Annotated in this window: 106 protein-coding genes, 1 tRNA gene and 1 riboswitch (1 of these 108 only partly in view); of the genes, 74 read left to right on the top strand and 33 right to left on the bottom strand. The window is 68.2% G+C overall.

Annotation, left to right across the window (positions count from 1 at the left end; all coding sequences use genetic code 11):
• Positions 1-118: 118 nt before the first annotated feature.
• Positions 119-496: a winged helix-turn-helix transcriptional regulator gene (locus tag SI859A1_RS18215; protein ID WP_009211145.1), complete on the bottom strand. Its 378-nt coding sequence runs from the start codon at positions 494-496 to the stop codon at positions 119-121.
• Between the two features lie 96 nt (positions 497-592).
• Between SI859A1_RS18215 and SI859A1_RS18220 the strand changes: the two genes are divergently transcribed.
• Positions 593-1171 (top strand): NADPH-dependent FMN reductase, encoded by a 579-nt coding sequence (locus SI859A1_RS18220; RefSeq protein ID WP_009211146.1) that lies wholly within the window; start codon positions 593-595, stop codon positions 1169-1171.
• A 79-nt stretch (positions 1172-1250) separates the two neighbouring features.
• On the top strand, positions 1251-2171 hold the full coding sequence (gene folD / locus SI859A1_RS18225) for a bifunctional methylenetetrahydrofolate dehydrogenase/methenyltetrahydrofolate cyclohydrolase FolD (protein ID WP_009211147.1): 921 nt from the start codon (positions 1251-1253) through the stop codon (positions 2169-2171).
• A 55-nt stretch (positions 2172-2226) separates the two neighbouring features.
• Here the strand turns inward: folD and SI859A1_RS18230 are convergent, their stop codons facing one another.
• The 3 genes from SI859A1_RS18230 to hrcA all read right to left on the bottom strand — a co-directional run bounded on the left by SI859A1_RS18230 (position 2227) and on the right by hrcA (position 4724).
• Complete coding sequence (locus SI859A1_RS18230; RefSeq protein WP_040325998.1) at positions 2227-2685, bottom strand: DUF411 domain-containing protein; 459 nt, start codon at positions 2683-2685, stop codon at positions 2227-2229.
• Positions 2686-2765: 80 nt separating this feature from the next.
• Positions 2766-3494, bottom strand: a complete 729-nt coding sequence (gene grpE / locus SI859A1_RS18235; RefSeq protein ID WP_009211149.1) for a nucleotide exchange factor GrpE — start codon at positions 3492-3494, stop codon at positions 2766-2768.
• 120 nt (positions 3495-3614) lie between these two features.
• Positions 3615-4724 carry a heat-inducible transcriptional repressor HrcA gene (gene hrcA / locus SI859A1_RS18240; RefSeq protein WP_009211150.1) on the bottom strand — a complete coding sequence of 370 codons (1110 nt, stop codon included), beginning with the start codon at positions 4722-4724 and terminating at the stop codon, positions 3615-3617.
• Between the two features lie 238 nt (positions 4725-4962).
• Between hrcA and rph the strand changes: the two genes are divergently transcribed.
• From rph to SI859A1_RS18295, 11 genes are all read left to right on the top strand, one after another.
• On the top strand, positions 4963-5688 hold the full coding sequence (rph, locus tag SI859A1_RS18245; RefSeq protein WP_009211151.1) for a ribonuclease PH: 726 nt from the start codon (positions 4963-4965) through the stop codon (positions 5686-5688).
• Positions 5685-6329: an RdgB/HAM1 family non-canonical purine NTP pyrophosphatase gene (gene rdgB / locus SI859A1_RS18250; protein ID WP_009211152.1), complete on the top strand. Its 645-nt coding sequence runs from the start codon at positions 5685-5687 to the stop codon at positions 6327-6329. Before rph ends, rdgB begins: the two co-directional genes overlap by 4 nt.
• The gene (hemW, locus tag SI859A1_RS18255; RefSeq protein WP_009211153.1) at positions 6326-7522 is read left to right on the top strand and encodes a radical SAM family heme chaperone HemW; all 1197 of its coding nucleotides are present in this window, start codon (positions 6326-6328) and stop codon (positions 7520-7522) included. Before rdgB ends, hemW begins: the two co-directional genes overlap by 4 nt.
• A 71-nt stretch (positions 7523-7593) precedes the next feature.
• A complete protein-coding gene (locus SI859A1_RS18260) occupies positions 7594-7875 on the top strand; it encodes a ribbon-helix-helix domain-containing protein (protein ID WP_040325999.1) in 282 nt (93 codons plus the stop codon).
• Entirely contained in the window at positions 7865-8191 is a 327-nt protein-coding gene (locus SI859A1_RS18265) for a type II toxin-antitoxin system RelE/ParE family toxin (RefSeq protein WP_040326000.1), read from the top strand. Before SI859A1_RS18260 ends, SI859A1_RS18265 begins: the two co-directional genes overlap by 11 nt.
• 15 nt (positions 8192-8206) lie before the next feature.
• A complete protein-coding gene (rsmI, locus tag SI859A1_RS18270; protein WP_040326001.1) occupies positions 8207-9106 on the top strand; it encodes a 16S rRNA (cytidine(1402)-2'-O)-methyltransferase in 900 nt (299 codons plus the stop codon).
• On the top strand, positions 9103-9486 hold the full coding sequence (locus tag SI859A1_RS18275) for a YraN family protein (protein WP_009211156.1): 384 nt from the start codon (positions 9103-9105) through the stop codon (positions 9484-9486). The genes rsmI and SI859A1_RS18275 overlap by 4 nt, the downstream gene beginning before the upstream one ends.
• Positions 9487-9651: 165 nt before the next feature.
• Positions 9652-11469 carry an ABC transporter ATP-binding protein gene (locus SI859A1_RS18280; protein WP_040326739.1) on the top strand — a complete coding sequence of 606 codons (1818 nt, stop codon included), beginning with the start codon at positions 9652-9654 and terminating at the stop codon, positions 11467-11469.
• Positions 11470-11501: 32 nt separating this feature from the next.
• Positions 11502-12311, top strand: coding sequence for a 4-hydroxy-tetrahydrodipicolinate reductase (gene dapB / locus SI859A1_RS18285; protein ID WP_009211158.1), 810 nt, complete (start codon positions 11502-11504; stop codon positions 12309-12311).
• Positions 12312-12369: 58 nt separating this feature from the next.
• Positions 12370-12990, top strand: a complete 621-nt coding sequence (locus SI859A1_RS18290) for a 2,3-bisphosphoglycerate-dependent phosphoglycerate mutase (RefSeq protein ID WP_009211159.1) — start codon at positions 12370-12372, stop codon at positions 12988-12990.
• A 109-nt stretch (positions 12991-13099) separates the two neighbouring features.
• On the top strand, positions 13100-13648 hold the full coding sequence (locus SI859A1_RS18295; protein ID WP_009211160.1) for a formaldehyde-activating enzyme: 549 nt from the start codon (positions 13100-13102) through the stop codon (positions 13646-13648).
• 20 nt (positions 13649-13668) lie between these two features.
• On the opposite strand, the gene SI859A1_RS18300 is transcribed toward SI859A1_RS18295, so the two are convergent.
• The 3 genes from SI859A1_RS18300 to SI859A1_RS18310 all read right to left on the bottom strand — a co-directional run bounded on the left by SI859A1_RS18300 (position 13669) and on the right by SI859A1_RS18310 (position 15984).
• Positions 13669-14337: an endonuclease III domain-containing protein gene (locus SI859A1_RS18300; protein ID WP_040326741.1), complete on the bottom strand. Its 669-nt coding sequence runs from the start codon at positions 14335-14337 to the stop codon at positions 13669-13671.
• Positions 14338-14462: 125 nt separating this feature from the next.
• Positions 14463-15383: a bifunctional helix-turn-helix domain-containing protein/methylated-DNA--[protein]-cysteine S-methyltransferase gene (locus SI859A1_RS18305; RefSeq protein ID WP_040326002.1), complete on the bottom strand. Its 921-nt coding sequence runs from the start codon at positions 15381-15383 to the stop codon at positions 14463-14465.
• 91 nt (positions 15384-15474) lie between these two features.
• Complete coding sequence (locus SI859A1_RS18310) at positions 15475-15984, bottom strand: DUF2244 domain-containing protein (RefSeq protein ID WP_009211163.1); 510 nt, start codon at positions 15982-15984, stop codon at positions 15475-15477.
• A gap of 25 nt (positions 15985-16009) precedes the next feature.
• On the opposite strand from SI859A1_RS18310, the gene nth reads away from it, so the two are divergent.
• A complete protein-coding gene (gene nth / locus SI859A1_RS18315; RefSeq protein ID WP_081451440.1) occupies positions 16010-16810 on the top strand; it encodes an endonuclease III in 801 nt (266 codons plus the stop codon).
• Here the strand turns inward: nth and SI859A1_RS18320 are convergent.
• Positions 16767-17546, bottom strand: a complete 780-nt coding sequence (locus SI859A1_RS18320; RefSeq protein ID WP_009211165.1) for a sulfate transporter family protein — start codon at positions 17544-17546, stop codon at positions 16767-16769. The genes nth and SI859A1_RS18320 overlap by 44 nt on opposite strands.
• Before the next feature lie 142 nt (positions 17547-17688).
• On the opposite strand from SI859A1_RS18320, the gene SI859A1_RS18325 reads away from it, so the two are divergent.
• The 17 genes from SI859A1_RS18325 (at position 17689) to SI859A1_RS18405 (ending at position 39013) form a co-directional block, all read left to right on the top strand.
• Positions 17689-18690: an adenosine kinase gene (locus SI859A1_RS18325; RefSeq protein ID WP_009211166.1), complete on the top strand. Its 1002-nt coding sequence runs from the start codon at positions 17689-17691 to the stop codon at positions 18688-18690.
• 85 nt (positions 18691-18775) lie between these two features.
• On the top strand, positions 18776-19768 hold the full coding sequence (locus SI859A1_RS18330; protein WP_040326003.1) for a Gfo/Idh/MocA family protein: 993 nt from the start codon (positions 18776-18778) through the stop codon (positions 19766-19768).
• A 145-nt stretch (positions 19769-19913) separates the two neighbouring features.
• A complete protein-coding gene (gene mepA, locus SI859A1_RS18335) occupies positions 19914-20909 on the top strand; it encodes a penicillin-insensitive murein endopeptidase (protein ID WP_009211168.1) in 996 nt (331 codons plus the stop codon).
• A 141-nt stretch (positions 20910-21050) separates the two neighbouring features.
• The gene (locus SI859A1_RS18340) at positions 21051-22076 is read left to right on the top strand and encodes a glucokinase (RefSeq protein ID WP_040326004.1); all 1026 of its coding nucleotides are present in this window, start codon (positions 21051-21053) and stop codon (positions 22074-22076) included.
• 115 nt (positions 22077-22191) lie between these two features.
• Complete coding sequence (gene gshB, locus SI859A1_RS18345) at positions 22192-23130, top strand: glutathione synthase (protein WP_009211170.1); 939 nt, start codon at positions 22192-22194, stop codon at positions 23128-23130.
• A 121-nt stretch (positions 23131-23251) separates the two neighbouring features.
• Positions 23252-23824, top strand: coding sequence for an SH3 domain-containing protein (locus SI859A1_RS18350; protein WP_009211171.1), 573 nt, complete (start codon positions 23252-23254; stop codon positions 23822-23824).
• Positions 23825-23924: 100 nt separating this feature from the next.
• Positions 23925-24716, top strand: a complete 792-nt coding sequence (locus SI859A1_RS18355) for a 4'-phosphopantetheinyl transferase family protein (protein WP_161600145.1) — start codon at positions 23925-23927, stop codon at positions 24714-24716.
• Positions 24713-25525, top strand: coding sequence for a metallophosphoesterase family protein (locus SI859A1_RS18360; protein ID WP_009211173.1), 813 nt, complete (start codon positions 24713-24715; stop codon positions 25523-25525). The genes SI859A1_RS18355 and SI859A1_RS18360 overlap by 4 nt, the downstream gene beginning before the upstream one ends.
• A gap of 168 nt (positions 25526-25693) precedes the next feature.
• The gene (locus SI859A1_RS18365; RefSeq protein ID WP_040326005.1) at positions 25694-26914 is read left to right on the top strand and encodes a YeeE/YedE family protein; all 1221 of its coding nucleotides are present in this window, start codon (positions 25694-25696) and stop codon (positions 26912-26914) included.
• Between the two features lie 241 nt (positions 26915-27155).
• Positions 27156-28130, top strand: coding sequence for an ImuA family protein (locus SI859A1_RS22205; RefSeq protein WP_009211175.1), 975 nt, complete (start codon positions 27156-27158; stop codon positions 28128-28130).
• Positions 28096-29649: a Y-family DNA polymerase gene (locus SI859A1_RS18375; RefSeq protein WP_085931404.1), complete on the top strand. Its 1554-nt coding sequence runs from the start codon at positions 28096-28098 to the stop codon at positions 29647-29649. Before SI859A1_RS22205 ends, SI859A1_RS18375 begins: the two co-directional genes overlap by 35 nt.
• Entirely contained in the window at positions 29646-33161 is a 3516-nt protein-coding gene (locus SI859A1_RS18380) for an error-prone DNA polymerase (RefSeq protein WP_009211177.1), read from the top strand. Before SI859A1_RS18375 ends, SI859A1_RS18380 begins: the two co-directional genes overlap by 4 nt.
• Before the next feature lie 137 nt (positions 33162-33298).
• Entirely contained in the window at positions 33299-34360 is a 1062-nt protein-coding gene (locus SI859A1_RS18385) for a cytochrome c oxidase subunit II (RefSeq protein WP_148233893.1), read from the top strand.
• Positions 34357-36918, top strand: a complete 2562-nt coding sequence (gene ctaD / locus SI859A1_RS18390; RefSeq protein WP_009211179.1) for a cytochrome c oxidase subunit I — start codon at positions 34357-34359, stop codon at positions 36916-36918. Before SI859A1_RS18385 ends, ctaD begins: the two co-directional genes overlap by 4 nt.
• A gap of 9 nt (positions 36919-36927) precedes the next feature.
• On the top strand, positions 36928-37305 hold the full coding sequence (locus SI859A1_RS18395) for a hypothetical protein (protein WP_009211180.1): 378 nt from the start codon (positions 36928-36930) through the stop codon (positions 37303-37305).
• Positions 37305-38597 (top strand): c-type cytochrome, encoded by a 1293-nt coding sequence (locus tag SI859A1_RS18400; protein WP_009211181.1) that lies wholly within the window; start codon positions 37305-37307, stop codon positions 38595-38597. The genes SI859A1_RS18395 and SI859A1_RS18400 overlap by 1 nt, the downstream gene beginning before the upstream one ends.
• Positions 38598-38629: 32 nt before the next feature.
• Complete coding sequence (locus SI859A1_RS18405) at positions 38630-39013, top strand: metallopeptidase family protein (RefSeq protein WP_050767591.1); 384 nt, start codon at positions 38630-38632, stop codon at positions 39011-39013.
• Here SI859A1_RS18405 and SI859A1_RS18410 read toward each other — a convergent pair.
• From SI859A1_RS18410 to SI859A1_RS18420, 3 genes are read right to left on the bottom strand one after another with little or no spacing between them, the layout of a single operon-like run.
• Positions 38959-39213 carry a phage holin family protein gene (locus SI859A1_RS18410; RefSeq protein ID WP_148233894.1) on the bottom strand — a complete coding sequence of 85 codons (255 nt, stop codon included), beginning with the start codon at positions 39211-39213 and terminating at the stop codon, positions 38959-38961. The two genes, SI859A1_RS18405 and SI859A1_RS18410, sit on opposite strands and share 55 nt — an antisense overlap.
• 47 nt (positions 39214-39260) lie before the next feature.
• Positions 39261-39467, bottom strand: coding sequence for a DUF1737 domain-containing protein (locus tag SI859A1_RS18415; RefSeq protein WP_009211183.1), 207 nt, complete (start codon positions 39465-39467; stop codon positions 39261-39263).
• Positions 39464-40348 carry an HpcH/HpaI aldolase/citrate lyase family protein gene (locus SI859A1_RS18420; protein ID WP_040326008.1) on the bottom strand — a complete coding sequence of 295 codons (885 nt, stop codon included), beginning with the start codon at positions 40346-40348 and terminating at the stop codon, positions 39464-39466. Before SI859A1_RS18420 ends, SI859A1_RS18415 begins: the two co-directional genes overlap by 4 nt.
• A gap of 146 nt (positions 40349-40494) precedes the next feature.
• On the opposite strand from SI859A1_RS18420, the gene leuD reads away from it, so the two are divergent.
• Together leuD and SI859A1_RS18430 are read left to right on the top strand one after the other, a co-directional pair.
• Complete coding sequence (gene leuD / locus SI859A1_RS18425; protein WP_009211185.1) at positions 40495-41100, top strand: 3-isopropylmalate dehydratase small subunit; 606 nt, start codon at positions 40495-40497, stop codon at positions 41098-41100.
• Positions 41101-41288: 188 nt separating this feature from the next.
• On the top strand, positions 41289-41903 hold the full coding sequence (locus SI859A1_RS18430) for a hypothetical protein (RefSeq protein ID WP_244401076.1): 615 nt from the start codon (positions 41289-41291) through the stop codon (positions 41901-41903).
• 309 nt (positions 41904-42212) lie between these two features.
• Here SI859A1_RS18430 and leuB read toward each other — a convergent pair whose 3' ends face one another.
• Positions 42213-43334 carry a 3-isopropylmalate dehydrogenase gene (gene leuB, locus SI859A1_RS18435; protein WP_009211187.1) on the bottom strand — a complete coding sequence of 374 codons (1122 nt, stop codon included), beginning with the start codon at positions 43332-43334 and terminating at the stop codon, positions 42213-42215.
• A gap of 208 nt (positions 43335-43542) precedes the next feature.
• Here leuB and SI859A1_RS18440 point away from each other — a divergent pair, with 208 nt between their 5' ends.
• The 4 genes from SI859A1_RS18440 (at position 43543) to SI859A1_RS18455 (ending at position 49321) form a co-directional block, all read left to right on the top strand.
• On the top strand, positions 43543-44496 hold the full coding sequence (locus SI859A1_RS18440; RefSeq protein WP_009211188.1) for a mechanosensitive ion channel family protein: 954 nt from the start codon (positions 43543-43545) through the stop codon (positions 44494-44496).
• A 249-nt stretch (positions 44497-44745) separates the two neighbouring features.
• The gene (locus tag SI859A1_RS18445) at positions 44746-45777 is read left to right on the top strand and encodes an aspartate-semialdehyde dehydrogenase (RefSeq protein ID WP_009211189.1); all 1032 of its coding nucleotides are present in this window, start codon (positions 44746-44748) and stop codon (positions 45775-45777) included.
• Between the two features lie 242 nt (positions 45778-46019).
• Positions 46020-46685, top strand: coding sequence for a YiaD family glycine zipper/OmpA-like lipoprotein (locus SI859A1_RS18450; RefSeq protein WP_024349360.1), 666 nt, complete (start codon positions 46020-46022; stop codon positions 46683-46685).
• 302 nt (positions 46686-46987) lie between these two features.
• A complete protein-coding gene (locus tag SI859A1_RS18455) occupies positions 46988-49321 on the top strand; it encodes a putative bifunctional diguanylate cyclase/phosphodiesterase (RefSeq protein WP_244401078.1) in 2334 nt (777 codons plus the stop codon).
• A gap of 31 nt (positions 49322-49352) precedes the next feature.
• Here SI859A1_RS18455 and SI859A1_RS18460 read toward each other — a convergent pair whose 3' ends face one another.
• Positions 49353-51194 carry an acyl-CoA thioesterase gene (locus SI859A1_RS18460; protein WP_009211192.1) on the bottom strand — a complete coding sequence of 614 codons (1842 nt, stop codon included), beginning with the start codon at positions 51192-51194 and terminating at the stop codon, positions 49353-49355.
• Between the two features lie 229 nt (positions 51195-51423).
• Between SI859A1_RS18460 and trhA the strand changes: the two genes are divergently transcribed.
• Positions 51424-52077, top strand: a complete 654-nt coding sequence (gene trhA / locus SI859A1_RS18465) for a PAQR family membrane homeostasis protein TrhA (protein ID WP_040326010.1) — start codon at positions 51424-51426, stop codon at positions 52075-52077.
• A gap of 37 nt (positions 52078-52114) precedes the next feature.
• Here trhA and SI859A1_RS18470 read toward each other — a convergent pair whose 3' ends face one another.
• Positions 52115-54499 carry a thiamine pyrophosphate-binding protein gene (locus SI859A1_RS18470; protein ID WP_009211194.1) on the bottom strand — a complete coding sequence of 795 codons (2385 nt, stop codon included), beginning with the start codon at positions 54497-54499 and terminating at the stop codon, positions 52115-52117.
• Positions 54500-54665: 166 nt separating this feature from the next.
• Between SI859A1_RS18470 and SI859A1_RS18475 the strand changes: the two genes are divergently transcribed.
• On the top strand, positions 54666-55136 hold the full coding sequence (locus tag SI859A1_RS18475) for an Lrp/AsnC family transcriptional regulator (protein ID WP_009211195.1): 471 nt from the start codon (positions 54666-54668) through the stop codon (positions 55134-55136).
• Positions 55137-55160: 24 nt separating this feature from the next.
• Here the strand turns inward: SI859A1_RS18475 and SI859A1_RS18480 are convergent, their stop codons facing one another.
• Positions 55161-56753 (bottom strand): gamma-glutamyltransferase family protein, encoded by a 1593-nt coding sequence (locus tag SI859A1_RS18480; RefSeq protein ID WP_040326011.1) that lies wholly within the window; start codon positions 56751-56753, stop codon positions 55161-55163.
• A 296-nt stretch (positions 56754-57049) separates the two neighbouring features.
• Here SI859A1_RS18480 and SI859A1_RS18485 point away from each other — a divergent pair, with 296 nt between their 5' ends.
• The 7 genes from SI859A1_RS18485 to SI859A1_RS18515 all read left to right on the top strand — a co-directional run bounded on the left by SI859A1_RS18485 (position 57050) and on the right by SI859A1_RS18515 (position 62742).
• On the top strand, positions 57050-57985 hold the full coding sequence (locus tag SI859A1_RS18485; protein ID WP_040326012.1) for a dihydrodipicolinate synthase family protein: 936 nt from the start codon (positions 57050-57052) through the stop codon (positions 57983-57985).
• Positions 57975-58763, top strand: a complete 789-nt coding sequence (locus SI859A1_RS18490) for an SDR family oxidoreductase (protein WP_009211198.1) — start codon at positions 57975-57977, stop codon at positions 58761-58763. Before SI859A1_RS18485 ends, SI859A1_RS18490 begins: the two co-directional genes overlap by 11 nt.
• Before the next feature lie 214 nt (positions 58764-58977).
• Positions 58978-59916: an STAS domain-containing protein gene (locus SI859A1_RS18495; RefSeq protein WP_009211199.1), complete on the top strand. Its 939-nt coding sequence runs from the start codon at positions 58978-58980 to the stop codon at positions 59914-59916.
• On the top strand, positions 59900-60214 hold the full coding sequence (locus tag SI859A1_RS18500; RefSeq protein ID WP_244401080.1) for an STAS domain-containing protein: 315 nt from the start codon (positions 59900-59902) through the stop codon (positions 60212-60214). Before SI859A1_RS18495 ends, SI859A1_RS18500 begins: the two co-directional genes overlap by 17 nt.
• A gap of 10 nt (positions 60215-60224) precedes the next feature.
• A complete protein-coding gene (locus tag SI859A1_RS18505) occupies positions 60225-60629 on the top strand; it encodes an ATP-binding protein (protein ID WP_050767593.1) in 405 nt (134 codons plus the stop codon).
• On the top strand, positions 60626-61627 hold the full coding sequence (locus SI859A1_RS18510) for an ATP-binding protein (protein ID WP_040326013.1): 1002 nt from the start codon (positions 60626-60628) through the stop codon (positions 61625-61627). Before SI859A1_RS18505 ends, SI859A1_RS18510 begins: the two co-directional genes overlap by 4 nt.
• Positions 61624-62742, top strand: coding sequence for an ATP-binding protein (locus tag SI859A1_RS18515; RefSeq protein WP_009211202.1), 1119 nt, complete (start codon positions 61624-61626; stop codon positions 62740-62742). Before SI859A1_RS18510 ends, SI859A1_RS18515 begins: the two co-directional genes overlap by 4 nt.
• A 49-nt stretch (positions 62743-62791) precedes the next feature.
• Here the strand turns inward: SI859A1_RS18515 and ltnD are convergent, their stop codons facing one another.
• Positions 62792-63730 (bottom strand): L-threonate dehydrogenase, encoded by a 939-nt coding sequence (ltnD, locus tag SI859A1_RS18520; protein WP_009211203.1) that lies wholly within the window; start codon positions 63728-63730, stop codon positions 62792-62794.
• Positions 63731-63915: 185 nt separating this feature from the next.
• On the opposite strand from ltnD, the gene SI859A1_RS18525 reads away from it, so the two are divergent.
• Positions 63916-65178 carry a slr1591 family oxidoreductase gene (locus SI859A1_RS18525; protein ID WP_009211204.1) on the top strand — a complete coding sequence of 421 codons (1263 nt, stop codon included), beginning with the start codon at positions 63916-63918 and terminating at the stop codon, positions 65176-65178.
• Here SI859A1_RS18525 and SI859A1_RS18530 read toward each other — a convergent pair.
• Positions 65175-66116 carry a D-alanyl-D-alanine carboxypeptidase family protein gene (locus tag SI859A1_RS18530; protein ID WP_009211205.1) on the bottom strand — a complete coding sequence of 314 codons (942 nt, stop codon included), beginning with the start codon at positions 66114-66116 and terminating at the stop codon, positions 65175-65177. The genes SI859A1_RS18525 and SI859A1_RS18530 overlap by 4 nt on opposite strands.
• A 312-nt stretch (positions 66117-66428) precedes the next feature.
• On the opposite strand from SI859A1_RS18530, the gene purU reads away from it, so the two are divergent.
• The 7 genes from purU (at position 66429) to SI859A1_RS18565 (ending at position 72688) form a co-directional block, all read left to right on the top strand.
• The gene (gene purU / locus SI859A1_RS18535) at positions 66429-67283 is read left to right on the top strand and encodes a formyltetrahydrofolate deformylase (protein WP_040326016.1); all 855 of its coding nucleotides are present in this window, start codon (positions 66429-66431) and stop codon (positions 67281-67283) included.
• Positions 67284-67448: 165 nt separating this feature from the next.
• A complete protein-coding gene (locus SI859A1_RS18540) occupies positions 67449-68132 on the top strand; it encodes a DUF1045 domain-containing protein (protein ID WP_040326017.1) in 684 nt (227 codons plus the stop codon).
• Position 68133: 1 nt separating this feature from the next.
• Complete coding sequence (locus SI859A1_RS18545; RefSeq protein WP_009211208.1) at positions 68134-69270, top strand: alpha-D-ribose 1-methylphosphonate 5-triphosphate diphosphatase; 1137 nt, start codon at positions 68134-68136, stop codon at positions 69268-69270.
• A 22-nt stretch (positions 69271-69292) separates the two neighbouring features.
• The gene (gene phnN, locus SI859A1_RS18550) at positions 69293-69859 is read left to right on the top strand and encodes a phosphonate metabolism protein/1,5-bisphosphokinase (PRPP-forming) PhnN (RefSeq protein WP_040326018.1); all 567 of its coding nucleotides are present in this window, start codon (positions 69293-69295) and stop codon (positions 69857-69859) included.
• 127 nt (positions 69860-69986) lie between these two features.
• Entirely contained in the window at positions 69987-70871 is an 885-nt protein-coding gene (locus SI859A1_RS18555; RefSeq protein ID WP_009211210.1) for an SMP-30/gluconolactonase/LRE family protein, read from the top strand.
• Between the two features lie 33 nt (positions 70872-70904).
• Complete coding sequence (locus SI859A1_RS18560) at positions 70905-71516, top strand: glutathione S-transferase family protein (protein WP_009211211.1); 612 nt, start codon at positions 70905-70907, stop codon at positions 71514-71516.
• Between the two features lie 98 nt (positions 71517-71614).
• On the top strand, positions 71615-72688 hold the full coding sequence (locus SI859A1_RS18565) for a tartrate dehydrogenase (protein ID WP_009211212.1): 1074 nt from the start codon (positions 71615-71617) through the stop codon (positions 72686-72688).
• 66 nt (positions 72689-72754) lie between these two features.
• On the opposite strand, the gene SI859A1_RS18570 is transcribed toward SI859A1_RS18565, so the two are convergent.
• Positions 72755-73696, bottom strand: coding sequence for a hypothetical protein (locus SI859A1_RS18570; RefSeq protein WP_040326019.1), 942 nt, complete (start codon positions 73694-73696; stop codon positions 72755-72757).
• Positions 73697-73912: 216 nt separating this feature from the next.
• Here SI859A1_RS18570 and SI859A1_RS18575 point away from each other — a divergent pair, with 216 nt between their 5' ends.
• A complete protein-coding gene (locus tag SI859A1_RS18575) occupies positions 73913-74665 on the top strand; it encodes a response regulator transcription factor (protein WP_040326020.1) in 753 nt (250 codons plus the stop codon).
• A complete protein-coding gene (locus SI859A1_RS18580) occupies positions 74662-75915 on the top strand; it encodes an ATP-binding protein (protein WP_009211214.1) in 1254 nt (417 codons plus the stop codon). The genes SI859A1_RS18575 and SI859A1_RS18580 overlap by 4 nt, the downstream gene beginning before the upstream one ends.
• 24 nt (positions 75916-75939) lie before the next feature.
• Here SI859A1_RS18580 and SI859A1_RS18585 read toward each other — a convergent pair whose 3' ends face one another.
• Both SI859A1_RS18585 and SI859A1_RS18590 read right to left on the bottom strand, forming a co-directional pair.
• The gene (locus SI859A1_RS18585) at positions 75940-76476 is read right to left on the bottom strand and encodes a metallophosphoesterase (RefSeq protein WP_009211215.1); all 537 of its coding nucleotides are present in this window, start codon (positions 76474-76476) and stop codon (positions 75940-75942) included.
• 215 nt (positions 76477-76691) lie between these two features.
• The gene (locus SI859A1_RS18590; protein WP_009211216.1) at positions 76692-76904 is read right to left on the bottom strand and encodes a cold-shock protein; all 213 of its coding nucleotides are present in this window, start codon (positions 76902-76904) and stop codon (positions 76692-76694) included.
• Between the two features lie 320 nt (positions 76905-77224).
• Between SI859A1_RS18590 and SI859A1_RS18595 the strand changes: the two genes are divergently transcribed.
• Positions 77225-78976 (top strand): DEAD/DEAH box helicase, encoded by a 1752-nt coding sequence (locus SI859A1_RS18595; RefSeq protein ID WP_009211217.1) that lies wholly within the window; start codon positions 77225-77227, stop codon positions 78974-78976.
• 82 nt (positions 78977-79058) lie between these two features.
• Here the strand turns inward: SI859A1_RS18595 and SI859A1_RS18600 are convergent, their stop codons facing one another.
• Positions 79059-80189: a 4-hydroxybutyrate dehydrogenase gene (locus SI859A1_RS18600; RefSeq protein WP_009211218.1), complete on the bottom strand. Its 1131-nt coding sequence runs from the start codon at positions 80187-80189 to the stop codon at positions 79059-79061.
• A 345-nt stretch (positions 80190-80534) separates the two neighbouring features.
• Here SI859A1_RS18600 and ugpB point away from each other — a divergent pair, with 345 nt between their 5' ends.
• The 8 genes from ugpB (at position 80535) to SI859A1_RS18640 (ending at position 89758) form a co-directional block, all read left to right on the top strand.
• Positions 80535-81842, top strand: coding sequence for a sn-glycerol-3-phosphate ABC transporter substrate-binding protein UgpB (ugpB, locus tag SI859A1_RS18605; protein WP_009211219.1), 1308 nt, complete (start codon positions 80535-80537; stop codon positions 81840-81842).
• A 108-nt stretch (positions 81843-81950) separates the two neighbouring features.
• Complete coding sequence (gene ugpA, locus SI859A1_RS18610; RefSeq protein WP_009211220.1) at positions 81951-82832, top strand: sn-glycerol-3-phosphate ABC transporter permease UgpA; 882 nt, start codon at positions 81951-81953, stop codon at positions 82830-82832.
• 18 nt (positions 82833-82850) lie between these two features.
• On the top strand, positions 82851-83699 hold the full coding sequence (gene ugpE / locus SI859A1_RS18615; protein WP_009211221.1) for a sn-glycerol-3-phosphate ABC transporter permease UgpE: 849 nt from the start codon (positions 82851-82853) through the stop codon (positions 83697-83699).
• A gap of 2 nt (positions 83700-83701) precedes the next feature.
• Positions 83702-84772, top strand: a complete 1071-nt coding sequence (locus SI859A1_RS18620; protein ID WP_009211222.1) for a sn-glycerol-3-phosphate import ATP-binding protein UgpC — start codon at positions 83702-83704, stop codon at positions 84770-84772.
• Positions 84773-84896: 124 nt separating this feature from the next.
• A riboswitch (glycine riboswitch) is annotated at positions 84897-84986 on the top strand.
• Between the two features lie 150 nt (positions 84987-85136).
• Positions 85137-86432, top strand: a complete 1296-nt coding sequence (locus SI859A1_RS18625; protein ID WP_009211223.1) for a D-amino acid dehydrogenase — start codon at positions 85137-85139, stop codon at positions 86430-86432.
• 129 nt (positions 86433-86561) lie between these two features.
• Complete coding sequence (locus tag SI859A1_RS18630; protein WP_040326021.1) at positions 86562-87395, top strand: N-acetylmuramidase domain-containing protein; 834 nt, start codon at positions 86562-86564, stop codon at positions 87393-87395.
• Positions 87396-87499: 104 nt separating this feature from the next.
• Positions 87500-88264, top strand: coding sequence for a trehalose-phosphatase (otsB, locus tag SI859A1_RS18635; RefSeq protein WP_009211225.1), 765 nt, complete (start codon positions 87500-87502; stop codon positions 88262-88264).
• A 78-nt stretch (positions 88265-88342) separates the two neighbouring features.
• On the top strand, positions 88343-89758 hold the full coding sequence (locus SI859A1_RS18640; protein WP_009211226.1) for an alpha,alpha-trehalose-phosphate synthase (UDP-forming): 1416 nt from the start codon (positions 88343-88345) through the stop codon (positions 89756-89758).
• A gap of 27 nt (positions 89759-89785) precedes the next feature.
• On the opposite strand, the gene SI859A1_RS18645 is transcribed toward SI859A1_RS18640, so the two are convergent.
• A complete protein-coding gene (locus SI859A1_RS18645; RefSeq protein WP_050767595.1) occupies positions 89786-90919 on the bottom strand; it encodes a YbfB/YjiJ family MFS transporter in 1134 nt (377 codons plus the stop codon).
• Positions 90920-91149: 230 nt separating this feature from the next.
• On the opposite strand from SI859A1_RS18645, the gene SI859A1_RS18650 reads away from it, so the two are divergent.
• Positions 91150-91953, top strand: a complete 804-nt coding sequence (locus SI859A1_RS18650) for a polyphosphate kinase 2 family protein (protein ID WP_040326024.1) — start codon at positions 91150-91152, stop codon at positions 91951-91953.
• Positions 91954-91986: 33 nt separating this feature from the next.
• Here the strand turns inward: SI859A1_RS18650 and SI859A1_RS20500 are convergent, their stop codons facing one another.
• Complete coding sequence (locus tag SI859A1_RS20500) at positions 91987-92397, bottom strand: hypothetical protein (protein ID WP_050767596.1); 411 nt, start codon at positions 92395-92397, stop codon at positions 91987-91989.
• A gap of 289 nt (positions 92398-92686) precedes the next feature.
• Here SI859A1_RS20500 and glgX point away from each other — a divergent pair, with 289 nt between their 5' ends.
• Positions 92687-94921 (top strand): glycogen debranching protein GlgX, encoded by a 2235-nt coding sequence (gene glgX, locus SI859A1_RS18660; protein ID WP_009211229.1) that lies wholly within the window; start codon positions 92687-92689, stop codon positions 94919-94921.
• A gap of 30 nt (positions 94922-94951) precedes the next feature.
• On the opposite strand, the gene SI859A1_RS18665 is transcribed toward glgX, so the two are convergent.
• From SI859A1_RS18665 to SI859A1_RS18675, 3 genes are all read right to left on the bottom strand, one after another.
• Positions 94952-95203 (bottom strand): hypothetical protein, encoded by a 252-nt coding sequence (locus SI859A1_RS18665; protein ID WP_050767597.1) that lies wholly within the window; start codon positions 95201-95203, stop codon positions 94952-94954.
• Positions 95204-95332: 129 nt separating this feature from the next.
• Positions 95333-98128, bottom strand: a complete 2796-nt coding sequence (gene fdhF, locus SI859A1_RS18670) for a formate dehydrogenase subunit alpha (RefSeq protein WP_009211230.1) — start codon at positions 98126-98128, stop codon at positions 95333-95335.
• Positions 98125-99804 carry an NADH-ubiquinone oxidoreductase-F iron-sulfur binding region domain-containing protein gene (locus tag SI859A1_RS18675; RefSeq protein WP_009211231.1) on the bottom strand — a complete coding sequence of 560 codons (1680 nt, stop codon included), beginning with the start codon at positions 99802-99804 and terminating at the stop codon, positions 98125-98127. Before SI859A1_RS18675 ends, fdhF begins: the two co-directional genes overlap by 4 nt.
• A gap of 270 nt (positions 99805-100074) precedes the next feature.
• Between SI859A1_RS18675 and SI859A1_RS18680 the strand changes: the two genes are divergently transcribed.
• Complete coding sequence (locus tag SI859A1_RS18680) at positions 100075-101268, top strand: mandelate racemase/muconate lactonizing enzyme family protein (protein WP_009211232.1); 1194 nt, start codon at positions 100075-100077, stop codon at positions 101266-101268.
• Between the two features lie 343 nt (positions 101269-101611).
• On the opposite strand, the gene SI859A1_RS18685 is transcribed toward SI859A1_RS18680, so the two are convergent.
• The gene (locus tag SI859A1_RS18685; RefSeq protein WP_244401082.1) at positions 101612-101950 is read right to left on the bottom strand and encodes a YARHG domain-containing protein; all 339 of its coding nucleotides are present in this window, start codon (positions 101948-101950) and stop codon (positions 101612-101614) included.
• Positions 101951-102416: 466 nt separating this feature from the next.
• Positions 102417-102501: transfer RNA gene (locus tag SI859A1_RS18690), tRNA-Leu, on the bottom strand.
• A gap of 548 nt (positions 102502-103049) precedes the next feature.
• On the opposite strand from SI859A1_RS18690, the gene SI859A1_RS18695 reads away from it, so the two are divergent.
• Both SI859A1_RS18695 and SI859A1_RS18700 read left to right on the top strand, forming a co-directional pair.
• Positions 103050-104054: a complex I NDUFA9 subunit family protein gene (locus SI859A1_RS18695; RefSeq protein ID WP_040326025.1), complete on the top strand. Its 1005-nt coding sequence runs from the start codon at positions 103050-103052 to the stop codon at positions 104052-104054.
• Between the two features lie 47 nt (positions 104055-104101).
• On the top strand, positions 104102-104860 hold the full coding sequence (locus SI859A1_RS18700; protein ID WP_009211236.1) for a sulfite exporter TauE/SafE family protein: 759 nt from the start codon (positions 104102-104104) through the stop codon (positions 104858-104860).
• Between the two features lie 16 nt (positions 104861-104876).
• Here the strand turns inward: SI859A1_RS18700 and SI859A1_RS18705 are convergent, their stop codons facing one another.
• The gene (locus SI859A1_RS18705; protein WP_009211237.1) at positions 104877-105767 is read right to left on the bottom strand and encodes an undecaprenyl-diphosphate phosphatase; all 891 of its coding nucleotides are present in this window, start codon (positions 105765-105767) and stop codon (positions 104877-104879) included.
• Between the two features lie 313 nt (positions 105768-106080).
• Here SI859A1_RS18705 and SI859A1_RS18710 point away from each other — a divergent pair, with 313 nt between their 5' ends.
• From SI859A1_RS18710 to SI859A1_RS18725, 4 genes are read left to right on the top strand one after another with little or no spacing between them, the layout of a single operon-like run.
• Entirely contained in the window at positions 106081-106773 is a 693-nt protein-coding gene (locus tag SI859A1_RS18710) for a glutathione S-transferase family protein (protein WP_009211238.1), read from the top strand.
• Positions 106774-106830: 57 nt separating this feature from the next.
• Entirely contained in the window at positions 106831-107976 is a 1146-nt protein-coding gene (gene queG, locus SI859A1_RS18715; RefSeq protein WP_009211239.1) for a tRNA epoxyqueuosine(34) reductase QueG, read from the top strand.
• Complete coding sequence (locus tag SI859A1_RS18720) at positions 107957-108292, top strand: hypothetical protein (protein WP_244401084.1); 336 nt, start codon at positions 107957-107959, stop codon at positions 108290-108292. The genes queG and SI859A1_RS18720 overlap by 20 nt, the downstream gene beginning before the upstream one ends.
• Positions 108293-108296: 4 nt before the next feature.
• On the top strand, positions 108297-109217 hold the full coding sequence (locus SI859A1_RS18725; protein ID WP_009211240.1) for an SDR family oxidoreductase: 921 nt from the start codon (positions 108297-108299) through the stop codon (positions 109215-109217).
• A gap of 15 nt (positions 109218-109232) precedes the next feature.
• Here SI859A1_RS18725 and vapC read toward each other — a convergent pair whose 3' ends face one another.
• The 4 genes from vapC to SI859A1_RS18745 form a co-directional block, all read right to left on the bottom strand.
• Positions 109233-109622, bottom strand: a complete 390-nt coding sequence (gene vapC, locus SI859A1_RS18730; protein WP_040326026.1) for a type II toxin-antitoxin system VapC family toxin — start codon at positions 109620-109622, stop codon at positions 109233-109235.
• On the bottom strand, positions 109619-109828 hold the full coding sequence (locus SI859A1_RS18735) for a type II toxin-antitoxin system VapB family antitoxin (RefSeq protein ID WP_040326027.1): 210 nt from the start codon (positions 109826-109828) through the stop codon (positions 109619-109621). The genes vapC and SI859A1_RS18735 overlap by 4 nt, the downstream gene beginning before the upstream one ends.
• A gap of 96 nt (positions 109829-109924) precedes the next feature.
• Positions 109925-111445 (bottom strand): RimK family alpha-L-glutamate ligase, encoded by a 1521-nt coding sequence (locus tag SI859A1_RS18740; protein ID WP_009211242.1) that lies wholly within the window; start codon positions 111443-111445, stop codon positions 109925-109927.
• A 9-nt stretch (positions 111446-111454) separates the two neighbouring features.
• Positions 111455-111755 carry the 3' end of a GNAT family N-acetyltransferase/peptidase C39 family protein gene (locus tag SI859A1_RS18745; RefSeq protein ID WP_009211243.1) on the bottom strand. Its footprint extends 971 nt past the window's final position, so only the last 301 of its 1272 coding nucleotides appear in the window; its start codon lies beyond the right edge, outside the window — the gene reads right to left on this strand; it ends in the stop codon at positions 111455-111457.

Below are 111755 nucleotides of genomic sequence, written 5' to 3' on the forward strand. Positions count from 1 at the left end.
AGGTTCGGCGGGCCGGTTAACGCGCTGCGCGAAATGAAACCGAACCGCCCGGGGCGCGTAGCGCGTCGTCCCATCGGCATGAGGCGCACCCGCCCCGAACTGCCCATCCGGGGGTTGGCTATTCTGCCGCTTGCGGCAGCCCCCGCCCGTCGTAGGCCGCCCGTGCCGCCACAACCCTCGCGTGGTTCGCCAGAGCCCATGACCCCAGCGCATCGAGGGGCACCAGCAATTCGCGACCGAGATCGGTCAGCTCGTACTCAACCTTCGGCGGGATCGTCGGGTAGGCTGTGCGGGTGACATAACCGTCGCGCTCCAGCCCCCGCAGGGTGATGGTGAGCATCTTCTGGGAAATTCCGTCCACGGCGCGCTTGATCTCCATGAAGCGCTTCCGCCCAGTGCCCAGAAGCATGACGATGTGAACGCTCCATTTGTCGCCGACCAGCGAGATCACTTCATTCGCTTGTCGGCAGCGACCGGAATCGTGGGGCGGTTTCATTGAGGTGCCTCAGGCTCGTCCAGGTGCGATCTTGCGTGAATCCATTCGGGTATCAAATGGTGATCCAGTCACGTTTGTAAACGAAAGGCTCCTTTCATGCCCACCGTCGCCGTCCTCGTCGGCTCGCTGCGTCGCGCCTCCATCAACCGCAAATTCGCCGAAAGCCTCGGCCGGCTCGCCGGCGATCGCCTGACATTCCGTTTCGTCGAGATCGGTGACCTGCCGCTCTACAATGAGGACCTCTGGGACGACGCCCCGGCATCCGTGCTGCGCATGAAGAGCGAGGTCGAGGCAGCCGATGCGGTGCTGTTCGTGACGCCCGAATACAATCGCTCCTTCACTCCCGCGATTAAGAACGCCATAGACTGGGGAACGCGTCCCTGGGGTCAGAATTCCTGGGAGGCCAAGCCAGCGGCCGTGATCGGCACCAGCCCCGGCGCGATTGGTTCGGCTGTCGGCCAGAACGCACTCAAGGGTCTCCTGACCGTCGTCGACATGGTCCTGATGGGCCAGCCGGAGGTCTACTACAGCTACAAGGCCGACGCCTTCGACGCCGATAACAACGTCACCGACGAGGCGACCCGGAGCTTTCTCAACAGCTGGATCGACCGCTTTGCCGGCTGGATCGCCCGCACCTCGGAGCCACGCACCACGGCGCAGCCCGGTCCGAACTAGAGGCACGGCCCCTTTCACCGCGGCGGCCTTCTGCCATAAGAGACGCTGACGGCACCGCGGACAGGAAGGATACGGCACCATGGCCGAGGCACGGCGGATCGACGGCAAGGCGCGCGCGGCGCGGATCATCGAGGAGGTCACGGCGGCGACGTCGTCCCTGACCGCCGAGACGGGCCTCCAACCCGGACTGGCCGTGGTGATCGTCGGCGAAGACCCGGCCAGTCAGGTCTATGTCGGCTCCAAGGCCAAGCGCGCGGTCGAATGCGGCTTCAAGTCGGTCAAGCACGTGCTCGACGCCGACACGTCCGAAGCGGCGCTGCTCGACCTGATCGCCGAGCTCAACGCCGATCCCGACATCCACGGCATTCTCGTCCAACTGCCGCTGCCGCCGCAGATCGACGAGGGCAAGGTGATCCAGGCGATCGACGCCGACAAGGACGTCGACGGCTTCCACCTCGTCAATGTCGGGCGGCTGTCCACCGGCGCGATCGACGAAGCCTTCGTGCCCTGCACGCCGGCTGGCTCGATGATCCTGATCCGCGACGTTCTCGGCGACGATCTGTCGGGCCTCAACGCGGTGATCGTCGGCCGCTCCAACATCGTCGGCAAGCCGATGGCGCAGCTTCTTCTGGCTGCCAACGCCACCGTGACCATCGCCCATTCGCGCACCAAGGACCTGCCCGCCCTCTGCCGGAACGCGGATATCCTGGTCGCGGCCGTCGGCCGGCCGGAGATGATCGGCGCGGACTATGTGAAGGAGGGTGCCGTGGTCATCGATGTCGGCATCAACCGGATCGACGCGCCCGAGAAGGGCAACAACCCCGACGGCTCGGTGAAGACCCGGCTGGTGGGCGATGTGGCGTTCGAGGCCGCCTCGCAGAAGGCCGCGGCGATCACGCCGGTGCCGGGCGGCGTCGGGCCGATGACCATCGCCATGCTGATGGCCAACACGCTGGTGGCAGCCTGCCGCGCCGCCGGTCGCACGCCGCCGCGCTTCTGAGCCGGGCCACCTGGATCAGGCGCGACTCCCTATCCTGTCTGAAATTGGTGGCCGGTCAGCGGGCGCCGACAGCCTGATAGACGGACGGACCGCCTTTGCCACCGAAGCCGTAGACGTCGTAGCGGGCGTCCGGGTCGTCGCCCATGCCGGGCGAGCCCATCGGCATGCCCGGTGCCGACAGGCCGGCCAGGGCGGGACGCTCGGCGAGGAGCCGGTCGATCGCATCCATCGGCACATGGCCCTCGATGACATAGCCGTCGATCCTGGCCGTGTGGCACCCTTCCATCGCCGCCGGCACCTTCGCCGCACGCTTGATCGGGGTCAGTTCATCGGTGTTCGTGACGGTGACGTCAAAGCCATGCGCGCGGGCAATGTCCGTCCAGGCCTCGCAGCAGCCGCAGGTCGGCGACTTCCAGACCGACATGTGCCGGTCGGCATGATCGGCCTTGGCCGCCAACGTGCCCAGCACGAGCAGTCCGGCCGATACCGCGAGCGGGAGGATGGTCTTCGTCATAAGTCGCCTGTCCTTGCCTGACATCCGTATCGCGGGTTGGTCCCTACGATACGGAAAAGCGTCGGCGGGCTTTGTGGCGATCAGATGGTGTCGCCGACGTCCTGCGGAGCGGCGTCCGCCTCGGCCTTGGCGGCAGAAGCCTTCGGCCCGCCCTTGGACACGCCGACCATGGCCGGGCGCAGCACGCGCTCGCCAATGGCATAGCCCGCCTGCACGACCTGCAGGACGGTGCCGTTCGGCACTTCGGTGTTCGGGATCTCGAACATCGCCTGATGGAAGTTCGGATCGAAGCGCTGGCCTTCCGGGTCGAGCTTCCTGACGCCGTGCTTCTCCAGCGTGCTGATCAGCGACCGCTCGGTCACCTCGACGCCGTCGATGAGACCGGCCAGACCACCCTCGCCATCGGCCTTGGCTTCGGCCGGCACGGCTTCCAGCGCGCGGCGCAGATTGTCGGCGACCGACAGGATCTCGCGGGCAAAGCCGGTCACCGCGTAGGTGCGCGCATCTTTGACCTCGCGCTCGGTCCGCCGACGCAGGTTCTCCATGTCAGCGGCCAGCCGCAGCAGGCGATCCTTGACGTCGGCGTTCTCGGCTTCCAGCGCGGCGATGCGCTCGGCATCAGCGCTGGCCGCCGCATCGGCGTCGGCAAAGCCGCTGGCGGCGTCCGCATAGCCGCTGCCCTCGGCATTGGCATTGGCCGCCGCACGCCGCGCCTCGGCCTCGCTCGCCGGGTCGGCGCGATCGCGGGCGGCCGGGTCAGATGCCCGGTTGCGGGCTTCGTCGTGTTCGCGCTTGCCGGTATCGCTCATGCGTCATCACCTCGTGTCGGGGCCTGGCTGCACAAGTCCGCGGTGGGGGTCCCCACGCGAACCGCGCAGCGCGGCGTAAAATCGTTGTCGCGCCGCATATCGAATTGACGGGACGGAAAATCAAGCCTCGCGGGCGGCCGCGCCGGAGGTCAGAAGCCGCGATACGATGCGCGCGGTGTAGTCCACCATCGGCACGATGCGCTTGTAGTTGAGCCGGGTCGGGCCGATCACGCCGACCGCGCCGATGACGCTCTCGCCGCCGCCCTGATATGGGGCGACCACCAGCGAGGATCCGGACAGCGAGAACAGCTTGTTCTCCGACCCGATGAAGATCCGCACGCCATTGCCCTTCTCGGCAAGGCCGAGAAGTTCGATGATGCCGCTCTTGGTCTCCAGATCGTCGAAGAGCAGGCGCAGCCGTTCGATGTCCTCGGAGGCGGTGACGTTCTCCAGGAGATTTGCGCGACCACGCACGATCAGCCGCGCCGGCTGGTCGGCCGAGGCGCCGGACCAGACCGCCAGCCCCTTTTCGACGAGCTGGCGCGACAGGAGGTCGAGGGCACTGGACGTGTTGTCCTTCAGCCGGGCGATCTCCTCGCTCGCCTCGCCCAGCGTGCGGCCGACGATATGGGCGTTGAGGAAGTTTCCGGCCTCGACAAGCTGCGAGGCGGTGACGCCGGCCGGCAGGTCGAGAATGCGGTTCTCCACCTCGCCATTGGCGCCGACCAGCACCGCCAGCGCCCGTGTGGGCTCCAGCCGGATGAACTCGATATGCTTGAGGCGCAGATCGGCCTTTGAGGTCAGTACGATGCCGGCGCCGCGCGACAGGCCGGACAGGAGCTGGCTCGCCTCGGTCAGAAGCGATTCGAACGGGCGGCCGTCGCCCGACACGCGCACTTTCTCCTCGATCTCCTCGCGCTCGGACGAGCCTAGATCGCCAACCTCCAGAAAGGCGTCAACGAAGAAGCGCAGGCCCAGTTCGGTCGGCATGCGTCCGGCGCTGACATGCGGCGCATAGATCAGGCCGAGCGCTTCCAGATCGCTCATCACGTTGCGGATCGAGGCCGGCGACAGCGCGTTGGTCAGGAGCCGCGACAGCATGCGCGAGCCCACCGGCTCGCCGATATCGAGATAGCTCTCGACGATCAGCCGGAAGATCTCCCGCGAGCGCTCGTCCAGCGGCAGTGCTCCGGAAGCCAAATCGCTGACAGGCAAACGGAATTCAGTCATGGCGTCGCATCGTTTCCCGCATGACCGGACTATAGGGAATGCACGGGCCCTCGCCAAGCCGTCCGGCCGCGATAGCCCTCCGCGCAGGCGTGTTTCCGGCCGATCTTCCGCCATCGCGCGGCGCCCCGCCATGACGGCGACGCGAAAATCTTTGATCCGCCGGGTCATCGCCGATACAAGCCCGGCGCAACCCGAAGCATCTATTCCCTTCTCCAGGACCGATTGTCAGGACCTCATCATGCGGCCATCCAAACGCGCCTTCGACGAATTGCGGCCCGTCAGCCTCGAGCGGAACTACTCCCGTCACGCCGAAGGCTCGTGCCTCGTCCGGTTCGGCGACACCCATGTCCTGTGCACGGCGAGCCTTGAAGAGCGCGTGCCGGGCTGGCTGAAGAACTCCGGCAAGGGCTGGGTGACGGCCGAATACGGCATGCTGCCGCGCGCCACGGGCGACCGGATGCGCCGCGAGGCGGCGTCCGGCAAGCAGTCGGGCCGTACCCAGGAAATCCAGCGTCTCGTCGGCCGCAGCCTGCGCGCCGTCGTCGACCTGCAGGCCCTGGGCGAGCGCCAGATCACCGTGGATTGCGACGTCATCCAGGCCGATGGCGGCACCCGCACGGCGGCGATCACCGGCGGCTACGTGGCACTGGCCGACTGCCTCGCCTGGATGGGCCAGCGCGCCATGGTCGATCCGGCCAAGGTGCTGAAGGACCACGTCGCGGCGATCTCCTGCGGCATCTACAAGGGCGAGCCGGTGCTCGATCTCGACTACCCGGAAGATTCCGCCGCCGAGACCGACGCCAATTTCGTCATGACCGGCGCCGGCGGCATCGTCGAGATCCAGGGCACCGCCGAGGGCACGCCGTTTTCGCAGGACGAGTTCCTCAAGCTCCTCGATCTCGCCCGCAAGGGGATCAACGATCTCGTCGGCATGCAGCGCCAGGCCATCGAGGCCGCGCAATGACACGTCTCGACCCGAAGGACGGCCCGCTTCTCGTTGCCAGCCACAATATCGGAAAAATCTGGGAAATCCGCGAGCTGATGGAGCCCTTCGGCTTCGAGGTGACCTCGGCGAAGGACAAGGGCCTCGAGGATCCCGAGGAGACCGGCACGACCTTCGAGGCCAATGCCGAGCTCAAGGCGCTGGCCGCCATGCGCGCCACCGGCCTCGTGTCGCTGTCGGACGATTCCGGTATCGCCATCGACGCGCTGAACGGCGATCCCGGCATCTATTCGGCGCGCTGGGGCGGACCGGATCGCGATTTCGCCATGGCGATGCGCAATGTCGAGGAGAAGCTGCAGGCGGCCGGCGCCACGACGCCGGAGCAGCGCCGGGCGAAATTCGTCGCGGTTCTGTGCCTTGCGGATCCGGCCGGCGGCACGCATCTCTTCCGGGGCGAGGTCGAGGGGACCATCGTCTGGCCGCCGCGCGGCGAGCTCGGCTTCGGCTACGATCCGATCTTCCTGCCCGACGGCAGCGACCGGACCTTCGGCGAGATGATGTCGGCGGAAAAACACGCCTGGAAGCCCGGCCAGCCGACCGCCATGTCGCACCGGGCGCGGGCCTTCCAGAAATTCGCGCGCGACGCACTCGGAGTCGAATGACGATCCATTCCCGCCCAGGCCGTGACGTCCTTGCCTTCGAGCCGCAATCGCGCGCGCCGGGGTTCGGCGTCTATGTGCATTGGCCGTTCTGCGCGGCCAAATGCCCGTATTGCGACTTCAACAGTCATGTCCGGCACAAGCCGGTGGACCAGGAGCGCTATGCGGCGGCCTTCGAGCGGGAACTGGCCGAGATGGCCCGCCGCTCGGCGGGCGAGACGGTCACCTCGATCTTCCTCGGCGGTGGTACGCCGTCGCTGATGGAGCCGGCGACGGTCCGCCGGATCCTCGATGCCGTGGCCGCCAACTGGACGATCGCCGACGGCGCCGAGATCACGCTGGAGGCCAATCCGTCGAGCGTCGAGGCGGAGCGGTTCCGTGGCTATCGCGAGGCCGGCGTCAACCGGGTGTCGCTCGGCGTGCAGGCGCTGAACGATCGCGACCTTCGGCTGCTGGGCCGGCTGCACAGCGTCGACCAGGCGCTGCACGCCATCGGCCTTGCCCGCGAGATCTTCCCGCGCCTGTCCTTCGACCTGATCTATGCCCGGCCCGACCAGACCGTCGCGGCCTGGGAGAGCGAGCTGAACCAGGCGATCGATCTGGCCGCCGATCATCTGTCGCTCTACCAGCTTACCATCGAGGAGGGCACGCCCTTCTACGCCCTGCACAAGGCAGGCAAGCTGATCGTGCCGGATGGGGATCTGTCGGCCGACCTCTACGAATCCACCCAGCGGATTACCGCCGAACGCGGCCTACCGGCCTACGAGATCTCCAACCACGCCGTCCCCGGCGCCGAGTCCCGCCACAACCTGACCTACTGGCGCTACGGCCTCTATGCCGGTGTCGGCCCCGGCGCCCATGGCCGGCTGATGGGTCCGGGCGGGCGCCACGCCATCTCCAACGAACCGCTGCCGGAAACCTGGCTGAAGATGGTCGAATCCTGGGACAGCGGGGCGGTGGTCGATGACTTGCTGAGCCCGACCGAGCAGGCCGACGAATTGCTGCTGATGGGCTTGCGCCTGACCGAGGGCATCGACCTGAAGCGCTGGCGCAAGCTGACCGGCCGCGACCTCGATCCGGTCAGCGAGGCGGACCTGATGGCCCACGGCATGGTGGAACGCCTCGGTCCCGACCGGCTGCGGGCAACGCCTGCCGGCATGCTCGTCCTCGACGCGGTGGTCGCCGACCTCGCTTGAGCGAGCATCACGGTCGACAGCACAACCGGTCGGCGATAAAATCGCGTCGCTATCAGCAGGAGCGCCTGACGATGACGCGCAACAACACTCCGGTTCTGGTCGATCTGGGCCAGCAGCGTGCGAGCCTCGACGCGCATCTTGAAAGCGGCGATCTCTCCGATGCCAGCGACGTGATCCGCGCCGGACTTCGGGCGCTGGATCGCGAGGCCGCAGGACGGGACGCGGTTGTAAAGGCCGGGATCGAACTCGCTCTCGACGATCCCCGACCGTCCCGCCCTGCCCGCGATGTCTTCGATCGTTTGCGCGACAAGCAAGGCGCGAGGGCCAAGCGAACGGGCCCGGATGCGGCCTGAGATCCGGTTTCATCCGCTTGCGGAAGAGGATCTCGATGCCATCGACGACTTCGTCGCCCTCCACAGCCCGTCAGGTGCCCGGCATCTCGTCGAACGCGTCGAACGCGTCGAAAACGCGGTTGAACGGCTTTCGCGGTTTCCGGACAGTGGCAGACGACGAGACGATCTTGCGGCTGGGATCAGGACGCTTGCGATCGACCGTACCCTTCTCCTCGCTTATCGGATCGAGCACGATCACATCGTTATCCTGCGGATTTTCTATGCGGGACGCGACTTCGACGGCGATCTGCGCGAAGACAGCCTCGAACCTCTCTGACAAAGTTGCGTGCGAATGACACAGACTGACGAGCCCGCCCGCCGCTATCGCATCCGCGATGTGGCGCATACGGCGCCGAAGCCGGAGCCGGGCCTCTATCTGGTGGCGACGCCAATCGGCAATCTCGGCGACGTGACCCTGCGCGGGCTGGAACTCATCGCGGGAGCCGATCGCCTCGCCTGCGAGGATACGCGCGTCACCGCCAAGCTGCTGCATCGCTTCGGCATCGAGCGCCGGATGTTCGCCTATCACGAGCACAATGCCGAAGATGCCAGCGCCGCGCTCCTCGCCGATCTGCAGGCCGGCCTGTCGGTGGCGCTGGTCTCGGACGCCGGAACACCGCTGGTGTCGGACCCTGGCTACCGGATCGTCCAGGAGGCGATTGCGGCCAGGATTCCCGTCGTGCCGATCCCCGGCGCCTCGGCGGCCCTCGCCGCGCTGCTCGCCTCGGGCCTGCCGTCCGACGCCTTCTTCTTTGCCGGCTTCCTGCCGCAGAAGGAGCAGGCGCGCGCGCAGCGGCTGGAAGAACTCGCCCGCATTCCCGGCACGCTGGTCTTCTTCGAGGCCCCGCACCGGATCGCCGACAGCCTCGCGGCCATGGACCAGGCCCTCGGCGCGCGTCAGGCCGCCGTCTGCCGCGAACTGACCAAGGCGTACGAGACTATCTATCGCGGCACGCTGGGCGACCTCGCCGCAGAGTTCGCGGGCATGGAACGCGTGCGCGGCGAGATCGTCGTCTGCATCGCGCCGCCCGACGCGCCGCCGGTGGCGAGCGAGGCCGATGCCGACGCGATCCTGTCGGGTCTGCTGGCGGAGATGAAGCCGACCAAAGCGGCGCAGGAAGCGGCCCGGCTGACCGGCCTCGGGCGACGCGACCTCTACCAGCGCGCCCTCGCCCTCAAGGGCCGGCAGTGACCTCTGCGGACGCGGCGCGCGCCCGGCGTCGGCATGGCTTTCGCAAGGGTCATCGCGGCGAGTGGCTGGCGGCCATGGCGCTGCGCCTGAAGGGCTACCGCATCCTCGCCGTCCGGCACCGCACGAAAGCCGGCGAGATCGACCTGATCGCCCGGCGCGGCGATCTCGTCGCCTTCGTCGAGGTGAAGGCCCGCGCGACGCTCGCCGAGGCGATGGACGCGGTCGGCCCGCAGACCCAGCGCCGGATCGAGGCCGCGGCCGATCTGTGGATCGGGCGCCGGACCGATTTCGCCCGGCTCTCGCGCCGCTTCGATATCGTCGCCGTGCTGCCATGGCGCTGGCCGGTCCATGTCACCGGCGCGTGGCAGGGTCGCGGCTAGGCTCGCAGGCATCCCGACCGTTGCCGATCGGCCAGTGCCGGCGGATTTCCGACGCGGCGCCCGCCCGGCCCCGATAGGCACCGGGCGCATGAGCCTCTATAGGACGTCGCGATGAGCAAGAAAACGACAGCCGGGCAGGCCGCCGGCGTGACGACGAAGAAGCGGATGTCCCTGAAGGAGCCGGGCGAGCGCGGTCTCGTGCTGCGGCTCCTGAAGCGGATCATCCAGGAGAACGGCCGGCAGTTCCTGCGCCAGTACGTGATGGCGATCGTCTGCCTCGTGCTGGTCGCGGCCTCGACGGCGTTTCTGGCCTGGATCATGCGCAGCGTGATCGACGACATCTTCGTCAACCAGAACCGCGCCGCCATCGTCACGCTGCCGATCGTCGTCTTCCTGGCCTTCGCCACGCGCGGCCTTGCCACCTACGGCCAGGGCGTGATCCTCGCCCGCATCGGCAACCACATCGTCGCGCGCTACCAGCGCCGGCTGTTCGCCCATCTGATGGCCCTGTCGGTGGACTTCTTCGGCGAGAACCGCTCGGCGCATCTCGCCGCCCGGATCAACCAGAATGTCGCCGGCATCCGCGACACGCTGAACCTGACGGTCACCTCGATCGCCCGCGATCTGCTGACGCTGATCTTCCTGGTCTTCGTGATGATCTACCAGGACCCGCTGCTGTCGATGATCGCCCTGATCGCCGGCCCGCCGATCGCCCTGATGATCGGCATTCTGGCCCGCAAACTGCGGGTGGTCACCCGCCAGTCGATCGATCTCAATGCGCGGGTGCTCGGCTCGATCCAGGAGGCGGCACAGGGCATCACCGTGGTGAAGGCCTTCACCATGGAAAAGCCGCTGCGCGCACGCATCGAGACGCTGATCCTCGGCGCCGAGGAACGCTCCAACCGCATCGCCGTCATCACCGAGCGCACCACGCCGGTCACCGAGATCGTCGCCGGCCTCGCGATCGCCGGGGTGATCGCCTATTCGGGCTACCGCGCCATCGTCTACGGCTACTCGCCGGGCGCCATGTTCGCGTTCATCACGGCGCTGCTGCTCGCCTATGATCCGGCCCGCCGTCTCGCCAAGCTGCAGGTGCAACTCGAGCGGGCGCTGGTCAACGCCCAGATGATCTACGAGATCCTCGATCTGAAGCCGGGCCAGGCCGACAAGCCGGGCGCGCCGGCGCTGAAGGTCGACCGGGCGGAGATCGTCTTCGAGAATGTCGGCTTCGGCTATCATCCGGGCGAACCCGTCCTGAAGGGCATGAGCTTCACCGCCCGGCCGGGCCGCACCACCGCACTGATCGGCGCGTCGGGCGGCGGCAAGTCCACCTTGATCTCGCTGCTGCAGCGCTTCTACGACGTGTCGGAGGGCGCCATCCGCATCGACGGCCAGGACATCCGCGACGTCGCGACAGCCTCGCTGCGCGCGCAGATCGCCTATGTCCCGCAGACGCCGTATCTCTTCGAGGGCACGATCCGCGAGAACATCCGCCTCGGCCGCCCCGATGCGACCGACGATGAGATCGCCGAGGCCGCGCGGCAGGCGCAGGCCGAGGAGTTCATCCTCGCCCAGCCCCAGGGCTACGACACGCCGCTCGGCGAAAACGGCATCTCGCTGTCGGGCGGCCAGCGCCAGCGCCTGTCGATCGCCCGGGCGCTGGTGCGCAACGCGCCCATCCTGCTTCTCGACGAGGCCACCTCGGCCCTCGACACGCGCTCCGAGACCCTGGTGCAGGCGGCGCTGGACGAGGCGATGAAGAACCGCACCGTCCTCGTCGTCGCGCACCGCCTGTCGACCATCGTCGGCGCCGACCAGATTCTCGTCGTCGATGGCGGCGAGATCGTCGAGCGCGGCAGCCACGAGGAACTTGTCGGACGCCGCGACGGCCTCTATGCCCGGTTCCACGGCCTGCAGTCGAGCGATCGCCGCAGCGGTACGGCAACGCGGCCCGAGGAAATCGCCGCATCCGTGCGGGGCTGACGCGCCAGGCCGCGCAACGAGGGAGAGACGCGATGGCACCGATGAAGCTGGTCGTCCTGGGCGCCGCCGGTCGTATGGGCCGCACGCTGGTCACCGTGATCAGCGAGACCGAAGGCGCCGTCCTGTCCGGCGCGGTCGAACGCGAGGGCTCGGAGGCGATCGGCCAGGATGCGGGGCTCCTCGCCGGCATCGGGACCTCGGGGGTCCTCATCACCGACGATATCGATGCGGCCCTCGCCGGCGCCGACGGCATCATCGACTTCACCGCGCCGGCGGCTTCCGTCGCCATGGCCGAACGCGCCGCGAGCGGCTCGCTGGTCCATGTCGTCGGCACCACCGGCTGCTCGACCGATCAGGACGCGGCGATCGCGGCCAGCGCCGAGCGCACGCCGATCGTCAAATCCGGCAATATGAGCCTCGGCGTCAATCTGCTCGCCGGCCTCGTCGAGAAGGCTGCCCGGGCGCTCGGCCCCGACGCCTTCGACATCGAGATCCTGGAAATGCACCACAAGCACAAGGTGGATGCACCATCCGGCACCGCCCTGCTCCTCGGTGAGGCCGCCGCGAAGGGTCGCGGCATCTCGCTCGCCGACAAAAGCGTGCGGGTGCGCGACGGCCATACCGGGCCGCGCCCCGAAGGCACGATCGGCTTCGCCACGCTGCGCGGCGGCTCGGTCACCGGCGAGCATTCGGTGATCCTGGCCGGCGAAGGTGAGCGCATCGAGATCTCGCATCTGGCCACCGACCGGGCGATCTTCGCCCGCGGCGCCGTCCGCGCCGCCCTCTGGGCAAAGGACCGCGCGCCCGGCCTCTACACCATGGCCGACGTCCTCGGCCTCTGACGGCTGGCGCCCGCCCGCCCCGCACGCTTCATCCGACCCACATGAAAGGTCCGCCGCGATGTCCAGAACCCTCGTCCTCGTCCGCCACGGCCAGAGCGACTGGAACCTCAAGAACCTCTTCACCGGCTGGAAGGACCCCGACCTGACCGAGAAGGGCGTCGAGGAAGCCATGGATGCCGGGCGCCGCCTGAAGGCCGCGGGCCTGACCTTCGACATCGCCTTCACCAGCGAACTCTCCCGCGCCCAGCGCACGCTGACGCTGGCGCTCGACGAACTCGGCCAGCCGGACCTCGAGACGATCCGCCACGTCGCCCTCAACGAGCGCGACTATGGCGACCTGTCCGGCCTCAACAAGGACGACGCCCGCGCCAAATGGGGCGAGGAGCAGGTGCATATCTGGCGCCGCTCCTACGACGTGCCGCCGCCGGGCGGGGAGAGCCTGAAGGACACCGGCGCCCGCGTCTGGCCCTATTACATCCACGACATCCTGCCGAAGGTGATGAACGACGGCACGGTGCTGGTCGCCGCCCACGGCAATTCGCTGCGCGCCATGGTGATGGCGCTGGACGGGCTGACCGGCGAGGAGATCGTCGGCCAGGAGATCGCCACCGGTGTGCCGATCGTCTACCGGCTCAACGCCGATACCAGTGTCGCCGAGAAGACCGTCCTCGAAGGCTGACGGCGCTCCGGTTTCGCTCGAGCCCGCGCCCCGTCGGCGCGGGTTTGAGTGCGCCGGCGGAAGCTGCTAGGCCGCAGCGGGCGCCGGAAACCAGCGAGAGAATGCCATCATGACCGACCGTATCGTCCTGCGCAGCGGCGAAGCCCTTGTCGCCGGCGGCCCTCCGGGCACCGCCGCCGAACCGGAAGTCGTGATCGGCGAGCTCGACGGGCCGGTTGGCACCGCGCTCGCCACCCTCACCGGCGACCAGGTGAAGGGCCACAGCCGCGTCTTCGCCCTGCTGAACACCGACATCATGGTCCGCCCCGTCACGCTTTGCGTGTCGAAGGTCACCGTCGACGATCCCAAATACACCAACATCCTGATGGGCACGGTGCAGTTCGCCATCGCCAATGGCGTGCTCGACGCCGTGCGCGAGGGCATCCTGCCGAAGGACCGGGTCAACGACCTTGGCATCATCTGCTCGGTGTGGCTCGCCCCGACCATCGTCGACGTGCCGGATCTCGACCACAAGGTGCTGTTCGACATCCATCGCAAGGGCATGACCCAGGCGATCCGCAAGGCGATGGCGAACGAGCCCTCGATCGACTGGCTCCTGGAGAACCAGGACAACATCGTCCACAAATACTACCAGATGGGTCTCGACGGTAAGATCTGAGCCCGCCACGCGACCGCCGCTCAGGAGGCGGCGACGTCCCGGTTGGCGGTGAACCAGAGGCAGAGATCGGTGAGCATGCAGGCCTCGCAGCGGGGTCTGCGCGCCACGCAGACCGCCTTGCCGAACTGGATCAGCCAGAAATGCCCGTCGCCCTGCGCCCAGTCCGGGGCGCGGGCGGCGAGCTGGTCGGCGGTGGCGTCGGCCCCGCGCGCCGCCGTCAGGCCGATGCGGTTGGCGACCCGGTGGACATGAGTGTCGACGGCGATGACGTCCTGTCCGAAGGTGAAGCTGAGGACGATGTCGGCGCATTTGCGCCCGACGCCCGGCAGCGCCATCAGCCCGGCCCGATCCTGCGGGACGACCCCGCCATGGGTCTGAAGCAATGCCTGGCAGAGCCGCGTCAGATTGCGCGCCTTCATGTTGTAGAGACCGCAGGGCCTGATCGCACGGGCGATCGCCTCCTCGCCGAGCACCAGCATCGCCTGCGGCGTCGTGGCCATCGCAAACAGCGCCTCGGCCGCCGCGGCCGTGTTGCGGTCGAGGCTCTGGGCCGAGAGGACGCAGGAGACAAGCGAGCGGAACGGATCGGGCTGGTCCTTCGGCCCCTTGGCCGTCGCCGTGCGCCCCGGCATCTCGGCGGCGAGGCGCTGGAACACCGTCTCCACTGCCGCCTCAGGCAGAACCGCCATGTCGCTCATCCGTCCGGCCACCGGCCTCGTCCTCCCCTGATCGGGGAGCTCAGATAGGGCTGTGTGCAAGTCTGCGAATGCGACCGCTTGCCCCGGCACGGGTCCTCGCCGGGGCAAGCCGCATGTCATCCGTTGTCGCGGGCCAGAAGTCCGCTTTCCCAGCCGAGCATCGCCCGCTTGCGGGTGATGCCCCAGTGATAGCCGGTGAGAGCCCCGGACTTGCCGACCACCCGGTGGCACGGCACGACGAAGGAGATCGGGTTGCGCCCGACCGCCGCCCCGACGGCCCGGGCCGCCTTCGGCGCACCGATGCGCCCGGCGACGCTGGCATAGGTGGTCGCCTGTCCCACGGGGATCGTCAGCAGCGTTTCCCAGACCCGGATCTCGAAATCCGTCCCGATCAGCACCACCCGCAACGGCCGCTCGCTCTGCCAATGGCCGGGCTCGAAGATGCGCCGGGCGAGCGACGCGGTCCGGTCGGGCGCCAGCCGGAAACTCGCCTTCGGCCAGCGCCGGCGCATGTCGTCCAGCGCCGCCGCCTCGCCGCCGTCGCCGGGTTCGGCAAAGCCGATGCCGGCGAGGCCCCGTTCGGTGGCCACGACCAGCGCCAGGCCGAAGGGCGTGGCGTGAAAACCGTAGTCGAAGGCGATGCCCGCGCCCTTGGCCTTGTAGGCGCCCGGCGACTGGGCTTCGTGCTTGACGAAGAGGTCGTGCAGCCGCGACGGGCCGGACAGGCCCACCTCGAAGGCGGCGTCCAGCAGCGACGCCCCGCCGTCAAGCAGGCGGCGGGCATGGTCCATGGTGACGGCCTGCAGGAAGGCCTTCGGCGTCAGCCCGGCCCAGCGGCGGAACACGGCGGTCAGCGCCTCTTCCGAACGGCCGAGCGCGGCAGCAATCTCGCCGAGGCTCGGCTGCTCGCTGTAATGGGTCGAGATGAACTCGATGGCGCGGCGGACCGTCTCGTAATCGCCGAGGCTCTCCTGGCTGGCGGATGGCGTGATCACGACGGGGTCGGTTCGGACCGTGTCGGGTGCGATCGACAACATGGCAATTCTCCCTTGCTGGCCGATCATCGCCTCCACGGGCGGCGTCCGCCACCCGTTTTCCGACAATCGGCAACATGGAGACGCCAGCCGGTCAGCGGCCCTTGGCGGTCAGCAGCGCGCGGTTGAATTCGCGCGCGAAGCTCTCGCGGTCGTCGGGATTGAGAAACCCGCCGATCTCGGTGGAGGCGGTCTTGGAATCGACGCTCATCCGGGTGATGCCGATCTCGTCATGCCGGTCCACCTTGAACCGTGCCCAGAACGGGTTGTGATGGGTCTCGCGGACCTCGCCGCGCGGCGAGATCTTGCGGATCGCCAGGTCGGTCCGGGACACGGTGACCAGTTCGCGTGCCCTGGCCGAGCGGTAGCTGGCGCGAAACGCCCACCAGATCAGCAGCACGTCGACGCCGAAGAAGCCGAAGACCGGCCAGGCGCCCTTGGCGACGAAGGCGATGCCGGTGACGAGGCTGACCCCGCCGACAAAGGCCATGAGGATGTTGAAGCCGCGCCGGCCGAGCGAGCGGTAGGGCGTCAGCAAGGCCTCGAAGATCGGCCGTTCCGACGCGGCGTCGGCCTGACCTGTGCCATCGCGATTGTCAGTCACGGCGTCGTCTCGCTATAGGGCAACGATGAGCGACAAGATTGGACCATCCGGCCAAGGGGTCAAGCGCGGCAAAAGCGACGCACCGCCGCGCACGGCCAGTGCCAAGCGTCCGGCCAAGGCGGCGACGCGTCGCCCGGCCCGGCCGCGCCGCGTGAAGATTCCCTATTCGCAAGAGGAGATCACCGAGATCTTCCGGCGCTTCTCGGTGCAGCGGCCCGAGCCCGTGTCAGAGCTCGCCTACACCAATCCGTTCACGCTACTGGTCGCCGTCGTCCTGTCGGCGCAGGCGACCGATGCCGGCGTCAACAAGGCAACGCGCGAACTGTTTCGCGTCGCCGACAATGCAGCCGCCATGGCGGCGCTGGGCGAGGATGCGATCCGCGAGCATATCCGCACCATCGGGCTCTATCGCAACAAGGCAAAGAACGTCGCCGCCCTCGCCGAGACGCTGGTGGCGCAGCATGGCGGGGAGGTGCCCGGCGACCGCGCCGCGCTAGAGGCCCTGCCCGGCGTCGGCCGCAAGACCGCCAGCGTCGTCCTCAACGTCGCCTTCGGCGAGGAGACGCTGGCCGTCGACACCCACATCTTCCGGATCGGCAACCGGTTGAAGCTGGCGCCCGGCGCAACGCCCGAGGCGGTGGAACAGGGCCTGCTGCGGATCATCCCGCAGCCCTACCGCCGCCATGCCCATCACTGGCTGATCCTGCACGGCCGCTATGTCTGCAAGGCGCGCAAGCCGGACTGCGAGGCCTGCGTCATCGCCGATCTCTGCAAGGCCGAGATCAAGACGAACGACGTTCCGGCGCCGCTGCATCCGATCCCCTGACGCGGCGCGCGGTCCGGTCCGCCTGGATCGGCAGGCCGCCGGCCTTCGCCGCGATGCGCTGGTGCAGATGCACCATCAGCGCTGCCGCAAAGAGCGGCGTCAGCAGATTGACGATCGGGATCGCCAGGAAGCCGGCGATCAAGAGGCCGGCCATGAACACCGTGCCGCCATGGCGCGAACGGATCGCCTTGGCCTCGTCTTCCGACCGGTAGCGCATGGCCGCGAACTCGAAATATTCGCGGCCGAGCAGATAGCCGTTGACCAGGAAGAAGGCGGCGATGTTGACGCCGGGCACGAGCAGCAGCACCAGCGCCAGCAGATTGCCGAGGATGACGACGCCGAAGAACTTCACCGACAGGACGAGCCCCGGCAGGAAGGCCATCGCCGTGCCGGTCGGGGCATCGGGGTAGCTCTCGCGCTCGACCACCACCGCGACGTCGTCGAGGAACAGGCTGGCGATGACCGCGCTGATCGGGCCGATCAGGAAGGCCAGCAGCACCGCCAGGAGCAGGCCGGCGGCCCAGCCGGCGAGCGTGCCGGCCTGATCGAGCCAGCTCAGATCATTCGGGAAGAGGTTGGACAGGAACGGCACGGCGAAGATCTCGGCGATGGCGCCGATGCCGAACCAGAGCGCCACGAGCACCACGGCCGTCAGCCCAAGTGTCTTCCACAGGGCTGCCCGGAACGGCGGCGAGAAGATGTCGGCGAGCGCAAGCCGGGCGGCAGTGAAGATCATCGGGCGTCCTTTCCGTCATGCCGAGATAGGGATGCCGACGAGCCCTGACAACGCGGGTGACAGCGCCCCGCGATCCCGCCGCTCTGGCCATTTCGGCCCCCGCGGGTTAACCAGACGGCACGCTTCAACGACAGGATGGACCATGGCAGAATACGACGTTCTGACGATCGGCAATGCGATCGTCGACATCATCGCGCGGGCCGACGACGCCTTTCTGGAACGCGAAGGCGTGCAGAAGGCCGGCATGACGCTGATCGACGCCGAACGCGCCGAGCATCTCTACGACGCCATGGGTCCGGGCACAGAGACCTCGGGCGGCAGCGCCGGCAACACCATCGCCGGGCTGGTCAGCCTCGGCGGCACGGGCGCCTATATCGGCAAGGTCGCCAACGACCAGCTCGGCCGGATCTTCACCCACGACATCCGCGCGCTGGGCGTCAAGTTCGACACCACGCCGCTCGACACCACGCCGCCGACGGCGCGCTGCATGGTCCTGGTCACGCCGGATGGCGAGCGCTCGATGAGCACCTTCCTCGGCGCCTGCACCGAGCTCGGGCCGCAGGACATCGACGCTTCGCTCGTGGCCGCCGCCAAGGTCACCTATTTCGAAGGCTATCTGTGGGATCCGCCCCGCGCCAAGGAGGCCATCGTCGCCGCCGCGAAGATCGCCCATGAGAACGGCCGCGAGGTCGCCATGACCCTGTCGGATTCCTTCTGCGTGCATCGCTACCGCGCCGAATTCCTCGACCTGATCCGCTCGGGCACGGTCGACATCGTCTTCGCCAACGAGGCCGAGGCCAAGGCGCTCTACGAGACCGAGGACATGGACGCGGCGATCGACGCGCTGGCCAAGGACGTCAAGCGCTTCGCCGCGGTCACCCGCAGCGAGAAGGGCTGTATCGTGGCCGAAGGCGACCAGCGGATCGCGGTGCCGGCCACGGCGATCGACAAGGTGGTCGACGCGACCGGTGCGGGCGACCTCTTCGCCGCCGGCTTCCTGCGCGGCTATACGATGGGCCTGGACCACGAGAAGTCGGCACGGCTCGGCGTCGCGTCGGCCGGCCACATCATCGGCCAGATCGGCCCGCGGCCGCAGCTGCCGCTGACCGAGCTGGACGCCGTGAAGGCCGTCCTGAACGGCTGACAAGACCTGTGGCCGGCCGCCTGGCGAGGGGCGGCCGGTCGCGGCAAGGACAATGACGACGAACGACCACAGAGGGGGAACCGGCATGCTCAGATGGGGAATTCTGTCCACCGCCAAGATCGGGCGGGAACATGTGATGCCCGCGATCGCCAAGGCGACCAATGGCCGGCTGGCGGCGATCGCCAGCCGTGACGTGGAGCGGGCACGCGAAGTCGCCGAGATGTTCAGCATCCCGCGCGCCTATGGCAGCTACAACGAGCTCCTCGCCTCCGACGAGGTCGACGTGATCTACGTCCCGTTGCCGACGTCCCAGCACGCCGAATGGACGCTGAAAGCGATCGAGGCCGGCAAGCACGTCCTGTGCGAAAAGCCGATGGGTATGACCGCCGCGGAGATCGCGGCGATCGCGGATGCGGCGAAGGCGGCCGGCGTCACGGTGTCCGAGGCCTTCATGGTCACCTATCACCCGCAATGGGCCAAGGTGCAGCAGCTGATCGCCGACGGCGCGATCGGCCGGCTGGTGCATATCGAGGCGGCCTTCAGCTACTACAATGTCGACGCCGCCAACATGCGCAACCGGCCCGAGCTGGGCGGCGGCGCACTGCGCGACATCGGCGTCTATCCCATGGTCACCAGCCGCTTCGCGACCGGCATGGAACCGGTGCGGGTGCGCGCCAAGGTGGTCACGGATGCCGAGTTCGGCACCGATTCCTTCGTCACCGGCACGGTGGATTTCGGCGACTTCGAGATGAGCGTGTATCTGGGCACCCGCATGGCCAACCGGCAGGGCATCGTTTTCCACGGCCAGGACGGCTTCATCGAGCTCGCCGCGCCGTTCAACGCCAGCCTCTATGACGGCGACAAGGTGTTCCTGCACGACCGCACGCACCGCCATACCGAGACCTTCCGCTTCCCCGGCATCGACCAGTACCGGCTGCAGGTGGAGAGCTTTGCCGACGCGATCGCCGGCAAGGGTATCGAACTGTTCTCGCTGGAATCCAGCCGCCGCAACCAGGCGGCGATCGACGCCCTGTTCGAGGCCGGCCGGACCGGCGACTGGGTCGCGGTTTCCGGCTGACGGCCACGAAAACGGCATAAGCCTGCGTCAGTCTTCGCACGATGATCCGGGCAGGCGTCTCGCCGCGCCCGGATTCTTCCTGCAAGCCTCGGTCCACCTGCGCCCGATAGGCTCGCGGACGCGACGACGGGGGAAGACGAGGCTGATGACGGCAACGGGCAAGACGCGGACACGCACGGCGGCGGGCGCGCTTCTGGTCGCGGCGATGATGGCATGCACGGCCGCCGCGGCCGAGCCGACCGCCAAGCAGATCTTTGGCAGCCAGCATGCGGCGGCGGCGCTGCCCTCGGCCAGCTACGGCTTCTATTCCAAGGGCTGTCTCGCCGGCGCGGCGCAGCTGCCCGCCGATGGCCCGACATGGCAGGCGATGCGCCTGTCGCGCGATCGCCGCTACGGCCACCCCAACACCATCGACTTCCTCGAGCGTCTCTCCCGTGAGGCGGCGGCGCGCGGCGTCTGGCCCGGCCTTCTCGTCGGCGACATCTCGCAGGCCCGCGGCGGCCCGATGCCGTCCGGCCATGCCTCGCACCAGATCGGCCTCGATGCCGACATCTGGCTGCAGCCGATGCCGGCCCGCCGGCTGACGCCGGAGGCCCGCGAGGACTTTCCGTTCCGCTCGGTGCTGAAGCCCGGCACCTTCCAGGTCGACGACCGGGTCTGGACCTCGAACTATCGCGACCTCATCCGGATGGCCGCCGAGGACCCCAGGGTGCAGCGCATCTTCGTTCATCCGGGCATCAAGAAGAAGCTGTGCGAGACCACGGGGCGCGAGCGCGCCTGGCTGAACAAGGTCCGCCCCTATTACGGCCATCACGAACATTTTCACGTGCGGCTGTTCTGCCAGCCCGGCTCGCCCGGCTGCACCGAGCAGCGCGCCACCGGCAGCGGCGATGGCTGCGGCGACCTCGACTGGTGGTTCGACGTGGCGCTGCAGCCGCCCAAGCCCGGCGGCAAGCCGGCCAAGCCGAAGCCGCCGATGATGCTGGCCGACATGCCCAACGCCTGCCGCCAGGTCGCCAACGCACCGGCCCTCTTCGACGGCAGCGGCGTGGTGGCTGCCAGCATGGCCGCCCCGGCCGGGGCGCTGGGCTATGCACCCGAAGTGCGGATTCCGATCCCGACCAACCGACCGATCCGCTGAACCGCATCGGTCCGTCCTACGGGCCGCTGCCGGCCACGTGGGACGGGCCGACGCCGGCGCATGCGGCGGATCGGCGTTTTGCCTTCGTCACGGCAATGGCCTATGTGGCAATCATACGAATCGATTGAAGCGGGCATTCCCATGGCAGGCAAGCGCGACGAAAACGACGCGTTGAAATTTCCGATCCTGATCGGCGATATCGGCGGCACCAATGCGCGCTTTTCCCTGCTGGTCGACGCCTTCGCCGATCCCAAGCCGTTCCCGGTGATCCAGACCGCCGATTTCGAGACGATCGACGACGCCATCCAGGCGACGGTTCTGGACAAGACCTCCATCCAGCCGAAATCGGCGGTTCTGGCGGTCGCCGGCCCGGTGGACGGCGACGAGATCGACCTGACCAACTGCCCCTGGGTGGTGCGGCCGCGCAAGATGCTGGCGGAACTCGGGATCGAGGAGGTCATCGTCCTCAACGATTTCGAAGCGCAGGCGCTGGCGATCTCCGCGCTGGGGGATGCCTCGCGCTCGCAGATCGGCGGCGGCACCGTCCATGAAGGCGCCAGCCGCGCCGTGCTCGGCCCCGGCACCGGCCTCGGCGTCGCCGGGCTGGTGCGCGCCCGCAGCATGTGGATCCCGGTCGCCGGCGAAGGCGGCCATATCGATCTCGGCCCGCGCACGCCCCGCGACTACGCGATCTGGCCGCATCTGAAGACCATCGAGGGACGGGTGTCGGGCGAACAGGTCCTGTGCGGCCGCGGCCTCGTCAATCTCTACGAGGCGATCTGCGCCGCCGACGGCGTCGACCCGGTCCACAGCTCGCCCGCCGAGATCACCGAGGCCGCCGTCAACCGCAAGGACGTGCCCTCGGCCGAAGCCGTCGACCTTTTCGCCACCTATCTCGGCCGCGTCGCCGGCGACATCGCGCTTCTCTTCATGGCCCGCGGCGGCGTCTATATCGCCGGCGGCATCTTCCAGCGCATCATCCCGATCCTGAAGGCCGACCAGGTCCGCGCCGCCTTCGAGGACAAGGCTCCGCACAGCGCGCTGATGCGCGAGATCCCGCTCTTCGTGGTGACCGAGCCGCTGGCCGCGCTGGCCGGCCTCGCCGCCTTTGCGCGCACGCCGCGCTTCTTCGGGCTGGAGACCACCGGACGCCGCTGGGTCGCCTGACCAGGGCCCCGCCCGGGGTCTTGCGGGAGGCGATCCGTCCATTGCCATTGCGCATGCCGCCGCTCGGCGCTACGTCGCAGCGCGGTCGTACCCGTTCCCAGGCGAAGGAAACCCCATGGCGCTCAAAGTCGCGGTCCAGATGGACCATGTCTCCTCGATCTCGATCAAGGGCGATTCCACCTTCGCCCTCTGCCTGGAAGCGCAGAACCGCGGCCACAGCCTGTTCCACTACACGCCCGACCGGCTGTCGCTGCGCGACGGCCGTGCCACGGCCCGCGGCGAGGCGCTGGAACTGCGCGAGGAAGAGGGCAATCATTTCAGCCTCGGGCCCCAGGAAAAGGTCGATCTGGCCGAGATGGACGTCGTCCTCCTGCGCCAGGACCCGCCCTTCGACATGGCCTACATTACCTCGACCCATATTCTCGACCGCATCCACCCGAAGACGCTGGTCGTCAACGACCCGACCTCGGTGCGCAACGCGCCGGAGAAGATCTTCGTCACCGAATTCGCCGACCTGATGCCGGAGACGCTGATCACCAAGGACCCGGAAGAGGTCATGGCCTTCCGCGCCGAATTCGGCGACATCGTCATGAAGCCGCTCTACGGCAATGGCGGCGCCGGCGTCTTCCACATCACCCCGGACGACCGCAACCTGACCTCCTTCCTGGAGACCTTCGGCCTTCTGTTCCGCGAGCCGTTCATCGTGCAGCGCTATCTGAAGGACGTGCGCAAGGGCGACAAACGGATCATCCTGGTCGACGGCGAGTTCGCCGGTGCGATCAACCGCGTGCCGGCCGAGACCGACACCCGTTCCAACATGCATGTCGGCGGCCAGGCGACGCCGACCGAGCTGACACCCCGCGAACGCGAGATCTGCGAGCGCATCGGACCGGCGCTGCGCGAGCGCGGCCTGATCTTCGTCGGCATCGATGTGATCGGCGATCTCCTGACCGAGATCAATGTCACCTCCCCGACTGGCATCCGCGAGGTGAAGCGCTTCGGCGGCGCCGATATCGCGGCGGTCCTGTGGGACGCGATCGAGGCGAAGCGCTGACCTGTTGCCGCTACGGAAGATGAACGCCGGATAACAGGTTCGTTCGGGAACCGTTCGGACTGACTGTGGCTTACTGCAGCAAGAGAACCGGAGAGGTTCCGGCTCAGTCCGAGGGAACGCCATGAACAAGATGCTCTTTGCAGCGCTCGCGGTCGCGAGCGCCATCACGCTGCCGGCGAGCGCACAGGCGCAGTCGCGTGCGATCGCCACCACCGACGTCAATCTGCGCGCCGGACCGTCGACCTCCTATCCCGCCGTCAACGTCGTCGGCGCCGGCGACCGGGTCCGCGTCTTCGGTTGCCTCGACACCCGCGCCTGGTGCGATGTCGGCTATGACGGCCAGCGCGGCTGGATGTCATCCAACTATCTCGCCGACGCCCGCGAGCGCCGCTATACCGGCCCGCGCTATGTCGACCGGATGGACGCCCCGGTCATCTCCTTCTCGATCGGCCGCTACTGGGACGACCATTATCGCGGCCGCAATTTCTATCGCGATCGTGACCGCTACGACGATCGCCGGGGCCGCCACCGCCGCGACTTCGATCGCCGTGACGACCGGCGTGATGCCCGCCGGGACTTCCGCGAAGACCGGCGCGAATTCCGCGAGGACCGGCGGGACGATCGCCGCGATTATCGCGAGGAACGCCGCGAGCGTCGCGACGAACGGCCGGTGCCCCTCTACCGGGTGGACTGAGGCCTCCCCACATTGAACGATGATCGAGGCGCGGGCGCCCCCCCGCGCCTCGATGCTTTTGCGGCTGTGAAACCGGGCCGCCATGCCGCCGAGGACCGCCTTGCCACCGATCGATCCCATCAAAAGCGCCGCTGACCTGCCGGAGAACGGGGTCGCCATCTGGCTGACCTTCCTGACCGATATCGGCGAGAGCGAGCGCGCCGCCTATCGCGGGCTTCTCGACCCGCATGAGACCGAGCGCCACGACCGCTACAAGGTGGCCGGCGCCCGCGACGAGTTCCTGGTCGGCCGGGCGCTGGTCCGCACCACCCTGTCGCGTTACCGCGACGTCGCGCCCGCCGACTGGCGCTTCGAGACCAACCGCCATGGCCGGCCCTCGATCGTCGGCGAGGCGGCCGGTGGCCTCGTGTTCAACCTCTCCCATACGCGCGGCCTCGTCGCACTGGCCGTCTCCAGGGGCTGCGAGATCGGCATCGACGTGGAGGCGGTCGGCCGGGAAAGCGCCACCTTCGATCTGGCCGGGCGCTATTTCTCGCCGACCGAAGCCGAATGGGTGCGCGCGGCGACCGGCCCGGCGCTGGCCGAGCGCTTCTTCGCGGTCTGGACCCTGAAGGAAGCCTATATCAAGGCCCGCGGCATGGGGCTGGCCTTGCCGCTGGACGGCTTCTCCTTCGCCCTCGACGACGCCACCGACCGGCCGACCATCGCCTTCCATGAAGGCTGCCAGGACGATCCGGCCCGCTGGGCCTTCCTGCGCCGGCGCGTCTCGCAGGATCACCGCCTGGCCTTCGCGGCCTCGCCGCCGGACCGGATCAACGCCGTGCGGGTCCTGCGCACCGTCCCGCTGTCGGGCTCCGTTACCGATATCGATGCCACGGACGGCGCATCGTGAAGCTCTTCGCCGTCGCCGACCTGCATCTCGGTCACCCGGCCAATCGCGAGGCGATCCACGAGATCGCCGCGCATCCGGAGGATTGGCTGATTCTGGCCGGCGACGTCGGCGAGACCGAGCGCCATCTGGATCTGGCCCTCGACGTCCTCCAGCCGAAATACCGGCAAATCGTCTGGGTGCCGGGCAATCACGAACTCTGGGCCGTGGCCACCGAGGGCGTGCCGCTGCGCGGCGAGGCGCGCTATCACCACTTCGTCGAGCGCTGCCGGGCCCGCGGCGTGCTGACGCCCGAGGACGCTTATCCGGTCGTCGCCATCGACGGACAGGACGTGCGCATCGTGCCGATGTTCCTGCTCTACGACTATTCCTTCCGGCCCTCCGATGTCGCCCACGAGGACGCCGTCGCCTGGGCCCGCGAGGGCGGGCCGGTCTGCTCCGATGAGCAGTTCCTGCCGGCCGACCCTCACGCCAGCCGCAGCGCCTGGTGTGCGGCTCGCGTGTCGGCGACCGCGGCCCGCCTCGACGGGCTCGACGACGGCGTGCCTAATATCCTCGTCAATCACTGGCCGCTGCGCCGTGATCTGGCCCGCCTGCCGCGCATTCCGCGGTTCTCGATCTGGTGCGGCACCACCCGCACCGAAGACTGGCACACCCGCTACAACGCCCGCGCCGTGATCTCCGGCCATCTGCACATGCCCTCGTCCAGGACCATCGACGGCGTCGCCTTCGAGGAGGTCTCCTTCGGCTATCCCAAGCAATGGCGCGGTCGCCGCGAACCGGCCGACGCGCTGCGCCGCATCCGGATGTAGCCGGCTCACGAAAGCCTTGCGGCGCCTGGTAACGCGCTTGGCGCGGATCGGCGCTTGCGGGGAACAATCTTCGCCTCCCGCTGCCGGGCGGAGCATGCTGTGCGTCGTCGGCCCCGCACCCCGCGCCTATCTGTCGTCGCAACAGCTTGCATTTCCACGGAGACATCCATGTCGCAGATCACCATGGCAAGCCGCGCCCCCGGCAGCGGCGCCGTGAGCCCGGCCGCCTGGGTCGCGCTCGGCCTCGCCCTCATCGGCGCGCTGGGGCTCGGCTTCGGCCAGAGCTCGCGCATTGCCGCGCTCTTCGTCGTCGGCGGCGCCTTCGGCCTCGTCCTCTACCATGCCGCCTTCGGCTTCACCTCGGCCTGGCGCAACTTCATCCGCGACGGTCGCGGCCGGGGCCTGCGCGCCCAGATGGTGATGCTGGCCATCGTCGTCGCGCTGTTCTTCCCGGCGCTGGCCGCCGGCAGCTTGTTCGGCCAGGAGGTCTCGGGCTTCGTCTCGCCGGTCGGTACCTCGGTGCTGGTCGGGGCGTTCATCTTCGGCATCGGCATGCAGCTGGGCGGCGGCTGCGCCTCCGGCACGCTCTACACCGCTGGCGGCGGCAATGCCCGCATGCTGATCACGCTGGCCTTCTTCATCATCGGCTCGCTGCTGGCGACGATCCATTTCGACTGGTGGATGGCGCTGCCGGCCTTTGAACCGGTCTCGGTCGTCGAAAGCGTCGGCGCGCCGCTGGGCATCGTCCTGTCCTTCGCCGTCTTCGCGGCCATCGCGGCGGTGACGATCCTCGTCGAAAAGCGCCGCCATGGCAGGCTGGAGCAGGCCGACGCACCGAAGCGCCACGGTCTGGCGCGCTTTGCCCGCGGGCCGTGGCCGCTGGTCGCCGGCGCCATCGCGCTGGCGCTGCTCAACTTCGTCACGCTGGCGCTGGCCGGGCGCCCCTGGGGCATCACTTCGGCCTTCGCGCTGTGGGGCGCCAAGCTGTCGGAGCTCGGCGGTATCGATCCGTCCGCCTGGTTCTACTGGCAGCAGCCGGGCAATGCGGCGGCGCTGTCCTCCAGCATCTTCGCCGACATCACTTCGGTGATGAATATTGGCATCATCCTCGGCGCCCTCCTCGCCGCGGCCCTCGCCGGCCGGCTGGCGCCGAACTTCGCCATTCCGCTGCGCTCCATCCTGGCCGCGGCGATCGGCGGACTGATGCTGGGCTATGGCGCGCGAATCGCTTTCGGCTGCAATATCGGCGCGTATTTCGGCGGCATCGCCTCGGGCAGCCTGCATGGCTGGCTGTGGCTGGTCGCCGCCTATGCCGGCTCGGTTCTCGGCGTGCGCCTGCGGCCGTTCTTCTTCGTCGGCGAACGGCCGCACGTCACCAAGGACGCCTGACCGCACTCACCATCCACAGACCTTTCGAAAGGCCGTCGCGATCCCCTCGCGGCGGCCTTTTTGTGTGGTTGTCGCAAGACAGGCGATTAGGAATCCTGCCCTTCTCGAAGACGGCGCACGGGCCCGTGCAGACTCGGCTTGACTCTCCAGGGCCGCTCTGGAATCCATAGGAACATATCAGGAACAAACCTCTTGGTGAGGCGGAGCGATCGCGAATCCCTTGTGATCGAAGGAGAATCCTATGGCCTCGACCGATCCCGCCGCGCTGGCCGCCCCCCGGCGCGCGGCCCCGCCCGCGCCCGTTCGCCTGTATGGCACGGACCGGGACTTTGCTAGGAATCGTGCCCTGTCGGAGCTGCGCGAGAGCATCGCGCAGATCGAGGGCGAGCCGGTCTGCCGGCTGGAGAACACGGCTGCGGACACCCGCCACCAGGGCGACGCAGCAGCCGTGCGACGCGTGATGCCGAAGCTCCTGTCGCTCGGCGACGCCGCGGCCGATGCGGCGCTCGGCGGCGGCTTTCCGGCGGCGGGACTGGCCGAGATCCATCTCGACGAGACCCGCGACGGCGGCTCGCTCGCCGGCTTCGCGCTGGCGCTGGCGATCCGCTTCGGCGCACGCCCCGGCCGGCCGCTCCTGTGGATCGGCGACATGATGGCGTTTTCCGAGGCCGGGCTTCCCTATCTGCCGGGGCTCGCGAGCTTCGGCCTCGACCCCGCCGCGCTCTGCCTCGTCAAGACCCGCAAGCTCGACGAGGCGGCCTGGGCCGGCGAGGAAGCCGCCACCTCGCGAGCGCTGGCCATGGCGATCCTGGAGGTGCGCGGCAATCCCGCCCGGCTCGGCCTCGACGGCACCCGGCGGCTGCATCTGCGCGCCCGCGAGGCCGGCCTGCCGCTGCTGCTGCTGCGCCAGAGCGCCCGTCCCGAGGCCACCGCCGCGCCGCTGCGGCTGCGGATCCGGCCGGGGCCGGCGAGCCGCGTCGCCGATCTGGCCGACCGCGACAAGCTCATCGGCCACCCGGTCTTCGACGTCACGGTGGAGAAATCCCGCGACGGTCGCCCGCAGCATGTAGTCCTGGAGTGGAATTCCCATGAGCGACGTTTCGGCCCCCCGGCCCGTTCCGAACCGCTATCTCGCCCTCTCGTTTCCACGGCTGTCGACGGACCGGATCCGGCGCGAGCGGATGGGACGGTCGTGGCGCTCCGACGCGCCTCGTAAGGGAGCGGCCGGCGACGGCGACAGAAGCGTCCGCCCGGCGCCGCTGGCGCTCTACGAAACCGTCGGCAACGCCAACCGCATCGTGGCGACCTGCGAAGCGGCCGAGGCCATGGGGCTGGCGGCGGGCGGCGGCCTGGCCGAGGCGAAGGCGCGGTTTCCGGACATGGAGGTCATGCTTGCCGACCCGGCGGCCGACCGGCGGCTTCTGGAAGCGGTCGCCGACTGGTGCGACCGCTACACGCCGCTCGTCGCCCTCGACGCGCCGCACGGTCTCGTCCTCGACATTTCCGGCTGCGCCCATCTCTTCGGCGGCGAGAGGGCGCTGATGGACGACCTCTTGGTGCGGCTGTTCCATCAGGGCCTCGCCGCGCTCGCGGCGATCGCCAGCCATGCCGGCACCGCCCTGGCGCTGGTCGGCGGCGGCAGGGGGCGCGGCGGCGCCATCGTCGCCGAGAACGACGAACTGGCCGCCGTTTCGCCGCTGCCCGTCGCCGCGCTGCGGCTGGAGCCGCCGGTCGCGGCGATGTTTCGCCGTCTCGGCCTGAAGACCATCGACGCGCTGCTGGCGCTGCCCCGCGCCGGGCTGGCGCGGCGCTTCGGCGAAGATCTCCTCGCCCGCCTGGACACCGCGCTTGGCCGCGCCTCCCGGCCGATCAGCCCGCGCCGGCCGGTGCCGGACCTGACCGCCGAGCGGCGGCTGTTCGAGCCGATCAGCCTGACCGACGACGTCGAGCGCATCCTCCTGCTGCTCGCCGCACGGCTGAAGGGCGACCTGGAGCGGCGCGGCGTCGGGGCGCGGCAGCTCGAACTGTCGTTGTTCCGCGTCGACGGAGCGGTCAACCGGCTGGTGGTCGGCGCCTCGCGGCCGGTGCGCGAGCCCGCCGCCATCCAGCGCCTGTTCCGCGAGCGCATGAAGGGGCTCGGCGAGGAATTCGACGCCGGCTTCGGCTACGATCTCGTCAAGCTCGCCATCTACGCCACCGAGCCGATGCCGGACCTGCAGACCGACCTGTCCGGCGAGACCGTCGGCAGCGACGCCTTCGGCAGTCTCGTCGACCGGCTCGGGGCACGGCTCGGCGAGGCCAGCGTCCTGCGGCTCGACGCCGTCGCCAGCCACTGGCCCGAGCGGGCCGAGCGCTGGCAGCCGATGGCAGCGGGCTCGGCGGCGCTGGCAAGGCCGTCACCGGTCGCCGCGCCGCAGACGGCGCCGCGGCCGCTGCGGCTGCTCGCCATGCCGGAAGCGATCGAGGCGAGCTTCGAGGTGCCGGACGGCGCGCCGTTGAAATTTCGCTGGCGCCGGGCGCTGCACGTGGTGCGCCGGGCCGAGGGGCCGGAGCGCCTCGCCGGCGAATGGTGGCGCCAGCCCGACGCGGCGGCCCGCGACTATTACCGCGTCGAGGACGAGGCCGGCCGCCGCTTCTGGCTGTTTCGTGAGGGCTGCGCCGACCCGGCCGTCGATCCCGAACTGCAGGTGCCGGACGGACGCCCGGCCTGGTTCCTGCACGGCATCTTCGCATGAGGATCGAGCCTTATCGCGAGCCCCGGGCCTTTCCCGAGATCGGCGTCGCCAGCTGCTTTTCCTTCCTTGCCGGCGCGTCGCAGCCGGAGGAGCTGGTGGTCACCGCCCACCGCCTGGGGCTCGCCGGCCTCGGCATTGCCGACCGCAACACCGTGGCCGGCGTCGTGCGCGCCCATCAGGCCGCGCGCGAGGCGGAATTGCCCTATGCGCCCGGCGCCCGGCTGGTGTTTTCCGACGCGACGCCCGACATCTTCGCCTATCCGCGCGACCGCGCCGGCTGGGGCCGGCTCTGCCGGCTTCTGAGCCGCGGCAATCTGCGGGCGACCAAGGGCAGCTGCATCCTCACCCTTGCCGACCTTCTGGAATGGGGCGAGGGGCTGAACCTCGCGATGATCGCACCCCAGGCGCTCGGCTGCGGACAGGACGGCGACGCCGCGGCAATGGAGGCCGGCCTCGCCGACCCGCTACACCGGCTGCGCGAGGCCTTCGGCGGCGCCGTCCGCCTGGCGGTCGCGCCGGCTCATGACGGGCTCGACCAGCGCCGCATGGCACGGGCGGCGCATCTGGCCGCGCGCTGCCGCACGCCGATGCTGGCCACCAACGACGCCTTCCACCACGCGCCCGGCCGGCGCCGGCTGCAGGACGTGATGACCGCGATCCGCGAGCATGTGCCGCTGGCCGAGGCCGGTTTCCTGCTGGCGCGCAATGCCGAGCGGCACCTGAAGGCGCCGCACGAGATGGAGCGGCTGTTCCGCCATTCTCCCGAGGCGATCGCCGAGACCGGTCGGTTCTTCGCCGAGCTGCAGTTCGATCTGAAGAGCCTGGCCTACGAATATCCCGACGAGGCGCTGAAGCTGTCGCGCTCGCCGGCCGAGGAGTTGCGCCATCTCGCCCATGAGGGCGCCCGCTGGCGCTATCCGGAGGGCGTGCCGGCCAGCGTGACGACGCGGATCGACTACGAGCTGAAGATCATCGGCGAATTGCAGTACGAGCCGTATTTCCTCACCGTCCACCACATCGTGAAGGGCGCCCGCGAGAAGGGCATCCTGTGCCAGGGCCGCGGCTCGGCGGCCAATTCCGTCGTCTGCTTCTGCATCGGTGTCACCGAGGTCTCGCCGGAGCGGGCCGGCCTCCTGTTCGAGCGCTTCATCTCCTCGGACCGGCGCGAGCCGCCGGATATCGACATCGACTTCGAGCACGAGCGCCGCGAGGAGGTGATCCAGTACATCTACGAGCATTACGGCCGCGACAACGCCGCCATCGCCGCCACGGTCATCACCTACCGGGCGCGTTCGGCCGCCCGCGAGGTCGGCAAGGCGTTCGGCCTGTCGGAGGATGCGGTTTCGGCCTTGTCCGGCTCGGTCTGGGGCTATTCCTCCGCCGATCTCGGCGAGCGCGAGGCTGCCGCCGCCGGCCTGTCGGCCAAGGACGCCACCACCGCCAACGTCCTGTCCTTTTCCGCCGAGCTGTCCGGCTTTCCCCGGCATCTGTCCCAGCATGTCGGCGGCTTCGTCATCACCAAGGGCCGCATCGACGAGGTCGTGCCGATCCTCAACACCGGCATGGAGGGGCGCACCATCGTCGAATGGGACAAGGACGATCTCGACGAGCTCGGCATCCTGAAGATCGACATCCTGGCGCTGGGCATGCTGTCCTGCCTGCGCCGCGCCTTCGATCTCCTGCAGCAGCATTACGACCTGCCGCTGACGCTGGCCGACCTGTCCAAGGCGCAGGACGACCAGCCGACCTATGCGATGATCCAGCGCGCCGACACGCTGGGGGTCTTCCAGATCGAGAGCCGGGCGCAGATGACCATGCTGCCCAAGCTGCGGCCCGACTGCTTCTACGACCTGGTCATCGAGGTGGCCATCGTGCGGCCCGGCCCGATCCAGGGCGACATGGTCCACCCCTATCTGCGCCGCAAGATGGGGCTGGAGCCGGTCACCTTCCCCAAGGAGGAACTGCGCGAGGTGCTCGGCCGCACCCTCGGCGTGCCGCTGTTCCAGGAACAGGCGATGAAGATCGCCATCGTCGCGGCGGGCTTCACGCCGAACGAGGCCGACCGGCTGCGCCGCGCCATGGCGACCTTCCGGCGGGTCGGCACCATCCACACCTTCCAGAAGAAGATGGTCGAGGGCATGGTGGCGCGCGGCTACGAACGCGACTTCGCCGAGCGCTGTTTTAAGCAGATCGAGGGCTTCGGCGAATACGGCTTTCCCGAAAGCCACGCCGCCTCCTTCGCGCTGCTGGTCTACGCCTCTTGCTGGCTGAAATGCCATTACCCCGACGTCTTCGCCGCCGCTCTCCTGAACGCCCAGCCGATGGGCTTCTACGCGCCCTCGCAGATCGTGCGCGATGCCCGCGAGCACGGTGTCGAGATGCGGCCGGTCGACATCAACCGTTCCGGCTGGGACCAGTCGCTGGAGGCCGCCCCCTTCGATCCCGGACGGATGAAGGCCCGCAATGCCGGCATGCGCGACCACATCCGCACGCGCCACGCGGTCCGTCTCGGCTTCCGGCAGGTGAAGGGCCTCGGCGAGGCCGACATGCGCACGCTGGTCGAGGTCCGGGGCGCGGGCTACGATTCCGTGCGCGACCTGTGGCTGCGCTCCGGGCTGAAACGCGCGACCATCGAGCGGCTGGCCGATGCCGACGCCTTCGCCTCGCTGGGCTACAGCCGCCGCGACGCGCTGTGGGCCTGCCGGGCGCTCGACGCCAAGGGCTCGTCGGAGCGGCTGCCGCTGTTCGAGCAGGCGGCGACCCGCGACCTGCAGGCCGAGCCCGACGCGACGCTGCCGCCGATGCCGGTCGGCGAAGAGGTGATCAACGATTATCGCTTCCTGTCGCTGTCGCTGAAGGCGCATCCGGTGAGCTTCGTGCGCCGCGACCTGGATGCCCTGCGGGTCATCCCCGACGAACGGCTGGAGCGCCTGCGCTCGGGCAGCTGGGTCACGGTCGCCGGCCTCGTCCTGATCCGCCAGCGGCCCGGCTCGGCCAAGGGCGTCATCTTCATGACCATCGAGGACGAGACCGGCACCGCCAACATCATCGTCTGGCCGAAGGTCTTCGAAAGCCACCGCGCCCTCGTCCTGGGGGCCCGTTTCGTCAAAGTGACCGGCCGGATGCAGTCCGACCACGGGGTCATCCATGTCGTCGCCCAGACCATCGAGGACCTGACGCCGCTCCTGATGCGCGTTGCCGATGGCGGCGCGACGACGGACTACGCCCTGGCGCCGGCCGATCACGTGAAGAGCCCGCTGCGGCGGCCTTCCAGCCGTCCGGCCGGCCTTGCCCCCGATGCGGCCAAGGCCGGTGACGTGGACGCGGCGGAACTCGCCGTCTCGCTCGGCGCCGCCCTTGCCCGCGCCGACGAGGTGCGCCGGCCGATCGACGAGAAGCGGCTGGCCCACCGGCACCTGCGCATGGTGGCGGCAAGCGACGGCCCGATCCAGCGCAGCATGGCCGAACGCCAGAGCCGGGAGGTGCTGCCCAAGGGTCGCAATTTCCAATGATCCGGCCCGGCCGGAGCGATGTGGGCGCGGTCGTCACTTTCGTTCTGGCCGAAGCCCGGACGGCGCCTATCTGCCGATAAGGGCGCCACGAGGGGCGTCCGGAAATCCGGCGACCGCGCCATATCGAAAGGATGACGATGCCGGCATCGCGGCCGCTCACGACCGGGACCTTCAGCCGTCGCAGATTGCCCGCCGCCTTGCGGCCGGGCCGGGTCGCGCGTCTTGCCGCCCCGGCCGGACTGGCGCTCCTGGCCGGCTGCGCCGGACCGCAATCGGTCTTCGAGGGCGCCGGCGCCGAGGCCACCGACGTCGCCTTCCTGTTCTGGGTCATGCTAGTCGGATCGATCGCGATCTGGCTGTTTGTCATCGGCCTCGGGATCTACGCCACGAAGACCCGGCCCCGCGCCCATAGCGAGCGCACCGGCCTCTACCTGATCATCTGGGGCGGCGGCGTCTTTCCGGTCGTCGTCCTCGGCGGCCTGCTGATCTGGGGGCTCGCCATGATGCCGGAGCTGCGTCGCCCCGCAAACGGGCCGACCATCGCGGTCTCGGGCGAGCGCTTCTGGTGGCGCATCGCCTACGATGTCGAGGGCGAGCCGGGCGCGGTGCGCAGCCTGCCCGACGGCGGCATCGAGAGCGCCAACGAGCTCTGGCTGCCGCTCGGCCGGCGCACGGAAATCCTGCTCGGCAGCCCCGACGTGATCCATTCCTTCTGGGTTCCCGCCATCGCCGGCAAGACCGACGCCATTCCGGGCCGGGTCAACCGGCTGGTGCTCGAGCCGACCCGCGAAGGCGTCTATAACGGCGTCTGCGCCGAATTCTGCGGCGATGCCCATACCCAGATGGGGCTGCGCGTCGTGGTGGTGCCGCAGGCCGAGTACGACGCCCGCGTCGCGGCCCTGGCCCGGCCGGCTGCCGTCACCGACGATCCCGGCGCAGCGCTGTTCCTGAAGAATGGCTGCGGCGCCTGCCATACGGTCCGCGGCACCGAGGCCGACGGCCGCGTCGGCCCGGACCTGACCCACATCGCCTCGCGCCAGACCATCGCCGCCGGCCTGCTGCCGACGAATGTCGCCAATATCGCCCGCTTCATCCACTCCACCGATCACGTCAAGCCGGGCGTCGAGATGCCGTCCTTCGGCGTCCTGCCGGACACCGAGATCGACGCGATCGCCCAATGGCTCGGACGCCTCGAATGAGCGAGATACCCTTCGACAACCCGGCGATCACCGGCGCGAGCGATCGCGACCAGGAGGACCCGGCCGTCCGCCGCGAGCAGGAGGACCGGCTGCGCACGGTCTGGGCCGCCCCGAAGGGCTGGCGCTACTGGTCGGCGGTCAACAACACCGAAGTCGGCATCTGGTACACGGCGACGTCCTTCGCCTTCATGCTGTTTGCCGGCGTTCTCGGACTGATGATCCGCAGCCAGCTGGCGGTGCCTGAGAACGACTTCCTGACCGCGTCCTTCTACAATCAGGTCTACACGCTGCACGGCACCGTGATGATGTTCCTGTTCGCGGTGCCGATCTTCGAGGCCGTGGCGATCATCCTGCTGCCGCAGATGCTGGGGGCGCGCGACCTGCCCTTCCCGCGCCTGTCGGCCTTCGGCTACTGGTGCTTCCTGATCGGCGGCGTCTTCGTCTGCGGCTCGATCTTCTTCGATTCGGCCCCCGAGGGCGGCTGGTTCATGTATCCGCCGCTGACGACGCAGGAGCGGTTCTCGCCCGGCTACGGCCCGGACATCTGGCTCTTGGGCCTGTCCTTCATCGAGGTCGCATCGATCGCCGCGGCGGTCGAGCTGATCGTCGGCACGCTCAAATGCCGGCCGCCCGGCATGCGGCTCAACCTGATGCCGCTCTATGGCTGGTACGTGCTGGTCGTCGCGGGAATGATCCTCTTCGCCTTCCCGCCGCTGATCGCCGGCGACATCCTGTTCGAGCTGGAACGGCTGTTCAACTGGCCCTTCTTCGACCCGACGCGCGGCGGCGACCCGATGCTGTGGCAGCATCTGTTCTGGATCTTCGGCCATCCGGAGGTCTACATCGTCTTCCTGCCGGCCATCGCGCTGCTGGCGATGATCGTGCCGACCTTCGCCCAGCGTCCGATCCTCGGCTATTCCTGGATCGTCCTGGCGGCTGTGGGCACCGGCTTCCTGTCCTTCGGCCTGTGGGTCCACCACATGTACGCCACGGGCTTGCCGTCGATCTCGCTCGGCTTCTTCTCGGCGGCCTCGGAGGCGGTGGCGATCCCAACCGGCGTGCAGATCTTCGTCTTCCTGGCGACGCTCCTGACCGGCCGGGTGATCTATTCGGTGCCGATGCTGTTCGTCTCCGGCTTCCTGGCGATCTTCGTCATCGGCGGACTGACCGGCGTGATGATCGCGCTGGCCCCCTTCGACTGGCAGGCCCACGACACCTATTTCATCGTCGCTCATCTCCATTACGTGCTGATCGGCGGCATGCTGTTCCCGGTGGTGGCCGGCGTCTATTATTACTGGCCGCTCATCGGCGGGCGGAAAATGTCCGACCGCTTCGGCAAGATCGCCTTCTGGCTGATGTTCGTCGGCTTCAACGTCGCCTTCATGCCGATGCACTGGTCCGGCCTGATGGGCATGCCGCGACGGGTCTGGACCTATCCGGAAGCGCTGGGGCTCGAGATCCCCAACCTGATCTCGACAATCGGCGCCTTCGTCTTCGCCGCCGGCTTCCTGGTGGTGGTGGGCGATGTGCTGCGGCCACGCGGCAAGGAGCCCTACGCCAAGCGCAATCCCTGGAACGCCGGCACGCTGGAATGGCTCGGCGAGATGCCCGGCGAGAACTGGGGCGTGCGCTCGATCCCGCTGGTGCGCACCCGCTATCCGATCTGGGACCAGCCGAACTTCATCGACGATGTCGACAAGGGGCGGTTCTATCTGCCCGACGCCGTCGAGATGAAGCGCGAGACCATCGTCACCAGCGTTCTCGACGGGCGACCGATCCAGTGCCTGCGGGTGCCGGGGCCGACCTTCATGACCTTCTGGGCGGCGATCTTCCTCGGCGCGGTCTTCATCCTGGCGACGTTCCATTACTGGTACGCCACCATCGCCGCGATGGTGCTGGCGACGGCGGCGATCATCGTCTGGCTGTGGCGCGGCACCGCCGTGGTCCCGGAGAAGATGGAGAAGGACGTCGGACGCGGCCTGTCGCTGCCGCTCTATACGTCCGGCCCGCATTCGGTCGGCTGGTGGGCGATGTTCATCACCATGGTCGGCGACGGCACCGCCTTTGCCGGGCTCGCCTTCGGCTATTATTTCTTCTTCACCATCCATGCCGACTTCCCGCCGCCGGTCTCGGAAGGGCCGGGATTGCTCTGGCCGCTGGTGTCGCTGGGGCTGTTCGCGGCGGCCTGGATCGGCGCGCAGGCGGCGCTCGTCGCCAACAGCCGTGCGCATGTCGGCCTGTCGCGGCTCCTGATGGGCGGCGCGGCGGCGATCAGCCTGGCGGCCGCGGCGGCCCTGGTCTGGGCGCCCTACGCCACCAACATGGACCCCACGGTCCACGTCCATCCGGCGATCGTCTGGACACTGGTCATCTGGACCGCCGCCCATGGCGCGGTCGGCGCGCTGATGCTCGCCTACTGCCTCGCCCGTTCGCTGGCCGGAAAGCTGACGCCGGTCTTCGACATCGATATCCACAATGTGGCGCTCTACTGGCACTTCATGGCCGCGACCGCGTTGGCAACGGTGGTGACGATCTCGCTCTTCCCGCTCTTGGTCTAGGAGGCGAACATGTCGGTCGACAAACGCACCTATGACGATCTGTGGACGCTGATCGCGGCGCCGCTGGTCTGGGCGCTGCACTTCCTGTTCAGCTACACGGTGGCGGCTTATGCCTGCGCACCGCAGAGCTGGCTGTTCAAGGATCTGGCGACGGCGCGGATCGCCATCGGCGTCGTCACGCTCCTGTCGCTGCTGGCCATCGCCTACGGCTTTCGCCGCGCCTGGCGCGACTGGTCGGCCGGGGGCGGCGGCCATCGCCACGATCGCGATACGCCGGAGGACCGGGAGCGGTTCCTGGAATTCTCGACGCTGCTGCTCGCCGCCCTGTCCTTCGTCGGCGTCATCTTCGACGTCCTGCCCGTCATCATGATCGCGGACTGCCGGTAATGCGCAAGCGGATCGATTTCATCCTGACCTGGAAGCGGATCGGCGCCGCCGCGGCCGCCGGCGTCGTTGCCGCCTTCGCCCTCGGCTGGTCCGGCATGGTGCCGATCTCAGCCTCCTCCGGGCATTTCCCGCCCTTCGGCTGGTTCCTGCACTGGGTCATGGGCAACGCCGCCGAAAAGCAGTCGCTAGCCGTCAGCGTTCCCGACGATCTCGACCTGTCCGACCCGGCACTGGTCAAGCGCGGCGCCGGGCATTTCGCCACCGGCTGCGCCGTCTGCCATGGCAGCCCGACCGAGGCCCAGTCGCCGGTCGTCCTGTCGATGACGCCGGCTCCGCCGCGCCTCGAGGAACGTGTGCCGGAATGGTCCGATCGCGAGCTGTTCTGGATCGTCCAGCACGGCATCAAATATACCGGCATGCCGGCCTGGCCGACACAGGCGCGCGCCGACGAGGTCTGGGCGCAGGTGGCCTTCCTGCGCGCCCTGCCCGGCATGTCGCCGGCCGCCTATGACGATCTGGCGCTGGCCAGCGGCGGCGATAGCGGGCTGGACAGTGGGAATGGCGCGCAGAACACCACCTTGTCCAACGGCGCCGAACTCGCCTTCGAGGACGCGCTGGCCGATTGCGCCCGCTGCCACGGCCGCGACGGCTATGGCCGCGGGCCCGACGGCACCTTTCCGGTTCTGGCCGGACAGCCGGCCGACTATCTTCTGGCCAGCCTGCAAGCCTATTCCAACGGCGAGCGCGCCAGCGGGTTCATGCAGCCACCGGCCCGGCGCTACGATGCCGAGATGCTGGCGCGTCTCGCCGAGCATTTCGCTGGCGTCGAAGGACCCGAAGGCCCCGCGGCGACGGGTGGGGTCGGATCCGACGCGGCCGCAGCGACGCCCCCTGTCGAAACGCCGAAGACCGAGACCGAACGCGCCGTGCCGGGGGAAGCGGCCTCGGGCCCGCCCGACACACGGGACGGGCTTCTGGCGCTGGGCCGACGGCTTGCCGAAGACGGCCTGCCGGAGCGCAAGCTGCCGGCCTGCGAAAGCTGCCACGGCGCCGATGGCGCCAATCGGGAGCCGGCCCGCAACGCCGTCTATCCGCGTCTGGCCGGCCAACCCGAATGGTACCTGAAGACCCAGTTGCATCTGTGGAAGGAGGGGGAGCGCGGCGGCACCGCCTATGCCCATGTCATGACGAACATCGCCAAGCACCTTACCGAGGAGCAGATCGAGGCCGCCGCGGCCTGGTACGGACAGACCGCGCCCGGAGATGGCCGGCATCAGGAGATCCGCCCGTGAGCGGCGCGACGCCTGCGGACTGGGAAGGGCGGATGGCGCCGGGTCTCGACGTGATCGAGGCCATCGCCATCAAGGCCTATGACGAGCTGCCGGCCGAGTTCCGGGCCCTGTCGGGCGAGATCCGCTTCCTCATCGCCGAGTTTCCCGACGACGACGTCGTCAAGGAGATGGCGCTCGACAGCCCCTTCGACATTCTCGGCCTGTTCGAGGGCCGCGGCATCGGCGATCTCGGCAGCCCGGTCACCGGCGAACTGCCGAACCGGATCCTGCTCTATCGCCGGCCGATCCTCGACTACTGGGCCGAGCACGAGGAGACGCTGGGCAGCCTCGTCTCACATGTCCTGATCCACGAGATCGGGCATCATTTCGGCCTGTCGGACGAGGACATGGAGGCACTGGAGGACTCGGTCGCCTGACGCCGACGCCGCTTGCGCCAGCCCAGAAACGCCAGCACGGCCAGTGTGCCGGTGACGATCGAGACGGTCATCGGCATGGCCAGCGCCAGAAGCGCGAAGACCGTCAGGCAGGCGGCGCCGAACAGGCCCAAGGCGGCACAGCCGATGCCGTAGCCGAGGGCCGATTCCAGATGGCGTTTCGTCTTTTCGGGCATGGTCACGCCGCGGTTCGGGCATCGGCCCGAGCCGTTTCCTCGCAGAATGTCGGTTATTGTTCGCCGAGCTTCATGGCCGGATCGTAGTCGCGACCCTCGACGATCTTGGTCACTGCCTGGCCGCAGCGCATCGCGCCGGCCGCCGCGTCGAAGGCGTAGGTCGGCGAGCCGTGCAACTCCCAGCCCTTGGAGAGGGCGAGCGAGACCTTGTGGCAGAAGCTGGAATCGTCCGGCCCGGAAAGGAAGCGGTAGAGTTTCATGCCGTCGTCCCGCGTTCGGCGATGCTGTCGCGCATCTGGAGAAGTGCCTGCGCCTGGGTCAGATGCAGCCGCTCGACCATGCGGCCATCGATCTGCAGGACGCCCTTGTCCCGGTTTTCCGGCTCTGCGAAGGCCGCAACCACCCGCTCGGCCCAGGCGACCGCCTCCGGATCGGGCGAGAAGGCCTGATTGGCCGCCGTGATCTGGCTCGGGTGGATCAGCGTCTTGCCGTCGAAGCCCATACGCCGGCCGGCCGCGCATTCCGTTGCAAAGCCCTCCGTATTGCGGAAATCGGCATAGACGCCGTCGAGGACGGCGAGGTCGTAGGCTTTCGCCGCGACGACGATCTGCATCATCCACGGCATCATTTCGGCCCGCTCCGGTCCCGGTTCAATGCCGGTGGACAACGCGATGTCGTTGGGCCCGACGATCAGCGCGCCGAGCCGGTTCCGGCTGCCCTCGCGGGCGATCGTGCCGACGTCGAGAATGCCGAGCGGCGTCTCGATCATCGCCCAGAGCTTCAGCCTGTCCGGCGCGTCAGTTTCGGCCAGCGCGACGGCGGCCTCTTGCAGCATCGCAACGGTTTCGACCTTGGGCAGGAGGATCGCATCGACCCCGGCTCCGCGCGCCATTAGGAGGTCTTCGGTGCCCCACTGCGTGTCGAGCGTGTTGATCCGCACGATCCGCTCGCCCTTGAAGGAGCTGTCCTGCAGATGCGTGCGCAGGCGCTCGCGCGCCGCGTCCTTCTCGTGCGGGGCGGCGGAATCCTCCAGATCGTAGATCAGGCCGTCGGCGGCGAGACCGTCGGATTTCTCCAGCGCGCGGGCATTGGCGCCGGGGACGAAGAGCAGCGAGCGGCGGGGGCGAAAGGGCGTGGTCATGGCCGATGTCATGGCCGATTCAGCTGCGCGAGGCAATCGCCGGGCCGGCCCGGGCGACGCCCCGGTTTGCGCCTCGGCGGCGCCATGCTATCTCCCCGGGCGAGGAACATCCGCCGACACCATCGGCGAGCCAAGGGGATGGAGCCATGCAGAAATTCGACCGCCTGACCGGGATCGCGGCGCCACTGCCGATCATCAACATCGACACCGACATGATCATCCCCAAGGACTATCTGAAGACGATCAAGCGCACCGGCCTCGGCGCCGGCCTGTTCGCCGAGTCGCGCTTCAACCGGGACGGCTCGGAGAACCCGGACTTCGTCCTGAACAAGCCGGCTTACCGCAATGCCGAGATCCTCGTGGCGGGTGACAATTTCGGTTGCGGCTCGTCGCGCGAGCATGCGCCCTGGGCGCTGCTCGACTTCGGCATCCGCTGCGTGATCTCCACGTCCTTCGCCGACATCTTCTACAACAACTGCTTCAAGAACGGCATCCTGCCGATCACCGTGACGCCCGAGCAGCTCGAACTGCTGATGGACGACGCCGAGCGCGGCGCCAATGCCCGCCTAACCATCGATCTGGAAGCCCAGACCATCTCCGGCCCCGACGGGGGCGAGATCACCTTCGAGATCGACCCGTTCCGCAAGCACTGCCTGCTCAACGGTCTCGACGACATCGGCCTGACCATGGAGAAGGCCGAGACCATCGGCTCCTACGAACAGGATCTGGCCGAGCGCCGTCCCTGGGCCTGAGCCTGATCCCCGGCCGTCGCGGTTGCCCTCGACGGCCAGCGGTCGATAGACGGCGGATCAATCGGCCGGTTGCCGCGCGCTCCAGCCGCGGCAGTTAAGCGGAGCATCGTCGCTGCGACCGCCCTTTGGGGCGCCCTTGGGGGTCGCCCGTGGGGAGTCGCAGCGCAGTACCGGAAGGATCGGTCGGCATGCTCGCCTGGATGTCCGAGAACAGCGGCGCGCTCAACGTCGCCCTGAACGCCGCCATGCTCGGCGTCTGGGGTGTCTATCTGCAGATCATGGTGACCAGCTACCGGCGCCAGCGCCGGTCTTCCATCCTGATCACCCGCGGCGCCGGCCACGGCATCCGCTCGCGCTGCCTGATCACCAATATGGGCGCCGAACAGGTCTATGTGACCAGCCTCCTGGCCACGGTCACAGCAGGCGACGAGACGCGCGAATACACGCTCACCGATCTGCGCGACCTGCCGGAAGACCTGGGCGAGGATCCTCATTCCGCCATGCGCCAGGGCAGCCTCGGCACCGGGCGCTACATGGATCTGGGGCATTTCGACGAGCTGCTGAAGGAAATCACCCGCACCGATCCGGACTTCACCCGCAACGCCACGATCGACACCTTCGTGCTGACCGTGGTGGCGCTCTACGGCACCGAGCGGATGCCGGTCGGCGCGACGCGCAGTTTCGCCATCAAGAAGGACGAGGACGGCAACCGGCAGATCGTGCCGCATTCGGTGGAGACGCGTCAGATGCGCGGCCGCCGCGACCGCAAGACGCTGCGCAACAAGCTGATGAAGCATATGTAGGCTTCGCGGCCGCGGCGCTCTTCAAGGTTCTGAACGAAAAACGGCCGGCCTCTCGCGAGGCCGGTCGTCTTCATGTCGTCGTCTGTCTGTTCGACGGGCGGTAAGTTCAGGCCCGGCGCGGTGCCCGGCGGGGCTCTTCGCCGCGGCCGAGGAACTTCTTGGCCACCCAGCCGACGATGACTGCCTTGAGAATGCTCTTGATCATCCTGCGCTCCTGTCGAAGTTATCTTGCGCAAACAACGCAGATGTCCCCGAGCGGTTGCGTCGCAGTCACGCGGGATGATCGTTCTTGCCGTTGCTCGGCCCCGTTCAGGCAGTCCTGGCGAGCGTCTCGCGGAAGCGTGCAGCCACCGCGTCGCCCATCTCCTCGGTGCCGACCTGGCGGCAGCCCTCGCCCATGATGTCACCGGTGCGCACGCCCGATTCCAGCACGTCGGCGACCGCGCCCTCCAGCGCATCGGCCTCGGCGACCATCTGGAACGAATAGCGCAGGCACATGGCGAAGGAGGCGATCATCGCCAGCGGGTTGGCGACGCCCTTGCCGGCGATGTCCGGCGCCGAGCCGTGCACCGGCTCGTAGAGCGCCCGGCGCGTGCCGGTCTTCTCGTCGGCCGCACCCAGCGACGCCGAGGGCAGCATGCCGAGCGAGCCGGTCAGCATCGCCGCGATGTCGGAGAGCATGTCGCCGAACAGATTGTCGGTGACGATGACGTCGAACTGCTTGGGCGCGCGCACCAGCTGCATGCCGCCGGCATCGGCCAGCATGTGCTCCAGCTCCAGATCGGCATATTCCTCGCGATGGATGCGGGTGACGACCTCGTTCCAGTAGAGGCCCGACTTCATGACGTTGCGCTTTTCCATCGACGTCACCTTGCCGCGACGGGTGCGGGCGAGGTCGAAGGCGGCCCGGGCGATGCGCTCGATCTCGTAGGTATCGTAGACCTGGGTATCGATGGCGCGCTTCTGGCCGTTGCCCAGATCGATGATCTCCTTGGGCTCGCCGAAATAGACGCCGCCGGTAAGCTCGCGCAGGATCAGGATGTCGAGACCCTCGATCACCTCGCGCTTCAGCGAAGACGACCCCGCCAGCGCCGGATAGCAGATCGCCGGACGCAGATTGGCGAAGAGCTCCATGTCCTTGCGCAGCCGCAGAAGCCCGGCCTCGGGGCGCTTGTCGTAGTCGACGCCATCCCATTTCGGCCCGCCGACGGCCCCGAACAGCACCGCGTCGCTGGCCATGGCAAGGCCCATGGTCGCGTCGGAGATCGGCGCGCCTTCCGCGTCGTAGGCGCAGCCGCCGACAAGCGCGGTCTCGGTCTCGAAGCCGGCGCCGACCGTCTCGTTCATCAGGGCGGTTAGCTTCTCCACCTGTGCCGTCGTCTCGGGGCCGATCCCGTCGCCGGGCAAGAGCAGGAGCTTGCGGGTCGTCATCTTGGCGTATCCTCCATGGTGCCAGTCATCGTGCCGGCTTTACACCAAAGGACGCAGCTGGACACCCTGCCGATCCGGCGCCCGGTTCGCCAATTGTGGCCGAGCCGGCAGGGGCGTCCCGACAAATGCCGCCAAATGGCCTTGTTCCGTCAAGGCGCCGTTAACCGCGCAGGACCATAAGCGGGCGATACGAAGGAAGCGTCGGCGCATGTCTGGCAGCCGGCCCGCAAGGGCCCGGCCCGGCAACGCCATGGAGAGTTGCGTGCCGTTCTTCATCCCGACCCCGATCGCCGACAATCTGATGTGGAGCCTCGCGATTCTCGTGGCGACATTCGGCCTGCGCTGGGCCGGCGAGTGGTTCGCCACCCGCAATACCGATCCGATCGAGGCCCGTCAGCGCCGCTTCACCATCCGCGCCATCACCCATGCCGTCGTCGCCGTGGCGCTGCTCGGCATCTGGCTGAGCGAGATCCAGAACCTCCTGTTCTCGCTGGCCGCCGTCATGGTGGCGCTGGTCGTGGCGACCAAGGAACTGATCATGTGCATCGCCGGTTCGGTGTTGCGGTTCGGCGGCCATCTCTTCAAGGTCGGCGACCGCATTGACATCAACGGCATCCATGGCGAGGTGATCGATCACGGCCTGTTCTCCACGACGATCATGGAGCTGCCGCCCCATCATCTCGGCCATTCGGGCACCGGCCGCGTGGTGATGCTGCCGAATGCGATCCTTTTGACCGGGCCGGTGCGCGTCGGCGCCCAGCCCCGGCACTTCTTCCCGCACCGCTTCACCCTGACGCTCGAAGGCCCGGTGCCGGTGCGCGAAACCAAGGCGCGGATCGAGGCGGCGGCCGAAGCCGCGCTCGCCGACGATCTCGACCGGGCAACGCGCTTCCACCGGCTGGCGGCCGGCAAGGCGGGCGCCGAGATCGCCGGGCCGGGCTACGAGGTGACGGTCGGCACCTCCGACATCGGCAAGTTGCAGTTCCACGTCATGCTCTATTGTCTCGTCCAGGATGCGGGCGCCCTGCAGCAGGCGATCACGCTGGAGGCGCTCGAGGGCCTTGGCGCCGCCCGCACGGTCAAGCCCGGCGAGCAGCGGGCCTGGGACGAGATCGCCCGGCAGCTCAGGGAAGCGGCGCGACCGCGCGAGGCCGCCGCCTGAGCAGCGACAAAGTCCTGCCAGGCAGGGGCCGGAGCGGGGTCCGCAGGCTTGATATCGCGGCTTGTCGGGTGGGCCGAACCCGGCCCGCGCAATTGACAAGCCCCGTGCATCCGCGCATATCGCGCCTCATGTCCGTACGCTGCACCGTCAAACCGTCGACTCTGTGACGCCGCCTGCCCCGCTGGTCTCCCCCGGGGCAGAGACGCGAGCGTGCGAAGAGTGAGCGGGGAGAGCGAAGGATTGCATCCCATGGGTTACAAGGTCGCCGTCGTCGGCGCTACCGGCAATGTCGGGCGCGAAATGCTGGAAATCCTGGCCGAGCGCGGATTTCCCGCCGACGAGGTCGTGGCGCTGGCCTCGCGCCGCAGCCAGGGAACCGAGGTCTCGTTCGGCGACAAGACGCTGAAGATCGTCGCGCTGGACCAGTATGATTTCAACGGCACCGACATCTGCCTGATGTCGGCGGGCGGCGACATCTCCAAGGAATGGTCGCCGAAGATCGCCGCCGCCGGCTGCGTCGTCATCGATAATTCCTCGGCCTATCGCTACGATCCGGACGTGCCGTTGGTGGTGCCGGAAGTGAACGCCGATGCCGTCGAGGGCTTCCGCAAGAAGAACATCATCGCCAATCCGAACTGCTCGACCGCGCAGCTCGTCGTGGCGCTGAAGCCGCTGCACGACGTCGCGACGATCAAGCGGATCGTGGTCTCGACCTACCAGTCGGTCTCCGGCGCCGGCAAGGAGGGCATGGACGAGCTGTTCAAGCAGAGCCGCGCGGTCTTCGTCGCCGATGAGATCGAGCGCAAGAAGTTCACCAAGCGCATCGCCTTCAACGTCATCCCCCATATCGACGTCTTCATGGAAGACGGTTCCACCAAGGAAGAGTGGAAGGTGATGGCCGAGACCAAGAAGATGCTCGACCCGAAGATCAAGGTCACCTGCACCGCCGTGCGCGTGCCGGTCTTCATCGGCCATGCCGAAGCGGTGAACATCGAGTTCGAGAAGCCGATCACCGCCGACGAGGCGCGCGACATCCTGCGCGAGGCACCCGGTTGCCTCGTCATCGACAAGCATGAGGACGGTGGCTACATCACCCCCTACGAATCGGCCGGCGAGGACGCGACCTACATCTCGCGCATCCGCGAGGACCAGACCCTCGACAACGGCCTGAACATTTGGGTCGTCGCCGACAATCTGCGCAAGGGCGCGGCCCTGAACACGGTCCAGATCGCCGAATTGCTGATCAATCGCGGTCTCCTGAAGCAGCGCGACGCCGCCTGAGGCACCGTTCCGCGGTCGCCCGGTCCGCCGGGCGGTCGCTGCCGCGCGGCCTTCATGCCGCGCCGGTCTCGCCCTCCTTCCGTACGGTCTGGCCGGGTCTGGCACCTGTGTCGGCAATGCCGCCGCATCTGTGGCCGGGCCGCAACGATCCAGCCACATTCCAGACATCTGTGCTGTCTAACGGCCATCGGACCGGGACATTTCGCGCGGGCTTCGCCCCGCCTCACACATCTGGACTTTCGCTGATGAAGAAGCTCGCTTTCGTTCTCGCCCTCACCGTGGCCTTCGCCGGCTGCACGACCGATCCCTATACCGGCGAGCAGAAGCTCTCCAACACCGTGGGCGGTGCCGGCATCGGCGCCGGCGTCGGCGCGCTCGGCGGCTATCTGGTCGGCCGCGCCGCCGGCGTGGATTCCGGCCGCGCCGCACTGATCGGTGCCGGCATCGGTACGCTCGGCGGCGGCGCCGTCGGCGCCTATATGGACAACCAGGAAGCCAAGCTGCGCGACCAGCTGCGTGGCACCGGCGTGTCGGTCACCCGCGTCGGCGACCGCATCATCCTGAACATGCCGTCCAACATCACCTTCCCGACCGACCAGTCGTCGATCCTGCCGGCCTTCTACCCGACCCTGAACTCGGTCGCGCTGGTCCTGAAGGAATACGACAAGTCGATCGTCAACGTGTACGGCCACACCGACAGCCAGGGCTCCGACGGCTACAACTTCACCCTGTCGCAGCAGCGCGCCTCCTCGGTCAGCCAGCTTCTGGCCTCGCAGGGCGTCGATCCGCGCCGCCTGAACACGCAGGGCTTCGGCGAGAGCCAGCCGGTCGCCTCCAACGACACCGAGTCCGGCCGTGCCCAGAACCGCCGCGTCGAGATCGCGATCTCGCCGCTCACCGCGGGCTAAGTGCGGCGCGCCCATCCGGCGCGACCATCGTCGACCAACATGCAAGGCCGTCCGGGATATCCCGGGCGGCCTTTCCGTCTGTCGGGCGCCTGCGATGGCCCGATGTCAGGCCGCCCGGAATTGTCGCGAACATTGCGTACAAAGCGTTGCGGGAGATCAATCTCCGGTCGCCTTAACCCCATGCAGGATCAGGCTTTCTCGCTCCGGTTGCGGCCGCTGTTCAGCATAAATTAAGAGCCGACCCCTAACACTTCGCCGGTGTGCCTGAAACCAGCCCGCTGCGGGCGGTAGGATGGATCGATTTGTTCAGGGCCCTGGCCTCCTATCTGATCGACATGGATCGCAAGCCCCGCCGGCTGGAGCTGCAACTTCAGGAGCGGGTCCGCGTCGAGCAGCTGGACTTTGCCCTCCGCCTCGCCCCCTTTACCGTCATCACCAGCATCAGCGTCGTCCAGGTCGTCTCCTACCTGTTCTGGCAGCCCGAGCTGGCCGGCTATCTCGTGCTCCTGCAATGCCTTGCGATCCCCGCGACGGTGATCGCGCTGGAGCGCTGCTGGCGCTGGCGCAGCTCGGCCAAGCCGCAGCGGGTCGACAGCAGCTATGTCGAATGGTTCGCCCGGCTGGCGCTGTTCGCCGGCACGCTTCTGGGATCCGTTCCGCTGGTGCTGTTCGCGCAGGCCGGCGCCGACGGGCGGCTGCTCATCGCATCGACCTGCGCCGGCCTGATCGCCACCGGCATCGGCCTCGCCGTCGTGCCGCGTGCGGCGATCAGCTTCACCGGCCCGATCGTGGCGGGCAGCTTCGTGGCGCTGGCGACCACCGGCGAAGCCTTCTACATCTTCGTGGCCGTGCTCCTGGCCATCTATTCGGGCTTCATCTTCGCGACGATCGTGCATCTCAGCCGGCTCGTGACCATGCGGGCCGCCTCGCAGGTCGAGCTGGAACGCCAGCAGGAACTGACCAATCTCCTCCTCAACGATTTCGAGGAGAATGCCAGCGACTGGCTGTGGGAGACCGACGGCGATCTGCGGCTTCGCCATGTCTCGGCCCGCTTCGGCGAGGTCGCCAATACCCGCATCGCGGATCTGCAGGACCGCCCGCTCGGCGAATTGCTGCCGCCGCCGGTCCGTACCGGCGAGGCCCACGCGGCGGCCATGCTGTGGTCGTCGATCGGCGCGCGCCTGCCCTTCCACAAGATCGTGCTGCCGGTGGATGTCTCGGGCAGTAACCGCTGGTGGGCGCTGAGCGGCAAGCCGATCATCGACACGGCCGGCCGGTTCTCCGGCTATCGCGGCGTCGGCTCCGACGTGACCCAGAAGAAGACCACCGACGACCGCCTCGCCTATCTGGCCAGCCACGATGCCCTGACGGAGCTGCCCAACCGGTCGCTCTTCCAGGAAAAGCTCGCCGAAGCGCGCAACGGCGATCCGGATCAGGTCCGCTTCGCCGTGCTGCGGCTCGACCTCGATGCGTTCAAGAGCGTCAACGACACCTTCGGCCACGGTATCGGCGACGCACTGCTGCGCAATGTCGCCGGACGCCTCCTGAGCTTCGCCGACCCGGCCCGGACCATCGCGCGGCTGGCCGGCGACGAATTCGCCATCGTCGCCAACGGCCACGACCGCGAGGCGGCGGCCGAGCTTGCCGGTCACCTGGTGGACCGGATCAGCGCGCCCTACCGGATCGGCGATCTGAGGATTTCCGTCGGCGTCAGCATCGGCGTCGCCACCGCCCCGGAGAACGGCTCGGAAGAGGTGATGCGCCGCGCCGACGTCGCGCTATACCGGATGAAGCAGGAGGGCGGGCGCAGCTTTCGCTTCTACGAAGCGCAGATGGACGAGCAGATCGAGGAATGCCGCGCCCTGACCGGCGAGCTGCGCGGCGCCCTGGAGCGGCGCGAGTTCATCCTCCACTTCCAGCCGCTGGTCTCGGCGCGGGCCGCGACCATTGAGGGCTTCGAGGTGCTCCTGCGCTGGCAGCACCCGACCCGCGGGCTGGTGCCGCCGGATGAGTTCATCCCGCTGGCCGAGCAGAGCGGTGCGATCATCCCGCTGGGCCAGTGGGTGATCCGCGAAGCGTGCCGCATCGCCGCCGCCTGGCCGTCGAAGCTGACGGTCGCCGTCAATCTGTCGCCGATCCAGTTCCGCCACAGCGATGTCGTCGCCATCGTCCGCGACGCGCTGCAGGAGAGCGGGCTCGCTGCCGAGCGGCTGGAACTGGAGATCACCGAATCGGTGTTCCTGGAGGCCACGCAGGAAATCCTCGACATCCTGCGGACCCTGCGCGGCATGGGCGTCAGCCTGTCGCTCGACGATTTCGGCACCGGCTATTCGAGCCTCAGCTATCTGCGCCGCGCGCCGTTCACCAAGATCAAGATCGACCGCAATTTCGTCCGCGACCTGCCCGACGCCAAGACCGACGTCGCCATCGTCCGGGCGGTCGTGCAGCTCGGAACGAGCCTCGGCATGACGGTGACGGCCGAAGGGGTCGAGACCCTCGCCCAGCAGACCTGCCTCGCCGAACAGGGCTGCCACCAGTTCCAGGGCTATCTCTACAGCCGCCCGGTTCCGGCCGATGAGGCCGAGGCCCTGATCCGCAAGCCGCGGCTGAACCTCGTAAACCCCCACGCGGCCTGAGCGCCGCGCGCCTGCGCCGCTCGGTCGCCGTTCAGATGCTGTTCTGGGCCGCCCGCGTCGGCAGTCCGGCCACATCCGGCGTCTCGCCCAGATGCGGCGATTCCTTCGGCCAGTAGGGCAGGAAGCCGCTGATGATGTCGCGCGGAATGTCCAGCGGCCGGTATTGCTCGGTATCGACGAACATCAGCGATTGCTCGCCGCGTCCGAGCAGACCCTGGCTCTCGCTGTGGATCTCGTGGGCGAGCGTGACGAATTTGCGGTTGTGACGGGCGATCCTGATGCGCACCGTCACCGGATCGAACTCACTCGCCTCGCGACGGAAGTCGTGGTTGAACGACTTGGTCAGCACGTAATAGCTCGTCGTCTTCAGGTCGAAATCCGGCATGCAGATGTTGAAGAACAGCTCGCGCGCCTTGCCGACCCAGCGAACGTAATTGGCGAAATAGACATTGCCGACCGAATTGGTGTCGTCATAGGTCGGCATCAGCTTCATCACGAAGGTCTGGCCGTCGAAGCCGTGGGACAGGCTCGTATTCGTCGACGGGCTCGGCACGTTCTCGTTGCGCGGGACGAGCTCGACCCGCGTCGGGATCGGCCCGGACGGCATCGGCGCGAGCCTGGTGGCCACTTCCGGCGGCGCGCCGAAGAGCAGTTGCCCCAGCATCGGGAAGGCGCCGATCAGCGCCAGCAGCGGCGCCCCGGCGACGAAGGCCGGAATCGGGGCCACATGGCCGATCAGGAAGATCAGCATGGCGGCCAGCCCGATCAGGTAGCACAGCACCGGATCGTAGCGCCGTGTCGCCCCCAGCACCTCGCAGACCAGGCAGCCCGCGCCGCCCACCAACAGCGTCGCGAAGGGCAGCATCAGGGCGATCTGCGAGAGCTGGGCCGACAGGGCAAGGCCGGCGACGCCGGCGGCTGCCGCCAGAAGCCACAGGGGCGACGACACCAGCCCGGCCGGAACGAAGGCAAGCAGCGGGCTGAGGCTGCGCTCCGTCAGCGCTCCCAGATGCCAGCGCGTTGCCACGTAGAAGCTGTCGATGGTGGTCAGCGCGGCGACCACCGACCAGACCAGATAGGCAAGGATCGCGAGCCCCGAGCCGCTACCGGCCAGCGCCAGTGCCACGGCGGGCTGCGCCTGGGCGACGCCATCGGCCGAGGTGAAGGTGATCAGCCCCGCGGACCCGGCGAGAACCGCGTTGAGGCACAACAGCCCGCAGAAGAGGAGCGATCCCGCACCATAGGCGACGCGCACCGAGCCGCCCTCGCGATGGATTTCCAGAACGCGCTGCCATTGCTGCACATCCATCCACGGACCCAGCAGGAAGCCGACGAGGGTCGGGATGACAAGGCCGTAGAAGGTGGCATCGAACGAGGCCAGCGGCACGTTGGGCAGGTTGGCTTTCACCGGCAGGCCGGTCAGGGCGACGCCGGCCGCGGTTATGCCGACCAGGAGCATCACCACATGCAGGAGCTTCAGCCGGACGAGCGGCAGGGCATGGCCGATGGCGCAACCCATCAGGACGAGCAGCCCCACCATGATCGCCGCATCGCCGCCGAAGAGCGGCTGCCACACATAGGCGACGAAGCCGAAGATGGTCAGCGCAACCGCACCGAGCTGGCACAGGAGGAAGATGCCGCCATAGGCGCTCTGGACCTGCCGGAAGATGGCGGCGGGGTCCCGGTTCGGCGCGCCGAGCACCCAGCCGAACAGGAACAGGCCGGTGATGTTGGCGGTGGCGAAGGCGGCGAAGGCTAGCCAGCCATGGGTCAGGGTGACGTGGATCGCATAGAAGAAACCGAGGCCCCACAGCCAGGACATCGCGATGGTTGGCGCCCAGAGAACAGATCGGAGAATCGAAAACTGGGTCATTGCGCACCATGTTCCTGAAGACCGCGGCTGGCGCCACGGCGCCCGACTGTTAACCTTCGATTAACAAAACCCACCCTGCAGTCAAAGAGTAGAGACACAAGTGCGCAACGCGATGACGGCGCTACGGCATGTCGCATCCCCAAGCGAAGACGACGCCGTCACAGTCGGCGAGACGACCGATCCATGGCATTTTGTCGCGGGATCGCAGGAAGCAGCATCGGAGAGCCGAATGCCAGACGCACATCCCGGCGCCGTCCGCTGGACCTATTCCGTCAGCGAACTGCGCGCCGACGCGGCCGTTCACGCCGTCGGCGTCCTCGCGGCGCTGAGCGGCAGCCTCATCTTCCTGATCGCCATGGTCGGCGAGGTGTCGGCGGCGACCTTTGCGGCGGTGACGATCTATCTCGCCACGCTGCTGTTCTCGATCGGCATTTCGGCCGCCTACAATGTCTGGCCGGTGTCGCGGATCAAGTGGATGCTGCGCCGGCTCGACCATTCGGCGATCTACCTGCTGATCGCCGGCACCTACACGCCCTTCCTGGTGCGCAGCCAGACCTGGTGGCTGCTTACCGGCGTGTGGAGCATCGCGGCGGTGGGCATTACGCTGAAGATCGCCCGGCCGGGACAGTTCGACCGGCTGTCGATCCTCCTCTACCTCGCCATGGGCTGGAGCGGCATCGTCGCCTACGACCACCTGTCGACCCAGTTGCCGCCCCAGGTGCTCTGGCTGATCGTCGCCGGCGGGCTGGTCTATTCGATCGGCGTCATCTTCCATTTGATGGAACGGTTGCGATTCCAGAACGCCATCTGGCACGCCTTCGTCGTGGCCGCCGCGGCGATCCATTTCGGCGCCGTGTGGGATTCCACCCTGATCACGGTCTAGCCGGTCCCGGTCCGCACAGAGGTGCCGTGCGCGCCTGCTAGCGCCCCGCCACGGCCGCGATCTCTGCGGGCAGTTGCAGGGCGCCGGTCGCCGCCGCGACGATCGCCTCGGCATCGAGGCCGAAATGGCGATAGAGATCGCCGATCGTGCCGGTCTGTCCGAAGCGTTCGACGCCGAGGGGGATCGTGCGGTGGCCACCGACGCCGCCGAGCCAGGACAGCGTGGTCGGATGACCGTCGATGACGGTCACGACCCGGCAATGCGGCGGCAAGCGTGCGAACAGCCGCTCGGCATGGCTGGTCGCACGGCGTTCTCCCTGCCGGCGGGCCCGCTGCGCCGCGCTCCAGCCGGCATGCAGCCGGTCGGCCGAGGTGACCGCCAGGACGCCGATGTCGCGATGGCGCTGGCCGAGCCGGCCGGCGGCGGCGATGGCCTCGTTCGCCACGGCGCCCTGATAGGCGATGACCAGTTCGCAGTTCGGGCCCGGCTCGCGCATCCAGTAGGCGCCGTCGACGACGCCCTGTTCGAAATCGGCGCTGGAGCGGCGGCCCGGCTGTTCCAGCGGGTTGGTCGTCAGCCGCAGATAGACCGAACCGCCGGCGGCATCGGCGAGGCTCGTGCGGGGGTCGGGCGTCAGCTCCCCGTCCCGCTGCATATGCGCGAAGCCCCAGCCCATGATGATCGCCAGCTCGTCGACGAAGCCGGGCTCGAAGGCCGCGAGACCGTCCTGCGTCATGCCGATCAGCGGCGAACCGATCGACTGGTGGGCACCCCCCTCTGGCGCCAGGGTCACGCCGGAGGGCGTGCCGACCACCATGAAGCGGGCATCCTGGTAGCAGGCGTAGTTCAAGGCATCGAGGCCGCGCGCCACGAAGGGATCGTAGACGGTACCGATCGGCAGCAAGCGCCGGCCGTTCAGCAAATGGGACAGTCCCGCCGCGCCGAGCAGCAGGAAGAGGTTCATCTCGGCAATGCCGAGCTCGATATGCTGGCCCTCCGGCGTGAACTCCCATTTCGCCGTGGACGGAATCTTCTCGGAGATGAAGGTATCGGTCTGAGCCTTGCGGGCGAACAGCTTGCGCCGGTTCACCCACGGACCGAGGCTGGTCGTGCCGGTCACGTCCGGCGACATGGTGACGATGCGCGCGGCGAGCTCGGTTTCGGTCTTGGAGATGTCGTCGAGGATGCGGCCGAAGCCGGCCTGGGTGGACATCTCGGGCTCGGCCCGCGTGGCGATCGCAGGAACGGGAATCGGCCGATCGGCATGGCGGCGCGTGCCCTCGGCGAAGAACGGCACGTCGGCCAGAAAAGCACGCAGGGCGTCCGGGTCCTCGACAGTGGCCCACCGGTCCCATTCGGCGCCCTCCGCCACGCCCATGTGGGCCTGCCATTCGGCCATCTGCGCCTTGTTCATCAGGCCGCCGTGATTGTCCTTGTGGCCGGCGATCGGCGTGCCCCAGCCCTTGATCGTATAGGCGAGGAAGCAGACCGGCCGGTCGTGGTCGACGGCGCGGAAGGTCTCGGCCATGGTGTGCACGCAATTGCCGCCAAGATTTTCCATCAGCTCGGCCAGTTCGTCGTCGCTGCGCCGGTCGATCAGAGCGGTGACGTCGCCCTGGTCGCCGAGCGCGTCCATCAGGCGGGCCCGCCAGACCGCGCCGCCCATGAAGGTCAGCGCCGCATAGAGCTGGTTCGGGCAGGCGTCGATCCACGCCTTCAGCGTCTGGCCGCCCGGCTCCTCGAAGGCGGCCCGCTGCAGCCGGCCATACTTGATCCGCACCACGTCCCAGCCGAAGGCGTCGAAGATCTTCTCGACCCGCTGGAACAGCCCTTCGCGCACGATGCCGTCGAGGGACTGGCGGTTGTAGTCGATGACCCACCAGGTGTTGCGCAGGTCGTTCTTCCAGCCTTCCTGCAGGCACTCATAGACATTGCCCTCGTCGAGCTCGGCGTCGCCGACAAGGGCAATCATCCGGCCGAGGGGAATGTCGGCACCCCAGGATTTGGCCTGGACGTAATCCTGGACCAGCGAGGCGAAGGAGGTGATGGCGACGCCCAGGCCCACCGAACCGGTGGAGAAATCGACATCGTCGACATCCTTGGTCCGCGACGGATAGGACTGGACGCCGCCATAGCCGCGGAAATTCTCCATCCGCTCGCGGGTCTGATGGCCCATCAGATACTGCATCGCATGAAAGACCGGCGAGGCATGCGGCTTGACCGCCACCCGGTCCTCCGGCCGCAGGGCCGAGAAGTACAGCGCCGTCATGATCGAGACGAGCGAGGCCGAGGAGGCCTGGTGGCCGCCGACCTTGATGCCGTCCACCTTCGGCCGGACATGGTTGGCGTGGTGGATCATCCAGTGCGACAGCCAGAGCAGGCGTTGCTCGATGGTTTTCAGATGGTCCATTTCGCTCGACATCGGCAGCTCTCCCGGCAGTCTTCTCCCTCCCGGCAGGGCGCAGCGGCGCAGGCCGCGACTGCCGGAAACCCTGCGGACGCTATCACCGGGCGCGAAGCGCTTTCTTGCGAAGACCTGCGTGGAAGGGTAGCGGTTCGGCAGTTTTCCACTTCGCAAGAGGCTCATCGTGGTGAATACCCCCAAGATCGACGAGATCGACCTGCGCATCCTGCGCGCGCTTCGAGTGGACGGACGGATGTCGGCGGCTGATCTCAGCCAGCGGGTCGGCCTGAGCGCGACGCCGGTCATCCGCCGGCTGCGCCAGCTCGAGGAGAGCGGGGTGATCACCGGCTATGCGGCGCTGATCGACGAGGTGGCGCTGGGCTTCGCCCTGTCGATCTTCGTCTCGGTCAAGCTCGACCGGCAGGTGGACGTGGCGCTGCGCAGCTTCGAAGCCGCGATCCTGCGCTTTCCCGAGGTCGTCGATTGCTGGCTGATGACCGGCAATCGCGATTATCTGCTGCGCATCGCCGTAACCGGGCTGAAGGAGTTCGAGACGCTGATGATCGAGCGTCTCGTCAAGATCGACGGCGTCGCGTCGATCGAATCCTCGATCCCGCTGCGGCGCATCAAGTCGGGCATTTCGCGCACGCCCTGACGCGCCGGCCTTCGCGCAGGACCGTCAGAAGCCCACGGCCTGCCCGTCCTTGCGCGGATCGGAGCCGGCGACATAGCCGTCCTTCACCTTGTGGATGAGCTGCGCTCCGCCGAAGCCATAGGAGGTGTCGGGCATCTCGCGGCTGATGCGGTGGCCCATCGCCTCGAGCTGCGCGATCACCGCGTCGCCAGCTGCCGCTTCCACCGCCACGTCCAGCCCCTCGACGATCCGCCAGCGCGGTGCGTCGACGGCAGTCTGCGGGTCTTGGCCCCAGAGCTGGGTCCGCAGCACCATCTGTACATGGCCCTGCGCCTGGATCGGGCCGCCCATGACGCCGAAGCTCATCAGCGGCTGGCCGTCCTTCATCAGGAAGCCGGGAATGATGGTGTGGAAGGGCCGCTTGCCGCCGGCAACCTCGTTGGGATGGCCTTTTTCCAGCGAGAAGCCGGCGCCGCGATTCTGCAGGCTGATGCCGGTGCCCGGCACGACGACGCCCGAGCCGAAGCCGGCGTAATTGGACTGGATGAAGGAGATCATCATGCCGTCGGCATCGGCCGCCGACAGATACACCGTGCCGCCCTGCTTCGGCGCGCCGGCCTTGAAGTCCTGCGCCTTCTGCGGATCGACCAGCCGGGCGCGGCTTTCCAGATAGGCCGGGTCGAGCAGATGCCTCTCCTCCACCTCGCGCATATGCTCGCGATCGGCGACGAAGGCCCACATGTCGCGGAAGGCGAGCTTCATCGCCTCGATCTGCAGATGCAGCGCCTCGGCGCTGTCCGGCGCAAAGCGTTCGAGGCCGAGATGCTTGAGGATGCCGAGCGCCATCAGCGCCGCGATGCCCTGCCCGTTGGGCGGGATCTCGTGCAGGTCGACCCCGCCGTAATCCTGGCTGATGGTGCCACACCATTCGTTCTCGTGGGCGGCCAGGTCGGCCTCGGTCATGGCGCCGCCGGTCTCGCTGGCGAAGGCGGCGATGCGCGTGGCCAGTTCGCCGCGATAGAAGGCCTCGCCCCGGGTCTCGGCGATCAGGCGCAGCGAGCGGGCGAGATCGGCACTGCGATAGAGCGTGCCGGCGGCCGGCGTCGTGCCACCCGGCATGAAATGCTCGGCGAAACCGGGCTGCGCCGAGAGGATGTCGGCCCCCCGCGCCCACAATTCGGCGATGATCGGCGACACCAGGAAGCCGTCCTCGGCATAGGCGATGGCAGGCGCCAGCAGATCGGCGAAGGGCAGCTTGCCGAAGCGCTCCGACAGGTCGCGCCAGGCGGAGACGGCGCCGGGCACGGTCGCGCTGTCCCAGCCGCGCTGGGGCATGGCGGCCTTGCCGGCAAAGCGTTCCGGGCTCCACGCCATCGGAGCGCGGCCCGAAGCGTTGAGGCCGTGCAGTTCGCTGCCGTCCCAGACGATGGCGAAGGCGTCGCTCCCGAGGCCGTTGCCGGTGGGCTCAACCAGCACCAGGACGGCCGCCGCCGCGATCGCCGCGTCGACGGCATTGCCGCCCTTAGCGATCATCGACAGGCCGGCCTGCGAGGCCAGCGGCTGCGAGGTGGAGACGATGTTGCGGGCAAAGACGGGCGAGCGACGGGACGCGTAGAGCGTGTCGTGACGAAAGCGCATGCGGGACTGTACCTCCTGAAGACCGGCGAGCCGGACCCCCTCCCGAGTCCTGCGCGGCGAGAATGCGCCGCGTCCGGCACCGATGGCAACCGGCATGCCAGCGCCATGCGGTGGACAGACGTCCGGCGATCTTTCCGGGGCACGCCCCGCGCACCGGCGACGCGTCGTGGCAGGTTGCATACAATCATGCAGGGGGCTACGCCGTGTCGGGGGAAATCGCGCGCCGGCCTGTTTCGAGGTCTCGACCCGCCGGCCGCAGACAGCATTCAGGGAGAATCATCACCGTGCCAGCCACAATGATCGACCGCGACAGTCGCGGCGTCTTCATCATCGCCGCAACGCCCTTCACCGACGACGGCGCGCTCGATCTCGCCAGCACCGACACGCTGGTCGACTTCTATCTCGACGCCGGCGTCAACGGCATGACGATCCTCGGGATCATGGGCGAGTCGAACAAGCTCACCCCCGAGGAATCCCGCACCTTCGCCAAGCGCGTGCTCGACCGGATCGACGGCCGCATCCCGGTGATCGTCGGCGCCTCGGGTGCCGGTATCGACAACATGAAGCGCTCGGTCGATTCCGTCATGGAAGCGGGCGCGGCCGGCGTGATGATCGCCCCGACGCCGGGACCGGCGGTCGAGGACCGGATCATCAATTATTTCGGACAGGTCTGCGAGGCGCTCGGCCCCGACGTGCCGATCTGCTTCCAGGACTTTCCGCAGACCACGGGCGTGCCGGTCTCCTCGGCAACGATCCTGACCCTGACCCGCAACCACAAGCAGATCGTCATGCTCAAGCATGAGGATTCGCCGGGTCTGGCCAAGATCACCGCGGTGCGCAGCAAGTCCGGCACCGCCGACACGCCGCGTATGTCGATCCTGTGCGGCAATGGCGGGCTCTATTTGCCGCAGGAGCTGCAGCGCGGCGCCGATGGCGCGATGACCGGCTTTGCCTATCCGGAGATGCTGGTCGAGGTGGTGCGTCGCCACCATGCCGGCGACGTGGACGGCGCCGAGGACCTGTTCGACGCCTATCTACCGATCCTGCGCTACGAGCAGCAGCTGGTCTTCGGCCTCGCCGCCCGCAAGGAAGTGCTGCGTCGCCGCGGCGCCATCGCCTCGGCCCGCGTGCGCGCGCCGGGACCGAAACTTTCACCTGCCGATCACACCGATATCGACCGGCTGATGAAACGCACCGAAACCAAACTGGAAAGGCTCGGCCATGGATCTTGATCTCAACGGCAAGCGCGCCCTCGTCCTCGCCTCCTCGCGCGGCCTCGGCCTCGGCATCGCCGAAGCGCTGGCCGCCGAAGGCGCCAACGTCCTCCTGTGCGGGCGCAGCGCCGACAAGCTGGCGGCCAATTGCGAGGCGATCAACGCCCGCGGCGCCGGCAAGGCCGACTACATCGCCGCCGACCTCGCCGATGCGAGCTTCGTCGAGACGCTGCATCAGGCCGCCCTCGACAAGCTCGGCGGCGTCGACATCCTGGTCAACAACACCGGTGGCCCGCCTCCGGGCGGCGCCGTCGGCATGGATGTCGCCGTGCTCGAGAAGCAGTTCCAGATGATGGTGCAGCGGGTCATCGACCTGACCAACCGCGTGCTTCCGGGCATGCGCGAGGCGGGCTGGGGCCGCATCCTGACCATCGCCTCCTCGGGCGTCATCCAGCCGATCCCGAACCTCGCCCTGTCCAACACCCTGCGCTCGGCGCTGGTCGGCTGGTCGAAGTCGCTGTCGAACGAGGTCGCCGGCGACGGCGTCTGCGTGAACATGCTGCTGCCGGGCCGCATCCACACCGAGCGCGTGGACGAACTCGACAACGCCAATGCCTCCAAGTCCGGCAAGGCGGTGGAGGACGTGCGCGAGGCCTCGCGGCTCGCCATTCCGGCCAAGCGCTATGGCGACGTGGCGGAATTCGCCGCGGTGGCGGCGTTCCTCGTCTCCGGCAAGGCCAGCTACGTCACCGGCTCGGTGATCCGCTGTGACGGCGGCGCCACCAAGTCCGTCTGACGCCGATCGGGTGTGTCGCGGGCGGGGCCGCCAGATCCCGCCCGCCGCGTACCGTCGTCGCATCCCTGCCCGACAGCTCGAAAACTCCTGCCTGCCACCTGTCCGCCGACGGCCCAAAGGGTTGTTGCGGCTGCATTTCCGGCTGCCGCGTTGCATGCGGCGTCGCGACGGGCCATAGACGGTCAGGGACATATCAGGACAGGCAAGGCACGAAATGGCGAGCGAAACGACGACGACGGCCTCTCTTCTGCAGGACGAATTCGAGAAGATCCTCTCCGCCTGGATGAAGGCCCAGGCCAAGGAAGGCGTCAAGCGGACCGATCTGGTCTCGGCGAAAGAGACCGAGCGCCAGAGCCGGGACCTCCTGACCGCGCTGGCGCGGTCCAGCCAGACGGCGGCCACCGACGCCAGCTTCGACTTCGCCAATCCGGGCTGGGACCCGGTCCGCGACGCGATCGAGGAGATCACCGAGAGCCGCACCCAGCGCGGCGTGACGCCCTCGGAGATGGGCTGGTTCATCGCCTCTCTCAAGCAGCCGCTGTTCGACCATCTGGCCGCCGATCTGGCCGAGAAGCCGAAGCAGATGAGCGCGGAGCTGTGGAACACCACCCGCATGGTCGACCAGATCGTGCTGCAGGCGATCGAGTCGCTGGTGTCGAAACGCGAAGCCGTCATCGAGCGCCAGCGCGAGGAAATGACCGAGGTTTCGGCGCCGGTGGTCAAGATCTGGGACCGCATCGTCACGGTGCCGCTGATCGGCACGCTGGATTCCTTCCGCGCCCAGACGGTGATGGAAAACCTCCTCGACGCCATCGTCCAGTGGGAAGCCGAGGTCGCGATCATCGACATCACGGGCGTGTCCACCGTCGACACGCTGGTCGCCCAGCATCTCCTGAAGACCGCCGCGGCCGTCCGCCTGATGGGCGCCCACTGCGTGATCTGCGGCATCCGCCCGAAGATCGCCCAGACGGTGGTCAATCTCGGCGTCGAGCTGCCGAACATCACCACCCGGGTCGATCTGCAGAGCGGCCTCGCCTACGCCTTCGAGCGGATCGGCGTCTCCCCCAAAGGAGCAGTGACGGGTGGAAGCCTCGGTTGGAACCACCCCGATCGTCACGATCACCGGCTGCGTCATCGTGGCGATCCGCGATGACCTGGACGATCACGACATCCTGGCCCTGCAGGACCAGCTGGTCGAGGAGGTGTCCCGCAAGAACGCCGTCGGCGTGATCATAGACATCGGCAGCCTGGAGATCGTCGACACCTTTGCCGGCCGGATGCTGGGCGCCATGGCGCAGATGGCGCGGATGATGAACGCCCGCACCGTCGTCGTGGGCATGCGCCCGGCCGTCGCCATGACGCTGGTCGAGCTGGGCATGACGCTCGAGGGCGTCGAGACGGCGCTGAACGCCGATCGGGCGATCAACCTGATCCTGGGCGAGCGGAACTAGGCGCCGTTTCTTGGCTGAGAGCGATCTGACCGTCACGCTGTCGCGCCCGAGCGACGTCGCCTTCGCGCGCCAGGCCGCGATGCAGGCGATGACGTCGATCGGCGCGAGCGCGATCAAGAAGACGAAATTCGTGACTGCGGTCTCGGAGATCGCGCGCAATGCGATCGTCTACGGCCATGGCGGCAGAATCTCTTTCGAGATCGTGGGGAACGGCTCGCAGCGCCGCGTCGTTGCGGAGTGCACGGACAGAGGGCCCGGCATCGCCGACGTCAATCAAGCCTTGAAGGACGGCTTCAGCACCGGCAAGGGCCTCGGCCTGGGCCTCAGCGGAGCGCGGCGCCTGGTCGACCGGTTCAAGATCACGTCGTCGTCCGATACGGGCACGACCGTCATATTGGAGTGCGCGTGTCGATGATCTCACTGCCGATCCTGGAAACAAGTCAGATCGGCGCCGCGCGCAGACGAGCCCTGCAGGAAGCCGAGACGATCGGCCTGGCCGAGGATGATCGCGACCGTCTGGCGCTGGTCGTCACCGAAGCGGGCACCAACCTCCTGCGCCATGCCACCGGCGGCGAGATCCTCCTGTGCCCGCATCAGGGCAAGAGCACGGCCGGCATGGATGTCATCGCCCTCGACGACGGCCCGGGCCTGCCGAATGTCGAAGCGGCCATGGCCGACGGCTTCACCACGGCTGGGGAAGGCGAGCGCAGCCTCGGCAGCGGCCTTGGCGCCATGGCCCGGATGTCGGACGGCCTCGACATCTACAGCGACAGCCGCGGCACCACCCTGACGGTCAACATCGGCAAGACCGGCCGTGCGGCCAGGGGGCCGATGGAAACCGCCGGCCTGATCGTGCCCAAGCCCAGCTTTGATGCCGGCGGCGACATCCACGGGATCCGCAAGGATGGCGGCGCCACGATGATCATGCTGATGGACGTGCTCGGTCACGGGCCAACCGCCGCCAAGGACGCCGAGACCGGACTGGCCGCGTTCCTCGCCGCCAAGGGCAAGTCGCTGGAGGACACCGAGATCTTCGTCGCGGACGCCATGGCCGGCAGCCGCGGGGCGGCGTCGCTGATCGTCGAACTGCCCCATGGCAGCGACAGGCTGCGGGCCCTCGGCCTCGGCAACATCAAGGGCGAGATCATCTCGGCCGACGGCAGCCGCCACGGCATCCCCTCCTCGCCCGGGATCGTCGGCGCCTCGACCCGCCGGCCCCGGGTCACCGAACACGCATGGGGAAAGGGCGCCATGCTGCTCCTCACCACCGACGGCCTGAAGGGCGGCGAGCGCTTCCCCGAACCGTCCGCCCTGTTCTACCGCGACGTCCTGACCATCGCGGCAACGCTTTACAAGCGGCGCCGGCGCGGGAGCGACGACAGCGGTGTCGTCATCGCGCGGGCCCGCCAATGAAAGCCGTCGTCACCTCGATCAATCTCGAGCAGGATGCGGATGTCTCGCATACCCGCCGCACAGCCCGGCTGATTGCCAAGGTCGCCGGGGCGCCGGCCCGCGACCAGATCCGCTTCGCCACGGCCGTCTCCGAGATTTCCCGCAACGCCCTGCAATACGCCAAGGGCGGCGTCACCGAATTCGCCTTCGACCGCAGCTCCAAGATCACCCGGCTGATGGCGCGGGTGCAGGACAAGGGCGGTGGCATCGCCGCGGTCGAGACCATGCTGCGCGGCCGTCACCAGTCTCATACAGGCCTCGGCCTCGGCCTGAGCGGCTCGCAGAAGCTCGTCGACGATTTCGACCTGAAGACCGGCTCGGGCGGCACCGTCATCACGCTCGGCCTGCAGCTCTCCACGACGAAGCGCCCCGAGGAACTGGCGGTGGCCACCGCCTCGGCGCTGGTGGAGGCGAGCCACGGGTCGCCGATGGAGGAACTGGCCGAGCAGAACCGCGCGCTGCGCGATTCGCTCGCCGAGCAACAGTTCCTGCTGCGCGAACTGCATCACCGCACCAAGAACAACCTCGCCATCATCCAGTCACTGGCGATCATGCAGGCGCGCCAGGCGACCACCGAGGAGACGCAGGATGCGCTGTCGGTGCTGACCAACCGCATCCAGGCCTTCGCCAACGCCCACAATTTCCTGCACCGGGCCGAGGACGTCACCCAGGTCGACCTGCAGCAGCATCTGGAAAGCCTGACCGACCGGCTGGCATCGGCGATGGGCGATCACCAGCTCACCATCACCTGCAAGGTCGATGCCGTGCCGGTCGCCTTCGACACCGCCACCGAGCTCGCCCTTATCGTCAACGAGCTGGTCACCAACGTCACCAAGCACGCCATGCAGGCGGGCCAGACCAAGGGGCGCGTCACCATCGAGGCGCATCAGTCCGACGGCACGCTGCATCTGCGGATCGCCGACGACGGCGAGGGCCTGGCCGATGCCGAGACGGTGCTGCGCAATTCCAAGTCGCTCGGCTGGCGGATCGTCGAGGGCTGCGTGCGCAAGCTCAACGGCACGATAGACGTGGACGGCAGCGACGGGCTCGCCATCTCCCTGACCTTCCCGATCTGACCCCACGCCAAGGAACGGGCGGCACGCGCTGAGCCGCCCTGCCCGTCGGTCAGTGCTTGCCGGAATCCGGCAGGTCGATGCCCGGGAACACCTTGATGACCGCGCTGTCGTCCCACTGGCCATAGCCGGCGTTGCTGGCCGTGGCGAACATCGAATAGGCGGTGGTGGCCAGCGGCAGCGGGAACTTCATCGACAGGCCGGTCTCAGTCACAAGGCCGAGATCCTTGACGAAGATGTCGACCATCGAGGTCGGCGTGTAGTCGCCGTCGACCACGTGGCGCATCCGGTTCTCGAACATCCAGGAATTGCCGGCGGCGTTGGTGACGACGTCGTACATGGTCTCGAGCGGGATATTCGCCTTGGCGGCCAGCGCCATCGCCTCGGCGCCGGCAGCGATGTGCACGCCAGCGAGAAGCTGGTGGATGATCTTCACCGTGGCGCCGTCGCCGATCTTCTCGGAAATCCGGTAGACCTTGCCGGCCACCGCATCGAGCACCGGCTGGAGCTGGTCGAAGACGGCAGCCGGACCGGCGGCCATGACCGTCATTTCGCCCGCGGCGGCCCTGGCGGCGCCGCCCGAGACCGGCGCGTCGAGCATGGTCAGGCCGGCGGCCTCCAGTTCGGCGGCGATGGCCTTGGCGTCGGCGACCGAGATCGTCGCGGAGACCATGACCGGCGTTCCCGCCTTCAGATGCGCGGCAAGGCCCTTCTCGCCGAACAGCGCATCACGGCACTGGGCAGCGTTGACGGTGAGCAGGATGACGGCATCGAGGTCGCCGGCAAAGTCGCGCCCGTCGCTGGCCGCACCGGCTCCGCCCGCCTCGACGAAGGCCTCGCAGGCGCTGTCGCGCGGGTCGATGCCGTAGGTGGTCAAGCCCGCCGCGACGCAGGAGGTCGCCGCGCCCATGCCCATCGATCCCAGGCCGACCACGGCGACGCGCATCGACCCGCTTTTTGCGCCTGCGGCGGTGTTGTCCTCGTTACCCATCGTCGTCTTCCCCTCTTGGTCGATTCCCGCACGGCGGCGCGTGACATCATCATCGGTCATGCTGACATAGTCGGGCGAGCCCCCGGCAGTCTACCGCCCCGCCCGATCGCCTGCCGCCGGACCACAGGATTGGCCGCGTGCTGGCGTGTTCGTGATCGCGGCGGGATTGCCCTGCGGCCAAGGGGATGCTTGGCAACAGATCGGGACCGGGCGGCGCTGCCGCCCTTGCGAACGGAGCCAAGCCCCTGCCCCAGACCCACAGCGGCCGACGCAAGCATCTGGTGCTTCTGGGCGCCGGCCATTCCCATGTCGCTGTCCTGAAGGCCTTCGGCGAGCGGCCGCATCCCGATGTCGACCTGACGCTGGTCACGCGAGACGTCGCCACGCCCTATTCCGGCATGCTGCCCGGCTTCGTGTCCGGCGAATATACACATGCCGACCTGCATATCGACGCCGGCGGGCTTGCCCGCTTTGCCAGCGCGACGCTGGTGACCGGCGACGCGACAGGCCTCGACGCCAGCAAACGCACGCTGAGCATCGCCGGCCGGCCGCCGCTGGCTTACGATCTCCTGTCGATCGACATCGGTTCGGCGCCGAGCCGGCCCGCCGGCATGCCGGGTATTCCGGTCAAGCCGATCGGCGGGTTCGTCGAACGGCTGGAACGCCTGTCGGCCGAACTGGCCGCAAGCCCGGACCCCGTCCGCATCGCCGTGGTCGGCACCGGGCCGGCCGGGGTCGAGCTGGCCCTGGGGCTGCATCGGCGCCTGTCGGGCGCCGCCTCGCAGAACAGGGAAGACCACGCGGCGAAGGTCGAAATCCAATTGCTCGGTCGCGCCGCCACCATTCTGCCCAAACGCAGCCGGCGTACGCAGCGCCGCATCACCGCCACGCTCGCGCGCCGGAGGATCGACCTGCAGACCGGCTTCGACGTCACCGGCTTCGAGAGCGGCACGGTACGGGCGGCGGACGGCCGTACGGTCGCGGCGGACATGCTGCTCTGGGCGACCAGCAGCGCCGCGGCGCCCTGGCTGCGGGACACCGGCCTTGCCCTCGACGAACAGGGTTTCGTACGGGTGGATGCCTGCCTGCGATCGCTCTCGCATCCGGAGATCTTCGCCGCCGGCGACATCGCCGCGCTGCCCGATCCGCGGCCGAAAGCCGGCGTCTTCGCTGTCAGGGCAGGCCCGGTGCTGGCCGCAAATCTGCGTCGCACGATCAACGGCGAAGCGCTGCAGCCCTACCGGCCCCAGAAGCACTGGCTGACGCTGCTCTCCACCGCGGACGGCCGGGCGGTCGCCGACAAATGGGGGCTGTCGCTGGAAGGGCGCTGGGTCTGGCGCTGGAAGAACTGGAACGATCGCCGCTTCGTCGACGGCTACAACGCCCTCGCCGCAGCCGCCGGCCGCCAGGCGTCCGACAACATCCGCAACAGCGCCCGACGCCGCTAGCGGGTCAGGGAGAGACCCGGCAGCCCGGCGACTGCGCCGGATGCGGGGCCGAGATACTGGTCGATCAGCGCCTCGACCCGGGCATTGCGCTCGCGCCCGGTACGGCCACCCATCACAACGACGATGATCCGCCGACCCCGGCGGGTGGCGGTGGCGGCCAGATGGAAGCCGGCGTCGCGGATGTATCCGGTCTTCAGCCCATCGACTCCCTCAACGCTGCCCAGCAGCTTGTTGGTCGCGTTGTAGTGACGGCCATTGTAGTCGAAGCCGGTCCGGGTGAAGAGCGAGGCATAGGCGGGAAAGCGGTTCAGCAGCGCGCGGCCGAGGGTGGCCATGTCGCGGGCCGTCGAGATCTGCCCCTCGTCCGGCAGGCCGGAGGCATTGACGAAGCGCGTCCGGCTCATGCCGAGCGCGCGGGCCTTTGCGGTCATGGCATTGGCGAAATCGGCCTCGCTGCCGCCGAGATTCTCCGCGATCACCGTGGCGACGTCATTGGCCGATTTCACCGCGATCGCCTGGGCTGCATCCGCGACCCGGATCGTCTCGCCGGCCTTGAGGCCGAGCTTGGAGGGAGGCTGCGACGCGGCGTTCTCACTGACCCGCAATTCGCTGCTCATTGACAGCCGGCCGGCCTCGATCGTCTCGAACAGGAGATACAGCGTCATCATCTTGGTGAGCGAGGCGGGGTAACGCAGGCCGTCTGCCGCATCCTCGTAGAGCGTGCGCCCGCTGGCAAAGTCGAGCACCAGCGTCGATTCCCCGCGCACTTCCGCAACGCCCGGCGTGGCCGTGGCCGCGCCGACCCGGGCATAGGGCAAGAGCCCGGCGGTCGTCAGCTCGGTCGATTGGCAGGCGACGAGCGTCAGCGCCAGGAGCGCGGCAAGCGCGGCCTTGAGGGATGCGAGCGGGCGAAGCCGGAACGACAGGCGCTGGGTCAAGATCATCTCGTCTGGATCGGATGGCCGAAAGCTAAGTCGTCCCGGCACGGCCCTGTCAAATAGCAGTCCCGCCTTCATGATCGCTTAACGCTGGTTGTGCTTTCGCGACCACACTTCCCCGGGTGGCAGAAGATACGCTGTCCGTGTCGCGGCGACGCGCCGGAGGCGCAAGGCGGCAGTGGCGTTCCCATGTTGCGGCGGTCTAGAAGGACCTACAGGACGCAGACCGACCAATGCGCCCGGTCGCCCGCCCGTCACCGCACCGTGCGTAGCCCCGAACGTCTCCCCGCCGCCCATCCATCCGGACCCGCCATGACCGAACACGCCTTCATCCTCACCCTGTCCTGCAGCGACCAGCCGGGCATCGTCGCCGCGGTGACGACCGAACTGGCCGATGCCGGCGCCAATATCGCCGAAAGCGCCCAGTTCTGGGATCGCCAGACGGGCCGGTTCTTCCTGCGCATCGCCTTCACGGCGCCGGCGGCCGCCAGCCGCGATGCGCTCGAGCGCCAGCTCGCGCCGGTGGCCGCGCGGTTCGACATGAAGCTCGCCATCACCGACGAGGCGCGGGTGCCGAAGATCATCCTGATGGTGTCGAAATTCGACCACGCGCTGCTGCACCTGCTCTACCAGATCCGGGTCGGCTGGCTGCGGGCCGAAGTCGTCGCCATCGTGTCCAATCACGAGGATTCGCGCCGCACGGCCGACCACGAGGGCGTGCCGTTCCACCATTGGCCGGTGACCCGCGAGACCAAGGCCGAACAGGAGGAACGGGTCCTGAAGCTGGTGCGCGACAGCGATGCCGACCTCGTCGTCCTCGCCCGCTACATGCAGGTTCTGTCGGACAATCTCTCGCGCCGGCTGTCGGGGAAGGTGATCAACATTCATCACTCCTTCCTGCCCAGCTTCAAGGGCGCCAAGCCCTACCACCAGGCCCATGAGCGCGGCGTCAAGCTGATCGGCGCCACCGCCCATTACGTCACCGCCGATCTCGACGAGGGTCCGATCATCGAGCAGGAGACCGAGCGGGTCAGCCATGCCATGTCGCCCGACGATTTCGTCGCCGTCGGCCGCGACGTGGAAAGCCGGGTGCTGGCCCGGGCGGTGAAGATGCATCTGGAACGCCGGGTCATAATCAACGACCACCGCACCGTGGTCTTCCGCTGATCGGGAGGATCGCACGCGCCGCTTGGCGTCGACCGGACGGTGGTCAGATCGAAATCCCGCTTATATTCCCGCGGGACCGCCAGCCGTCAGACCAGGCCGGAGCGCGAACGTCGCGCGCCGGCCATGCCCGCCAGCTTTCCGCCTTCCAGCCACAGGACCCCGACCATGCGCGCCGCGATCTATTTCACGCCGCCCGCCGGTGCGCCGCTGACCCGGACCGCCGCCGAATGGCTGGGTCGCAGCGCCTTCGACGGCGAACCGACCCGAGACCCCGATCCCGCTATAGATCCGCTCGTCGCGTCACCGGCGCGCTATGGCTTTCATGCGACCATGCGCGCGCCGTTCCGGCTTGCCGAGGGCGTCGACCTTTCCGAAGTGGATGCGCGGCTGGCGGCCTTCTGCGCCTCGCGCGACCCGGTGCGGATCGCAGAGCTGGTGCTGGCGAGGCTCGGGCCGTTCTTCGCGCTGGTGCCCGAGAGCGCGCCGCCGGCCCTCGGCGAACTGGAATCGGCCGTCGTGCGCAGCTTCGAGCCGCTGCGCGCCCCCGCCACGGCCGAGGAGATCTCGCGCCGCAAGCCGCACAAGCTGACCGAACGCCAGCGCGACTATCTGGAGAGATGGGGCTATCCTCACGTCTTCGAGGAATTCCGCTTCCACATGACCCTGACCGGCAAGGTTCCGGCCGCCGAGCGCAAGCCCGTCGAAGCGCAGCTGAGCGACAGATTCGCCCCCTTCGATGGCGCCCCGCTTGCCATCGACCATCTGGCTCTTTTCATGGAGCCGGAGCCGGGCGCGCCGTTCCGCGTCCATTCGGTCCATCCGTTCCGCCGCCCTTCGGAAGATGCCTGACATGCCCGACGAGACCATCCTCACCAATGCCCGCATCGTCACGCCGGAGGCGGTGATCAACGGCCATGTGGTCATGCGCGACGGCGTAATTGCCGGCTTCGACGAAGGCCCGGCCACCGGCGACGACATGGGCGGCGACATCCTCATCCCCGGCCTCGTCGAACTGCACACCGACCATATCGAGGGCCATTTCAATCCGCGGCCACGGGTGATGTGGAACAAGATGGCCGCCATCCAGGCGCACGACAATCAGATCGCCGGCTCCGGCATCACGACCGTCTTCGACGCGCTCAGGGTCGGCACCGAGGAGAATGGCACGCTGACCGCCGACGACATGGCGGAGATGGGCCGGACCATCGACCGCGCCGTCGCCGAAGGGCGGGTGCGGGCCGACCATTACATCCATCTGCGCTGCGAAGTCTCGGCCGCCGACGTGGTCGAGGGCTTCGACAAGATCGCCGGCAATCCGCGGCTGAAGCTGGTGTCGCTGATGGATCATGCGCCTGGCCAGCGCCAGTTCGCCGACATGGACGCCTATCGCGCCTATTTCCAGAAGAAGCTGAACATGTCGGATGCCGATTTCGACGCCTTCAGCGCCCGCCGGCTCGCCGAATCCGAGCGCCACGCGCCGCCCGCCCGGCGCGCCATCGCCGGGGTCTGCCGCGAGCGCGGCATCGCGGTGGCCTCCCATGACGACGCCACCGCCGCCCATGTCGCCGCAGCCATCGAGCTGGGCACGCGCATTGCCGAGTTCCCGACGACGGTGGAGGCGGCCGCCGCTTCGCGCGAGGCCGGGCTGCACGTGCTGATGGGCGCGCCCAACATCGTGCGCGGCGGCTCGCATTCCGGCAATGTCTCGGCAATCGAGCTTCTGCACCGGGGCACCCTCGACATCCTCTCCTCGGACTATGTTCCCTTCTCGATGCTGCAGGCGGTGTTCGTTCTGGCCGAGAGCGGCGAATGTGACCTGCCGGCGGCGATCCGGCTGGTCACTGCCAATCCGGCCGCCGCGGTCGGTCTCGCGGATCGCGGCGCCATCGCCCGGGGGCTGCGCGGCGATCTGGTGCGGGTTTCCACCAGCGCCGGCGATCCGCCGGTGGTGCGCGCGGTCTGGCGGGAGGGCCGGCGTGTCGCCTGATCCCGCACGCAGCGCAGGCGGAATGGCCCCAGGCGGCTCCGGCCTGTTCGTCGCCGTCGTCGGCCCGAGCGGCGCCGGCAAGGACACGCTGCTGGCGCTGGCGGCGGAAGATCTGGCGAAGACACCCGGCATCGTCTTTGCCCGGCGGATCGTGACCCGGGACGCCATCGCGGCGATCGAGGATCACGACGTCATGAGCCCTGCCGACTTCGCCGCTGCGGAGGCGTCGGGGGCGTTCTGCCTGTCGTGGCGGGCCCACGGCCTCGCCTATGGTTTGCCGGCGTATCTGACGACGGCGCTGACGGATGGAACCACTGTGGTCGCGAATGTTTCGCGCCGGGTCTTCGCCGAAGCCGCAGAGCGCTTCGCACGGCTCGCCATCGTCGAGATCACCGCGCCGCCCGCCGTGCTCATCGCCCGCATCGCCGCGCGTGGCCGCGAAGCGCCGGAGGAGATCTCCGCCCGTATCGCCCGGCAGGTGGAACTGACCGTACCGCCCGGCGCCGAGGCGCATCATCGCATCGTCAATGACGCCAGCCCGCAGGACGGCCGCCGCAAACTGGTCGAGATCCTGCGCGCCGCAAGCTGACGGCCCTTGCAGGCCGAGGCTCGACAGAGCCGGCCGGCCCAGTCATCTTCGGCCCCGATTTGCGGCGGCGCGCGTCCGCCGCGCTGCGGCCGCCGAGCCGCCAAGAGGACAATCCGGGCCCAGCACCATGCGCGACGCCGACATATCCGTCAGTCTCTATTCCAACATCGCCTGCCGGCTCGGCGAGGGCCCGACCTATGATCCGGCCACGGACACCGCCTTCTGGTTCGACATCGAGGGCCGGATGCTGCTGGAAAAGCGCGGCGATACGGCCGAGGCAACGGCGCATCCGCTGCCGGTGATGGCGAGCGCCCTGGCGGTGATCGACGGCGATCGGCAGATGATCGCCGCCGAGGACGGGCTGTATATCCGGGAGACCGCCACCGGCCGCCTGTCCCTGCACACACCGCTGGAAGCCGACAATCCGGTCACCCGCTCCAATGACGGCCGCGTCCATCCCTCCGGCGCCTTATGGATCGGCACCATGGGCAAGCACGCCGAGCCGAAGGCCGGGGCGATCTACTGGTACCGCGCCGGCGAGTTGAAGCGGCTCTATGCCGGGATCGGCATCCCGAACTCGATCTGCTTCTCGCCCGACGGCACCATCGCCTATTTCGTCGACACGCAGGCGAACCGTCTGATGCGCGTCGCCGTCGATCCGGCCAGCGGCCTGCCGGTAGGGGACCCGATGCTCTTCCACGACCATTCCGGCGGCGACGGCGGCCTCGACGGCTCGGTCTGCGACTCCGACGGCACGCTCTGGAATGCCCGCTGGGGCGGCGGCAGGCTCGACGCCTATTCGCCGGACGGCGTGCGTGTCCGGCGCGTCGCGCTCGGGGCGCGGCAGGTCACCTGCCCGTCCTTCGTTGGCCCGAATGCCGACCGGATGATCGTCACCTCGGCCTGGACGGGCCTCGACGAGGCCGGCCGGCGCGCCGATCCCGATGCCGGCAAGACCTTCCTCGTCGATCTGCCGGTGCGCGGCCGGCTCGAGCCGAAGCTGGTGCTGTAATGGAAACCGCCTGTTCCGACTGCGAGCGGTGACATGCCGACGCTCCTGAAGAACAACACCTCGCCCTTCGCCCGGATCGCCCATGCCGCGCTGATCGACGCGGCGGTGCCCGATCTGACTGTCCAGATCGCCGACCAGTGGAACGACGATCCCGCGCTGCTGGCCGTCAACAGCGCCGGGCGCGTGCCCTGCCTCGTCCTCGACGACGGCACGGCGATCGCCGAATGCCTGCTGATCGCACGGCATGCCGACAACGTGGGAGAGGCGCCGCCGCCCGGGAACGACGCCCCGCAGATCCTGTCGATCGCTGGCCTGGCGCTGGGCGTCTGCGACGCCGCCGTGCAGACTCTGGTCGGCCGCAAGATCGTCAGCGGCAATTTCGCCGACACGGCCTTCGACGCCAGCCCGATCGGCCGCAAGCGCCGTCGCACGATGGTGGACGGGCTGGCCGAACTCGACGCCCGGATCGACGCGGCGCCCGGCGAACGGCTCGATCTCGCGACCATCGCCGCGGTCACGGCGCTCGACTATGTGGCGCTGCGGTTTCCCGGGGCCGACTGGGTGCCCGACACGCCGCGGCTGGAAGCCTTGCGCGCGGCGACAGCGGAGCGCCCGGCCTTTCGCGACACGCGGCCATTTCTATGACGGGCTTACTTCCGCTATAGCTCGTCGGCGGGTCGCGCGCGGCCCTCCCATTCCAATTCGCCGGCATCGCCGGCCATCGCAGCCAGAACGAGGTCTCCATGTCATCCAACGCGCTCAGGATCGCGGTCATCGCCGGCGACGGCATCGGCAAGGAAGTCGTGCCGGAAGGCCTGCGGGTCCTCGAAGCGGCTGCCGCGAAATTCGACCTGGCGCTGGAGTTCGACGAATTCGACTTCGCCTCATGCGACTATTTCGCCAAGCATGGCGAGATGATGCCGGGCGACTGGAAGGCGCAGATCGGCGGCCATGACGCGATCTATTTCGGCGCCGTCGGCTGGCCGGAGACCGTACCCGACCACATTTCGCTCTGGGGCTCGCTGCTGAAGTTCCGCCGCGAGTTCGACCAGTACGTCAATCTGCGCCCGGTCAAGCTGATGCCCGGCGTCAAGAGCCCGCTGGCCGGCCGCGAGCCCGGCGACATCGACTTCTTCGTGGTGCGCGAGAACACCGAGGGCGAATATTCCTCGGTCGGCGGCCGGATGTTCGAGGGCACCGACCGCGAATTCGTGCTGCAGGAGACGGTGATGACGCGGACCGGCGTCGACCGCATCCTGCGCTACGCCTTCGATCTCGCCCAGACCCGCGAGAAGAAGCACCTGACGTCGGCGACCAAGTCCAACGGCATCTCGATCAGCATGCCCTACTGGGACGAGCGGGTGGAGGAGATGGCGAAATCCTATCCCGACATCGCCTGGGACAAGTACCATATCGACATCCTGACCGCCCATTTCGTGCTGAATCCGGACCGTTTCGACGTCGTCGTCGCCTCGAACCTCTTCGGCGACATCCTCTCCGATCTCGGCCCGGCCTGCACCGGCACGATCGGCATCGCGCCGTCGGGCAACATCAATCCCGAGCGCGACTTCCCCTCGCTGTTCGAGCCGGTGCACGGCTCGGCGCCGGACATCGCCGGCAAGGGCGTCGCCAATCCCGTCGGCCAGATCTGGGCCGGCGCGATGATGCTCGACCATCTCGGCCACAAGGACGCCGGTGCGGCGATCGTTCGGGCGATCGAGACCGTCCTGGCGGAAGACAAGCTGCGCACCGGCGATCTCGGTGGCCCGCTCGGCACGGTCGATTGCGGCAAGGCCATCGCCGACGCGCTCGGCTGAGACAACGCATGAAAACGGCCGGCCCCGAAGGGCCGGCCGCCTGGCGTTCGTCAGGAGATGACAGGATCAGCCGCGGTCGGGGCGCTGCTCGCCACCGCCGTGGTGACGCTCGTGACGGCGCTCGCCGCCATCGCGCTTGTCGCCGCCGTGATGCCGGCGATGCATCTCGCCATGGTCACGGCCACCGCCGCGCTCCATCCGGCCGTGATGTCCGCCGCGCTCGCCGCCGCGACCACCGCGCATTTCCATGTGGGCATCGCGCATCATCGAGCGCACGATCTTGCGGGCCGTGGTGACCTGCTCCGGCGTCAGGGTCGTCTGCAGATCGGCCAGCGCGCTCTTCAGCGTCTCGGCCTTGTCGCCACGCTCGATGGCGCGGTCGGCCATGCGGTCGAGCATCCGGAAGGCGCGATCGCCCCGCGCGGCTGCGTCGTCACCGGCCTCGGGCGCATCGGCCTCGGCAATCGTGTCCGCGTCGTCTGCATCATCCGCATCGATCGTGGTCTGGTCGTCCGCGGCCTCGTCATCGGCGGCATCGGCCGGGCCGGCGTCGTCATTCGGCATCATCCGCATGCCGCCACGGTCGTTGCCGCGACCCATGCGCGGCGGCTGCGAGGCGTCGGCGAAATCTACCAGCGCCGCGGTGAAGGCGCGCCAGCTTTCCATCTGGTCGGGTCGCACGCCGATGCCGGTCTCGATCGCGGCGAGCGCGCCGGCGACCTTGGCCGGGGAGAACATGCGGTGCATGGCGTGATGTCCGCCACGGCCCCCGCGGCCGGCGCGATGATGCTTGCCGCCACGCTCGCGCCGATGCTCGGCGATCTGCTTGTTGTTGGCGCGCTGGCCGGCATTTTCGGAGGAGGTGGTGGCCGCAGCCGGTGCGGCCGGTGCCGGCGTCGTCTGGGCGAAGGCCGAGGTGGCGGCGGCGCTGGCGAGGAGCGCGGCGCCGGCGAGACCCAGCAGGCGGTGCGAACGGCGGGTGTTCGTCTGGCTGTGATTGGAGGTCATGGAGATTTCCTTCCCTTGGTGACTACCGAAACCGAAGCTAGTGCGCCGATGTTGCGAGGATGCGGCAGAATGTTGCGAAGCGTGTCGCCGACACGGAAACTTGTTACGCAATGTTGCGGGCCGCGGTTCCTGCAACGCGCCGTTACAAGAATGGCCTCGCCTCCCGCGCGCAGCCCGGTCACACAAAGGGCGAGAGCCATCATTCGAGAGCCCCGCATGAGCCAGCCCCACATCCTCGTCGTTGACGACGACCCCGAGATCGGACGCCTGCTCGGCAAGTATCTGGAGAGCCAGGGCTTCCGTTGCACCATCGCCGCCAGCCGGCGGGCCTGCGAACAGAAGATCGCCGACGCCCGCATCGACCTCGTCGTGCTCGACGTGATGCTGCCGGACGGCTCGGGTCTCGACATCTGCCGCGACCTCAAAGACCGGCGGCCGGAGATCGCCATTATCCTCCTGACCGCGCTGAAGGAAGACGTCGACCGGATCATCGGGCTGGAGATCGGCGCCGACGACTATTTGGGCAAGCCGTTCAATCCGCGCGAACTGGCCGCGCGCATCCGCGCCGTTCTGCGCCGTGTCAATGGCGGCGGGGACGCCGCCCAGGGCGAGGCGGCACCGACGCGCTTCACCTTCGAAGGCTTCACCGTCGATCCCGAGCGGCGCCTCGCCACCGATCCCGACGGCGCCGAAGTGGTCCTGACCGGCGCCGAGTTCGATCTCCTGATGATCTTTCTGGAGCGACCGGGCCGTGTCCTGTCCCGCGACATCCTGATGGATCTCCTGCACGGGCGCACCGCCGACCCCTTCGACCGTTCTGTCGACGTGACGATGAGCCGTCTGCGGCGCAAGTTCAACGATGGCGGCGTGTTCCGGCTGTTCAAGACGGTGCGCAATGGCGGCTACCAGTTCGCCGCCCGGGTGGAGCGGAGCGAAGCCGCCACGGGCACCGGGGACGGCCAGCCATGAGATCGCTGCGCTCGCGCCTGGCGCTGCTCCTGATCCTCGCCATCGTCGGGGTCGTGGCGGTCGCCTCGCTGGTCTCCATCGTCGTCCTGGAGCGCCCGGATCGCGACAGCTTTCGGGAGGTCTTCGCCGAGGAGGTGCGGATCGTCGCCGCGCTGCTGGTCGAGGACCCGGCGGCCGCCGACAGGCTCGGCATCGAGGTCGGTCCGGAACCGGTGCGCCAGGACGACATGCAGGTGCGCGACGCCCGCGGCATCGCCAGCGCAGTGGCGGCCAAGGGGTTGTCGATCCCAGTGCGTGTCGTCGGCGATCCGGCCGCGCGCACCCGGCAACTGGCGCTGGAATTTGCGCCGGGCCGCTGGGCCTATCTGCCCTATACCGGGTTTCCGCCCCGCAACTGGCCGATCTTCGTCTTCTACATGACGCTGGTCGTCGTCGGCGCCGCCGCCGTCTCGATCTTCGTCGCCACCAAGATGACCCGCCCGTTGCGCATTCTCGACCAGGCGGTCTCCACCGTCGGCCGCGACGGCCTGCCCGCCCATATTCCCGAGGACGGGCCGGCCGAAGTGCGGGCTACTGCCGCTGCGTTGAACCGCCTGACCACGCGGGTGCGCGAGGCGGTGGAGAGCCGGATGCGCCTCGTCGCGGCCGCCGGCCACGATCTGCGCACGCCGATGACGCGGATGCGGCTGCGCGCCGAGTTCCTGCCCGACGAGGACCGGGAGGTGTGGCTGAAGGACCTGGCCGAGCTCGACCGCATCGCCGACAGCGCGATCCGGCTGGTGCGCGAGGAAGTGGATGCAGGTTCGCTCGAAGAAGTGCGGCTCGACCGGCTGCTGACCGAGATCATTGCCGAGCTGCGCGAGATCGGAAGGCCGGTTGAGCCGCCCCGTCTCGACGGGCCGGCGCTGTCGATCCGGGCCCGGCCGCTGGCGGTCAAGCGGGCGCTGCGCAACCTCGTCGACAATGCCGCCGTGCATGGCGGCGGGGCGCGGGTGGCGCTGGTCCGCGACGGGCAGGACGCCGTGGTGAGCCTCGCCGACGACGGGCCGGGCATTCCCGAAGACCTGATCGGGCGTGCCTTCGAGCCGTTCTTCCGGGTCGATCTCGGCCGCCGCCAGTTCAAGCCCGGCGCCGGTCTCGGCATGGCCATCGCCAAGGAGATCATCGACCAGACCGGCGGCTCGATCGTGGTTGCCAACCGCGCAGGCGGCGGGCTCGACCAGACCATCCGCCTGCCGCTGGCGGACTGACGCCTACGGCATGGCGGGTCTCGCCTAAGCCTCGGACGATGCCTTGTCGTCCGGACCGGCCGCCTTGCGGCGCTGCGGCCGCGAGGCCAGCATCTCGTCCAGCGTGACCGGCCGGAAGTCCCAGGCGTCGACGCCGACATCGAACTGACGGGTCATCTTCTTCAGCCGTCCGTGGGAGTGGCCATGCAGGTCGATGGCGCCCTTGCCCATGCCGTTCCAGGTCCGGAAGGCGTAGTGGCACAGGACGACGCGGCGGTCGTCGATGGTGAGTTCGCGATAGGCCTGGACGGTTTGCCAGCCGGGCGCGGCGATCGTGTCGGCATCGTCGTTGTTGCCGGTGACGAGCTGCTTGCGACCGTTGAGGCGGGACAGGAGCGAGGCCTTGGCGGCGGCATCGCCGCGCGCAAAATCGCCGAGATGCCAGACAATGTCGTCCGGCCCCACGACGGCGTTCCAGCGATCGATCAGCGCGGCATCATGGTCGGCAAGATCGGCAAAGGGGCGCCGGTCGATCCGCAGGACGCGTGGATCGTTGAAATGCGTGTCGGCCGTGAAGAACATCGATCGGTCTCGTTGCCGTGCCGGGCCTCAGGAAGGTCCGGCACGATCGTGTGTCTGCCACCCGCGGCGGGCATCCGGGCGATCGCTTCGGCCAGGCCGGTGCAGCGATCGAGCCCGTCTGCGGGCAGGTCGATCAGCGGGCGTTTCGGCGCCTGCCGGAAACCGTCTTGCGACGGGGCCGACGGGGAGCGGACGAAACGGTCCTGCTGGCCGAATTATGCGGGCTGAATGTTGACCGCCTTGGGGCCCTTGCCGCGCGGATCGGGTTCCGTGTCGAAGGAAACCTTCTGATTCTCCGTGAGGGAAGTCATGCCGGAGCGCTCGACGGACGAGATGTGCACGAACACATCGCTTCCGCCCGCATCCGGACTAATGAAGCCGAAGCCCTTGTCCATGTTGAAGAACTTCACCGTACCAGTCTGAGCCATTTTACTACCTGTTTTTCCAGTCGGCGCCGGACGTACCGCCCGCGCGCTGGCACAGAATGGTGGGCAATGACGCGCGATGCAAGCGGGGGCTGTCCCGGAATGACGATATTCCGCTCCGGCAGTGCACAGTGCACGCACCATCAGGACGGCGATTGGCGCGCAAAAACTGCCGACGGGGGCCGCCCGGAGAGCACCGTCAGGCGCCGTTTCGGTTGAGCCGCGGCCCTGCCTGTGCAATAGGGAGCGCGGCTGGGCGGAAATGCCGCCACTCGCGCGCGTGCTCGTTGCCGCCGCCACTGCCGATACCCAAGGATTACCAGATGCCGTTTCGCACGACGAGCACGCCACTCGCTCACGCGCTCGCAGAGCGCGGTTACGTCGACCCGACCCCGGTCCAGGACGCCGTCCTCGAGCCGCAGGCGGCCGACCGCGACCTCCTCGTCTCCGCCCAGACCGGTTCGGGCAAGACCATCGCCTACGGGCTCGCCCTCGCCCCCACGCTGCTCGGCGAGGCCGAGCGCTTCGGCCCGGCCGGCGCGCCGATGGCGCTGATCGTCGCGCCGACGCGCGAACTCGCCATGCAGGTGACGACCGAGCTCGCCTGGCTCTACGCCCAGACCGGCGCCGAAATGGTGACCTGTGTCGGCGGCATGGATCCGCGCGCCGAAAAGCGCAAGCTGGCCCAGGGCGCCCATATTGTCGTCGGCACGCCCGGCCGCCTGCGCGATCATCTGGAACGCGGCGCCCTGCAGATCGGCGGCCTGAAGGCGCTGGTGCTCGACGAAGCCGACGAGATGCTCAATCTCGGCTTCCGCGAGGATCTGGAGTTCCTGCTGGAAGCCACCCCGCGCGAGCGCCGCACGCTGCTGTTCTCGGCGACGCTGCCGAAGCTGATCTCGTCCATGGCCAAGCGCTACCAGCGCGACGCGCTGCGCATCGAGGCGACGCGCAGCAGCGCCGCCCATGCCGACATCGAATACAAGGCGATCCGGATCGCGCCGAACGAGCTGGAACACGCCGTCGTCAACGTCCTGCGCTTCAATGATGCGCCGAGCGCGATCGTGTTCTGCAACACCCGCGAGGCGGTGCGGCATCTGTCGTCCGGTCTTCTGGAGCGCGGCTTTTCGGCGGTGACGTTGTCGGGCGAGCTTGGCCAGGCCGAGCGCAACCAGGCCATGCAGGCGCTGCGCGACGGCCGCGCCCGGGTGTGTGTGGCCACCGACGTTGCCGCGCGCGGCATCGACCTGCCGGGGCTCGCCCTCGTCATTCATGCCGATCTGCCGAGCGACGCCGAAACGCTGCAGCACCGCAGCGGCCGCACCGGCCGCGCCGGGCGCAAGGGCATCTCGGTGCTGCTGGTGCCGATCTCGCGCCGGCGCAAGGCGGAGCGACTTCTGGCCGAAGCACGGATCCGGGCGGAATGGGGCGGCACGCCCTCGGCCGACGCGATCCGCAAGCTCGACGAGGACCGGCTCCTGACCGATCCGGTGCTGGCGCAGGAGCCCGGCGAGGACGATCTCGCCGCCGCCCGCAGCCTCCTGGAGAAGCATTCGCCGGAAACCATCGCCGCGGCGCTGGCACGGCTCTATCGCTCGCGCCTGCCGGCGCCCGAGGACGTCTTCGATCCCGGCTTCGGCCCCGACCCGAAGGCCGGCAAGGATTTCGCCGGCAAGGAACGCACGCCGCGCAAGGAGCGCGATCAGGCCAGCGGCCCGATGGTGTGGTTCCATATGGATGTCGGCCGGCGCAACAATGCCGATCCGAAGTGGATCCTGCCGCTGCTGTGCCGTCGCGGCAAGATCACCCGGCAGGAGATCGGCATGATCAAGATCTTCGATCGCGAGACGAAGTTCGAGATCTCCGAGAGCGTCGCCAAGCGTTTTGCCGACGCCGCCGAAGTCAGCGACGGCGACGACATCACGATCTCCCCGACGGGCGCACCGGGCGGGGGCGATTCCGACCGCAAGGGCGGCTTCGGCAAGCCGGGCGGCAAGAAGCCGTTCAACCGCAAGGGCGGCACCGGTCCCGGCAGCGCCAAGCCGCGCCGCCCGCGCCCCAAGCCGAAGGGCTGATCCAGCCAATGACGACCGGGCGCCCAGCGCCCGGTTCGTCACTCCTCGAGGACCTTTTGAGCGAGGCGTTGCGCCTTTCTGCTCAATAGGCCTCTTCGAGCAGTTTCATGAAATCGGCCGCGACGGCCGGCCGCGGATTGGTGGCCGTCGAATGGTCGCGCTCGGCCCCCTCGGCGACGAGGCCGAAGCAGTCGCGCGGCACGTTCATTTCCGACAGGGTCGTCGGCATGGCGAGATCGCGGTTGAGCGCGGTGATCGCCGCGGCCAGATCGGCACCCGCCTCCAGCCCCATCGCACCGGCCAGCGCCCGGTATTTCTCCTCGGCGGACGGCGCGTTGTAGCGCAGCACCGCCGGCAGCAGGATGGCGTTGATCGTGCCGTGATGCAGGCGCACGCTCTTCAATCCGCCCAGCGGATGCGACAGCGAGTGGACCGCGCCGAGCCCCTTCTGGAAGGTCATGCCGCCCTGCAGCGCCGCCATCATCATTTCGCTGCGCGCGGTGATGTCGTCGCCCTTCTCCGTCGCCCGGCGGATCCAGCGCATGGCGCGGGCCAGCCCGTCCAGCGCGATCGCCTCGGCCGGCGGATTGTAGCGCGGCGACAAATAGGTCTCGATGCAGTGGGTGACGGCGTCCATGCCGGTCGCGGCAGTCAGTGCCGCGGGCAGGCCGACGGTCAGCTCCGGGTCGCAGATCGCCACGCTCGGGATCATGTGCGGTGAGATGAAGCCGAGCTTGCGGCCGTCGTCGAGCGTGACGAGCGCGGCGCGCCCGACCTCGCTGCCGGTGCCCGCCGTCGTCGGAATGGCGATCAGCGGCGGCTTGTTCGCGGTGATCTTCGGGATGCCGCCGAGGATCGCGGCGTATTGCTCCAGCGGCCCGGCATGGGTGGCCAGCAGCGACACCGCCTTGGCCAGGTCGATGGGCGAGCCGCCGCCGATCGCCACGAGGCTGTCGCAGCCATGCTCGTGATAGAGCGCCAGCGCCGCGTTCACCGCCGCTTCGGTCGGGTTCTCGGGCGTGCCGTCGAAGACCACCGTGTCAGCGGGCAGACCGCCGGCCGACAGCACGCGCTCCACCAGCCCAGCAGCGACGATCCCCTTGTCGGCGACGATCATCGGCGTGCGCACGCCCAGGTCGCGCAATTCCGCGCCGAGCAGGCTGGCGGCGCCGACCTCGAACTGGATCTTCGTCAGATAGGTGATCAAGGCCATGCGTATCTCCCCAATGGCATGTCGTGGCGCCGGGCCATGCCTCCTCCGGCCGGCCCCGCACCGGGACATGTCCTAATCCTTGCGGACGAATTTGGGAATGCCGCCGCGCCTGGCGCGGGCAAACGCAACGCGGTTCGGAGCTCGAAGCCTGAATCCTGCTGACGGCCGCCAACAAGCGCACGACGTGCGTCAGAACACAGTCATTACAGCCGCCAGCCCGAGTTTTTCCACTGTCATCGAAGCTTCATGCTTGTGTCACCGATCGGTTTTGAAGCACTCCTAGAGAAGCGGCTTGCAACGAGCTCGGCAACAGGGCCCGAGAGTCGCATCAAGGGTGAGGAAATCATGATGAACCGCAAGATTCTGGGCGCTGCCGTCGCCATGGGCGCGCTGGTCGCCGGCGCCGGTCAGGCCGTCGCCGTGACCGAGCTGCAGTGGTGGCACGCAATGTCGGGCGCCAACAACGAAGTCGTCGACACGCTCGCCAAGGAATTCAACGAGAGCCAGGACGCCTACAAGATCACCCCGGTCTTCAAGGGCACCTATCCTGAAACGCTGAACGCCGGCATCGCCGCCTTCCGCGCCAAGCAGCCGCCGGCGATCATCCAGGTCTTCGACGTGGGCACCGGCGTGATGATGGGCGCCGAGGGTGCGGTCATGCCGGTCGCCGACGTTCTGGAAGCCGGCGGCTATACGTTCGACAAGTCGAACTACCTGCCCGGCATCGTCGCCTATTACTCCAAGCCGGACGGCACGATGCTGTCCTTCCCGTACAATTCCTCGTCGCCGATCCTGTACTACAACAAGGACATCTTCGAGAAGGCCGGCCTCGACGTCGACAGCCCGCCGGAGACCTGGCAGGACGTGTTCGCCGCGGCCCGCACCATCAAGGAATCGGGCGCTGCCGAGTGCGGCTACACCTCGACCTGGCTGACCTGGATCCACCTCGAGAACTTCGCGGCGTGGAACAACGTGGCCTATGGCACCAACGAGAACGGCCTGGCCGGCACCGACGTCGAGCTGAAGCTCAACGAGCCGCTCTATGTCGAGCATTTCCAGGACATCGCCGATCTCGCCAAGGACGGCGTCTTCCGCTACGGCGGCCGCACCTCGGAAGCCAAGCAGCTCTTCCTGTCGGGCGAGTGCGCGATCCTGACGGAATCCTCCGGCGGTCTCGGCGACATCGTCAAGTCGGGCATGAACTACGGCATCGGCCAGCTTCCCTATGACGCCAATGCCGAGGGCGCGCCGCAGAACACCATCCCGGGCGGCGCCAGCCTCTGGGTCTTCGGCGGCAAGTCCGACGAGGAGTACAAGGGCATCGCGGAGTTCTTCAACTTCCTGTCCCAGACCGAGATCCAGTCGCGCCTGCACCAAGTGTCGGGTTACCTGCCGGTGACCATGGACGCCTACAAGGCGACCAAGGATTCGGGCTTCTACGAGAAGAACCCGGGCCGCGAGACCCCGATTCTGCAGATGATGGGCAAGGAGCCGACCGAGAACTCCAAGGGTGTGCGCCTGCCCAACCTGCCGCAGCTTCGCGACATCGAGAACGAGCAGTTCGAGTTGATGCTGTCGGGCCAGCAGGACGCGAAGGCCGCCCTCGACAAGATCGTCGAACTCGGCAACGAGGCGATCGCCGAAGCGCAGTAAGCGCCGTCGTCCCCGACGCCGGGTGGCCTGGCCGCCCGGCGTCGTTCTGCCTGTCGCCCTTTTCCCGTCGCCACGCGCCACGCGCGGCGGCCCAGTCCCAGAGACGCCGTGTCGAAAGCCGTCTTTCCCAACAAATGGCTGCCCTACCTGCTGCTCGCGCCGCAGGTGGCGATCACGCTGGTGTTCTTCTACTGGCCGGCCAGCCAGGCGCTCTACCAGTCGGTGCTGCGCCAGGACCCGTTCGGGCTGAAGACGACATTCGTCGGCCTCGCCAATTTCCGCTCGGTGCTGAGCGATCCCGGCTATCTCAATGCGGTGAAGGTCACGGCGATCTTCTCCTTCTCCACCGCGATCCTCGCCATGGCGCTGGCACTGCTGCTGGCGTCGGCGGCTGAGAAGGTGGTGCGCGGCAAGGGCTTCTATCGCACCCTGCTGATCTGGCCCTATGCCGTGGCGCCGGCCGTCGCCGGCATGCTGTGGCTGTTCATGTTCAACCCCGCCATGGGCACCTTCGCCTACATGCTGCGCCGCTCCGGCTACAACTGGGACCCGCTCTTGAACGGTGACCAGGCGATGCTGCTGGTGGTGGTGGCGGCCGCCTGGAAGCAGATCAGCTACAATTTCCTGTTCTTCGTCGCCGCGCTGCAGTCGATCCCGAAATCCCTGACCGAGGCCGCCGCGATCGACGGCGCCGGCTCGACCAAGCGGTTCTGGACCATCGTCTTCCCGCTGATCGCGCCGACGACCTTCTTCCTGCTCGTCGTCAACACGGTCTACGCCTTCTTCGACACCTTCGGCATCATCGACGCGGTCACCGCCGGCGGTCCGGCGCGGGCCACCGAGACGCTGGTCTACAAGGTCTATATCGACGGCTTCGTGAATCTCGACCTCGGCAGCTCGGCGGCCCAGTCGGTGATCCTGATGGCGATCGTCATCGCCCTGACGGCGGTGCAGTTCCGCTACGTGGAACGGCGGGTGCACTATGGCTGATCCCCGGAATCACCGCCCATGATCGAGCGCAGCCCCATCGGCCGGCCGGTCGCCCACGTGCTTCTCGTGCTGGGCCTGGCGATCGTCGCCTTCCCGATCTACTACACCTTCGTCGCCTCGACGCAGACGCTGCAGACCATCCTGCGGCCGCCGCTGCCGCTGGTGCCGGGCGACCAGTTCCTCGACAATTACGGCGAGGCGCTGTTCGGCGGCGTCGACCGGATCGGCGGCGTCAGCGTCTGGACCCTGCTGTTCAACACCTCGGTGATGGCGCTCGGCATCGCCGTCGGCAAGATCGTCATCTCGATCCTGTCGGCCTTCGCGATCGTGTTCTTCCGCTTCCCGCTGCGCATGACCTTCTTCTGGCTGATCTTCATTACGCTGATGCTGCCGGTCGAGGTGCGCATCCTGCCGACCTACAAGGTGATGGTCGATCTCGGCATGATCGACACCTATGCCGGACTGATCCTGCCGCTGATCGCTTCGGCGACCGCGACGCTCCTGTTCCGGCAGTTCTTCATGACCATCCCGTCCGAACTGGTGGAGGCGGCGCGGGTCGACGCGGCCGGCCCGATGCGCTTCTTCCGCGATATCCTGCTGCCGCTCTCCAAGACCAATATCGCGGCCCTGTTCGTGATCCTCTTCATCTATGGCTGGACGCAGTATCTGTGGCCGCTGCTCGTCACCAACGACAACCAGATGAACACGATCGTCATCGCCCTGAAGAAGATGGTGTCCTTCGCCGACGCCGATACGCCCTGGCATCTGGTCATGGTGACGGCGATCCTGGCGATCGCGCCCCCCGTCCTGGTCGTCGTCCTGATGCAGCGCTGGTTCGTGCGCGGCCTCGTCGAAGCGGAGAAGTAAACTTGGCAGGCATCGAACTGAGGGACGTGCGCAAGGTCTATGCCGGCAATGTGGAGGCTGTGAAGGGCGTCTCGCTGGACATTCCCGATGGCGAGTTCGTCGTCCTCGTCGGCCCGTCCGGCTGCGGAAAGTCGACGCTCTTGCGCATGGTGGCCGGGCTGGAGGCGATCTCCTCCGGCACGATCACCATCGGCGACCGGGTGGTCAACGATCTGGAGCCGGCCCAGCGCGACATCGCCATGGTGTTCCAGAACTACGCGCTCTATCCGCATATGAGCGTACGCCAGAACCTCGAATACGGCCTGAAGAACCGCAAGATGGCGAAGGACGAGATCGCCCGGCGCGTCGAGGAGGCCTCGAAGGTGCTGGAGATCGCCCCGCTCCTGTCGCGCAAGCCCGGCCAGCTCTCCGGCGGCCAGCGCCAGCGCGTCGCCATGGGCCGCGCCATCGTGCGCGAGCCGGCCGCCTTCCTGTTCGACGAGCCGCTGTCCAATCTCGACGCCAAGCTGCGGGTCCAGATGCGCGCGGAGATCCGGCGGCTGCAGCGCCAGTTCGCCACCACCAGCCTCTACGTGACCCACGACCAGCTCGAGGCGATGACCCTGGCCGACCGGCTCGTCGTGCTGAACGCCGGCCGTATCGAGCAGGCCGGCTCGCCCATGGAGATCTACGAGCGTCCGGCAAGCCTGTTCGTCGCCACCTTCATCGGCTCGCCGGCGATGAACCTCGTGCCGCTCGGCAACGGCCACGCGGGCGTTGCCGGCATCAGCGGTCTCGACGGCGTCGGCGCAACCTCTTCCGGCGTGACCCTCGGCATCCGCCCCGAGCACATGCGGCTTCTTGCCGACGCACCGGCCGCGCCGGGCGAGTTCGTCTGCGACCTCACCGTCACCGGCGTCGAGGTGGTTGGCGCCGAGAGCTACGTCTATGGCGCGTTGCCGGGCAAGGGTCCGGAGATCGCCGTGCGGGTGGCCGGCTACAGCCATCTGGAGCCAGGCACGAAGGTCCGCGCTGCCGCACCGAACGCAGCCCTGCACCGCTTCGACGCTTCGAGCGGCCTGCGCATCGACTGAGTCCCGCCGTCAGCGAGCCGCCAACCGCGAGGCTCATACCCGCGCTGTCGACATGGCTGGCCATGCGCCGACGCCGGTACGCAGCCGCTTGCGGGCGCCCTGTGAAAAGCTTATTGTGGGCCCACAGACGCTAGCGGGAGAGACCGGCCGCAAGGCCGGCGCCGAAGGAGCAACCGCCCCGGAAACTCTCAGGCAAAAGGACCGCCTGCGTCTCTGCAAATTCCGAAGAGCGACGGCCATTCATCGGGCGTCCGCCGAAGGAGAAAGTGGCCGCCGGAAATTCCTCCGCGGCCGCGAAGCTCTCAGGCTCATGACGGGAGGGGCATGAACGACGCCCCCGCTGCGGCGGGGCGAAAGGATCGTCATGACCTCCATCGCCGTCATCGGCGCCGGCATCACCGGCGTCACCACTGCCTATCAGCTCGTCCAGCGTGGCTTCGACGTGACCGTCTTCGACCGTCATGCCCATGCCGCCATGGAAACCTCCTTCGCCAATGGCGGCCAGCTTTCGGCCTCCAACGCCGAGGTCTGGAACCAGCCGAGCACCTTCCTCAAGGGCCTGAAGTGGATGCTGCGCAAGGATGCGCCGCTGCTCGTCCATCCCTCGCCCTCCTGGCACAAGCTGTCCTGGATGATGGAATTCGTCCTCGCCGCGCGCAGCTACGAGGCCAACACCATCGCCACCACCCGGCTGGCGATCGCGGCGCGCCGGCATCTGCTGGACGCGGCCGAACGCGAGGGCTTTGACTTCGATGCCGAGAAGCGCGGCATCCTGCACGTCTATGAAAGCCGCGCGGAGATGGCCCATGCGGCCGGTGTGAACCGGCTTCTGGCCGAGGGTGGCCTGCGCCGCGACGCGGTGACGCCAGCCGAGATCGCCGCCATCGAGCCGACCATCCGCGGGGATTTCGTCGGCGGCTTCTTCACCGAATCCGACTTCACCGGCGACATCCACAAATACACCCGCCACCTCGCCGAGGCCTGCCGGCGCAAGGGCGCGACCTTCGCCTTCGATGCCGACGTGCGCAAGCTCGCCTCGCGCGGCGCCGACGGCGTCGACGTGACCTGGAAGGACGGCCGCCGGCCACAGGACGCGCCGCGCCAGCAGCGCTTCGACGGCATCGTCGTCTGCGCCGGTGTCGCCAGCCGCGCCTTTGCCCGCCAGCTCGGCGACCGGGTCAACATCTACCCGGTGAAGGGCTATTCGGTGACGGTGAACCTGACCGACGAGGCCAGCCGGGCCGGCGCGCCGTGGGTGAGCCTCCTCGACGACCACGCCAAGGTCGTCACCAGCCGCCTCGGCGCCGACCGGCTGCGCATCGCCGGCACCGCGGAATTCGCCGGCGAGAACCGCGACATCAAGGCGGCCCGCATCCGGCCGCTGGTCGAATGGTGCCGCACGCGCTTCCCGGAGATCGCGACGGATTCGGTCGTGCCCTGGGCGGGCCTGCGCCCGATGATGCCGAACATGATGCCGCGGGTCGGCGCCGGCCGGGCTGCCGGGGTGTTCTACAACACCGGCCACGGCCATCTCGGCTGGACCCTGTCGGCGGTGACGGCGGACATGATCGCCGGCGAGGTCGAGGCTCGCTATGCGCGCCCGCGTGCCGCCGGTTTCCGGCAGATGCTGGCCGACACGGACCTGCCCGCCGCCGCCTGACGTTGCGGCTTCGGCATCCATCGACCCCTACATATATCGGCCGTCCCTCGCCTGAGGGGCGGCCGTTGTTTTCTCCCCGCCCGCCGTGATCCGGCGACACTGGTCGCGGTGACAGGACGGGAGGGAGCGATGAGGGTGGATCAGGCGGTTCTTGGCGCAGCGCGCCATGTATCGAAGGCGAGCGGCATCGACGCGGCGGTGCTGGTCGCCGTCGCGCTGGTGGAAACCAACGCGGTGGCGTTCGCGCGTATCGGCGATCGCCGCGAACCGCTGATCCGCTTCGAGGGCCATTATTTCGACCGGCTGCTGTCGGAGCCGGCGCGGCAGCGCGCCCGGGCGGCGGGGCTGGCCGATCCGCGGGCCGGGCGTATCCGCAATCCCGCCTCCCAGAGCGCCCGCTGGAAGCTCTTCGACGCGGCGGCGGCGATCGATGCGGCGGCCGCCGCCGCGTCCGTCTCCTGGGGCCTTTGCCAGGTGATGGGCTCGCACTGGAAGGCGCTCGGCTATCGCGATGCCGCCGATCTCGCGGCGGTGGCGCGCGCCTCGGCCGAAGGACAGTTCGAGATCGCGGCGCGGTTTCTCGCCGCCGGACGGCTCGCGGACCGCCTGGTCACTGGCGACGTCGCCGGCTTTGCCCGCCGCTACAACGGCCCGGCCTATCGCCGCAATCGCTATGACGAGAAGATCGCCGCCGCCCTGCACAAGGCGAGAAGCCTCCTGGGTACGGACCCGGCGACCGGCGAATTACGCCGTGGTGCGCGCGGCGACCATGTCCGCCGGCTGCAGGGCTCCCTTGTCGCCCATGGCCACCGCCTCGTCGTGGACGGCATCTTCGGTCCCGGCACCGAGGCCGCGCTGACGAGTTTCCAGGCGGCCCACGGCCTGCCGGTCTCGGCGGCGGCGGACGCCGCGACCATGGCGCGGCTGGGTGTTTCGGCAAAGCCCTGCGCCAAGGCCGGCTAGCCGGCGGAGCCGCGATCCGCGGCCGGCGGCACTTCTCCGGGCGCATGCGGTCGGGGAGAAACCGGTCGACTTTCGTATCGATCCTGTGGCCGCAGGCGTTCCGGATGCTATGTACTGCAACCGAGATGGTACAAGAATCCGCATTCCCCCCCGCCCTCGACACGACCCGTCACGCCGTCTTTCTGGACTTCGACGGGACGCTGGTCGAGCTCGTCGACGATCCGCAGGCCGTGGCGATAGAGCCCGCTGCTCAACGGGAGCTGGCCGGTCTTGCCCGGAAGCTGGACGGCGCGCTCGCCGTCGTCAGCGGCCGCCGCATCGCCGATCTCGACCGCTTCCTGTCGCCCGACCGCTTTGCCGCGGCCGGCGTCCACGGGCTGGAGCGCCGGCGCAGCCCCGACGGCGCGGTGGAGATGCTGGCCGGCCCAGAGACCCTCGACCCGGTGCGCGACCGCATCGCCAGCGCGATCGAGTCCGCCCGGCGCCTGCATCTGGAGGACAAGGACACCGCCCTCGTCCTGCATTACCGCACGGCCCCGGACCTGCAGGATCTGGCCGAGCGCATCATGGCGCAGGCGACCGAAGGCCGCGACGATCTCGTCGTCATGCATGGCGACTGCATCGTCGAGGTGCATCCCGCCGGCATGGACAAGGGCAAGGCCGTCGCCGCGATGATGGAGGATGCGCCCTTTGCCGGCCGCATTCCCGTCTATGTCGGCGACGACACGACGGACGAATTCGCGTTGCGCCACGTGCGCAACCAGGGCGGCGTCTCCATCAAGGTGGGCGGCGCCGAGAAGACCAGCGTGGCGGAGTTCCGGCTGCCGGACATCGCCGCCGTTCACGCCTGGATCGCCGCGGCCTCCTGAGGGAGCGCCTCAGGCTGGACCATACGGCAATCACGACGACGAAGCCGAAGCCGGCTTTGCAACAGGAGACGGGAGACGATGGCGGACGGGCAGCGGCGACTGGTGGCGGTGTCGAACAGGGTCGGCCCCCTCAATGACGAGGGCAAGGCCGGCGGTCTGGCGGTCGGGCTGTCGGATGCGCTGAAGCGGCGCGGTGGCCTGTGGTTCGGCTGGAGCGGCGACACGTCGGAACAGGGGACCTTCAGCGAAGCCCAAACCGAGGTGCAGGACAGCGTGTCGATGACCACCATCGACATGAACCAGGAAGAGCTCGAGGGCTTCTATTTCGGCTACGCCAACCGCTCGCTCTGGCCGCTGCTGCACTACCGGCTCGACCTCGCCCAGTTCGACCGGCAGTCGGAGCGTGTCTACCGCTCGGTGAACCAGCGCTTCGCCGCCCGGCTGGCGCCGCTGCTGGACGACGACGACATCGTCTGGGTCCACGATTATCATTTCTTCTTCCTCGGCTCCGAACTGCGCCAGTGCGGCTTCGAAGGCCGCATCGGCTTCTTCCTGCACATCCCCTTCTGCCCGCCGGAAATCTTCACGGCGCTGCCGGCCAGCCACGACATCGTCCGGGCGATGCTCGCCTACGATCTCGTCGGCTTCCAGACCGACACCGACAGGCGCAATTTCCTCGCCTTCTGCATCCGCGAGCTGGGCGGCCAGAAGCTGTCGGACAACCGCATCCGGGTCGGCGACCGGGTGGTGACGGCACGGGTCTTCCCGATCGGCATCGACGCCCCCGGCTACGAACGGTTCGCCGTGTCGCCGGAAGCCGGCGAGCACGAGGAGATGCTGCGCGACATCGCCGGCGAGCGGCTGCAGATCGTCGGCGTCGACCGGATGGACTATTCCAAGGGTCTGGTGGAGCGCTTCCGCGGCTTCGAGCGGCTGCTGGAGGATTATCCGGAGAACCGTGGCAACGTGCAGTTCCTGCAGGTGGCGCCGCTGTCGCGGTCCGAGCTCGGCGCCTATGTCGAGCTGCGGCGCGAGCTGGAGGAACTGGCCGGCCACATCAACGGCCGCTTCGCCACCCTCGACTGGACGCCGATCCAGATCATGACCCGCGGCTTCACCCGGCGGGCGCTGGCCGGCATCTACCGCGCGGCAAGGGTCTGCCTGGTCACACCACTGCGCGACGGCATGAACCTCGTCGCCAAGGAATTCGTCGCCGCGCAGGACCCCGACGATCCGGGTGTCCTGGTGCTGTCGCGCTTTGCCGGGGCGCGGGCCGAACTGCCCGACGCGCTGATCGTCAATCCCTACTCCACCGACGATGTCGCAAGCGCCCTGCAGCGGGCCCTGACCATGCCCTTCGACGAGCGCAAGCGGCGCTGGGAGGGCATGCGCGAGGCGGTCTTTGCCGGCACGTCCGAAATCTGGTGCGACACCTTCATCGAGGCGCTGGAAAACGCCGATGCCAGCCTGCCGGAGGACGCGCCGCAGCCGTGATCGGCGAGCGCCGCGAATGATGACGGGTCAGACGGTGGCGGGCCGCATCCGGATCGCCACGGCCAGTGCCACCAGGCCGATCCCGAGCACGGCCGCCGAACCGGCCAGCGCCATGTCGTAATTGCCGTCGCCCGCGACGAGGAAGCCGGCGATCAGCGGACCGAGCATCTGGCCGAGGCCGAAGCCGGCCGTCAGGACGGCAAAGCCGCGACCGCCGAGACCGTGCCGCCCCAGCGGAATGGTCAGCAGGGTGATGGCCATGAAGGTGCCGCCGAAGAGCACCGCGGCGACGAGCGCGGCCGCGCCGGAGTCCGACGCGACCGGCAGCAAGACGCCGACGATCTGCGCCGCATAGGCCGCCATCAGCGCGGCGGAGAAGCCGAAGCGTTCGGCCATGCGCGACCAGAACAGGCAGCTCGGCAGGCCGGCCAGCCCGGCGATGATCCAGACCCAGTCGCCCATGCCTTCGAGACCCGGCCGCGACTTGACGATCGCCACGATGAAGGTGGCGAAGACGGAATAGCCGAGCCCTTCGCAGCTGTAGTTCAGCATCAGCGGCCAGAACGGCAACGGTCGCGGCACGCGGCGGCGTGGGTCGGGTGCCCGCAGGGTGGCGGGCAGGTCGCGCTCGCCGATCTCGATGAAGACGATGGGCGCAAGGATCGCCGTCAAGAGGCCGGCCGCCATCCACAGCCCGGCCGAATCGATGAAGGGCGCGGCGAAATGGACGAGCAGCCCCGATCCCGCGATGCCGATGCCGACCCCGCCGAACATCCAGCTCAGCCGGGCTTCGGCGCCGATCGCGGCGAGGGCTTCGGCGACCATGCCGGCTGCGGCGATCATGGCGAAGGCGCTGGCGAGGCCCGAGACGGTGCGCAGGACCAGCCAGAGCGCCAGATCGTCGGTCAGCCCCATGGCGAAGGTGGTGACGATGCTGGCGACGATGCCGACCCGGAAGGCGGCGAGCCGCGGGGCGCCCCGGCTGACGACGGTCGCCATCAGCGAGCCGACGAGATAGCCGGCAAAATTCGCCGCGGCAACGATGCCGGCGATGTCCGGCCCGAAGCCGTAGTCGCGCTGCATCAGAGGCAGGAGCGGCGTGTAGTAGAAGCGGCCGACGCCCATGACGATGGCCAGCGTCAGGAAACCGCCGAGGAGCATTCGATTGGTCGGGTGCATGGCACGCACTGGTCATCAGGGGTGAGCACGGCGCTCGGTCGGCCGCTTGTAGGCCATATGGCCGGCTGACGAAATGCCCGCTGGCGCATGCCGCCCTCGCCGCCGCTGCATGGCAGTGCCCGGCACGGGTGGCTTTGAATTCGCCCGGTCTCTTCGGAATTCGGTGCATCTGCCCTAGATGCCGGCGTGACAAACCCGGATGCGAGGACGGCATGGACAATCAGAGCGGCAACCGGCGCCTCGAAGCGCTCGACATGAGCGCCAAGCTGGGCAGCAAGGAATACGACGCCCGGCTCGAGGCCGTGCAGCTTCGCTTCCGACAGATCCAGCAGGCCTATCTGAACAGCAAGGAAAAGGCCGTCGTCGTCTTCGAGGGCTGGGACGCGGCCGGCAAGGGCGGCGCGATCCGCCGCATGGCGGCCGTCATGGATCCGCGCGGCTTCAAGGTCTGGCCGATCGCCGCCCCGACGCCGACCGAGCTGTCGCATCATTATCTGGCACGGTTCTGGTCGCGCCTGCCGGCCAAGGGCGAGATCGCCGTCTTCGACCGTTCCTGGTACGGCCGCGTGCTGGTCGAGCGGGTAGAGGGCTTTGCCAGCGAGCCGGAATGGCGCCGGGCCTATGACGAGATCAACGGCTTCGAGAAGCTTCTGGTCGACGACGGCGTGAAGATCGCCAAGATCTTTCTCTATATCGACCGCGACGAGCAGCTCGAGCGCTTCGAGCGGCGCCTGCACGACCCGTTGAAGCGCTGGAAGCTGTCCTACGAGGATTTCCGCAATCGCGACAAATGGGACGAGTATCTGACGGTTGCCGACGACATGCTGGAGCGGACCGATACGGCCGCCGCGCCCTGGACGGTGATCGCCGCCAACAGCAAGAAATATGCGCGCGTCACGGCTCTGGAGACCATTGCGGACCGGCTGTCTGCCGGGGTGAACCTGGCACCGGCCGAACTGGACCCGGAGCTCGAGAAGCGCTTCACCGCCGAGATCGCCGCGGCGAAACGCGGCTGACCGGGTGAGCCGCGAGGATGACGCGAGTGGCGGCTAGGGCAGGATCTTCTTCAGCGCCTGATCGATCAGCGCGTTGGCGATCTGCATCCGGGTCGTCGCCTGGACGGGAAAGTCGTGGCCGTAGCCGTCGGGATGATTGCGCCGGGCAAAGCTGCGGCGCACGCCCTGAAGTTCGGCGGCCGTCATGCCCGGCCGCAGCCCGAGCTCGTCGAGGATCACTGCCGGATCGACGCTCGGCGGCTGCGCCGCATCGGGCAGATCCATCGGCTCCGGCGTCACCGGCTTCTTGCGGGCGCTCCCGGCCGTGGCCGAACGGGGCGGAACGATGCGCGCGAAGGCCGACCAGAATCCCGGCGAACTGCGAGGGCCCGCGCCGTTCTGAGCCAAGGCGGCTTCGGCGGTGGCGACCTCGTCGAGGATCTGTTCAAAACTTGGGGCGGGCATCGTCGGTCACTCGGTTCATTGCGTGCCGATCGTCGCCGGAACCGGTGAAGCGCCCGTTAAGCGCCCCGCACCCGTGTCCCGTAATGGTTATCGGGACCTGTTCTGCCGATCGTCAAAGACGAAACACGCGGCGGCGACGGAAGTTGCGACGCTCTCTCGTCGCCGTGGCAATAGCCGGTAACATGGTTACCGCCAGGTTCACGGATTCGCACATGAGCGCCCATGCGCGCGGAACCGGACCGCGGGGTCCGGCGTTGCTGCCTGCCTTCTTACCCAGGAAACCAGACTCATGATCGACTCGCCCAGGCAGTCCGCCCCGCAAGTGCAGCAGCGCGCCGTGGTCCGCGAAGGGCGACCCTTTCCCCTCGGCGCCACGTGGGATGGCCTCGGCGTCAACTTCGCCATATTCTCGGCCAACGCCACCAAGGTCGAACTCTGCCTGTTCGACGACGACGGCGTCACCGAGCGCGAGCGGATCGAACTCCCGGAATATACCGACGAGGTCTGGCACGGCTATCTGCCGGAAGCGCGGCCGGGCACCGTCTACGGCTTCCGCGTCCACGGCCCCTACGAGCCCGAGGCCGGCCACCGCTTCAATGCCAACAAGCTGCTGATCGACCCCTATGCCAAGCAGCTGGTGGGCAATCTGGAATGGGGTCCGGAGCTGTTCGGCTACCAGCTCGACCATGCCGACAAGGATCTGTCCTTCAACGACCAGGACAGCGCGCATCTGATGCCCAAATGCCGGGTCATCGATCCGGCCTTTACCTGGGGCTCGGCGACCCATCCCATGGTGCCGTGGGAGCGCACGATCACCTACGAGATGCATGTGAAGGGCTTCACCAAGCTCAACACCCGCATCCCCGAAGCCGAGCGCGGCACCTTCGCCGGTCTCGCCCATGCGCGCGTCGCCGAATATCTGCGGGCCCTCGGCGTCACCTCGGCCGAGCTTCTGCCGATCCACGCCTTCGTCGACGACAGCTACCTGATCGAGAAGGGGCTGAAGAACTACTGGGGCTATAACAGCCTCGCCTTCTTCGCCCCGGCACCGCGCTATCTCCAGACGCCGTTCGTCAACGAGTTCAAGGAGATGATCAACCAGTTCCACAATGCCGGCATCGAGGTGATCCTCGACGTGGTCTATAACCACACCGCCGAAGGCAACGAACTGGGCCCCACGCTCTCCCAGAAGGGCATCGACAACGCCAATTACTACCGGCTGCTGCCCGACCAGAAACGCTACTACATCAACGACACCGGCACCGGGAACACGGTGAACCTGTCGCATCCGCGCGTGTTGCAGATGGTGGCGGATTCGCTGCGCTACTGGGTCAACGAAATGCGCGTCGACGGCTTCCGCTTCGACCTCGCCACGATCCTCGCCCGCGAGCCGCACGGCTTCGACGAGGGCGGCGGCTTCCTCGACGTATGCCGCCAGGACCCGGTGCTGAGCCGCGTCAAGCTGATCGCCGAGCCGTGGGACATCGGCCCGGGCGGTTATCAGGTCGGCCAGTTCCCGCCGGGCTGGGCCGAGTGGAACGACAAGTTCCGCGACACGGTCCGCTCCTACTGGAAGGGCGACGACGGCGTGCTGCCGGAGTTCGCCCGCCGCATCTCCGGTTCGGGCGACCTGTTCAACAGCCGCGGCCGCAAGCCGTGGTCAAGCGTCAACTTCATCACCGCCCATGACGGCTTCAACCTGAACGATCTCGTCTCCTACAACGAGAAGCACAACGAGGCGAATGGCGAAGACAACAACGACGGCCATTCCAACAACCATTCCTGGAACCACGGCGTCGAAGGTCCGACCGACGATCCGGAGATCCAGGAGATGCGCGAGCGCCAGAAGCGCAACATGCTGGCGACGCTGCTTCTGTCCCAGGGCACGCCGATGATCCTGGCGGGCGACGAGTTCGGCCACACCCAGGACGGCAACAACAATTCCTACGCCCAGGACAACGAGATCAACTGGCTGGACTGGAACAACATCAGCAAGGACGGCCGGGCGCTGCAGGAGTTCACGCGCAAGCTGATCGCCGTGCGCCGCGCCTACCCGATCCTGCATCGCGGCCGCTTCCTCGTCGGCGAATACAACGAGGAACTGGACGTCAAGGACGTGACCTGGGTCTCGCCGACCGGCGACGAGATGGCGCAGGAGCAGTGGGACGAGGAGGGTGCGAAATGCTTCGGCATGCTGCTCGACGGCCGCGCCCAGCCGACCGGCATCAAGAAGCGCGGCGACGACGCCACGCTGCTGATCATCACGAATTCCTACCACGACGTGGTGGAGTTCACCCTGCCCGAGGTGCCGGAAGGCAAGCGCTGGGTCTGCCTGATCGACACCAACACGCCGGATCGCACCGACGTGCCGTCCTTCAAGTTCGGTGAGGTCTTCGAGGTGACCGGGCGGTCGCTGCTCGTCTTCGTTCTCAGCCAGGAAGACCGGCAGCCGAAGAACCTGCGCGAGGCGATCGGCGCCATCCTCGACATCAAGGAGCGGCCGCTGGACATCTCGCGGCCCTGACGGCGGCGCAGGCTACGGCTCGTCGCATCATCAATCCGGCTTGTTCGCGCCTCCCGGCGCGTGAGGGCCGGTGTCGTTCTTAGCGCCCTTTGCGGCGTTCGGATCGTAGGTGACGAAGAAGGTCCAGATCGCCCAGACCGCCGCGGCCGCGGTGACGATGCCCCAGAAAGACGCGGCATGGAACCACTCCAGCGCCGACCAGCCGATCAGCGACGCGACCAGGCAGACCCGCACCCAGAGCGGGCGATAGAACGGGTGCGCGGCCTCGTTGCTGCTCATCATTGGTATGACTCCCGAACGCGTCGCGCTGTATCATTCTCGGTCCAGCCAGCCAGCCATTCCTGATCCTGGCCGATGCCAACCGTTGGTGCGAACCGCCGCCTCTTGCGGCGGTTCGGCGTGACTTTCCGCTTATTCGGCAGCTTCGTGTGCCGCCGCGGGGGCGACGATGCGGGCGGCGCAGTATTTGAACTCCGGGATCTTGCCGAAGGGATCGAGCATCGGGTTGGTCAGCATGTTGGCCGGGCTCTCGTTGAAGCAGAACGGCATGAAGACCATGCCGTCTGCGACCTCCCGGTCGGCCCGCAGGATCGCCTCGACCGTGCCGCGCCGCGTCTCGATCGCAATCATCTCGCCCTGATGCAGGCCCCTGCGGCCGATCTCGCGCGGATTCATCGATGCGATGCCCTGGGGCTCGATGGCGTCGAGCACGCCGGCCCGGCGGGTCATGGCGCCGGTGTGCCAGTGTTCGAGCAGCCGGCCCGTCGTCAGCACGAGCGGATAGTCCTCGTCGGGGACCTCGTCCGGCGGCAACAGGTCGGCCGGCACGATGCGGCCGCGGCCGTCGGCGGTCGGGAAGCTGGTCGAGAAGATGATCTCGTTGCCCGGCTGATCGGGACCGTCGGCCGGATAGATCACCGATTCCTCCCGTTCGACCCGCTCCCAGGAGATATGCTTCAGCGACGGCATCACCGCCGCCATCTCCGTATAGACCTCCGAGACATGGCCGTAATTCCAGTCGAGGCCGATGCGGTGGGCGAGGTCGATGATGATGTCGAGGTCCTGCCGCGCCTCGCCGGGCAGGTCGAGCGCCGGTCGGCCGATCTGCACCTGCCGGTTGGTGTTGGTGAAGGTGCCGAGCTTTTCGGCATGAACCGAGGCCGGCAGCACCACGTCGGCGTGCCAGGCGGTCTCAGTGAGGAAGATGTCCTGCACCACCAGATGCTCGAGCCTGGCCAGCGCGCCGCGGGCATGGGCCTGGTCGGGATCCGACATGGCCGGATTCTCGCCCATCACATACATACCCTTGATGACGTCGTCATGGATCGCGTCGATGATCTCGACGACGGTCAGCCCGGTCTTGGGGTCGAGCGTCTGGCCCCAGAAATTTTCGTAGGTCCCGCGAATGTCGGGATTCTCGACAGATTTGTAGTCGGGATAATACATCGGGATCAGGCCGGCATCCGACGCACCCTGGACATTGTTCTGGCCACGCAGCGGATGCAGGCCGGTGCCCGGGCGGCCGATCTGGCCGGTGATCAGCGCCAGCGCGATCAGGCAGCGGGAATTGTCCGTGCCGTGGGTGTGCTGGGAAATGCCCATGCCCCAGAAGATGATCGAGCGTTCGGCCTTGGCGTAGGTGCGGGCGACGTCCCGCAGCGTCTCGGCCGGCACCCGGCAGATGTCGGCCATCGCCTCGGGCGAGAAGTCCTTGACCTTTTCCTTCAGCGCCTCGAAGCCGGCGACATTGGCCTGGATATACTGCTCGTCATAGAGCTGTTCCTCGATGATCACGTGGATCAGCGCGTTCAGCATGGCGACGTCGGTGCCGGGCTTGAACTTCAGCGAGTGGGTCGCGTGGCGCATCAGATCCTGGCCGCGCGGGTCCATGACGATGAGCTGCTTGCCCAACTTGGCGGCCTGCTTGAAATAGGTCGCGGCGACCGGGTGGTTGGTCGTCGGGCGGGCGCCGATGACGATGATGCACTCGGCCTTCATGGCGTCGTTGAACGGCGCCGAGACCGCGCCGGAGCCGACACCCTCCATGAGGGCGGCCACCGACGAGGCGTGGCAGAGCCGCGTGCAATGGTCGATATTGTTGGTGCCGAAACCCTGCCGGATCAGCTTCTGGAAGAGATAGGCTTCCTCGTTCGATCCCTTGGCCGAGCCGAAGCCGGCCAGCGCCTGGCCGCCATGGGCCGCCATGATCGATGTCAGCCCGCCGGCGGCGCGCTCCAACGCCTCTTCCCAGGTCGCCTCGCGAAAGACCGTCAGTGGATCGACGTCGCGCATGTCGATGTCGCCGGCTTTCGGCGCATCGTCGCGACGGATCAGCGGCTTGGTCAGGCGCTCCGGCGACATGGCGTAGTCGAAGCCGAAGCGCCCCTTCACGCACAGCCGGTTCTCGTTGGCATAGCCGTCGCGGCCGTCGACCTGGACGATGCGATTGTCCTTGACCGCGACCTTGGTCTGGCAGCCGACGCCGCAGAACGGACAAACGCTGTCGACGACCTTGTCGAAGTCCTGGACCGCGCGGACGGTGTGCGTCTCGTCCATCAGCGACTTCTCATAGAGCGCGCCGGTCGGACAGGCCTGGACACATTCGCCGCAGGTCACGCAGGTCGACAGGCCCATCGGGTCGTGGATGTCGAAGACCGGCACGGAGCGGTTGCCGCGCTCGGCCATGCCGATGACGTCGTTGACCTGCACCTCGCGGCAGGCCCGCACGCAGGCGCCGCAGGTGATGCAGGCGTCCATGTTGACGGCGATGGCCGGATTGGTGACGTCGAACTCGGCCGCAGCGTGCCCGTCGGCGAATTTCGACGGATAGCGGTCGCTGCCGGCCACGCCCATGGAGGACGCCCAGTCCCAGAACATCGACTGGTTGTCCGGGCTTTCCTCGGGCGGCCGCATGTTGCTGGCCAGAAGCTCGACCACCATCTGGCGCGACTTCACCGCGCGCTCGGTGGCGGTGCGCACGACCATGCCCCCGGCGGGCTTGCGGATGCAGGAGGCGGCCAGCACACGCTCGCCGTCGATCTCCACCATGCACGCGCGGCAATTGCCGTCCGGCCGGTAGCCCGGCATGTCGACATGGCACAGATGCGGGATGCGCGTGCCCTCGCGCTTGGCCACCTCCCAGATGGTCTCGCCGGCGTCTGCGGCGACGGACTTGCCGTCGAGTTCGAAGGTGATCTTGCTGGTCATCGCGACAGCTCCTCGCGGAAATGCGTCAGAAGATGATTCACGGGATTGGGCGCCGCCTGGCCGAGACCGCAGATCGAGGCGTCGCGCAAAACGGTCTCCAGATCGCGGATTGCCGTTTCGTCGATTGGCCCCCTGGACTCCAGCAGTGACACCAGCTTGCCGGTGCCCTCGCGGCAGGGCGTGCACTGGCCGCAGCTCTCATGCTCGAAGAAGCGCAGAAGGTTGAGCGTGGCCTCCCGGATATCGTCCTTGTCGGAGAACACCACAACGGCATGGGAGCCGACGAAGGCGCCCTGGCGGGCGAGCTCGCCACCGAAATCCAGCGGAATGTCGCCGAGCGCCGCGGGCAGGACGCCGCCCGAGGCGCCGCCGGGCAGATAGGCCTTGAACGCATGGCCTGCGGCCATGCCGCCGCAATGCTCGTCGATCAGTTCGCGCACGGTGACGCCGGCCGGGGCAAGCTTGACGCCCGGCTCGCGCACGCGGCCCGAGACCGACCAGGAGCGCAGCCCCGGAAAGCCCGGCTTGCCGAGGCCGGTGAACCATTCGGGACCATTGTCGACGATGTCGCGGATCCACCACAGGGTCTCGACATTGTGGTTCAGCGTCGGCCGGCCGAACAGGCCGACTTCGGCGATGTAGGGCGGCCGGTGCCGCGGCAGGCCGCGCTTGCCCTCGATACTCTCCAGCATCGCGCTTTCCTCGCCGCAGATATAGGCGCCGGCGCCGCGGCGCAGCTCGATGAAGCCCGGCGTGATCAGGCCGCCCGCCTCCAGCGCGGCGATCTCGGTGCGCAGGATGTGCAGCACGGCCGGGTATTCGTCGCGCATGTAGAAGTAGATGCGCTCGGCCTCGACCGCATGGGCGGCGATGAGAGCGCCTTCCAGCGTGCGGTGCGGGTCGCGCTCCAGATGGTAGCGGTCCTTGAAGGTGCCGGGCTCGCCCTCGTCGCCATTGATGGTCATCAGGCGCGGTCCCGGATAGGAGCGCACGAAGCCCCATTTCTTGCCGGCCGGGAACCCGGCGCCGCCGAGCCCGCGCAGGCCGGCGGACTGCATGGTCTCGATCAGCGTGTCGACGGCGAGCGACCCGTCGCGAATCTTCGATAAAAGCTTGTAGCCGCCGGCAGCGAGATAATCGGCCAGATTGGTGTAGTCGGGGACACGGACTGTGGTCTCGCCGGCAGCGGCCAGGGCGGCCAGCCCCGCGGCGCTGGCGTGATCGACCTCGCGGTCGCCGATGCGGGCGGCGGGCGCGGTGGCGCAACGGCCCATGCAGGGCGCGCGCACGACCCGGATGGCGGCCGGATCGACGCCTGCCGACACTTCACCGATCAGCGCTTCGGCGCCGGCCAGCGCGCAGCTGATCGAATCGCAGATCCGGATGGTCAGTGGCGCCGGCTTCTCCTCGCCTTCGCGCACGACGTCGAAATGGTCGTAGAAGGACGCCACCTCGTAGACTTCCGCCTGGGACAGCCGCATCTCCTCGGCCAGGGCGCGCAGATGGGCCGCGCTCAGGCAGCCGAAGCGATCCTGGATCAGATGCAGATATTCAATGAGTAGGTCCCGTCGCCGCTCCCCTTCACCGAGGAGCTCCCGTATGTCCGACCACGCCGTCTCGTCGAGTTCCCGTCCCTTGGGCCCACGATCCCGTGGCCGAAGCTCCCGCACCGCCATTCTTCCTCCTTCACGGTGCCCACCATGAACCTCAATGCCGCATAACGCCTTGAGGCAAAAGACCGTACCAAAAAATTTCCCGACATGGCGACCGCAACGGCGCCCCGAACCAGCGATTTTCGTACTTGTAGCTTACGGAACGATGCGTCAGCCTGACGCGGGGAGAGGGAGATGCGGGCAGACCGGTTTCGCGTGCGCGGCATCGGTCGGCACCCGCGCGGGCTCCTGCGGCCGTTTCGCGGCCGCACCGGTTGCAAGGGAGGGACGCCCATGAAGATCGAGCGCATCGACACCTATGTTCTCAAGGTCTCCAGCCGCGAGAACGCGTTCTATTCGTCGCAGGATTATTTTGCCGAGCGCACCAGCCTCCTGGTGCGGATCACCTGCGACGACGGGACGACCGGCTGGGGCGAAGGCGGCCAGTATGGTCCGCCCGAGCCACCAGCCAGCTGCATCCGTGACGTCATCGGCCCGCGACTGATCGGACGCTATCCGGCGGCACCGACGGCGATCTTCGAGGAGTTCTACGCCCGCACCCGGGATTTCGGGCAGAAGGGCGCCTATGTCGAGGCACTGAGCGCCATCGACATCGCCCTGTGGGACATCTTCGGCAAGATGGTGGGCCAGCCGGTCCACGCGCTTCTCGGCGGCGCGATCCGCGAGCGCGTGCGGGCCTACGGGACCGGCTGCTACTACCCGCCGGACTATGCCGACCGGCCGGTCATGCTGGACAAATTGCGCGAAGAGGTGCTGCGCATCCGCGCCACCGGCGTCGCCGCCGTCAAGATGAAGATCGGCCTCCTGCCGATCCGCGACGACATCGAGCGCATGCGCCTCGTGCGCGAGACCCTCGGCGACGACGTCGAGATCATGGCCGATGCCAACCACGCCTACAATTACGCCTCCGCCGTGCGGATCGGCCGGGTCATGGAAGAGCTGGATTTCCGCTGGTTCGAGGAGCCGGTGGTGCCGGAGGACCGCGAGGGCTATCGCCGTCTGCGCGAGACGCTGGACGTGCCGATCGCCGGCGGCGAGGCCGAATTCACCCGTTTCGGATTTCGCGACCTCATCGGCGGCGGCTGCATCGACATCGCCCAGCCGGATATCTGCGCGGCCGGCGGCTTCACCGAATGGAAGAACATCCTGGCGCTGGCGACGAGCCACAACATCATGGTGGTGCCGCATGTCTGGGGATCGGGCGTGGCCGTCGCCGCCGCCCTGCAGGCGCTGGCGATCGTGCCCCATGCGCCCTACACGGCGCGTCCGGTGCCGCTGCAGAACGAGACGATGATCGAGTTCGACCGCACCTACAATCCGCTGCGCGACGACATCCTGACGCAGACTTTCGTGCTCGAGGACGAGTGTCTGGCGATCCCCACCGGCCCCGGCCTCGGCGTCACGGTCGACGCGGACGCTGTGCGCCGGCACTGCGTGCGGCACGAGACGATCGACGCCAGCTCCTGACGGCTATCAGCGACCGTCGCCATGGCTGGCATCCGGATTTGCGTCAGGGGCAGACGCCGGCGAGCGCTTGGGGCGCGGTGCCAAGCCCCGCAGCGGCGAGAACCGCCGCTGCGATCCCGGATGTCAGTCGCGTCATCCGATTATCCTCCCGAAGCGCCCGTCGTGGGCAGGTGCCGCGCCCATCCTGCCGATGACGGCGGCCGGCCCCTTGATCCGGATCAAGCGCTGCGGCCGGGCCGGAGCCTTCAGCGCGAACGGGCAAACTTCAGAGCTGCGCCGCCCAGTCGCGCGCGAGATCGCCGCGCAGCCGGGTCGGCGACGGATCAGCGGTGGCGTTCGCCGCTTAGCGGCAGCCTTTCCGGCGCTCCCATCGCTGGATCGCGGCGACCTCCCGCCTGTCGGGGCCCGACAGCTCGCCATAGGGAGGAAAACAGCTGCGACCGAAGGCGCGGCGCGCCCTGCGGGTCTCGAAGCAATAGCCATTGTCGGCGTAGATGGCGTTGCGCGCATACCAGAGCTCGTCGCAGCTCATGCTCCGGTAGCTCTGGGCCACCGCCTGCGATGCGCCGGCAAACGAGACGAGCGCAGCGACGATCAGCGTGCCTCGCAGGGTTCCAGTTGTCTGCATCTTCATGTTGGGCGCCTCCCGGCCGGGTTGTCGATGCCCGAGCGTGACGGCCATTCGCGCGCTCCGACTTGACGTGCATCAAGACTACCCGCGTTTCTTCCCTTGCGGAAGACAGGCTGGAGACGCCAAACCCAGGAGTCGGCGGCGGCGGTCAGGATCGACGTTTCCACATGGGCGCCCGGCTGATGCTCCCCGGAGTCACGGAAAGCAGAATATGGAGAATCGGCAAACCCCGCCCGTGAAATGGGGCATGACGACAGGCCCTGTGGCCCGCGCATGACTGACGTCATTCTATCGGCAGGCTGCAGGCAGGATATCGCCAGGAACACCAGGCGATTGCGCCCGGATCGCAGATCGCCGCCTGATCCGATCATGATGACGCGCGCAGACAACGCCCGGCATCCGCGCGTCGAGGCAAGAGTTGCGAAAGCAATCCCCCAGCGAATGCCGGAGCGAAGTGTTCTTTTTTGGGGGGTGTGGCTACTGTCCGGATCGCTGCGGATCATCTCGAACAGTCAATTGGTGCCCAGGAGAGGACTCGAACCTCCACGCCTCGCGGCACACGGACCTGAACCGTGCGCGTCTACCAATTCCGCCACCTGGGCACGGCGCGGAGCATTAGAGGGAGGCCGGGTCGCTGTCAACGCAGTTTTGCGCGGTATTGCGACGGCGCGCGAATTTTCTGTCGCAGTGCAGCGGACCAGCGCGGACGGCGTGGTTTTTCGCAGGCGATGTCGCCGTGCCGCGGATGCTGCGGGCGCCGCCATCGCTGCAGGTGCAGCGGGATCGAAGGCGAATGCGGGACGGGTCCGGCGGCTGTCGCGGGCAAGCAAGGGCGCGAGACGGGAGCGCGACAATGGCGCTGGCCACCGGGCGTTCCCGTGGCCGCGGAAGCGCCCTGCGACCGTTTGTGCCGCGGGCTTGCGGACCGGGGGCACTGCGCCATCTGCGCGATTGTGCGGCACCGGCACCCCCGGTCCGGCGGACGCGGCGTGAAACAGCCGGCTCGCGGCGCGGCGCCGCCTTCACCTGACGCCGCAGACGGGCTATGACGCGGCGGAACGGGGCCCGCGCCGGGCGGCGCGAATCATCCGGCCCAGCCCGGACGCGAACCGGACCGACGGGCCACAGGCAAGGCAGGAGCTTGAGTACGATGAGTGTCGACACGAACAAGACGGTGGTGGTGTTCGGCGGTTCGGGCTTTGTCGGCCGCTACCTGGTGCAGGCCCTGGCCCGCCGCGGCCATCGCATTCGCGTCGCCTGCCGACGCCCGGATCTGGCCTATCACCTGCAGCCCAACGGCAATATGGGCCAGATCATGCCGATCCAGGCCAATCTGCGCTATCCGTGGTCCGTCGAGCGAGCGGTCGAGGGGGCCGACCATGTCGTCAACCTCGTCGGCATCCTCGCCCAGAGCGGCCAGCAGAGCTTCGACGCGCTGCAGTCTTTCGGCGCCCGCACGGTGGCGGAGGCGACCGCGAAGATTGGCGCTGGCATGACGCAGATCTCGGCCATCGGCGCCGACGAGAACTCCGGATCCGAATATGCCCGCACGAAGGCTGAAGGCGAGAAGGCGGTGCTCGACGCCATTCCCGGCGCCTACATCATGCGCCCGTCGATCGTCTTCGGCGCCGAGGACCAGTTCTTCAATCGCTTCGCCGACATGGCGCGGTTCTCGCCGTTCCTGCCGCTGATCGGCGGCGGCAAGACCCGGTTCCAGCCGGTCTATGTCGGCGATGTCGCCGAGGCGATCGCCGACACGGTGGACGGCAAGGTTCCCGGCGGACGGGTCTACGAGCTCGGCGGGCCGGAGGTGCTGACCTTCCGCCAGATGATGGAGGAGATGCTGCGCATCATCGAGCGCAAGCGCAGCTTCGTCACCATCCCGTTCGGCGCCGCCGCCTCGATGGCGAAGCTGATGCGCTTCCTGCCCGGCGCGCCGCTGACGCCCGATCAGGTCACCCAGCTGCAGACCGACAATGTCGTGTCCCAGGACGCCATCGAGGACGGCCGCACGCTGGAGGCCTTCGGCATCCGGCCGCGCACCGTCGACGCGATCCTGCCGACCTATCTGGTGCGGTTCCGCAAGCACGGGCAGTTCACCCACCCGCAGCCCCAGGCCGGCGGCGTGCGGATGCCCGACGACGAGGCGGTCTGAGCCGCGGCGATTGGTGAGCCCGACATGGCCGTGAACGGCTGACCGGCTTGGACGCCACCCTGCTTCCGCCGGGCCTTGCGGCCGGAACCGTGCTGCTGCTGATCGTGGCGAGCTTCTTCACGTCAGCCGCCACCGCCGCCTTCGGCATCGGGGGCGGGCTGTCGCTCCTTGCCATCATGAGCACGGTGCTGCCGGTGGCGGTGCTGATTCCCGTCCATGGGCTGGTGCAGCTCGCCTCCAATCTCGGACGTGTGCTGGTGCAGCGGCGGGCCGTTTCCTACCGGGCGTTGCTGCCGTTTCTGGCCGGGGCGGCACTGGGCGCCCTGATCGGCGCGCGCTTCGTCGTCACCCTGCCGGAAGCGGTGCTGCAGACGACGCTCGGCGCGTTCATCCTGATCCTCGCTTTGGCGAAGCTGCCGGCGATCGGCCGGATCGGGCCGCCGGGCTTTGCCTTCGCCGGTCTGGTCACGACGTTCCTGTCGATGTTCGTCGGGGCCACCGCGCCGATCAACGCGGCGTTCTTCGCCAAGGCCTTCGACGACCGCACGGAGCTGGTCGCGACGCTGGCGGCGACGACCTTCCTGCAGCATCTGTTCAAGAGCCTCGCCTTCTTCGCCCTCGGCGTCGGGCTGGCCGCCTATGCGCCGCTGATCGCCGCGATGATCGTCACGGGCTTTGCCGGCACGCTGGCCGGAACGGCGCTGCTGAAGCGTATCGACGAACGGCTGTTCCGCTTCGTCCTGACGGCGATCCTCGTCGTGATCTCGCTCGATCTCCTGCGTCGCGGCCTGACCGGGCTGCTGTGAGCCGAAGTCCCAGACGCTAGCGGGCAGGCTGCGCGCCGTCGGTGGCGAGCGGCTGCGAGGCGGAGGCCGGCACGGGCGTCGCGGCCTCGCCGCCCTCATCGGCCGGCAAGGCCAGCAGCAGCACCATGCCGACGAGGCCGACGCCGATGCGCCACCAGGCGAAGACGGCAAAGCCGTGGCGCGAGACGAAATCGAGCAGGTAGCGCACGACGATCAGCGCCGAGACGAAGGCCATGACGAAGCCGATGACGATCAGCCCGGCATCATCGAGCGAAAGCACGTCGCGGTTCTTGATGAGGTCGTAGGTGAAGGCGCCGAGCATGGTCGGCATGGCCAGGAAGAAGGAGAATTCGGCCGCCGAGCGCTTGTCGGTGCCCATCAGGAGCGAGCCCGCGATGGTGGCGCCGGAGCGCGAGGTGCCCGGGATCAGCGCGAGACACTGGAAGATGCCGATCTTCAGGCAGAGCGACAGCGGATAGTCCATGATGTCGTCGTAGCGCACGGCCCGCGGCATGCGGTCGATGACGAGAAGCAGGATGCCGCCGACGATCAGCGCGACGCAGATCACCATCGGCGTTTCGAACAGGATGGTCTTGATGAAGTCGTGCGCCAGAACGCCGACGAAGGCCGCGGGAAGGAAGGCGAGCAGGATGCCGGCGGCGAAGCGGCGGCTGCGAGGTTCGGTCGGCAGGGTGACGAAGATCCGCCAGAGCCGGCCGAAATACAGGATCAGGATGGCGAGAATCGCGCCGAGCTGGATCAGTACCTCGAAGCTGCGGGCGGTGGACTGGAAGCCGAGAAAATGGCCCAGCAGCAGGATGTGCCCGGTGGAGGAGACCGGAAGGAACTCGGTCAGTCCCTCGGTGATGCCCAGAATGACGGCGTCGCCGACTGCTGCGAAATCCATGACAATCCCCTGCCCCGTTCCAGCGCGGCGTCTACCCGATCTGCCGGAGAAGGGAAACGGGGACGGCCATCCGATGGCCGGAATCGTCGGCCAGTGTGGCGAGTGCGCCCGTCCGCGGCGTCGCCGGCGCCGCTTGCCGCCGGGGCGATTCCGGCTATGTCGCTCAAAGCAAAGGCAGACCCGTTGACGGTCCATTGACGAGTGTCTGCCATCATGACGCGCAGGGACGTCCAGTCGGGCGCGCCGTCGATCATTTCAAACAGGGGCAGCCCGCGCGCGGGTGATCCGTCCGAAGAGCACCCGATCCAACCGCATGCTGAAGCTACACCATCATCCGATGTCCGCCGCCTCGCGTTTCGTGCGGCTCGTCCTCGGGGAATATGGCGAGCGCGCCGAATATCTGGAGGAGCGTCCGTGGGAGAAGCGCCGCGACTTCCTGGCGCTGAATCCGGCCGCGACCCTGCCGGTGATGCTTGAGGATGACGGGCCGGCGATCGTCGGCGCGACGGTGGCGGGCGAGTATCTCGACGAGACCCGCGGCGTCTTCCAGCGCGACAAGCGGCTCCTGCCGGAAAAGCCGCTGGAGCGGGCCGAGGTGCGGCGGCTGACCGAGTGGTTCCTGGGCAAGCTCGACAGCGAGGTCACGCGCTATCTTGTCCGCGAACGGGTGTTCAAGCTGGAAATGAGCGCCGATGCCGGCGGCGGACCGCCGGACGCCTCGGCGATCCGCGCGGCACGGGCCAATCTGAAGCATCATCTGCGCTATCTCGGCTGGCTGGCCGAAAGCCGCGACTGGCTGGCCGGCCCGCGGCTCTCCTATGCCGATCTGGCGGCTGCGGCCGAACTCTCGATCCTCGACTATCTCGGCGAGATCCCGTGGGAGAAGGAGCCGGCGGCCAAGGACTGGTACATGCGGATCAAGTCGCGCCCGTCCTTCCGCCCCCTCCTGACCGAGCGCGTGCGCGGCCTACCGCCGGTGCATCACTACGTCCAGCTCGACTTCTGAGCCGCAGCGCGGGCCCCGGGGCGTGCGCCGGAGCGTCGAACCGACTATATCGCCACCATGACCGCGCGCGAGACACTGACCGACTTCATCCGCAAGGACGCCGGCCGGCTGGGCTTTTCGGCGGTCGGCATCGCGCCTGGAACCGGCGATGTCGCGGCCGGGCCCCGCCTCGACGAGTTCATCGCCAAGGGCCGCTACGGCACGATGGGCTGGATGCCCGAGACGGCGGAGCGTCGACGCTCCGCCCGGGCGCTGTGGCCCGACGTGCGCTCGATCGTCGTTCTCGGCATGAATTACGGCCCGCAGGACGACCCGCTGGCGATCCTGCAGCGTCCGGATCGCGGCGCGATCTCGGTCTATGCCCGCCACCGCGACTATCACGACGTCATCAAGGGCCGGCTCAAGGAACTGGCCGGCCGCATGGTCGCCAAGGCCCGCCAGTCAGGGCTCGGCGAGCACGACGCCAAAGTCTTCGTCGACACCGCACCGGTGATGGAAAAGCCGCTCGGCGAGATGGCGGGCCTCGGCTGGCAGGGCAAGCACACCAACCTCGTCTCGCGCGAGCACGGCTCCTGGCTGTTCCTCGGCTCGATCTTCACCACGCTGGAGATGACGCCCGACGCGCCGGGCCGCGATCTCTGCGGTTCCTGCCGGGCCTGCCAGGACGTCTGCCCGACCGACGCCTTTCCCGAGCCCTACAAGCTCGATGCGCGGCGCTGCATCTCCTACCTGACGATCGAGACCCGCAAGCCGGTGCCGCAAGAATTCCGGGCGGCCATGGGCAACCGCATCTATGGCTGCGACGACTGCCTCGCCGTCTGCCCCTGGAACAAGTTTGCCGGCAAAGCCAGCGAAGCCAAGCTGATCGCCCGCGAGGATCTCAACGCGCCGACACTCGCCGATCTCCTCGCGCTGGACGATGCCGCCTTCCGCGCCCTGTTTTCCGGTTCGCCGATCAAGCGGATCGGGCGCGACAAGTTCGTGTCCAACTGCCTGATCGCCGCCGGCAATTCCGGCGATGCGACGCTGCTCGGTGCCGTGAGAGAGCATCTCACGGACGCCGCGCCCCTCGTGCGGGCCATGGCGATCTGGGCGCTCGCCCGGCTGTCGCCCGAAGACGCCTTGCAGCGCCGGTCCGCCGCGCTTGATAGGGAAGACGATCCCGTCGTCAGGAGCGAATGGCATGCCCTTCAAGGACCGTAAGCCATCCCGATCCGGCGCCCGCGATGCCGGCGTCGAGGCCCAGGTGCGACGGGCCGTCGGCCAGCTGCGTCACGGCGCGCAGGTGACACCGGCCACTGCCGCGGGCTCTGCGGCGCTCGGTGCCGGCGCAATCGGCGCATTGGCCATCGGCGCTCTGGCGATCGGATCGGTGGCGGTGGGCGCCTTCGCCATCGGGCGATTGTCCGTCGGGAGAGCTCGTATCGGAACGGCCGACATCGGCAGGCTGCGGATCGGCCGGCTGGAACTCGGCGAGATGGCCCGGCCGCACGATCCTGCCGAACCCTGGAGCGACTGACCCCATGCATTTCTTCGTCTTCGGCCACGGCTATTCGGCCGGGCACTTCGTCGACACGCTCGATCCGCACGACGTCACCGGCGTGACGGTGCGCACGGCGGACAAGGCGAGCCGGCTGGCGGCACATCATCTCAAACCCTTCGTCTTCGACGGCGAGCACCCGACCGACGGCATCTCGCCGGCGCTCTACCGCGCCACGCATCTGCTCGTCTCGGTGCCGCCGGGCCATGCCGCGCCGACGGGCGCCAGCGTCGGCGGCGCCAATGCGCGGCCCGGCGACCCGGTGCTGCGCTGGTATGGCGACGCGATCGCCCATGGCTGCCCGAAACTCGAATGGATCGGCTATCTGTCCACGGTCGGGGTCTATGGCGACCATGATGGCGGCTGGGTGGACGAGGACAGCGAGACGCGGCCGGTCTCGGAACGATCGAAGGCCCGCATCGCCGCCGAAACGGCCTGGCAGGAGGCGGCGGCGACGCGGCGGGTGCCGCTTGCGATCCTGCGCCTGTCCGGCATTTACGGCCCCGGCCGCAACGGCTTCGTCAATCTGGCGAAGGGAACCGCTAAGCGGCTGGTAAAGCCCGGCCAGGTGTTCAACCGGATCCATGTCGACGACATCGCCGGGGCGCTGAGCCTGCTGGCGGAACAGCGGCTCGGCGGCCTCTACAACGTCACCGACGACGAGCCGGCCCCGCCGCAGGAGGTGGTCGCCCATGCCGCGGCGATGGCTGGTGTCGAACCGCCGCCGGAAATCCCCTTCGACGCCGCCGAACTCTCGCCGATGGCGCGCAGCTTCTATGGCGAGAACAAGCGGGTTTCCAACGCAAGGATCAAGAAAGCAGGCTACCAGTTCCGCCATCCGACCTATCGCGAGGGACTGGAGAGCGTGCGGGCCGATGCGGCGCTGATCGGCGCCGGCAGCTAAGGGCGGCCTTCCGCGTCAGGCGGTCTGCAGCCCGCAATGGACGGCCAGCGCTGCCATGTCCGGATCGGCGTGCAGAACGCGATGTCCGCGGTCGATGGCATGGGCGGCGATCAGCGCCGCTTCGGGCCGCTGCAACGCGACGCCCCTGCCCCGCAAGCTCCGCGCGAGACCGGCAGCCCGACCGACCGACCGCTCGCCCGTGACGGGCAGGACCGGAAACTGGCGCAGATAGCGACCGATACGGTCGGCGTCGCGATCATCCGCCGCCCCTGCCAGCAGCCGGAAAAGGGTCAGATCGGCAATCCCGATCTCCGACAGATCGGGGCTCTCCCGCAGCATCCGGAGTTCGCGCGTGTCCTCGCCCCTCAGATTGGCGATCCAGACCGAGGCGTCGACGAGGATCATCCGCCGGCCGCGTCCGTCTGGCCGGGTCCGTCCGTTCCGGGCCCCGGCCACCCCATGCCGTGCATGTCGGCGAGGGCGCGGCGGCGGCGCTCCTGGGCAATCAGCCGGCGCAGGGCCTCCTCGACCGTCGCCTTCTTGGTCGAGAGGCCCGCCGCAGCCATCGCCTCGGCCATCAGTCGGTCGTCGATCTCGATATTGGTGCGCATGACCCGCTCCGATGTGCAGACAGGCCCAGCGGTCTACACATCGCTCCGGATCGCTTCAAGCCGCGTGCCTCTGGCCGGGCGATTCCAAGCGAAGGCCTAGCGTTCGATGCGGTCGATGAACCAGCGGGTCAACCGGGTCCAGACCTCGTCCTTCTCGGCGTAATCCTCGACGCCGTGCTCCAGGTTCGGATTGTCGTTGACCTCGATCAGGAAGACGCCGTCGTCGGTCTCCTTCAGATCGACGCCATAGAGGCCGTCGCCGATGCAGCGGGCGCCGCGCAGGCCCGCGTCGAGCACATGCGGCGGCGCCTCGCCCAGCGCGAAAGGCCGGAAGCCGCCTTCCATCGGCCGGCCGCCGGTCTCGTGGTTGATGATTTGCCAGTGCTCGCCGGCCATCAGATACTGGACGGCGAAGAGCGGTTCGCCGCCAAGGACGCCGATACGCCAGTCGAATTTCGTCGGCATGAACTTCTGGGCGATCAGCAGGTCGGAATCCTCCAGCCATGCCGTCGCCAGCCTGACCAGCCCGGCCATGTCGTCGAGCTTCTTGACGCCGCGCGAGAAGGAGCCGTCGGGGATCTTCAGCACCATGGGGAAGCCAAGTTCGTCGGCCGCCTTCTGGAAATCCTCCTTGCCGCCGATCATCACCGAGGGCGGTGTCGCCACCCCGTTCGCCGCCATCAGCTCGTTGCAATAGACCTTGTTGGTGCAGCGGATCATCGAGATCGGATCGTCGATGACCGGCATGCCCTCCTGCATGGCGCGCCTTGCGAAGCGATAGGTGTGGTTGGAGATCGAGGTCGTCTCGCGGATGAAAAGCGCGTCGAAATTGGCCAGTCGCGGCAGGTCGCGGCGGGTGATCGGCTCGACGTCGACGCCGAGCCGTGCGGCCGTGCGGGCCCAGTGCTTGAGCGTGTCCACCGAGGACGGCGGCAACGTCTCGTTGGGATCGTAGAGCGTCGCGAAGGCATATTTCGCCGGGGTCTTGGCCTTGGCGGCGCGCCATTCGCGGGCGGTGTAGCGCTCCATGGCGGCCAGCAGCCGGCCGGTCTCGGCCGCATCCAGCTTGGCGGGCGCGGCAAAGCCGATGCGTCGGATCTTTGCCCGGCGGTCGAGCGGTGCCGATTGGCTCGTGCGCCGAGCCGGCGATGCCGAGGCCGCCGGTCGCTCCGTGGCTTCGGCGCCGTCCAGATGCACCTCCAGCGCCGGGGCGCGGAACCAGTCGAAGACCAGCTTGGCGAAGCGCTCCAGGCGTGGATCGTCGGTGTAGCCGAAATAGATCCGGATCGGGGAAGCTGGCCGCTCGCCCTTTTCCAGCGCCTTGGCGAGGGCCGCGTCCAGTTCCGGCAGGGCGTTCTCGTAGAGCTTCTTCTCCGACAGGTCGATCATCGTCTCGACCGAGGGAATGATGCGATGGCCCCGCGCCTCGGCGAGCAGCGAGCCGTAATAGGCGCGGCTCTGATAGGCGTAGGAGCGCGACAGATTGATGATCTTGGGGCGCTGGCCGCGGAACAGGCCCGGCCGCGCGAGATAGTCGCGCACCGTCATGACCTTGTGCGGCGTCGCGCCATTGTCGAGATCGGACAGGCGTCCGACGAGAACCACCCATTGGGACATGAAAGACGGCTAAGCCTCGCGCCTGGACAGAAACACCGCGGCCCGGAGGCCGACCTTGCCGAAACGCGCGATCCGGTCGAAGGTCTCATAGGGGATCGGAAGATTGGCCGCGTCGGCGACCGTCTCGCCGCGCTCGTCGGCGACCCAGGGGTCGTGGATGACGATATGGCGGCCGTCGTCGCCATGGGCGAGCACCCAGTGCGGCACCTTCTTGCCGAACATGTGATAGCCCGAGATCAGGACGACGGCGGTCTTGCCGGCGGCGATCGCGGCGCGCAGATCGTCGAGGGTGAAGCGCCCGATTGTCACG

It is taken from the genome of Aurantimonas manganoxydans SI85-9A1 (genome assembly GCF_000153465.1).
Classification (GTDB): domain Bacteria; phylum Pseudomonadota; class Alphaproteobacteria; order Rhizobiales; family Rhizobiaceae; genus Aurantimonas; species Aurantimonas manganoxydans.

What these genes read in the sequence shown, in the direction of transcription:
- SI859A1_RS18215 (WP_009211145.1), bottom strand. Translation starts at nt 496, where the DNA reads ATGAAACCGCCCCACGATTCCGGTCGCTGCCGACAAGCGAATGAAGTG.
- SI859A1_RS18220 (WP_009211146.1), top strand. Translation starts at nt 593, where the DNA reads ATGCCCACCGTCGCCGTCCTCGTCGGCTCGCTGCGTCGCGCCTCCATC.
- folD (WP_009211147.1), top strand. Translation starts at nt 1,251, where the DNA reads ATGGCCGAGGCACGGCGGATCGACGGCAAGGCGCGCGCGGCGCGGATC.
- SI859A1_RS18230 (WP_040325998.1), bottom strand. Translation starts at nt 2,685, where the DNA reads ATGACGAAGACCATCCTCCCGCTCGCGGTATCGGCCGGACTGCTCGTG.
- grpE (WP_009211149.1), bottom strand. Translation starts at nt 3,494, where the DNA reads ATGAGCGATACCGGCAAGCGCGAACACGACGAAGCCCGCAACCGGGCA.
- hrcA (WP_009211150.1), bottom strand. Translation starts at nt 4,724, where the DNA reads ATGACTGAATTCCGTTTGCCTGTCAGCGATTTGGCTTCCGGAGCACTG.
- rph (WP_009211151.1), top strand. Translation starts at nt 4,963, where the DNA reads ATGCGGCCATCCAAACGCGCCTTCGACGAATTGCGGCCCGTCAGCCTC.
- rdgB (WP_009211152.1), top strand. Translation starts at nt 5,685, where the DNA reads ATGACACGTCTCGACCCGAAGGACGGCCCGCTTCTCGTTGCCAGCCAC.
- hemW (WP_009211153.1), top strand. Translation starts at nt 6,326, where the DNA reads ATGACGATCCATTCCCGCCCAGGCCGTGACGTCCTTGCCTTCGAGCCG.
- SI859A1_RS18260 (WP_040325999.1), top strand. Translation starts at nt 7,594, where the DNA reads ATGACGCGCAACAACACTCCGGTTCTGGTCGATCTGGGCCAGCAGCGT.
- SI859A1_RS18265 (WP_040326000.1), top strand. Translation starts at nt 7,865, where the DNA reads ATGCGGCCTGAGATCCGGTTTCATCCGCTTGCGGAAGAGGATCTCGAT.
- rsmI (WP_040326001.1), top strand. Translation starts at nt 8,207, where the DNA reads ATGACACAGACTGACGAGCCCGCCCGCCGCTATCGCATCCGCGATGTG.
- SI859A1_RS18280 (WP_040326739.1), top strand. Translation starts at nt 9,652, where the DNA reads ATGTCCCTGAAGGAGCCGGGCGAGCGCGGTCTCGTGCTGCGGCTCCTG.
- dapB (WP_009211158.1), top strand. Translation starts at nt 11,502, where the DNA reads ATGGCACCGATGAAGCTGGTCGTCCTGGGCGCCGCCGGTCGTATGGGC.
- SI859A1_RS18290 (WP_009211159.1), top strand. Translation starts at nt 12,370, where the DNA reads ATGTCCAGAACCCTCGTCCTCGTCCGCCACGGCCAGAGCGACTGGAAC.
- SI859A1_RS18295 (WP_009211160.1), top strand. Translation starts at nt 13,100, where the DNA reads ATGACCGACCGTATCGTCCTGCGCAGCGGCGAAGCCCTTGTCGCCGGC.
- SI859A1_RS18300 (WP_040326741.1), bottom strand. Translation starts at nt 14,337, where the DNA reads ATGGCGGTTCTGCCTGAGGCGGCAGTGGAGACGGTGTTCCAGCGCCTC.
- SI859A1_RS18305 (WP_040326002.1), bottom strand. Translation starts at nt 15,383, where the DNA reads ATGTTGTCGATCGCACCCGACACGGTCCGAACCGACCCCGTCGTGATC.
- nth (WP_081451440.1), top strand. Translation starts at nt 16,010, where the DNA reads ATGAGCGACAAGATTGGACCATCCGGCCAAGGGGTCAAGCGCGGCAAA.
- SI859A1_RS18320 (WP_009211165.1), bottom strand. Translation starts at nt 17,546, where the DNA reads ATGATCTTCACTGCCGCCCGGCTTGCGCTCGCCGACATCTTCTCGCCG.
- SI859A1_RS18325 (WP_009211166.1), top strand. Translation starts at nt 17,689, where the DNA reads ATGGCAGAATACGACGTTCTGACGATCGGCAATGCGATCGTCGACATC.
- SI859A1_RS18330 (WP_040326003.1), top strand. Translation starts at nt 18,776, where the DNA reads ATGCTCAGATGGGGAATTCTGTCCACCGCCAAGATCGGGCGGGAACAT.
- mepA (WP_009211168.1), top strand. Translation starts at nt 19,914, where the DNA reads ATGACGGCAACGGGCAAGACGCGGACACGCACGGCGGCGGGCGCGCTT.
- SI859A1_RS18340 (WP_040326004.1), top strand. Translation starts at nt 21,051, where the DNA reads ATGGCAGGCAAGCGCGACGAAAACGACGCGTTGAAATTTCCGATCCTG.
- gshB (WP_009211170.1), top strand. Translation starts at nt 22,192, where the DNA reads ATGGCGCTCAAAGTCGCGGTCCAGATGGACCATGTCTCCTCGATCTCG.
- SI859A1_RS18350 (WP_009211171.1), top strand. Translation starts at nt 23,252, where the DNA reads ATGAACAAGATGCTCTTTGCAGCGCTCGCGGTCGCGAGCGCCATCACG.
- SI859A1_RS18365 (WP_040326005.1), top strand. Translation starts at nt 25,694, where the DNA reads ATGTCGCAGATCACCATGGCAAGCCGCGCCCCCGGCAGCGGCGCCGTG.
- SI859A1_RS22205 (WP_009211175.1), top strand. Translation starts at nt 27,156, where the DNA reads ATGGCCTCGACCGATCCCGCCGCGCTGGCCGCCCCCCGGCGCGCGGCC.
- SI859A1_RS18375 (WP_085931404.1), top strand. Translation starts at nt 28,096, where the DNA reads ATGGGACGGTCGTGGCGCTCCGACGCGCCTCGTAAGGGAGCGGCCGGC.
- SI859A1_RS18380 (WP_009211177.1), top strand. Translation starts at nt 29,646, where the DNA reads ATGAGGATCGAGCCTTATCGCGAGCCCCGGGCCTTTCCCGAGATCGGC.
- SI859A1_RS18385 (WP_148233893.1), top strand. Translation starts at nt 33,299, where the DNA reads ATGCCGGCATCGCGGCCGCTCACGACCGGGACCTTCAGCCGTCGCAGA.
- ctaD (WP_009211179.1), top strand. Translation starts at nt 34,357, where the DNA reads ATGAGCGAGATACCCTTCGACAACCCGGCGATCACCGGCGCGAGCGAT.
- SI859A1_RS18395 (WP_009211180.1), top strand. Translation starts at nt 36,928, where the DNA reads ATGTCGGTCGACAAACGCACCTATGACGATCTGTGGACGCTGATCGCG.
- SI859A1_RS18400 (WP_009211181.1), top strand. Translation starts at nt 37,305, where the DNA reads ATGCGCAAGCGGATCGATTTCATCCTGACCTGGAAGCGGATCGGCGCC.
- SI859A1_RS18405 (WP_050767591.1), top strand. Translation starts at nt 38,630, where the DNA reads ATGGCGCCGGGTCTCGACGTGATCGAGGCCATCGCCATCAAGGCCTAT.
- SI859A1_RS18415 (WP_009211183.1), bottom strand. Translation starts at nt 39,467, where the DNA reads ATGAAACTCTACCGCTTCCTTTCCGGGCCGGACGATTCCAGCTTCTGC.
- SI859A1_RS18420 (WP_040326008.1), bottom strand. Translation starts at nt 40,348, where the DNA reads ATGACCACGCCCTTTCGCCCCCGCCGCTCGCTGCTCTTCGTCCCCGGC.
- leuD (WP_009211185.1), top strand. Translation starts at nt 40,495, where the DNA reads ATGCAGAAATTCGACCGCCTGACCGGGATCGCGGCGCCACTGCCGATC.
- SI859A1_RS18430 (WP_244401076.1), top strand. Translation starts at nt 41,289, where the DNA reads ATGCTCGCCTGGATGTCCGAGAACAGCGGCGCGCTCAACGTCGCCCTG.
- leuB (WP_009211187.1), bottom strand. Translation starts at nt 43,334, where the DNA reads ATGACGACCCGCAAGCTCCTGCTCTTGCCCGGCGACGGGATCGGCCCC.
- SI859A1_RS18440 (WP_009211188.1), top strand. Translation starts at nt 43,543, where the DNA reads ATGTCTGGCAGCCGGCCCGCAAGGGCCCGGCCCGGCAACGCCATGGAG.
- SI859A1_RS18445 (WP_009211189.1), top strand. Translation starts at nt 44,746, where the DNA reads ATGGGTTACAAGGTCGCCGTCGTCGGCGCTACCGGCAATGTCGGGCGC.
- SI859A1_RS18460 (WP_009211192.1), bottom strand. Translation starts at nt 51,194, where the DNA reads ATGACCCAGTTTTCGATTCTCCGATCTGTTCTCTGGGCGCCAACCATC.
- trhA (WP_040326010.1), top strand. Translation starts at nt 51,424, where the DNA reads ATGCCAGACGCACATCCCGGCGCCGTCCGCTGGACCTATTCCGTCAGC.
- SI859A1_RS18470 (WP_009211194.1), bottom strand. Translation starts at nt 54,499, where the DNA reads ATGTCGAGCGAAATGGACCATCTGAAAACCATCGAGCAACGCCTGCTC.
- SI859A1_RS18480 (WP_040326011.1), bottom strand. Translation starts at nt 56,753, where the DNA reads ATGCGCTTTCGTCACGACACGCTCTACGCGTCCCGTCGCTCGCCCGTC.
- SI859A1_RS18485 (WP_040326012.1), top strand. Translation starts at nt 57,050, where the DNA reads ATGATCGACCGCGACAGTCGCGGCGTCTTCATCATCGCCGCAACGCCC.
- SI859A1_RS18490 (WP_009211198.1), top strand. Translation starts at nt 57,975, where the DNA reads ATGGATCTTGATCTCAACGGCAAGCGCGCCCTCGTCCTCGCCTCCTCG.
- SI859A1_RS18495 (WP_009211199.1), top strand. Translation starts at nt 58,978, where the DNA reads ATGGCGAGCGAAACGACGACGACGGCCTCTCTTCTGCAGGACGAATTC.
- SI859A1_RS18510 (WP_040326013.1), top strand. Translation starts at nt 60,626, where the DNA reads ATGATCTCACTGCCGATCCTGGAAACAAGTCAGATCGGCGCCGCGCGC.
- SI859A1_RS18515 (WP_009211202.1), top strand. Translation starts at nt 61,624, where the DNA reads ATGAAAGCCGTCGTCACCTCGATCAATCTCGAGCAGGATGCGGATGTC.
- ltnD (WP_009211203.1), bottom strand. Translation starts at nt 63,730, where the DNA reads ATGGGTAACGAGGACAACACCGCCGCAGGCGCAAAAAGCGGGTCGATG.
- SI859A1_RS18525 (WP_009211204.1), top strand. Translation starts at nt 63,916, where the DNA reads ATGCTTGGCAACAGATCGGGACCGGGCGGCGCTGCCGCCCTTGCGAAC.
- purU (WP_040326016.1), top strand. Translation starts at nt 66,429, where the DNA reads ATGACCGAACACGCCTTCATCCTCACCCTGTCCTGCAGCGACCAGCCG.
- SI859A1_RS18540 (WP_040326017.1), top strand. Translation starts at nt 67,449, where the DNA reads ATGCGCGCCGCGATCTATTTCACGCCGCCCGCCGGTGCGCCGCTGACC.
- SI859A1_RS18545 (WP_009211208.1), top strand. Translation starts at nt 68,134, where the DNA reads ATGCCCGACGAGACCATCCTCACCAATGCCCGCATCGTCACGCCGGAG.
- phnN (WP_040326018.1), top strand. Translation starts at nt 69,293, where the DNA reads ATGGCCCCAGGCGGCTCCGGCCTGTTCGTCGCCGTCGTCGGCCCGAGC.
- SI859A1_RS18555 (WP_009211210.1), top strand. Translation starts at nt 69,987, where the DNA reads ATGCGCGACGCCGACATATCCGTCAGTCTCTATTCCAACATCGCCTGC.
- SI859A1_RS18560 (WP_009211211.1), top strand. Translation starts at nt 70,905, where the DNA reads ATGCCGACGCTCCTGAAGAACAACACCTCGCCCTTCGCCCGGATCGCC.
- SI859A1_RS18565 (WP_009211212.1), top strand. Translation starts at nt 71,615, where the DNA reads ATGTCATCCAACGCGCTCAGGATCGCGGTCATCGCCGGCGACGGCATC.
- SI859A1_RS18570 (WP_040326019.1), bottom strand. Translation starts at nt 73,696, where the DNA reads ATGACCTCCAATCACAGCCAGACGAACACCCGCCGTTCGCACCGCCTG.
- SI859A1_RS18575 (WP_040326020.1), top strand. Translation starts at nt 73,913, where the DNA reads ATGAGCCAGCCCCACATCCTCGTCGTTGACGACGACCCCGAGATCGGA.
- SI859A1_RS18580 (WP_009211214.1), top strand. Translation starts at nt 74,662, where the DNA reads ATGAGATCGCTGCGCTCGCGCCTGGCGCTGCTCCTGATCCTCGCCATC.
- SI859A1_RS18585 (WP_009211215.1), bottom strand. Translation starts at nt 76,476, where the DNA reads ATGTTCTTCACGGCCGACACGCATTTCAACGATCCACGCGTCCTGCGG.
- SI859A1_RS18590 (WP_009211216.1), bottom strand. Translation starts at nt 76,904, where the DNA reads ATGGCTCAGACTGGTACGGTGAAGTTCTTCAACATGGACAAGGGCTTC.
- SI859A1_RS18595 (WP_009211217.1), top strand. Translation starts at nt 77,225, where the DNA reads ATGCCGTTTCGCACGACGAGCACGCCACTCGCTCACGCGCTCGCAGAG.
- SI859A1_RS18600 (WP_009211218.1), bottom strand. Translation starts at nt 80,189, where the DNA reads ATGGCCTTGATCACCTATCTGACGAAGATCCAGTTCGAGGTCGGCGCC.
- ugpB (WP_009211219.1), top strand. Translation starts at nt 80,535, where the DNA reads ATGATGAACCGCAAGATTCTGGGCGCTGCCGTCGCCATGGGCGCGCTG.
- ugpE (WP_009211221.1), top strand. Translation starts at nt 82,851, where the DNA reads ATGATCGAGCGCAGCCCCATCGGCCGGCCGGTCGCCCACGTGCTTCTC.
- SI859A1_RS18625 (WP_009211223.1), top strand. Translation starts at nt 85,137, where the DNA reads ATGACCTCCATCGCCGTCATCGGCGCCGGCATCACCGGCGTCACCACT.
- SI859A1_RS18630 (WP_040326021.1), top strand. Translation starts at nt 86,562, where the DNA reads ATGAGGGTGGATCAGGCGGTTCTTGGCGCAGCGCGCCATGTATCGAAG.
- otsB (WP_009211225.1), top strand. Translation starts at nt 87,500, where the DNA reads ATGCTATGTACTGCAACCGAGATGGTACAAGAATCCGCATTCCCCCCC.
- SI859A1_RS18640 (WP_009211226.1), top strand. Translation starts at nt 88,343, where the DNA reads ATGGCGGACGGGCAGCGGCGACTGGTGGCGGTGTCGAACAGGGTCGGC.
- SI859A1_RS18645 (WP_050767595.1), bottom strand. Translation starts at nt 90,919, where the DNA reads ATGCTCCTCGGCGGTTTCCTGACGCTGGCCATCGTCATGGGCGTCGGC.
- SI859A1_RS18650 (WP_040326024.1), top strand. Translation starts at nt 91,150, where the DNA reads ATGGACAATCAGAGCGGCAACCGGCGCCTCGAAGCGCTCGACATGAGC.
- SI859A1_RS20500 (WP_050767596.1), bottom strand. Translation starts at nt 92,397, where the DNA reads ATGCCCGCCCCAAGTTTTGAACAGATCCTCGACGAGGTCGCCACCGCC.
- glgX (WP_009211229.1), top strand. Translation starts at nt 92,687, where the DNA reads ATGATCGACTCGCCCAGGCAGTCCGCCCCGCAAGTGCAGCAGCGCGCC.
- SI859A1_RS18665 (WP_050767597.1), bottom strand. Translation starts at nt 95,203, where the DNA reads ATGATGAGCAGCAACGAGGCCGCGCACCCGTTCTATCGCCCGCTCTGG.
- fdhF (WP_009211230.1), bottom strand. Translation starts at nt 98,128, where the DNA reads ATGACCAGCAAGATCACCTTCGAACTCGACGGCAAGTCCGTCGCCGCA.
- SI859A1_RS18675 (WP_009211231.1), bottom strand. Translation starts at nt 99,804, where the DNA reads ATGGCGGTGCGGGAGCTTCGGCCACGGGATCGTGGGCCCAAGGGACGG.
- SI859A1_RS18680 (WP_009211232.1), top strand. Translation starts at nt 100,075, where the DNA reads ATGAAGATCGAGCGCATCGACACCTATGTTCTCAAGGTCTCCAGCCGC.
- SI859A1_RS18685 (WP_244401082.1), bottom strand. Translation starts at nt 101,950, where the DNA reads ATGGCCGTCACGCTCGGGCATCGACAACCCGGCCGGGAGGCGCCCAAC.
- SI859A1_RS18695 (WP_040326025.1), top strand. Translation starts at nt 103,050, where the DNA reads ATGAGTGTCGACACGAACAAGACGGTGGTGGTGTTCGGCGGTTCGGGC.
- SI859A1_RS18705 (WP_009211237.1), bottom strand. Translation starts at nt 105,767, where the DNA reads ATGGATTTCGCAGCAGTCGGCGACGCCGTCATTCTGGGCATCACCGAG.
- SI859A1_RS18710 (WP_009211238.1), top strand. Translation starts at nt 106,081, where the DNA reads ATGCTGAAGCTACACCATCATCCGATGTCCGCCGCCTCGCGTTTCGTG.
- queG (WP_009211239.1), top strand. Translation starts at nt 106,831, where the DNA reads ATGACCGCGCGCGAGACACTGACCGACTTCATCCGCAAGGACGCCGGC.
- SI859A1_RS18720 (WP_244401084.1), top strand. Translation starts at nt 107,957, where the DNA reads ATGCCCTTCAAGGACCGTAAGCCATCCCGATCCGGCGCCCGCGATGCC.
- SI859A1_RS18725 (WP_009211240.1), top strand. Translation starts at nt 108,297, where the DNA reads ATGCATTTCTTCGTCTTCGGCCACGGCTATTCGGCCGGGCACTTCGTC.
- vapC (WP_040326026.1), bottom strand. Translation starts at nt 109,622, where the DNA reads ATGATCCTCGTCGACGCCTCGGTCTGGATCGCCAATCTGAGGGGCGAG.
- SI859A1_RS18735 (WP_040326027.1), bottom strand. Translation starts at nt 109,828, where the DNA reads ATGCGCACCAATATCGAGATCGACGACCGACTGATGGCCGAGGCGATG.
- SI859A1_RS18740 (WP_009211242.1), bottom strand. Translation starts at nt 111,445, where the DNA reads ATGTCCCAATGGGTGGTTCTCGTCGGACGCCTGTCCGATCTCGACAAT.